Origin of the sequence: Cyclobacterium sp. SYSU L10401 (assembly GCF_010993705.1) — a bacterium.
Lineage (GTDB): Bacteria > Bacteroidota > Bacteroidia > Cytophagales > Cyclobacteriaceae > Cyclobacterium.
The window spans coordinates 173,015-288,357 of record NZ_WOFO01000007.1 but is presented as its reverse complement, the minus strand read 5'-3'; the positions used below and the strand labels follow the sequence as shown (position 1 = coordinate 288,357).

General features: G+C 43.4%; 104 protein-coding genes, 1 tRNA gene and 2 pseudogenes (2 of these 107 running past the window's edge). 56 read left to right on the top strand and 51 right to left on the bottom strand.

Features of this window, described 5'->3' with window-relative positions:
• From GL182_RS17330 to GL182_RS24320, 3 genes are all read right to left on the bottom strand, one after another.
• Positions 1-420: part of an ABC-F family ATP-binding cassette domain-containing protein coding region (locus GL182_RS17330; protein ID WP_163381029.1), annotated on the bottom strand (this coding region is incomplete at its 3' end). Its footprint begins 1,364 nt before the window's first position; the window shows 420 of its 1,784 annotated nt.
• A gap of 170 nt (positions 421-590) precedes the next feature.
• Entirely contained in the window at positions 591-902 is a 312-nt protein-coding gene (locus tag GL182_RS17325) for a hypothetical protein (protein WP_163381028.1), read from the bottom strand.
• 137 nt (positions 903-1,039) lie between these two features.
• Positions 1,040-1,231: a hypothetical protein gene (locus tag GL182_RS24320; protein ID WP_163381027.1), complete on the bottom strand. Its 192-nt coding sequence runs from the start codon at positions 1,229-1,231 to the stop codon at positions 1,040-1,042.
• Between the two features lie 135 nt (positions 1,232-1,366).
• Here GL182_RS24320 and GL182_RS17315 point away from each other — a divergent pair, with 135 nt between their 5' ends.
• The 5 genes from GL182_RS17315 (at position 1,367) to GL182_RS17295 (ending at position 7,010) form a co-directional block, all read left to right on the top strand.
• Positions 1,367-2,812 (top strand): BatD family protein, encoded by a 1,446-nt coding sequence (locus GL182_RS17315; protein WP_163381026.1) that lies wholly within the window; start codon positions 1,367-1,369, stop codon positions 2,810-2,812.
• A gap of 3 nt (positions 2,813-2,815) precedes the next feature.
• Entirely contained in the window at positions 2,816-3,892 is a 1,077-nt protein-coding gene (gene aroC / locus GL182_RS17310; protein ID WP_163381025.1) for a chorismate synthase, read from the top strand.
• A 26-nt stretch (positions 3,893-3,918) separates the two neighbouring features.
• The gene (locus GL182_RS17305) at positions 3,919-5,244 is read left to right on the top strand and encodes a dicarboxylate/amino acid:cation symporter (RefSeq protein ID WP_163381024.1); all 1,326 of its coding nucleotides are present in this window, start codon (positions 3,919-3,921) and stop codon (positions 5,242-5,244) included.
• Between the two features lie 94 nt (positions 5,245-5,338).
• A complete protein-coding gene (locus tag GL182_RS17300) occupies positions 5,339-5,920 on the top strand; it encodes a NifU family protein (protein WP_163381023.1) in 582 nt (193 codons plus the stop codon).
• A 25-nt stretch (positions 5,921-5,945) separates the two neighbouring features.
• Positions 5,946-7,010, top strand: coding sequence for a DUF3810 domain-containing protein (locus GL182_RS17295; RefSeq protein ID WP_163381022.1), 1,065 nt, complete (start codon positions 5,946-5,948; stop codon positions 7,008-7,010).
• Positions 7,011-7,054: 44 nt separating this feature from the next.
• Here GL182_RS17295 and GL182_RS17290 read toward each other — a convergent pair whose 3' ends face one another.
• Positions 7,055-8,305: a sensor histidine kinase gene (locus GL182_RS17290; protein WP_163381021.1), complete on the bottom strand. Its 1,251-nt coding sequence runs from the start codon at positions 8,303-8,305 to the stop codon at positions 7,055-7,057.
• A gap of 96 nt (positions 8,306-8,401) precedes the next feature.
• Positions 8,402-10,045 (bottom strand): adenine deaminase, encoded by a 1,644-nt coding sequence (gene ade, locus GL182_RS17285; RefSeq protein ID WP_163381020.1) that lies wholly within the window; start codon positions 10,043-10,045, stop codon positions 8,402-8,404.
• A gap of 154 nt (positions 10,046-10,199) precedes the next feature.
• On the opposite strand from ade, the gene cmk reads away from it, so the two are divergent.
• The 9 genes from cmk (at position 10,200) to rffA (ending at position 18,429) form a co-directional block, all read left to right on the top strand.
• Positions 10,200-10,877, top strand: coding sequence for a (d)CMP kinase (gene cmk, locus GL182_RS17280; protein ID WP_163381019.1), 678 nt, complete (start codon positions 10,200-10,202; stop codon positions 10,875-10,877).
• Positions 10,878-10,881: 4 nt separating this feature from the next.
• Positions 10,882-11,781 (top strand): 4-hydroxy-3-methylbut-2-enyl diphosphate reductase, encoded by a 900-nt coding sequence (locus GL182_RS17275; protein ID WP_163381018.1) that lies wholly within the window; start codon positions 10,882-10,884, stop codon positions 11,779-11,781.
• A gap of 133 nt (positions 11,782-11,914) precedes the next feature.
• Complete coding sequence (locus GL182_RS17270) at positions 11,915-13,276, top strand: Na(+)-translocating NADH-quinone reductase subunit A (RefSeq protein WP_163381017.1); 1,362 nt, start codon at positions 11,915-11,917, stop codon at positions 13,274-13,276.
• A 4-nt stretch (positions 13,277-13,280) separates the two neighbouring features.
• The gene (locus GL182_RS17265) at positions 13,281-14,483 is read left to right on the top strand and encodes an NADH:ubiquinone reductase (Na(+)-transporting) subunit B (RefSeq protein WP_163381016.1); all 1,203 of its coding nucleotides are present in this window, start codon (positions 13,281-13,283) and stop codon (positions 14,481-14,483) included.
• Complete coding sequence (gene nqrC, locus GL182_RS17260) at positions 14,470-15,237, top strand: NADH:ubiquinone reductase (Na(+)-transporting) subunit C (RefSeq protein WP_163381015.1); 768 nt, start codon at positions 14,470-14,472, stop codon at positions 15,235-15,237. The genes GL182_RS17265 and nqrC overlap by 14 nt, the downstream gene beginning before the upstream one ends.
• Positions 15,238-15,264: 27 nt before the next feature.
• Entirely contained in the window at positions 15,265-15,948 is a 684-nt protein-coding gene (locus GL182_RS17255) for an NADH:ubiquinone reductase (Na(+)-transporting) subunit D (RefSeq protein WP_163381014.1), read from the top strand.
• Between the two features lie 12 nt (positions 15,949-15,960).
• Positions 15,961-16,572, top strand: coding sequence for an NADH:ubiquinone reductase (Na(+)-transporting) subunit E (gene nqrE / locus GL182_RS17250; RefSeq protein ID WP_163381013.1), 612 nt, complete (start codon positions 15,961-15,963; stop codon positions 16,570-16,572).
• A 104-nt stretch (positions 16,573-16,676) separates the two neighbouring features.
• A complete protein-coding gene (locus GL182_RS17245) occupies positions 16,677-17,300 on the top strand; it encodes a DUF502 domain-containing protein (RefSeq protein WP_163381012.1) in 624 nt (207 codons plus the stop codon).
• 1 nt (position 17,301) lies between these two features.
• Entirely contained in the window at positions 17,302-18,429 is a 1,128-nt protein-coding gene (gene rffA / locus GL182_RS17240) for a dTDP-4-amino-4,6-dideoxygalactose transaminase (protein WP_163381011.1), read from the top strand.
• A 72-nt stretch (positions 18,430-18,501) separates the two neighbouring features.
• Here rffA and trxA read toward each other — a convergent pair whose 3' ends face one another.
• The 3 genes from trxA to GL182_RS17225 all read right to left on the bottom strand — a co-directional run bounded on the left by trxA (position 18,502) and on the right by GL182_RS17225 (position 25,331).
• Positions 18,502-18,852: a thioredoxin gene (gene trxA / locus GL182_RS17235; RefSeq protein ID WP_262889349.1), complete on the bottom strand. Its 351-nt coding sequence runs from the start codon at positions 18,850-18,852 to the stop codon at positions 18,502-18,504.
• Positions 18,853-18,917: 65 nt separating this feature from the next.
• Entirely contained in the window at positions 18,918-23,204 is a 4,287-nt protein-coding gene (gene dnaE / locus GL182_RS17230; protein WP_163381009.1) for a DNA polymerase III subunit alpha, read from the bottom strand.
• Between the two features lie 348 nt (positions 23,205-23,552).
• Complete coding sequence (locus GL182_RS17225; protein WP_163381008.1) at positions 23,553-25,331, bottom strand: purple acid phosphatase family protein; 1,779 nt, start codon at positions 25,329-25,331, stop codon at positions 23,553-23,555.
• Between the two features lie 326 nt (positions 25,332-25,657).
• Between GL182_RS17225 and GL182_RS17220 the strand changes: the two genes are divergently transcribed.
• From GL182_RS17220 to GL182_RS17205, 4 genes are all read left to right on the top strand, one after another.
• The gene (locus tag GL182_RS17220; RefSeq protein WP_163381007.1) at positions 25,658-25,885 is read left to right on the top strand and encodes a hypothetical protein; all 228 of its coding nucleotides are present in this window, start codon (positions 25,658-25,660) and stop codon (positions 25,883-25,885) included.
• Positions 25,886-26,027: 142 nt separating this feature from the next.
• Entirely contained in the window at positions 26,028-29,420 is a 3,393-nt protein-coding gene (locus GL182_RS17215; protein WP_240469870.1) for a SusC/RagA family TonB-linked outer membrane protein, read from the top strand.
• A gap of 19 nt (positions 29,421-29,439) precedes the next feature.
• Positions 29,440-31,134: a SusD/RagB family nutrient-binding outer membrane lipoprotein gene (locus GL182_RS17210; protein WP_163381005.1), complete on the top strand. Its 1,695-nt coding sequence runs from the start codon at positions 29,440-29,442 to the stop codon at positions 31,132-31,134.
• 89 nt (positions 31,135-31,223) lie between these two features.
• Positions 31,224-32,555 (top strand): purple acid phosphatase family protein, encoded by a 1,332-nt coding sequence (locus GL182_RS17205; RefSeq protein WP_163381004.1) that lies wholly within the window; start codon positions 31,224-31,226, stop codon positions 32,553-32,555.
• A gap of 49 nt (positions 32,556-32,604) precedes the next feature.
• On the opposite strand, the gene GL182_RS17200 is transcribed toward GL182_RS17205, so the two are convergent.
• The 4 genes from GL182_RS17200 to GL182_RS17185 form a co-directional block, all read right to left on the bottom strand.
• Positions 32,605-33,894 (bottom strand): hypothetical protein, encoded by a 1,290-nt coding sequence (locus GL182_RS17200; protein WP_163381003.1) that lies wholly within the window; start codon positions 33,892-33,894, stop codon positions 32,605-32,607.
• A 170-nt stretch (positions 33,895-34,064) separates the two neighbouring features.
• Positions 34,065-35,228, bottom strand: a complete 1,164-nt coding sequence (locus GL182_RS17195) for a xylose operon transcription regulator XylR (protein ID WP_163381002.1) — start codon at positions 35,226-35,228, stop codon at positions 34,065-34,067.
• Between the two features lie 3 nt (positions 35,229-35,231).
• On the bottom strand, positions 35,232-36,479 hold the full coding sequence (locus tag GL182_RS17190; RefSeq protein WP_163381001.1) for an MFS transporter: 1,248 nt from the start codon (positions 36,477-36,479) through the stop codon (positions 35,232-35,234).
• A 141-nt stretch (positions 36,480-36,620) separates the two neighbouring features.
• Positions 36,621-37,484 (bottom strand): ROK family protein, encoded by an 864-nt coding sequence (locus GL182_RS17185; protein WP_163381000.1) that lies wholly within the window; start codon positions 37,482-37,484, stop codon positions 36,621-36,623.
• Between the two features lie 352 nt (positions 37,485-37,836).
• On the opposite strand from GL182_RS17185, the gene GL182_RS17180 reads away from it, so the two are divergent.
• The 7 genes and pseudogenes from GL182_RS17180 to GL182_RS17150 all read left to right on the top strand — a co-directional run.
• Positions 37,837-39,237: an alkaline phosphatase gene (locus GL182_RS17180; RefSeq protein ID WP_163380999.1), complete on the top strand. Its 1,401-nt coding sequence runs from the start codon at positions 37,837-37,839 to the stop codon at positions 39,235-39,237.
• Between the two features lie 283 nt (positions 39,238-39,520).
• Positions 39,521-40,621, top strand: a complete 1,101-nt coding sequence (locus GL182_RS17175) for a sialidase family protein (protein ID WP_205603678.1) — start codon at positions 39,521-39,523, stop codon at positions 40,619-40,621.
• A gap of 11 nt (positions 40,622-40,632) precedes the next feature.
• The gene (locus tag GL182_RS17170) at positions 40,633-41,688 is read left to right on the top strand and encodes a polysaccharide deacetylase family protein (RefSeq protein WP_163380998.1); all 1,056 of its coding nucleotides are present in this window, start codon (positions 40,633-40,635) and stop codon (positions 41,686-41,688) included.
• Positions 41,685-42,872, top strand: a complete 1,188-nt coding sequence (locus GL182_RS17165) for a sialidase family protein (protein WP_163380997.1) — start codon at positions 41,685-41,687, stop codon at positions 42,870-42,872. Before GL182_RS17170 ends, GL182_RS17165 begins: the two co-directional genes overlap by 4 nt.
• 301 nt (positions 42,873-43,173) lie before the next feature.
• Complete coding sequence (locus GL182_RS17160; RefSeq protein ID WP_163380996.1) at positions 43,174-45,417, top strand: hypothetical protein; 2,244 nt, start codon at positions 43,174-43,176, stop codon at positions 45,415-45,417.
• A gap of 13 nt (positions 45,418-45,430) precedes the next feature.
• Positions 45,431-45,706, top strand: a complete 276-nt coding sequence (locus tag GL182_RS17155; RefSeq protein WP_205603677.1) for a hypothetical protein — start codon at positions 45,431-45,433, stop codon at positions 45,704-45,706.
• Positions 45,707-45,750: 44 nt separating this feature from the next.
• Positions 45,751-46,563 (top strand): annotated as a pseudogene (locus GL182_RS17150) (N-acetylmuramic acid 6-phosphate etherase); the annotation flags it as partial.
• 63 nt (positions 46,564-46,626) lie between these two features.
• On the opposite strand, the gene atpC reads toward GL182_RS17150, so the two are convergent.
• From atpC to GL182_RS17135, 3 genes are all read right to left on the bottom strand, one after another.
• Positions 46,627-46,872: an ATP synthase F1 subunit epsilon gene (gene atpC, locus GL182_RS17145; RefSeq protein WP_205603676.1), complete on the bottom strand. Its 246-nt coding sequence runs from the start codon at positions 46,870-46,872 to the stop codon at positions 46,627-46,629.
• Between the two features lie 51 nt (positions 46,873-46,923).
• Complete coding sequence (gene atpD / locus GL182_RS17140) at positions 46,924-48,426, bottom strand: F0F1 ATP synthase subunit beta (RefSeq protein WP_163380993.1); 1,503 nt, start codon at positions 48,424-48,426, stop codon at positions 46,924-46,926.
• A gap of 174 nt (positions 48,427-48,600) precedes the next feature.
• A complete protein-coding gene (locus GL182_RS17135; RefSeq protein ID WP_163380992.1) occupies positions 48,601-49,086 on the bottom strand; it encodes a C40 family peptidase in 486 nt (161 codons plus the stop codon).
• Positions 49,087-49,303: 217 nt separating this feature from the next.
• Here GL182_RS17135 and GL182_RS17130 point away from each other — a divergent pair, with 217 nt between their 5' ends.
• Entirely contained in the window at positions 49,304-49,549 is a 246-nt protein-coding gene (locus GL182_RS17130) for a hypothetical protein (protein WP_163381048.1), read from the top strand.
• A gap of 13 nt (positions 49,550-49,562) precedes the next feature.
• Here GL182_RS17130 and coaE read toward each other — a convergent pair whose 3' ends face one another.
• Genes coaE through nusB form a run of 6 tightly spaced genes read right to left on the bottom strand, consistent with a single transcriptional unit; the run spans position 49,563 to position 53,511 of the window.
• The gene (gene coaE, locus GL182_RS17125) at positions 49,563-50,171 is read right to left on the bottom strand and encodes a dephospho-CoA kinase (RefSeq protein WP_163380991.1); all 609 of its coding nucleotides are present in this window, start codon (positions 50,169-50,171) and stop codon (positions 49,563-49,565) included.
• Positions 50,164-51,129, bottom strand: coding sequence for a YbbR-like domain-containing protein (locus GL182_RS17120; RefSeq protein ID WP_163380990.1), 966 nt, complete (start codon positions 51,127-51,129; stop codon positions 50,164-50,166). Before GL182_RS17120 ends, coaE begins: the two co-directional genes overlap by 8 nt.
• A gap of 12 nt (positions 51,130-51,141) precedes the next feature.
• Positions 51,142-51,459 (bottom strand): preprotein translocase subunit YajC, encoded by a 318-nt coding sequence (yajC, locus tag GL182_RS17115; RefSeq protein ID WP_163380989.1) that lies wholly within the window; start codon positions 51,457-51,459, stop codon positions 51,142-51,144.
• A gap of 2 nt (positions 51,460-51,461) precedes the next feature.
• Positions 51,462-52,001, bottom strand: coding sequence for a DUF1573 domain-containing protein (locus GL182_RS17110; RefSeq protein ID WP_163380988.1), 540 nt, complete (start codon positions 51,999-52,001; stop codon positions 51,462-51,464).
• An 11-nt stretch (positions 52,002-52,012) separates the two neighbouring features.
• The gene (locus GL182_RS17105) at positions 52,013-52,318 is read right to left on the bottom strand and encodes a YtxH domain-containing protein (RefSeq protein WP_163380987.1); all 306 of its coding nucleotides are present in this window, start codon (positions 52,316-52,318) and stop codon (positions 52,013-52,015) included.
• An 8-nt stretch (positions 52,319-52,326) separates the two neighbouring features.
• On the bottom strand, positions 52,327-53,511 hold the full coding sequence (gene nusB / locus GL182_RS17100; RefSeq protein ID WP_163380986.1) for a transcription antitermination factor NusB: 1,185 nt from the start codon (positions 53,509-53,511) through the stop codon (positions 52,327-52,329).
• 263 nt (positions 53,512-53,774) lie between these two features.
• Between nusB and GL182_RS17095 the strand changes: the two genes are divergently transcribed.
• Positions 53,775-55,568, top strand: a complete 1,794-nt coding sequence (locus tag GL182_RS17095; RefSeq protein WP_163380985.1) for an ABC transporter ATP-binding protein — start codon at positions 53,775-53,777, stop codon at positions 55,566-55,568.
• 128 nt (positions 55,569-55,696) lie between these two features.
• Here GL182_RS17095 and GL182_RS17090 read toward each other — a convergent pair whose 3' ends face one another.
• Positions 55,697-56,767 (bottom strand): aminotransferase class I/II-fold pyridoxal phosphate-dependent enzyme, encoded by a 1,071-nt coding sequence (locus GL182_RS17090; RefSeq protein WP_163380984.1) that lies wholly within the window; start codon positions 56,765-56,767, stop codon positions 55,697-55,699.
• A 12-nt stretch (positions 56,768-56,779) separates the two neighbouring features.
• Complete coding sequence (locus tag GL182_RS17085; RefSeq protein ID WP_163380983.1) at positions 56,780-57,793, bottom strand: dipeptide epimerase; 1,014 nt, start codon at positions 57,791-57,793, stop codon at positions 56,780-56,782.
• A 121-nt stretch (positions 57,794-57,914) separates the two neighbouring features.
• Between GL182_RS17085 and GL182_RS17080 the strand changes: the two genes are divergently transcribed.
• Together GL182_RS17080 and GL182_RS17075 are read left to right on the top strand one after the other, a co-directional pair.
• On the top strand, positions 57,915-59,390 hold the full coding sequence (locus tag GL182_RS17080; RefSeq protein WP_163380982.1) for a M14 metallopeptidase family protein: 1,476 nt from the start codon (positions 57,915-57,917) through the stop codon (positions 59,388-59,390).
• 136 nt (positions 59,391-59,526) lie between these two features.
• Positions 59,527-60,258 (top strand): class I SAM-dependent methyltransferase, encoded by a 732-nt coding sequence (locus tag GL182_RS17075; RefSeq protein WP_163380981.1) that lies wholly within the window; start codon positions 59,527-59,529, stop codon positions 60,256-60,258.
• A gap of 3 nt (positions 60,259-60,261) precedes the next feature.
• On the opposite strand, the gene radA is transcribed toward GL182_RS17075, so the two are convergent.
• A complete protein-coding gene (gene radA / locus GL182_RS17070) occupies positions 60,262-61,638 on the bottom strand; it encodes a DNA repair protein RadA (RefSeq protein WP_163380980.1) in 1,377 nt (458 codons plus the stop codon).
• 61 nt (positions 61,639-61,699) lie between these two features.
• Entirely contained in the window at positions 61,700-64,513 is a 2,814-nt protein-coding gene (gene polA, locus GL182_RS17065) for a DNA polymerase I (RefSeq protein ID WP_163380979.1), read from the bottom strand.
• 335 nt (positions 64,514-64,848) lie between these two features.
• On the opposite strand from polA, the gene GL182_RS17060 reads away from it, so the two are divergent.
• Positions 64,849-65,166 carry a hypothetical protein gene (locus tag GL182_RS17060; protein WP_163380978.1) on the top strand — a complete coding sequence of 106 codons (318 nt, stop codon included), beginning with the start codon at positions 64,849-64,851 and terminating at the stop codon, positions 65,164-65,166.
• 78 nt (positions 65,167-65,244) lie between these two features.
• Here the strand turns inward: GL182_RS17060 and GL182_RS17055 are convergent, their stop codons facing one another.
• The 3 genes from GL182_RS17055 to GL182_RS17045 all read right to left on the bottom strand — a co-directional run bounded on the left by GL182_RS17055 (position 65,245) and on the right by GL182_RS17045 (position 66,950).
• Positions 65,245-65,688: a hypothetical protein gene (locus GL182_RS17055; RefSeq protein ID WP_163380977.1), complete on the bottom strand. Its 444-nt coding sequence runs from the start codon at positions 65,686-65,688 to the stop codon at positions 65,245-65,247.
• Positions 65,689-65,730: 42 nt separating this feature from the next.
• Positions 65,731-66,186 (bottom strand): hypothetical protein, encoded by a 456-nt coding sequence (locus GL182_RS17050; RefSeq protein ID WP_163380976.1) that lies wholly within the window; start codon positions 66,184-66,186, stop codon positions 65,731-65,733.
• 155 nt (positions 66,187-66,341) lie between these two features.
• The gene (locus GL182_RS17045) at positions 66,342-66,950 is read right to left on the bottom strand and encodes a hypothetical protein (RefSeq protein ID WP_163380975.1); all 609 of its coding nucleotides are present in this window, start codon (positions 66,948-66,950) and stop codon (positions 66,342-66,344) included.
• A gap of 127 nt (positions 66,951-67,077) precedes the next feature.
• Between GL182_RS17045 and gltX the strand changes: the two genes are divergently transcribed.
• From gltX to GL182_RS17030, 3 genes are read left to right on the top strand one after another with little or no spacing between them, the layout of a single operon-like run.
• Positions 67,078-68,613: a glutamate--tRNA ligase gene (gene gltX / locus GL182_RS17040; RefSeq protein WP_163380974.1), complete on the top strand. Its 1,536-nt coding sequence runs from the start codon at positions 67,078-67,080 to the stop codon at positions 68,611-68,613.
• Positions 68,614-68,660: 47 nt separating this feature from the next.
• Positions 68,661-68,858 carry a hypothetical protein gene (locus GL182_RS17035; RefSeq protein ID WP_163380973.1) on the top strand — a complete coding sequence of 66 codons (198 nt, stop codon included), beginning with the start codon at positions 68,661-68,663 and terminating at the stop codon, positions 68,856-68,858.
• 28 nt (positions 68,859-68,886) lie between these two features.
• A complete protein-coding gene (locus GL182_RS17030; protein ID WP_163380972.1) occupies positions 68,887-69,525 on the top strand; it encodes a porin family protein in 639 nt (212 codons plus the stop codon).
• Between the two features lie 227 nt (positions 69,526-69,752).
• On the opposite strand, the gene GL182_RS17025 is transcribed toward GL182_RS17030, so the two are convergent.
• The 4 genes from GL182_RS17025 to ruvB form a co-directional block, all read right to left on the bottom strand.
• Positions 69,753-71,129, bottom strand: coding sequence for a RagB/SusD family nutrient uptake outer membrane protein (locus tag GL182_RS17025; RefSeq protein WP_163380971.1), 1,377 nt, complete (start codon positions 71,127-71,129; stop codon positions 69,753-69,755).
• A 19-nt stretch (positions 71,130-71,148) separates the two neighbouring features.
• Positions 71,149-74,118: a SusC/RagA family TonB-linked outer membrane protein gene (locus tag GL182_RS17020; RefSeq protein WP_163380970.1), complete on the bottom strand. Its 2,970-nt coding sequence runs from the start codon at positions 74,116-74,118 to the stop codon at positions 71,149-71,151.
• Between the two features lie 288 nt (positions 74,119-74,406).
• Positions 74,407-75,333 (bottom strand): tRNA epoxyqueuosine(34) reductase QueG, encoded by a 927-nt coding sequence (gene queG / locus GL182_RS17015; RefSeq protein ID WP_163380969.1) that lies wholly within the window; start codon positions 75,331-75,333, stop codon positions 74,407-74,409.
• 34 nt (positions 75,334-75,367) lie between these two features.
• Positions 75,368-76,405, bottom strand: a complete 1,038-nt coding sequence (gene ruvB / locus GL182_RS17010) for a Holliday junction branch migration DNA helicase RuvB (protein WP_163380968.1) — start codon at positions 76,403-76,405, stop codon at positions 75,368-75,370.
• A 158-nt stretch (positions 76,406-76,563) separates the two neighbouring features.
• Here ruvB and GL182_RS17005 point away from each other — a divergent pair, with 158 nt between their 5' ends.
• Positions 76,564-77,622, top strand: coding sequence for an FAD:protein FMN transferase (locus GL182_RS17005; protein WP_163380967.1), 1,059 nt, complete (start codon positions 76,564-76,566; stop codon positions 77,620-77,622).
• A gap of 22 nt (positions 77,623-77,644) precedes the next feature.
• Complete coding sequence (locus GL182_RS17000; protein ID WP_163380966.1) at positions 77,645-78,379, top strand: ZIP family metal transporter; 735 nt, start codon at positions 77,645-77,647, stop codon at positions 78,377-78,379.
• 383 nt (positions 78,380-78,762) lie between these two features.
• On the opposite strand, the gene GL182_RS16995 is transcribed toward GL182_RS17000, so the two are convergent.
• The 6 genes from GL182_RS16995 to GL182_RS16970 form a co-directional block, all read right to left on the bottom strand.
• A complete protein-coding gene (locus tag GL182_RS16995) occupies positions 78,763-78,930 on the bottom strand; it encodes a hypothetical protein (protein ID WP_163380965.1) in 168 nt (55 codons plus the stop codon).
• A gap of 257 nt (positions 78,931-79,187) precedes the next feature.
• Positions 79,188-79,421: a hypothetical protein gene (locus GL182_RS16990; protein WP_163380964.1), complete on the bottom strand. Its 234-nt coding sequence runs from the start codon at positions 79,419-79,421 to the stop codon at positions 79,188-79,190.
• A 386-nt stretch (positions 79,422-79,807) separates the two neighbouring features.
• Positions 79,808-80,581 carry an alpha/beta fold hydrolase gene (locus GL182_RS16985; protein ID WP_163380963.1) on the bottom strand — a complete coding sequence of 258 codons (774 nt, stop codon included), beginning with the start codon at positions 80,579-80,581 and terminating at the stop codon, positions 79,808-79,810.
• Between the two features lie 81 nt (positions 80,582-80,662).
• A complete protein-coding gene (locus GL182_RS16980; protein ID WP_163380962.1) occupies positions 80,663-81,820 on the bottom strand; it encodes a succinylglutamate desuccinylase/aspartoacylase family protein in 1,158 nt (385 codons plus the stop codon).
• Positions 81,813-83,702, bottom strand: a complete 1,890-nt coding sequence (locus GL182_RS16975) for a CBS domain-containing protein (RefSeq protein WP_163380961.1) — start codon at positions 83,700-83,702, stop codon at positions 81,813-81,815. The genes GL182_RS16980 and GL182_RS16975 overlap by 8 nt, the downstream gene beginning before the upstream one ends.
• Before the next feature lie 588 nt (positions 83,703-84,290).
• The gene (locus tag GL182_RS16970) at positions 84,291-84,920 is read right to left on the bottom strand and encodes a GDSL-type esterase/lipase family protein (RefSeq protein WP_163380960.1); all 630 of its coding nucleotides are present in this window, start codon (positions 84,918-84,920) and stop codon (positions 84,291-84,293) included.
• A gap of 54 nt (positions 84,921-84,974) precedes the next feature.
• Here GL182_RS16970 and GL182_RS16965 point away from each other — a divergent pair, with 54 nt between their 5' ends.
• A complete protein-coding gene (locus GL182_RS16965; protein ID WP_163380959.1) occupies positions 84,975-85,868 on the top strand; it encodes a DUF3488 domain-containing protein in 894 nt (297 codons plus the stop codon).
• A 4-nt stretch (positions 85,869-85,872) separates the two neighbouring features.
• Positions 85,873-86,544, top strand: a complete 672-nt coding sequence (locus GL182_RS16960) for a class I SAM-dependent methyltransferase (protein ID WP_163380958.1) — start codon at positions 85,873-85,875, stop codon at positions 86,542-86,544.
• Here GL182_RS16960 and GL182_RS16955 read toward each other — a convergent pair.
• The 6 genes from GL182_RS16955 to GL182_RS16930 all read right to left on the bottom strand — a co-directional run bounded on the left by GL182_RS16955 (position 86,493) and on the right by GL182_RS16930 (position 93,834).
• Positions 86,493-87,824 carry a neutral/alkaline non-lysosomal ceramidase N-terminal domain-containing protein gene (locus GL182_RS16955; RefSeq protein ID WP_163380957.1) on the bottom strand — a complete coding sequence of 444 codons (1,332 nt, stop codon included), beginning with the start codon at positions 87,822-87,824 and terminating at the stop codon, positions 86,493-86,495. The genes GL182_RS16960 and GL182_RS16955 overlap by 52 nt on opposite strands.
• A 22-nt stretch (positions 87,825-87,846) precedes the next feature.
• Positions 87,847-89,010 (bottom strand): AIR synthase related protein, encoded by a 1,164-nt coding sequence (locus GL182_RS16950; RefSeq protein ID WP_163380956.1) that lies wholly within the window; start codon positions 89,008-89,010, stop codon positions 87,847-87,849.
• A 45-nt stretch (positions 89,011-89,055) separates the two neighbouring features.
• Complete coding sequence (locus GL182_RS16945) at positions 89,056-91,005, bottom strand: OmpA family protein (protein WP_163381047.1); 1,950 nt, start codon at positions 91,003-91,005, stop codon at positions 89,056-89,058.
• 22 nt (positions 91,006-91,027) lie between these two features.
• Positions 91,028-91,516 (bottom strand): hypothetical protein, encoded by a 489-nt coding sequence (locus tag GL182_RS16940; RefSeq protein ID WP_163380955.1) that lies wholly within the window; start codon positions 91,514-91,516, stop codon positions 91,028-91,030.
• Positions 91,517-91,688: 172 nt separating this feature from the next.
• A complete protein-coding gene (locus GL182_RS16935) occupies positions 91,689-92,486 on the bottom strand; it encodes a (Fe-S)-binding protein (RefSeq protein ID WP_205603675.1) in 798 nt (265 codons plus the stop codon).
• 10 nt (positions 92,487-92,496) lie between these two features.
• A complete protein-coding gene (locus GL182_RS16930; protein WP_163380954.1) occupies positions 92,497-93,834 on the bottom strand; it encodes a 4Fe-4S dicluster domain-containing protein in 1,338 nt (445 codons plus the stop codon).
• A gap of 88 nt (positions 93,835-93,922) precedes the next feature.
• Between GL182_RS16930 and GL182_RS16925 the strand changes: the two genes are divergently transcribed.
• The 15 genes from GL182_RS16925 (at position 93,923) to GL182_RS16855 (ending at position 106,807) form a co-directional block, all read left to right on the top strand.
• Positions 93,923-93,998 (top strand) — tRNA-Phe (locus tag GL182_RS16925).
• A gap of 267 nt (positions 93,999-94,265) precedes the next feature.
• Positions 94,266-94,763, top strand: coding sequence for an RNA polymerase sigma factor (locus GL182_RS16920; RefSeq protein ID WP_163380953.1), 498 nt, complete (start codon positions 94,266-94,268; stop codon positions 94,761-94,763).
• Positions 94,744-95,172 (top strand): hypothetical protein, encoded by a 429-nt coding sequence (locus tag GL182_RS16915; protein ID WP_163380952.1) that lies wholly within the window; start codon positions 94,744-94,746, stop codon positions 95,170-95,172. The genes GL182_RS16920 and GL182_RS16915 overlap by 20 nt, the downstream gene beginning before the upstream one ends.
• Complete coding sequence (locus GL182_RS16910; protein WP_163380951.1) at positions 95,169-95,696, top strand: DUF4252 domain-containing protein; 528 nt, start codon at positions 95,169-95,171, stop codon at positions 95,694-95,696. The genes GL182_RS16915 and GL182_RS16910 overlap by 4 nt, the downstream gene beginning before the upstream one ends.
• 45 nt (positions 95,697-95,741) lie before the next feature.
• A complete protein-coding gene (locus GL182_RS16905; RefSeq protein ID WP_163380950.1) occupies positions 95,742-96,230 on the top strand; it encodes a DUF4252 domain-containing protein in 489 nt (162 codons plus the stop codon).
• Positions 96,231-96,545: 315 nt separating this feature from the next.
• On the top strand, positions 96,546-97,700 hold the full coding sequence (locus GL182_RS16900; RefSeq protein WP_163380949.1) for a DUF4221 family protein: 1,155 nt from the start codon (positions 96,546-96,548) through the stop codon (positions 97,698-97,700).
• 410 nt (positions 97,701-98,110) lie between these two features.
• Positions 98,111-99,283: a DUF4221 family protein gene (locus tag GL182_RS16895; RefSeq protein ID WP_163380948.1), complete on the top strand. Its 1,173-nt coding sequence runs from the start codon at positions 98,111-98,113 to the stop codon at positions 99,281-99,283.
• Between the two features lie 32 nt (positions 99,284-99,315).
• The gene (locus GL182_RS16890) at positions 99,316-100,452 is read left to right on the top strand and encodes a DUF4221 family protein (protein ID WP_163380947.1); all 1,137 of its coding nucleotides are present in this window, start codon (positions 99,316-99,318) and stop codon (positions 100,450-100,452) included.
• Between the two features lie 159 nt (positions 100,453-100,611).
• A complete protein-coding gene (locus GL182_RS16885; RefSeq protein WP_163380946.1) occupies positions 100,612-101,211 on the top strand; it encodes a helix-turn-helix domain-containing protein in 600 nt (199 codons plus the stop codon).
• A 118-nt stretch (positions 101,212-101,329) separates the two neighbouring features.
• On the top strand, positions 101,330-102,484 hold the full coding sequence (locus GL182_RS16880; RefSeq protein ID WP_163380945.1) for a DUF4221 family protein: 1,155 nt from the start codon (positions 101,330-101,332) through the stop codon (positions 102,482-102,484).
• A gap of 62 nt (positions 102,485-102,546) precedes the next feature.
• The gene (locus GL182_RS16875; protein ID WP_163380944.1) at positions 102,547-103,692 is read left to right on the top strand and encodes a DUF4221 family protein; all 1,146 of its coding nucleotides are present in this window, start codon (positions 102,547-102,549) and stop codon (positions 103,690-103,692) included.
• Positions 103,693-103,753: 61 nt separating this feature from the next.
• Entirely contained in the window at positions 103,754-103,945 is a 192-nt protein-coding gene (locus tag GL182_RS16870; protein ID WP_163380943.1) for a type II toxin-antitoxin system VapB family antitoxin, read from the top strand.
• A 12-nt stretch (positions 103,946-103,957) separates the two neighbouring features.
• Positions 103,958-104,344, top strand: a complete 387-nt coding sequence (locus tag GL182_RS16865; RefSeq protein ID WP_205603674.1) for a PIN domain nuclease — start codon at positions 103,958-103,960, stop codon at positions 104,342-104,344.
• A gap of 243 nt (positions 104,345-104,587) precedes the next feature.
• The gene (locus tag GL182_RS16860; RefSeq protein WP_163380941.1) at positions 104,588-105,190 is read left to right on the top strand and encodes a DUF6134 family protein; all 603 of its coding nucleotides are present in this window, start codon (positions 104,588-104,590) and stop codon (positions 105,188-105,190) included.
• Between the two features lie 444 nt (positions 105,191-105,634).
• Positions 105,635-106,807: an ATP-binding protein gene (locus GL182_RS16855; RefSeq protein ID WP_163380940.1), complete on the top strand. Its 1,173-nt coding sequence runs from the start codon at positions 105,635-105,637 to the stop codon at positions 106,805-106,807.
• A gap of 21 nt (positions 106,808-106,828) precedes the next feature.
• On the opposite strand, the gene GL182_RS16850 is transcribed toward GL182_RS16855, so the two are convergent.
• The 4 genes from GL182_RS16850 to GL182_RS16835 all read right to left on the bottom strand — a co-directional run bounded on the left by GL182_RS16850 (position 106,829) and on the right by GL182_RS16835 (position 108,710).
• Positions 106,829-107,323: a nucleotidyltransferase gene (locus tag GL182_RS16850; protein ID WP_205603673.1), complete on the bottom strand. Its 495-nt coding sequence runs from the start codon at positions 107,321-107,323 to the stop codon at positions 106,829-106,831.
• The gene (locus GL182_RS16845; protein WP_240469869.1) at positions 107,280-107,492 is read right to left on the bottom strand and encodes a hypothetical protein; all 213 of its coding nucleotides are present in this window, start codon (positions 107,490-107,492) and stop codon (positions 107,280-107,282) included. Before GL182_RS16845 ends, GL182_RS16850 begins: the two co-directional genes overlap by 44 nt.
• Positions 107,493-107,760: 268 nt before the next feature.
• Positions 107,761-108,153: an RES family NAD+ phosphorylase gene (locus GL182_RS16840; protein WP_240469868.1), complete on the bottom strand. Its 393-nt coding sequence runs from the start codon at positions 108,151-108,153 to the stop codon at positions 107,761-107,763.
• 143 nt (positions 108,154-108,296) lie between these two features.
• Positions 108,297-108,710 carry an antitoxin Xre/MbcA/ParS toxin-binding domain-containing protein gene (locus GL182_RS16835; protein ID WP_163380939.1) on the bottom strand — a complete coding sequence of 138 codons (414 nt, stop codon included), beginning with the start codon at positions 108,708-108,710 and terminating at the stop codon, positions 108,297-108,299.
• A gap of 87 nt (positions 108,711-108,797) precedes the next feature.
• Here GL182_RS16835 and GL182_RS16830 point away from each other — a divergent pair, with 87 nt between their 5' ends.
• The 4 genes and pseudogenes from GL182_RS16830 to GL182_RS16815 all read left to right on the top strand — a co-directional run bounded on the left by GL182_RS16830 (position 108,798) and on the right by GL182_RS16815 (position 112,786).
• Positions 108,798-109,307 carry a DUF4221 family protein gene (locus GL182_RS16830; protein WP_163380938.1) on the top strand — a complete coding sequence of 170 codons (510 nt, stop codon included), beginning with the start codon at positions 108,798-108,800 and terminating at the stop codon, positions 109,305-109,307.
• 147 nt (positions 109,308-109,454) lie between these two features.
• Positions 109,455-109,952: pseudogene (locus tag GL182_RS16825) on the top strand (DUF4221 family protein); the annotation flags it as partial.
• Positions 109,953-110,175: 223 nt separating this feature from the next.
• Positions 110,176-111,303, top strand: a complete 1,128-nt coding sequence (locus tag GL182_RS16820) for an ATP-binding protein (protein ID WP_163380937.1) — start codon at positions 110,176-110,178, stop codon at positions 111,301-111,303.
• A 193-nt stretch (positions 111,304-111,496) separates the two neighbouring features.
• Positions 111,497-112,786, top strand: coding sequence for an ATP-binding protein (locus tag GL182_RS16815; protein ID WP_163380936.1), 1,290 nt, complete (start codon positions 111,497-111,499; stop codon positions 112,784-112,786).
• A gap of 129 nt (positions 112,787-112,915) precedes the next feature.
• Here GL182_RS16815 and GL182_RS16810 read toward each other — a convergent pair whose 3' ends face one another.
• The 3 genes from GL182_RS16810 to GL182_RS16800 form a co-directional block, all read right to left on the bottom strand.
• Complete coding sequence (locus GL182_RS16810; protein ID WP_163380935.1) at positions 112,916-114,181, bottom strand: 6-bladed beta-propeller; 1,266 nt, start codon at positions 114,179-114,181, stop codon at positions 112,916-112,918.
• A gap of 132 nt (positions 114,182-114,313) precedes the next feature.
• Positions 114,314-114,772, bottom strand: a complete 459-nt coding sequence (locus GL182_RS16805; RefSeq protein WP_163380934.1) for a YciI family protein — start codon at positions 114,770-114,772, stop codon at positions 114,314-114,316.
• Between the two features lie 15 nt (positions 114,773-114,787).
• A protein-coding gene (locus GL182_RS16800) for a mercuric reductase (protein WP_163380933.1) crosses the window boundary here: on the bottom strand, positions 114,788-115,343 show its end. The gene runs 839 nt beyond the window's last position; only the last 556 of its 1,395 coding nucleotides appear in the window; the start codon falls outside the window, past its right edge; it ends in the stop codon at positions 114,788-114,790.

The following is a 115,343-nucleotide window of genomic DNA, read 5'->3' as shown; positions in this document are numbered from 1 at the left end:
AACCTCATTGATCTGGTATTCAAAATCCCAGGCCTGCAGCTGATCCATTTTTTCAAACAGCGGTTGCAACTTCTCGTTATCTCCATCTTTCTCAGCCTGCAAAAGGGCTTTTTGATAGGCCTGTATGGCCTGTATGGTTTCATTTTCCGGATCGTCAAATATGGTTTGATAGATGCTTTTATCTCCCGAAAAAACCGGGTTTTGGTGTACATAGGCAATCCTTGCTTCCTGGTTGATCACTACCTGACCCTCATCAGGGATTTCTTCTCCCATGATGATTTTCATTAAGGTGGATTTTCCGGCTCCATTTATGCCCACCAGGGCGGTTTTTTGCCCCTGGTCTATGCCAAAAGAAATTTTGGAAAAAAGTACTCGTTCTCCAAAGGATTTACTTAAATTTTCTACGGATAGGTGATTCATGAGGCAAAATTACAACTGTATTTCGGATAATTCAATTTTTGTGCTTAGGCCGGTTTTTGGGACACATTAATTAGGGACAATAGGGCTGGAGAACGCTAAAAAAATATGGGTAGGAAAATGTAGGCCATATGGACGGACTAATTAAAAATAAATATGACTTACATTGAGTTTTATTTCAATAGTTCATTAATGGCATTGACTAAGGAACGAACACTTTGTTTAAAATGAAAGAGGGATTCCTCTAGAAATGGTTGGGCATTTCCTTTCTTTCCCTTGTATTTTTCTTCAAACTTCACTTTTTTCTCCTGGAGCTCTTTTTCCAGTTTATCTTTGTTTTTACGCAGTTCTTTGATCTTCTTTTCTATCTCTTCACTTGCTTCACCGGTAGCTTTGGTGCCTTTTTCGATCAACACTTCGATCCTGTTACCGATTTCCTGAAGCATTTTTTCAATCTCTTCGAATCCTGAATTCTTTTTTTCCATGTCTTTACTTTCTTAATAATGTTAAAAGTAATTAAAAATCTGTACAAAACAGCAGAAAAAATGAAGCTGGGGATAGAATTGGGCTTTGGTTCAGGCAAAAAAAAAGCCCCGGTTTCCAGGGGCCTGGGGTTGATGACTTAACCGGCCAGTTTAATAAAATATTTATTTAAAATTGGCCCGTATATTTTTGAGAATGTGTTGTAACACCAAACCCTGAACTCTTCCAGTTCGGCAGGAACCAGTAGGTTCAGTCCCTTACGTAACTCCTTTTCAAAGAGCTTACTGTCAAAACTTACCTTCAATAAAATAGTTTTAACATATTCCATCATGGCTCATGTTATTTTAAGTTAGTTTTTGGAAAAAGAATACTTTAATTACTGCATACGGTAATAAATTTGATTTGTTACGTATAAAATATACTTGTTTATTTGCAGTTATATTTAAAGATAATACAATCATCTTATATGTGCTTAACGAAGAACCATTTTCTTTTCGTATTTCTACTGGGTGTTTTTTCTATGCAAACACTGGCTCAGGATATCAAAATTGAATTGGGAGAAAGTGAAGTTGCATTGAATGAAACCTTTACCATAAAGGTCACCGTATCAGGTGAAAAAATACGGTCTTATGACCAATTGCCTGATATTCCTGGTTTTCAAAAACAAGGAGTGTCACAAAGCTCATCCATGAACATCATCAATGGACAAATGAGTAGTACCAATAGTGTCATTCAATACTATAAACCGTTAAGAAAGGGGCAGTTTACCCTCCCTGACTTTACACTCTCCGTAAACGGGGAAAATGTGTCCACCCCAGGGAAGACCATCTCGGTGATAGATGCCCGCGCAAGCTCCAGGAATAACCGTGCTTTAGACCCCATAGATGATCTTTTTGGGAGAAGAGATACCGAAGAGCCAGAGTATGTTGAAGTGGAAGATGATGCCTTTTTTTCCTTATCTGTAGACAAGGAAGAAGTTTTTGTAGGGGAAGGTTTTAATGTAAGCCTGGCTTTTTATATGTCTGAAGCCAACCAGGCGCCATTTAATTTTCATGAACCGGGAAAGCAGTTGGAGCGAATCATCAATGAGATTAAACCTGGAAATGCCTGGGAAGAAAATTTTAACATTACCAGTATTCAGCCTGAAAAAGTGGAGTTTGGGGGCAAAATCTGGACAAAATATAAAGTATACGAAGCTAGTTTTTTCCCGTTCAATTCAGGCACGGTTGATTTTCCTCCGGTGGGCTGGGAAATGATCAAATACAGATTGGCAAAAAATCCAAGTTTTTTTGGAAGTAACCGGCTTCAGGATTTTAAGACCTTTTATTCACAGCCTAAATCCATCAAGGTAAAACCATTACCCCCTCATCCCTTGAAAAATGAAGTGAGTGTGGGCAACTACCGTTTGAGGGAAAGCTTCGATGAACTTGAAGCCCGAACCGGAGAAGGATTTACCTATGATTTTACCATTTTGGGGGAAGGCAATATCAGTTCCATACGACCTCCGATTGTAAAAAGGGAGCAAAAGCTGAATACCTTTGATCCCAACGAGCAGGTTCAGATCAACCGCGGTAGAGGGAAAGTGACCGGAATGAAAGAATTCAGCTATTTTATCACCTTGAATGAACAGGATGAGGTAGCCCTGAAGGATCATTTTGAATGGATTTATTTTAACCCCAATTTAGCTCAATACGATACTTTACAGCCAAAAGCCCTTGTCAATGTCACCGGTGAGAGCAGGATAAATCAGGCCATCTCCTCATCCCGACTGGGAGGATTGTATGATCTGATTGAAGTTGAAGACAATAAGCTTTTAAACCAGGGATATAAATATTATTTTTCCATCCTGATAAATGTGTTGCTTTTTTTAGCACTGATTTTATTAGGGTTTTTGATTGTTAAGAAAAATTAGTTCATGCGCAATACATTCGGTAATGTTTTCACTATCACCACCTTTGGTGAATCCCATGGCAAAGGCCTGGGCGTAGTCATAGACGGTTGTCCGGCAGGAATAAGCATTTCAGAGGATTTTATCAGAAAGGAGCTTCAGCGGAGAAAGCCCGGGCAATCCAAAATTACAACCCAGCGAAAAGAAGAAGATGAGTTTGAAATTTTATCCGGGATTTTTGAAGGGAAAAGTACAGGTACACCCATAGCCATTGTCATTTACAATACCGACCAAAAAAGTAAAGACTATTCACATATTGCAGATAAATTTCGCCCTTCCCACGCAGATTTTACCTACCATGAAAAATTTGGAGTCAGGGATTACCGCGGAGGGGGAAGGAGTAGTGCCCGGGAAACTGCCGCAAGAGTAGCTGCCGGGGCAGTGGCCAAATTAATGCTTGCCCAATATGGTATTTCCATCCATGCTTATGTAAGTCAGGCAGGCCACATTCGGCTGGAAAAACCTTATGCAGACCTGGATTTCGAGCAGATAGAATCCAATATCGTACGCTGCCCGGATTCGGCTACAGCTGAACAAATGATTGCCTTGATAGATGAAACCAGAAGAGACAGAGATACCATAGGGGGAGTGGTAAGTTGTGTGGCCCAAGGCGTTCCCACTGCTCTGGGTGAACCGGTTTTTGATCGGCTACATGCTGTTTTGGGACATGCCATGCTCAGTATCAATGCGGTGAAGGGATTTGAGTATGGAAGTGGCTTTGAAGGGGTGAGCATGAAAGGTTCAGCACACAATGATGCTTTCTATAGCGAGGAAGGGAAAATAAAAACCAAAACGAATCATTCCGGAGGCATTCAGGGCGGCATTTCCAACGGTGAAGATATTTATTTCCGTGTAGCCTTTAAACCTGTGGCCACCATCATGCAGGATCAGGACAGCGTTAATACCATGGGTGAATCGACCATTGTCACTGGCAAAGGGCGTCATGACCCTTGCGTGGTACCCCGGGCTGTACCCATTGTAGAGGCCATGTGTGCCCTGGTACTCGCTGACTTTATCCTTTTAAATCGTTCGAGCAAACTATAACTAACCACCACAACCACTAATAACACATGAAAAAAAGGATACCCCTCCATACCCAAATTATTATCGGCCTGGTCCTGGGACTACTTGTCGGTCTGGGTGTAGTAAAACTGGGCATTTCTCCCGACTTCACCATTAATTACATCAAGCCTGTCGGCACGATTTTCATCAATGGCCTGAAAATGATTGCCGTTCCCCTGGTATTGGCCTCATTGATAGTCGGAGTCTCTAATTTAGGAGACATTACCAAACTCAGCCGGATAGGGGGTAAGACCATACTTACCTATATCTTTACCACAGCACTTTCCGTCTCCATCGGATTGTTGATAGTAAATATTTTCAATCCGGGCAAGAGTCTGCCGACAGATACAAGAGACAACCTGATGAGTTTGTATGATGAAACGGCAGATAGCAAGTCTCTGGAAGCCGAACAATTGAAGGAACAAAGTCCACTTCAACCATTGGTAGACATGGTACCGGAAAATGTTTTCCAGGCCGCCACTGATAATGCCAGCATGTTGCAAATAGTGTTTTTTGCGATTATTGTCGGCATAGCCTTGATTCAGATACCCAAAAGCAAGGCAGAACCAGTGATCGCTTTTTTTGAAGGTTTGAATGACGTGATTATTAAAATTGTCGGCTTTATCATGATCCTGGCACCCTATGGTGTATTCGCCCTGATGGCTTCTCTCATCGTGGAGATCACAGGTGACAATCCCGATTCTGCCCTGGAATTACTCCTGGCCCTGCTAAAGTACAGCCTGGTGGTTTTAGGAGGATTGTTTTTTATGATTCTGTTTGTTTACCCGATGATTCTGAAGCTTTTTACCAAGGTGAAATACCTCGATTTTTTCAAAGCAATCAGGCCGGCGCAGTTACTTGCTTTCACCACCAGCTCCAGTTCTGCCACACTTCCTGTTACCATGAAGCAGGTAGAAGAGGAAATCGGGGTTTCTGAGGAAGTAAGTAGTTTTGTATTGCCGTTGGGGGCTACCATTAATATGGATGGGACCAGTCTTTACCAGGGGGTGGCAGCAGTATTCATTGCCCAGGCCCTGGGTATGGAATTGACATTAAGCCAACAATTGCTGATAGTGATGACCGCTACCCTTGCCTCTATTGGTACAGCGGGTGTTCCGGGTGCCGGAATTATCATGTTGATTATAGTTTTAGAGTCCATTGGTGTGCCAGCCGCAGGGATTGCGCTGATCCTGGCACCGGACCGGATTTTGGACATGTTCCGTACCATCGTAAATGTAACAGGAGATGCCATGGTATGCACAGTAGTGGCCTCCACAGAGGGAGAGTTGCCAGAAGGGCTGGTGCGCAAGGCAAACCCGTTGACGGCTTCCTGAAATTAAAAATAGAGGGAATTGGTTCTTTTCCGAACCATCAGCGATTCTGAGGCGTTTTACCCTTAGAAAAAAGCATATTTAAATATTGTCATCAATGTTAGAAGCAGAAAAAAAGCCGGTACACCTTTACATGGAGGCCAACCCTAATCCTAATTCCTTAAAATTTGTCGCCAATTTTATGTTGACGGATGATGGGGTTAGCTTTGATTTTCCGGATGAAAAAAGTGCAGAGAAGGCACCCCTGGCCAAGGAATTGTTTAATTTTGCAGCTGTGGAGAGGGTTTTTATTGCATCCAATTTTGTCACCGTTACGAAGAGGAATGACATTCCCTGGGAGGACATACAAGACCACATACGGAACCATATCAAAGATTTTTTATCTTCCGGCAAGCAACCGATTGCTACACAACTTGACCAGGATCCCCTCTTCGATGAAAATGACAGTGAGACGGTAAAAAAAATTAAAGGTATTCTGGATGAATACATTCGTCCGGCTGTGGAGCAAGACGGAGGAGCCATTGTCTTTCATAGTTTTCAGGACGGTATTGTTAAAGTTTTGCTTCAGGGTGCCTGTTCGGGCTGCCCCTCCAGTACCATTACCTTGAAAGCAGGCATAGAGAACCTGCTCACCGGAATGTTAGAGGAGGTCAAAGGAGTGGAAGCCGAAGGCGTTTAAAATTAGGCTTCTCTAAATCAGGTCAATGTTTCTGAGCAGATGGATTGGGGGTATCTTGGGACTTTTCGCCTTGCTATTAAGGCTTATTTCTCAAATTTCTCCAGCCTTTACCGAAATTTGGTATGCGAAGGGGCTCTATCCTGCCATTAGAGGAATGTTGGATTATTCCTTTACCCTCATTCCTCTACCAACTTTTTACCTTCTATTTATCGGATTGTTCTGGTTGGGATGGGTGTTTGTGACAAGGCTGGTCAGGGACTTCAAAGGTTTCAAACTGAGGTTGAATTATTGCTTCAGGGGATTGATAAACTTTGCCGGATGGCTGGTGTTTTTATTTCTTTTTCTTTGGGGATTTAATTATTACAGGATTCCACTTTTCCAGCAACTTTCCCTGCGGCCCGAGCCCTTGCATCTGGATTTGTTGTTGACAGAGATGGAAGCCACCCAGGATGGCCTGTTTAATCTCAGAAGGCATTTGCAGGAAGACAGTGATGCATTAGTCGATTTATGGGATTTTTCAGATCACAGGGAATTACTAAGGGAAGAGATGAAGGTCATTCTGTCCGAGATGGATTATTCCTGGCGTGGTAAACCCACTGTCAAGCAGTTTTACCCTGCAGGGATCATGAGGAGGATGGGTATTTTCGGTATTTATTTTCCCTTTGCGGGAGAGGGGTACCTTGATCCTTCCCTTCATCCTTTGGAAAAAACCTTTACGCTGGCCCACGAGTTGGCGCATGGATTTGGGATTACAGATGAGGGAGAGGCAAATTTTCTGGCCTGGCTGGTGTGTTCAGAAAGCAGAAATCCTTATTTGAACTACGCAGGAGATCTTAAACTCTTCAGGTACCAGTTAAACGATTTGCATAAAATGGACCGGGATGCTTACCATCAATTGGTAGAAAAGATTCCCCTGCCTATCAGATCGGATATTGTGGAAATCCAAAAGTCCAACCTCGAAATCAGGCCCTACTTTCTGGAGTTGAGTCGAAAATCCAACGATTTATATTTAAAGTCTCAGGGGGTTAAGGCAGGGGTAATGAGCTATGCCCATTTACCCATGCTGGCATATGCCTGGAAATCCAAGTGAGAATTATCCAAGCTTTTCCAGGGCTTTTAACTTTGCGTTGTCATTCAGGACAATCCATTCGGGATGGTCAAAATAAAAACCGATCCATTTCCTTCCAGACTTTTTACTTCTATTTGTCCTCCCAGTTTGTGGGCATTCTGAAAACACAGATGTAGTCCCATGCCTGTTCCCTTTTCCTGTTCTGTTCCATAAGTAGATTTGATGTCTTGTTCAAATATATTTTTCAGGCGCTCTTCGGAAATACCTACCCCATTATCCTGAATAGAAATACGCACCCATTTTCCTGATGCATTGATTTCAATGGAAATGGTTCCCCCACTGGGTGTAAATTTGATCGCATTCTGTACAAGATTCCTATATATCAGCAAGAGTCGGTCGGTTTCTATTTTGACTTGCGGGTTTTTTTTGTACTCCAGATTAATTGAGATTTGTTTTTGCTTGGCAATTACTTTAAAGATCTCGGTAGTATCTTCAAAAAGTGATTTCAAATCAATCTCTTTTACCCTGATGGCCTTGTTTTTCAATTCGAAGGAGGACCAATCCAGGATATTTTCCATCATATTGTAGGTCCTGCTGGTTATTTTTAATAATTCTTCATGTAGAAATTCTACTTCATCCGGAGGAAGATCTCCATTTTTCATGAGCTCCAGGGTCTGCATGATGGATTGCAGGGGGTTTTTTAAATCATGGGAAATAATGGTGATGATTTTATCTTTTTGAGCACTGGTCTTGGATAGACTCCGGTTTAGTTGAATCAATTCATTGGTCTTCTCCTTTACTTTGTTTTTCTGACTGCGGTAAAAATTTTTTAAAGTCGCTACCAGAAACGTAATGCCTGCCATGGATGCCAGATAAGTGAGGCTGTGATCCACAAAAACCATGTCTTTGTTGGTGTATATTTTAGGTATCCAATCCTCATGAAAAAGGCCTAAATAGAAAAGAACAATAAAGGCTGTTCCATTTACCAAAGTCCAGAAAACAAATCCCCCGTGGTTGGAGATACTGAGGATGACGAAGTGAGAAAGTAACAATATATAAAAAGTAGGGCCTTGAATACCATCATTATAAAAGAAGGCTATGGCCAGAATGGGATAAATGGACAAGCCGAAAATATAATAGGCCCATTTATACTGATTTTTTTTTCGGAGCAGGTAAAAGCAAATCAGAACCTCTGAAAACACAAATAGGGAAAGACCTAGTAAAATGGCATTACCAATAAACAGATTAAATAGGATCAGGGTAAAAATAAAAATGAATACAATGACCAAGGTGGCATTGAATATTTGTTTCTCCATAACCGGGGTTTTTTCCCAGAAGAACAAATGATTTGCGTGTTTTTTTATGTATTCCCAAAAATTCACCACCTTTTGTTGAAGTCTGATTTTTTATTTTTACTGTTTTTTATCGAAAACCGAAACGAATTGAAAAACATCCCCATCAAAAAGACCCTGATCGCTGATTTTAATTTGAGGGATGACCAACAATGCCATGAAGCTTAAAGTCATAAACGGAGATTGCAAATTTGACCCCATGTTTTTGGCTGTCTTATCCAGTTGTGTGTATTGCTCAGCCACTTCAAAGGCATCTTTGTGACTCATCAATCCCGCTACGGGTAAAGGCAGTATAAGATCTTTTTGTGCGGTCACTGCAGACAGTCCTCCCTGATGACTGATGATAAGGTTAGCTGCTTTTATCATGGCTTCATCTGTACAACCGACCACGATGATATTGTGAGAATCATGGGCCACAGAGGAGGCGATAGCACCGTCCCTTAACCCAAAACCTTTGACCAGAGCAACCTGAGGTTTGCTGTTTGCAGCATACCGGTTGACTACGGCAATTTTCAAAATATCTTCAGAAGTATCAGCTTTTACTTGCCCTTCTTTTGCGAGCACCTCTGCCTCCAGGGTTTTGGTAATCAGTTGCCGGTCCAAAACCTGAATGATTTTTGCCGGACCTGTTTCATGCTGCAGTAAGAAGGCATCCTTGGAAAGGGGCTGTGCATTAAAATGGTTGATGGGATTGCAGCTGACTTTTGGAATCAGCGGTATGCCTTTATCTGCGACCAAATGTCCATTGATATACGTTTGTTTGGGAATAAAATCAACCAGGTTTTTCAGTACAATGAAATCAGCCGGATCACCTTCCTGTAGCAGTCCTACATCCAGTCCGTAATGTGCTACTGGAGTAATGCAGGCAGCCCTCAATACGTCAAAGAGGTCCTTTCCCAAAGCCACAGCCCTGGCTACCAGCTGATTGATATGTCCATTCAATAGACTGTCAGGATGTTTGTCATCGGAGCAAAACATCAAATGCTCCGGGGATTCATCCATGAGATCAATCAGGGCATCAAAGTTTCTGGCAGCGCTTCCTTCCCTGATGGCTATTTTCATGCCACAGCTGATTTTATCTCGTCCCTCTTCAATGGTGAAACATTCATGATCGGTTGTTATTCCAGCTGCCGCATATTTGGCTGCATTTTCCCCTTTGAGGCCGGGTGCATGACCATCTACAGGCTTGCCATATTTTTTGGCTAAATCTATTTTTTCCTGTACCAAAGCGTCCCCTGCAAGCACCCCCGGCCAGTTCATCATTTCTGCCAGATAGTGAATGTCCGTTTCTTGAAATAACTGTTCTATATCGTCTGGAGAGATGGAAGCACCGGCCGTTTCAAATGGTGTAGCCGGAACACAGGAAGGTGCACCAAAAAAGAATTTAAATCCCGTATCCTTTCCATTGTTGACCATAAACTTAATTCCTTCCATTCCGCAGACATTGGCAATTTCATGGGGATCAGAAACGGTAGCTACCGTACCATGTAAAACGGCCAATCTCGCAAACTCGGACGGGACAAGTAAGGAAGATTCAATGTGTACATGGGCATCTGTAAATCCCGGAAGCAGGTACTGCTCAGGCGCCTGTGGAAGGCGTTTTATGGCTTTTATCTTATTTTTGCTGACCTGTATTTCAGCAGGATAAATGTCCTTTTTTTGAATATCTACGAATTGTCCCCTTACATTGAAAGCTGTTGTCATTCCTCTGTGAAAAGTTAAAATAGTGTTAATGCTGTTGTTTGTCCTGCCTGAGACGAATAAAAACCAATACATAATAGGTCTGCTGCCCAGAATAGTCATAAATATACTATATTTGCCTTTGAAAAGGAAAGCAGGTATCAACTCATTTTTTTTGATGAAAAAAATAATCATTGCCATTGACGGTTATTCCGGGTGTGGGAAGAGTACCACGGCCAAAGCAGTAGCCAGGGCTTTAGGGTATACCTATCTGGATTCAGGTGCCATGTACAGGGCCGTTACTTTGTTTTTTTTACAAAATCATATCAACCCAAATATTCCAAAGGAGGTAAGCACTGGTTTGCAGGAACTTGACATCTCCTTTCACCATGACAGCTCTAACGGAATACAACAAGTTTACCTGAATGGGGTTAATGTAGAAGAGGAAATCAGGGGAATGCAGGTCTCTTCCAAAGTTAGTGAAATCAGTAAGTTGGGAGATGTAAGAGAGGCCATGGTCGAAAAACAAAGGAAGCTGGGAAAAAAGAAGGGAATTGTGATGGATGGCAGGGATATTGGTACAGTTGTTTTTCCAGAGGCGGAGTTAAAGGTATTTATGAAAGCAGATACGGACATTAGGGCTGCAAGAAGACAAAAGGAGCTTTTGGAAAGGGGAAAAATGGTAGGTATAGATGAGGTTAGGGAAAACCTTGAAGATAGAGATGCCATAGATACAAAAAGGGCTGTCAGCCCGCTGGTTAAAGCGAGTGATGCGATAGAAATGGATACAAGCTTTCTTGATTTTGAGGAGCAGGTTTCCAGGATAATTGAATTGGCTAAGGAGAGAATGAATTAGATTTATGGAAGTTACAATTGATAAGAATTCGGGATATTGTTTTGGTGTGGAATATGCCATTAAAATGGCTGAGGATGAGATGGCCGGAAACCAGAAGCTTTATTGTCTTGGTGACATCGTTCATAATGACATGGAAGTGAAGCGATTAAGTGACAAGGGGTTGGTTGTAATTGACCGGGAAGATCTCCGCTACCTGCGAGATTGTAAGGTATTGATCCGAGCTCATGGGGAGCCTCCCGAAACCTATCGCACAGCTATCAATAACAACATAGAGCTGATTGATGCATCCTGTCCGGTAGTGCTTAAATTACAACACAGGGTCAAGACTGCTTTCGATAAAATGGAAAAACAGGAGGGCCAAATAGTTATTTATGGAAAAAAGGGACATGCCGAAGTAATTGGCCTTACCGGACAGACCCTGGAAAAAGCCATTATCGTGATGGAGGATAAAGACCTGGATCAAATAGATTTTTCCAAACCGGTCACCCTGTTTAGCCAGACCACTAAGAGCACCAAAGGTTTTTATGAATTAAAGGAAAAAATCGAAGATCGGATCAAATCGGAGAAAGGGCGTTTGGAGGAGATGGATTTCAATGCCAACGACTCTATTTGCAGACAGGTTTCAAACAGGGAGCCTCAACTTCAAAAGTTCTCTCAGGAAAAGGATGTAATCTTCTTTGTTTCCGGCAAGAAAAGCTCCAATGGTAAAGCCTTATATCAGGTATGCAAGGGAGAGAATCCAAGAAGTTATTTTATAGAAAATGAGCAGGATATTGATTCTGAATGGATACATCACGAAGATAATATCGGGATATGTGGTGCCACATCTACACCGATGTGGTTGATGGAACAGGTTAGGGAATACCTGCTTTCTCTGGATGAAAATCCGGTGGCAACAGGCTAATGAAACAAAGGTGCTGGATAAGGCATTTTGTTTAAAATTTGGTAAATAATCATAGAATTAGCTTCTTAAAACTAATGTAATTTATTAGATTTGAGGCGTTTTTCATAGGACCATATAGTTTCAAAAATTAAATATGTCAAAACAAATCAAGCTTAAGAAAGGGTTTGATATACGCCTGGTAGGAAAAGCCGAAAAAAAAATTGGTGATTTCCAGCCTGTCAAAACCTTTGCCATCAAGCCTACAGATTTCATCGGAATGCAAAGACCAAAGGTCCTTGTGAAAGAAGGTGATTTGGTGAAGGCAGGTACCCCCATACTATTTGACAAGAAAATGGAGAAAGTGCAATATGTCGCACCTGTATCCGGAGAAATTGTTGAAATCAAACGTGGAGAAAAAAGAAAACTTTTGGAGATCAAAATTCTGGCAGACACTGAAATTGATTTTGAAAGTTTTGAGAAGTTTACAGAAGGAGACATTCAGGCAGCAAGCCGGGAGAAAATTGTCGATCACCTGACGGTTACCGGTGCCTGGCCTCAGCTCATTCAGCGCCCTTATGGCATAGTAGCCAACCCTGAAGATGAGCCAAAAGCCATTTTCATTTCCGGATTTGATACCCATCCCCTGGCTCCTGATTATGATTTTTTGATCAAGGGTCAATCCAATTATTTTCAGCTGGGTGTCAAGGCTTTACAAAAGTTAACCAAAGGTAAAATATACCTTGGCTTATCCGGAGAAAATAAATCCTCTGAATTTTCTAATATTCAAGGAGTAGAAACGAGCTATTTTTCGGGACCCCATCCTGCTGGCAATGTGGGTGTACATATCCACCACCTTGCCCCTGTCAATAAAGGAGAAACGGTTTGGACCATTAATCCTTATGGTGTGGTACAAATAGGAAAACTGTTTGCCAATGGAAATTATGATGCCTCCAAGCTGATTGCGATTACAGGATCAGAAATAAAAACTCCCCTTTATGCGCAGACTTATACGGGCAGTTGTGTAGATAGCTTTGTTAGTGGAAATACCAAAACGGAGAAGATAAGGGTTATCTCAGGGAACGTACTCACTGGTGAAAAAATCAACCGGGACGGGTATGTGGGTTTTTATCAGCATCAGATTACGGTCATTCCAGAGGGAGATTATTATGAGTTCCTGGGTTGGATGAAGCCTACCAAAGAAAAACTGAGCTACCACAAGGCACTCGGCCTGTTGTCTTTTCTTTTCCCGAAAAAAGAATATGTATTGGATTCCAATGCCAGGGGCGAGGAAAGGGCTTTTGTTCAGACAGGAGTATTCGAAAGCGTAACCCCTATGGACATTTATCCTGTTTATTTGCTAAAGGCCATCATGGCAGAGGATTTTGATGAAATGGAGGAGTTGGGAATCTATGAGGTGATTGAAGAAGATCTTGCCCTTTGTGAATTTGTAGATGTTTCAAAACACCCTGTCCAGGAAATAGTTAGAAAAGGTATAGAACTTATTCAATACAGTTAACAATATGGAGTTTTTACGTAATCTGTTGGATAAACAGAAACCCTTGTTTCAAAAGGGAGGAAAATTAGAGAACCTTTATTATTTGTATGAGGCAGGTGAGACATTTTTGTTTTCGCCCAAGCATACCACTCCTCCAAGAGGTGCCCAGGTAAAGGATGCCATTGACCTGAAAAGGATGATGATCACCGTGGTGATTGCCATGATTCCTTGTCTTCTTTTCGGTATTTACAATACGGGTCACATGCATTTTCTTGCAGTAGGGGAAACGGCAAGTTTTGGAGACAAATTTATTCTTGGACTGACCCTTGTTTTGCCCATAGTGATTGTGTCCTATGCAGCAGGAGGTTTGGTAGAAGCTACCTTTGCAGTAGTTAGAAAGCACCCCATCAATGAAGGATTCCTGGTTACAGGTATGTTGATACCCCTGGTTGTTCCTGCTACAACCCCTCTATGGCAAGTAGCATTGGCCACTGTATTTGCTATAGTCATTGCCAAAGAAGTATTTGGGGGAACAGGGATGAACATCTTGAATGTAGCCATGACGGCGCGGGCTTTTTTATATTTTGCCTATCCAGCGCAGATTTCCGGAGATCAGGTGTGGACGTACCTGGGAGATAAAGCCCCAATAGATGGCTTTTCCGGTGCCACTGCCCTGGCAGTAGCCTATCAGTCCGGACAGGAAGGAGTAAATGCAGTTTCTAACCTGTCGGAACATAATTCGGCAGTAATGGATGGAATGTTTGGTTTTGCAAACATGTTCTTTGGATTCATTCCTGGTTCTATTGGAGAGACTTCGACCTTGATGGTACTCTTGGGAGCTGCCATCTTGCTCTTTACCGGTGTAGCTAGCTGGAAAATTATGGTAAGTGCATTTGGAGGAGCCTACATCATGGCTGCAGTCATGCAACTATTGGCAGTAAATGAATTTATGGCCATGCCGGCCCACTATCACCTGGTAATGGGAGGAATTGCTTTTGGAATTGTGTTTATGGCGACAGACCCCGTCTCAGCTGCCCAAACCGAATCTGGCAAGTGGATATATGGCCTTTTAATTGGTGTGTTGACCATTATTATCAGGGTTACCAATCCGGCTTATCCTGAAGGGATCATGCTGGCAGTGCTATTTATGAATGTATTTGCCCCATTGATCGATCATTATGTAGTAAAAGCAAACAAGAAAAGGAGGTTACAACGTGCAACAGTCTAATGCGTATATCATTACATTTTCAATAATCCTGACCGTTGTTTTGGGTTTATTGTTATCAGGTACCTCAGAAGTACTAAAACCTATTCAGAAAAAGGCAGAAGAACTGGACACCAAAAAGCAAATTTTGGGTGCCGTGATGTCTGCCGATGAAATTTCGGAGATGAAGCCTGAGGAAATCAATGAATTTTACCAAAACAGAATTTCCTCCAAGGTGGTGAACCTGGAAGGAGAAGAGGTGGAGGAGCAGGACGGCGCCCAGGTGACCGCAGAGACCATTGATGTGGGGAAGAACTATAAAAAGGCTCCTGAAGAAAGGTTGTATCCGGTCTTTATTTTTCATGAAGAGGGAGATGAAGATGCTGCAAATGCCTATATTTTCCCGGTTTATGGAAATGGACTCTGGGATAATATCTGGGGCTACCTGGCCTTGCAAACGGATATGGCCACCATCGAAGGAATCACCTTTTCGCATGCAGGAGAGACCCCAGGGCTTGGAGCCAGAATTACATCTACTGACGTGCAGCAGCGCTACAAAGAGAAGTCGATTTATAATGAGGATGGAGAACTGGTATCTGTGGTAATGCAGAAGGGCGAAGGAAAGGATTATTCCGGCGACCCTCATAAAGTTGATGGCCTGTCAGGGGCTACCATTACTGCCGATGGGGTAAATAAAATGCTGAAAAGCTACCTGGACCATTACAAAGGCTACATGGAAAAGAAAAAAGAAGGTTCTCCCAGAATGGCACAGAATTAGTCTGAAAATTTTGAATACTAAAATGATATGAGTACAGAAACAGCTGAAAAAGAAGTAGCGGTAAAGGATGCTGAAGACCTTTTTTCGAAAAGAAGAAAGAAGTTGATTACAGATCCATTGGTAGACGATAACCCGATAACCATTCAGGTTTTGGGAATTTGCTCCGCACTTGCAGTTACCACACAAATGCAGCCTACGCTGGTGATGGCCTTGTCGGTGATCTTTGTAATGGTAATGGCCAACTTATCCATTTCCCTGCTAAGGAATAAAATCCCTACCAGGGTCAGGATCATTGTGCAATTGGCGGTAGTCGCATCCCTGGTAACACTGGTAAATGAAGTACTGAAGGCCTTTGCCTTCGATATGTACAAGGAATTGTCAGTATTTGTGGGATTGATTATTACCAATTGTATTGTGATGGGTAGACTGGAGGCTTACGCTTTGGGTAACAAGCCTTATGATTCCGTCCTTGATGGTTTTGGAAGTGCCCTTGGATATTCCTGGATAATTTTGACGGTTGCCTTTTTCAGGGAACTGTGGGGATCGGGTTCCCTTTTTGGTATACCAATTTTTGATGGCATTTCCAGTTTGTTCGGAGATGACTTTCAATTGGCTACTAATGGATTGATGGTTTCTCCTGTAGGTGCATTCATTATTTTGGGATTACTGATTTGGGTGCAGCGATCCAAAACAGGTTATGTAGAACATTAACAAAAGGATAAAATGGAATTATTTAACTTAGCAATACGGTCAATATTTATTGATAACATGGTGTTTGCCTATTTCCTTGGCATGTGTTCTTTTTTGGCTGTTTCCAAAAAAGTGAGTACGGCACTTGGATTAGGGGCGGCTGTGATTTTCGTTTTGACCATTACGGTACCCCTTAATTGGCTATTGAATGAGTTTATTCTTAAAGAGGGAGCCCTGGCATTTTTGGGAGAGTCTTTCGCTACGATAGACCTTACTTTTCTTAGGTTTATCATGTTTATTGCGATCATCGCAGCCATGGTACAGCTTGTTGAAATGGTAGTAGAAAAATTTGCTCCAGCTCTTTATGGAGCACTGGGCATTTTCCTTCCATTGATTGCTGTAAACTGTGCCATTTTGGGTGGCTCGCTCTTTATGGCCCAAAGAGACTATACCCTGGCAGAAGCCGCTGTATATGGATTTGGTTCGGGTACAGGTTTCTTTCTTGCTATAGTGGCACTTGCCGCCATCCGGGAAAAACTAAAATATTCCAACGTCCCCAACGGGCTGAAGGGATTGGGCATCACCATGCTGATCACTGGGCTTATGGGCGTTGCCTTTATGTCCTTTATGGGAATCGACTTATAAATACTCGGTTTATATTCAAATTGAATAAATGATAAAGCCCTGTTCACATTATAGTTGAACAGGGTTTTTTTGTGTTTATATTTACATTTCAATCGATTACAGCCATGTCTGATTTCACTTCTAAACGGATTTTAGGGTATTTTCTGAGAGGATTACTCTTTGTTGTACCATTTTTTCTGACGGCATATATCATCATTTTGACCGTTGGATTTCTGGATAATATTATTCCAGTGGATATTCCAGGCCTGGGTATTTTGGTGATGCTGGTTTTTATCACCCTGGTAGGGTATCTGACCAGTATTTTTATTACCAAATCCCTATTTGAACAGTTGGAGAAATTGGTTTTCAGGATCCCTTTGGTGAATATCCTATACACCAGTATCAAAGACCTGATGTCTGCATTTGTAGGGGATAAGAAGAAGTTTAACACGCCCATTGTAGTGAAGTTGTCCGATAACATGTCGCGTCTCGGCTTCATGACCCAGGATGATCTATCAGTTTTGGATCAGCAAGAGTTGGTAGCGGTTTACTTTCCGCACTCCTATAATTTCAGCGGTAACCTTTACCTGGTGCCTAGAAGTAATGTAACCCGGCTGAAGAATGTAAATAGCACGGAGATCATGAAATTTATTGTTTCAGGTGGTGTCTCTCACCTGAATTACTATAAATCGGAAGTAAAAATTAAAAAACCCGGTAGTAGCCCCGAATCCACTTCAGAAACTCACTGATATGTATGAAATCCCCTTTAATCGGCCATATCAAACCGGAAACGAATGGGCTTACATACAGGATGCCATAAATGAGGGGAAGTTGTCTGGAAATGGGAAATATACCAGGAAATGCCAGCGATTTTTTGAAAAAAAATATGGATTTGGTAAGGCTTTTTTGACCCATTCCTGTACCCAGGCCTTGGAGATGGCTGCCCTTTTGTTAGGACTAGGGCCGGGAGATGAAGTGATTTTACCCAGTTATGCTTACGTCAGTACGGCCAATGCCTTTGCCTTGAGGGGCTGTTCCCTGGTTTTTGCTGACTGCCGACCGGATTATCCCGCTATCGATGAAACCAAAATTCAACGCTTAATCAGTTCCCGCACCAAGGCTTTGGTCATCGTACACTATGGTGGGGTGGCCTGCAATATGGAAATGATTGCTGATTTGGTCGAAGAGAATGGTATTTTTCTGATAGAGGATGCCGCCGCAGCTATTGATGCCTATTATATAAGCCATGATGACAGGGAAATCCCCTTGGGTAGCATGGGGCATTTGGCTACATTTTCTTTTCATGAAACCAAGAATATCAGTTGTGGAGAAGGAGGAATGCTAGTGGTAAATGAGGCATCCTTTTTTGACAGGGCAGAAGAAATATGGAACAGGGGTACCAATAGAAAATCTTTTGATCAGGGTTCTTCCAACGCTTACGAATGGGTAAGTTTGGGAAGTGCTTTTGCCCCTTCCGAAATCAATGCTGCCTGGCTATGGGCACAATTGGAACAATTGGAAAGCATTCGTAAGAAAAGAAAAATTATCTGGGACTGGTACTATCAAAACATTCATTCATTGCTCCCTGGGTTTGAGATTGAAAAACCGATCGTTCCAATATTTGCAGCACATAACTATCATGTTTTTTACCTGCTTTGTAAGGCGGAGGCTGGGAGAGAGCAGCTCATCAACCATTTAAAAAATAAGGGTATTTTGTCTGTGTTTCACTACCAATGTCTGCATCAAAGTCCCCATTTCCGAAGCCAATACCAGGGAGAGCCTTTGATTTATGCAGAAAGATACCAGGACAGACTTCTTAGGCTTCCGCTTTTTTTTGACTTGGAAAGGAATAAATTCAAAAGTTTATTGCTCGCATAGAAAAATAAGAAAAGAACAAAAGTGGCCCCTTGGAAGAGGGGCCATTGTAATATTTAAAGGATGCTTTAATTTTTAAATCTGAGCTTCCAACTTATCCGCAAGTACTGACTTGGGTACTGCTCCAATAACTTTATCCACTACTTTGCCACCTTTGAAAATCAACAGTGTTGGAATGCTTCTGATTCCAAATTTAGAGGCAATATCCGGATTGGAATCTACATCAAGCTTGGTAATGGTAGCTTTTCCTTCGTAATCTGCTGCCAACTCTTCTACAATTGGCCCAATCATCTTACAGGGTCCGCACCATTCTGCCCAAAAGTCCATCAATACAGGTTGTTCTGACTTGATAATCTCATCAAAGTTGGTATCTGTTATTTCAATTGCTTTAGCCATTTTATTGTAATTATGGTTTTTTGAAAATATATATTCTAATCCGTTTCTGAAGCAATAAGTTCCGGAATGCTGTCATTATTTTTCTTTCCTGATGATTAAATGATTTTATAGGCTACTTCAGGGATTTGATCCAGGGCCTGAATCAAATCGTTGGATGGGTCTATCCGGTATTTGGAAGACATCAGGTCAAGGGTAATGTTTTCCTTGCTATCGATGACATTGATATAAAGTTTTGCGTCTCCTTTGTATTTTTTGGTGATGGCCTCCAGTTTTTCCATCAGTTCAAGTCCCAGGTCATCCAGGTCTATATGTACCCGGAGGCCTTTTATCATTCTGCCACGGATCTCATTTAATAAGGTTACTTGATTGAGTTTGAATTCATACTCTCCTGGTTTGTATTTATTGGGATGGACACTTCCCGAAAGGAATAGAAACCAACCGGTCATGAAGTACTCCTTAAATTTCACATAGTCCTCCCCAAATAGGAAAAAGGTGTGCGCTCCATGGTAGTCCTCCAGGGTAAGGGTACCAAATGGTTTGCCATTCTTTGTAGTCCGGTGGGCAAAGGAGGTAACCGCCCCCGCCAATTTGATTTCACCTTTGGTTTTAAATTGAGAGAGATCTGCAAGTTCGGGTAATTTGGTATTGGTGAAGGCTTCGATTTCTACCTTAAACTGGTCCAGTGGATGACCGGAAATGTATAGGCCTACCACTTCTTTTTCAATGTTCAATTGTTGCAGTTGGCTGAAGGGCTCCAGCTGGGCAATGGAAGGAACTGGAATATCCGTTCCATTTCCACCACCAAAGAGCGAAACCTGGGCACTTTCTTCTTCCTGCAATACTTTCTGGGCGTATTTTACAGCTTTTTCAAGCAGGCTTGCTTCTCCTTCAGGAGCTTCCAGGTATTGTCTGCGATGAAAGTCACTGAAACAGTCAAAGCCTCCCGCCATGGCCAATACCTCCATGGTTTTTTTGTTAACAGCTTTCAGGTTAACCCTTTTGGTAAAGTCAAAGATGTTTTTGTACAAACCACCCTTTTCCCGCTCTTCTATGATGGCATGTACAGCCGCATTTCCAGCACCTTTGATGGCAGCCATACCAAACCTTACCTGACCTTCTACATTCACGGTAAAGTCACTTTTGGATTCATTGACATCGGGTCCCAATACCTCTATTCCCATCCTTTTACACTCCTCCATGAAAAAGGTTACCTGGGTAATGTCATTCATGTTATTGCTCAAAACCGAAGCCATGTACTCTGCCGGATAGTGGGCTTTCAGATAGGCTGTCTGGTAGGCGATCCAGGCATAGCAGGTAGAATGTGATTTGTTAAAAGCATAAGAAGCAAAAGCTTCCCAGTCCCGCCATATTTTTTCCAGTTTTTTGGCATCGTGCCCCTTACCTACGGCCTGGTCTATAAAGTTAGGCTTCATTTTATCCAGCACATCTTTCTGCTTCTTGCCCATTGCCTTTCGCAATACATCGGCTTCGCCCTTGGTAAATCCGGCGAGTTTCTGTGAGAGCAACATTACTTGTTCCTGGTAGACCGTAATGCCATAAGTTTCTTCCAGAAACTCTTTCATGTCTTCCAGGTCGTAGGAAATGGCCTCTGTTCCATGCTTTCTTTTGATAAAGCTGGGAATGTATTCCAATGGTCCAGGTCGGTAGAGCGCATTCATGGCAATGAGGTCGGCAAAAACAGTAGGTTTTAATTCCCGCATGTATTTTTGCATGCCTGCAGATTCATACTGGAAGATGCCTACAGTTTCCCCCCTTTGAAAAAGTTCATAGGTTTTTTCATCATCTATGGGGAAGTTTTCGGGATCCAGCAAAATCGCATGACGCTCCTGAATGATCCTTACGGCATCCTTTATCAGGGTCAGGGTTTTCAATCCCAAAAAATCCATTTTAAGCAGTCCCGCACTTTCTACCACGGAGTTGTCAAACTGGGTACATACCATATCTGAATCCTTGGCCAGCGCTACAGGGACGAAATTGGTAATATCATCCGGGGTAATGATTACCCCACAGGCATGGATACCGGTGTTTCGGACAGATCCTTCCAGTACCTTTGCCTGGTTTACCGTTTTGGAATTGTCATCATTTCCTTTGGATATCCGGATCAGTTCCAGGGCTTTGTCCAGGTTTTCGTTGTTGTTTTTTAGTTTCGCTGCCAACTTTGGCCGGTCATTGGCGAGTTCAAAGAGGCTTTTTAACTTGATATCGGGTACCAACTTGGCCAGCCTGTCTGCTTCGGATAGGGGGAGATTCAATACCCGGGCGGTATCCCTTATGGCAGATTTGGCGGCCATGGTACCATAGGTGATGATTTGGGCTACCTGGTTAGCACCGTATTTTTGTATGACGTACTCGATGACACGTTGCCGCCCTTCATCATCAAAATCAATATCAATATCAGGCAGGGAGACCCTATCCGGGTTCAGGAACCTCTCAAAAAGCAGGTCATAGGCAATCGGATCTACATTGGTAATGCCTACACAAAAAGCTACCGCTGAGCCGGCAGCGGAGCCCCTACCGGGTCCCACGGACACCCCCATATCTCTGGCTGCTCTGGTGAAATCCTGTACAATCAGGAAATAACCCGGATAACCGGTTCTCTCAATGGTTTCAAGCTCGAAATCAAGCCTTTCCTTGATTTCATCAGTGATATTGCCGTATCGTTTTTCAGCACCCACATAGGTCAGGTGCCTGAGGTAAGCATTCTCCCCCCTATTGCCGCCGTCAACATCATCCTGTGAATCAATGAATTCCTGGGGGATGTCAAATTTGGGAAGTAAAACATCCCGCTCCAATTTAAAAGCTTCTGTCTTCTCAACGATCTCACCGGTGCAACTGATAGCTTCGGGAATGTCTGCAAAAAGCTTTTTCATTTCCTCAGCACTTTTGAGATAAAATTCCTCGTTGGGAAAGCCATACCTGAATTCCCTACCTCTTTTTCCAACGTATTTTTTTGGTTTTGCGACCAGTTCACCATCTTTTACGCACAGCAAAATGTCATGAGCCTTGGCGTCGGTTTTGGCATTGTAGTAACTGTTGTTGGCCGCAAAGTATTTGACTTTGTATTTTTCTGCCCATTGCAGCAGCACTTCATTGACTTTTTCTTCCTCCGGTATGCCATGCCTGTTTAATTCAATGTAAAAATCGTCTCCAAATTGCTCCAGCCACCAGACAAATGCTTCTTCGGCCTGGGTTTCTCCAACATTCAAAATCAAATAGGGAATTTCGCCCCAGAGCCCTCCAGTGGTGGCAATGATGTCAGCCTTGTACTGAACCAGCAATTCCTTGTCAATTCTCGGTAAATAATAGAAACCTTCAATATTCGCATAAGAGGCCAGTTTGGCCAGGTTATGATAGCCGGTTTTATTTTTGGCCAACAAGACCGTTTGGAATCCATCGTCTTTGTTGGATTTATTTTTCCGGTCCCTGCAAACGTTGAACTCGCAGCCGATGATTGGTTTGATTCCCTGATTAAAAGCCTCTTTTACAAAATTGAATGCTCCCATCATGTTGCCATGGTCAGTCATGGCCAGGGCCGGCATGCCCATCTCTTTTGCCCGTCGGATCATGGCAGGGATCTCTGAGGTGGCCTGAAGAATGGAGAACTGAGTATGCACATGTAAATGGCTAAAGGCGGTATCTGCCAGGTCTGAGATATCTGCCCCATCCGCTGCCCGCAGTATTTCCCTGGCTGCAACTTTCTTTTCATCTTTGGCAGCAGAAAAATTGGCTTCATCCAGTTGAGGCGATTCGTAAACCACTTCCTCAGGAGCAATTCCCTCTGAAGGAGCCTGTACCTTTTTTTGGATCAGTCCGAAAAAACACCTGGCTGTAGCATCTACATCATAGGCAGCATCATGGGCATCCCCGAAACCTTCCCCGAAGAGTTTGGTATGCAGTTCCAATAGTGTGGGCCATTTATACTTCCCGCCTTTGCCACCAGGAATGGCACAAAAGTTTGTAGAAATATCCTTGGTATCGAGGGTGCTCTTTTCCAAGGGGACCATGGCATGCTCGCATCTCAGTAATTCTGCACCTACAATATTGATATCGAACCCAATATTGTGCCCCACGAGGAACTGGCAGCGATGCAAGTCTTTTTCAAACTCCTCCAGGACCTTGTTCAGCTCATGTCCTTCTTTTAGCGCCCTTTGGGTAGATATACCATGGATTTTCTCCGTATTGTAGGGAATCGTAAAACCATCCGGTTTGACGATGAAATTATTTTGGGAAAGCAAAGCCCCTTTCTCATCGTGAAGTTGCCAGGCCAATTGGACCAGACGGGGCCAGTTTTCCAAATCCGACATGGGGGCATTGTAATTTCTGGGTAGACCCGTGGTCTCGGTGTCAAATATGAGGTACATGCAAGTTCGTTTTTCTGTTTGTAAAGGATTGGTGGCCTGGCTGACCTTTGTTTCGGGAACCGGTATTTTTTGTCATGATGTAAATCCGGACCCGAGTTCGATAACTGAAAATACTGCGAAATCAGCCGCTGTATAAATTTGGCGGGGAAGTGGCGAATTCCAGGTTCCGGATGACCTGTTCCTTTGTTCAACCGTTTTCCCACCAAGATCCATCGCTTTTCGTAAGTTTAAAAATACATGGAATATTGGGGATCTTCCAAGTAATGTCAAAAAAAATGATTCATAAAAAAAGCCTACCGACTGCCTTTCAGCAGGGTAGGCTTTTTTGCCAGAGACAAAGGTAAATGGCTACTTGTTGATGGTAAATTGATCCACTGTTTTACCCTCCAGGTCTATGGTTACTGCATTCAGCTTGTCCCCGTCAATGGTAACGTATTGGTACAGGTGTTCTCCAGGAAACTGAACTTCCGCATAGGGTTCACGTTCTATGTCTTTATTTTTTCCTGTGGTTCCTATAGAAATCCAATAGATGGTTCCCTCCTCAGGAGAGTTTTTGACTTCACCGTTATGTATAGGTTTGGAGCGCATGTAATAGTGAAAATGGCCTCCAAGAACCATATCTACATGGTATTCGTCAAAAAGTGGACCCCATTTTTCCTGAATATCAGGGTAAGGTTCCACCCCGTTATAGGGAGGAAAATGGAGGACTGCAAATTTCCAGGCTGCGGTCGTTTCACTTAGTTTTTCTTCTATCCATGCGGTTTGCTCATCCAATGGAAGCGTGGCATCAATCATTAGGAAAAGCGCATTTTGGTAATTAAAAGCATAGGTTCTTCCTGCCATTTCCTGATGGGGACTATCCGAAGGAAGGCTCAACATTTCTTCGTACATCCATGCTCCCAGGCCATCCTGGCTATCGTGATTTCCCGGTACCGCCAGAAAAGGTTTTCTGGCAATAGGCGCTCCTGCATAGGCAAAAAGTTTGTCCCAATCATCCCTGTGTAAACCGGTGTCTACCAGGTCGCCGGATGAAAAGTAAAAAGCTGCGCCAGGATGTTGTTTTTCAGATTTTTTGATGAGTTCACCCCATATGTCGGAATTGTGAATGTCCCCAAACCAGGTGAAAGAGAAAGATTTGTTTTCTCTGGGTGCTGTTGCGAAAGTTTCCGTGGAAGACCAGCCTCCGGCATCACTACCTACCCTATATTCATATCCTGTTGCAGGTTTGAGTGATTGAAGCTTTGCCGTAAAGCGGTGCATGTACCGGTCATTTTGCAAAAGCCGATCTTCCATTAAAAACCTTTCAGCGTTTGAAGTTAACGTATCGGTCGATCCTTCTTCCCAGTATTTAACTTGTCCCTCAGGTACCGTTTCGTCGGTTCTCCATTGTATATCCATGGTGGTGGTTGGATCATCGCTCCAGGTCAGCAATACCTGGTCAGGGGATTTTCCTGTTGGAAAATCGGTTGTCCTGAAGGCATTGACCAGGTGTGCTTCCCGGGCTCTTCCCCGAATGGTTGTCAGCAATTGCTGTCCTTTGACTGCCTGGGGCACCTCTGTGAGGGTAAGACCATCCCAATCATGATAAGTAAATGCCCCGGTTTCAAATGTTTCTATGTGTTGGTTTTCCGGATAAATGGGAGTGATTTCCAAATCCTCATCCGGGTTTTGGGGAGCCAATCCTAAAAAATAAACAGGGCGGTGTTTGCCGAAGCCATTGATGCCCAAATTTATTTCCCCGGCATCGAAATTTTTTTGCCAGATTTCATAGGTATAAATGCTGTTTTTAACTTCCAGGTCCGTTCTTTTAAATCCGGAGGGCTCCAGCCAATAGGGGATCTTTTCTTGTGCTTTGTCGCGCATTAACGAAACGGTGACGGGAACATTGACCTCCATTTTCCAATACTGGCTGGCCAGCACCTCTTTTTCGACTTCGCTGAGGTATTCCTCAATAAAATCATGGGAAATTGTATCTAATGTAGGTTTATCCCAATCAGTGTATAATCGGGAAACAATGTCATCCATCGCCGCTGAAACGGACGGTAAATCTTTAAGACTGTTTTCGCTCTGTCCGCATGAAATAAGTATTATACTCAAGAAAAGGATCAGATTAGGTATTTTTTTCATAAAGGGATTAGTATTTTTTTATGGGTAACGAAATCTTTTTTATAGCCTGTAAGGACGGTCACGGGTTTTTTTTTAAATTTTCCTCTAAGAGGGTAGCCCCTTTATACCTGAAAGATGCATGTTTAAGCCTTTGTCAGCGACATTTTGGGCCTCAGGGAAAAGGCAAACAGTTACTGGTTATTGTCTATATCTTTAAATACAGCATTTGGCCTAATCGGGCCATTTAATGAATTGTTAAGTTGGTTAACAATTATTTCATCACAAATATAAATCGGATAGATAGTCTTTTTTGGTATGCCGGGGTATATACGTTGGAGGGCAAACACATGAAAAAGACAAAACCAGAAGCTCTGTTTCAGCGGCTTGTAAATAATAAGATTTCCCGGGAGGAATTTGAGGAGTTGTTGCAGGGCTTGGAAGATCAGGAAGTGAAGGCCCAATTGGAAGAGCGCATGAAGCAATATTTTGACGAGATAATGAGGCAATATGAAAAGGAAAACAAGCGTAAAAAAGTGTTGAAAACCACTATTCCATCGAATAAAAACAATGAATAAAGACCAAAAACGAATGATAAGCGCTGAGTCTCTAATTGGAGGAGACCGGGTTTGGATGAGAAATTCCAAAAAAATTAAATGAAAGCTAAATTAAAACTGCAAATCAATTGAATGAATTATGAAAAAACGCCGTACAAAAAAAATGTTGAAGTGGATGGTTCCACTTTTATCGTTTGGCCTAATTTCCAGTGGTACGCTGCTGGCAGGTTCAAATAATTTGCCGGTTACCGCTGCAGGTAACACGTTGGCAAACGCTAACCCTATAGAGGAGGCGATTGCTGTGACCGTTAGGGGTAAGGTGACTTCTCAGGAAGACGGAACGGGTCTTCCCGGAGTTACAGTATTAGAAAAGGGAACCAACAACGGAACTGTTACCGATATTGACGGTGCCTATACCATTGATGTGGCCGGTCCGGAAGCTGTTTTGGTATTCTCCTATGTAGGTTTTGAGAACCAGGAAGTAACCGTAGGAAACCGCACCAACATCGATATCAGTCTGCAGGAGTCCATGGCTGCTATGTCTGAAGTGGTGGTGACTGCCCTGGGCATCGAAAGGGACCAGCGGTCCCTTGGCTATGATGTTTCCAGTGTGGAAGCTGAAGATCTTACCCAGGTGACCCAGGAGAACGTATTGAGCTCCCTGGCAGGCAGAATGCCTGGTGTGACCATCAATCAAACCAGTGGCCCTGGTTCATCCATGAGCATGGTGATTCGGGGAGCTACTTCGCTGACTACGGATAACCAGCCGCTTTTTGTGGTAGATGGAGTGCCCATGTCAAACTCCCTGAACAATATTTCCCAAAATGGGGATGGTAACCAGGTGGATTATGGGAATGCCATTTCAGATATCAACCCTGACGACATTGCTAATATCAGTGTGCTGAAAGGCCCCAGTGCTGCTGCCCTTTATGGTACCAGGGCAGGGAATGGGGTGGTTTTGATCACCACCAAATCCGGAAGCAAGCGAAAAACCATGGGGGTTTCTTTCTCCACCAGCAATGTTTTTGAAAGACCTACCCGATTATTGGATTTTCATTACCGCTATGCCAATGGTAACCGGGAAGGGGTATTCAATGATGGTTCAGCTTATTGGGGTGGTCCTCAGCTGGATGCGGGAAATACCGCCATTCAGTGGAACAGCCCGGTAGATGAAAACGGCAACCGTATTCCTACCGAGTTGCGATCGTATCCCAACGCCATGAAAGATTTCATGCAAACAGGGGTAACTTCTACCAATAATCTGGCTGTCAGTGGAGGAAGTGACGATGCTACCTACAGGGTATCATATTCCAATATGTTACATAAGGGAATGATCCCCAATTCAGATCTATTCCGGAACAACTTTTCTACATCCGTAAATTATAATATAACGGAAAAATTGACTTTTAGCTCTAACTTCAATTATAGCAATAGCATGTCCAATGACCGTCCCAGTACGGGTGATAGAAATGCGAACCCATTAGAAGCCATCTACTCTTCTTCCTATATAAATTTTGAAGAAATGAGAGATTTCTGGGAAGAAGGACAGGAAGGGGTTCAACAGGTTCGAACTCCAAGAGGAGACAATCCTTATTTTATTGCCTATGGAATACAGAATGGATTTAGAAGGGACCGTATTTTTGGTAATACTTCTCTGGATTACAAATTCAACGATAATTTCAATATAACTGCCAGGTATTCTCTGGACAGGTCCAGTGAAAACAGGGAAACCAAAATACCCTTCAGCTACAGCAGAATGGCCAGAGGTGGTTACTACACCAGTGACCTCTTGACGCAGGAGTCAAATGCAGATATTTTGGCCAGTTATAAAAAGGATTTTGGTAGCTTGGATTTCAATGCTTCGGCTGGAGGTAACATCATGACCCGCTTTGGAAGCAGCAGTAGCATCGGAGTAGGTGGGAACCGAAACAATGGTCTGGTAGTACCCGGCATATATAATCCGCAAAATATTCCTGCAGACAACCGCTCGGTAGGTGGAAATTACTTCAAACGTTCTATTTATAGTATTTATGGATTGGCATCATTTGGATATGCAGATCAGTTATATTTGGATCTGACGGCCAGGAATGATTGGTCTTCTACTTTGCCTGCGGAAAACCGTTCCTATTTTTATCCATCTGCTTCTTTGAGCTGGCTGGCCAATTATACCTTTAATTTGCCAGAAAACATTGATATGCTTAAAGGTAGAATCGGATGGGCTCAGGTAGGAAATGATACTGATCCTTATAGGCTTGTTCAGAATTTGAGCACTGGTTTGTATAACAACATCAATACGGCAGCCATGCCTTCCGGATTACTTAATCCGGAACTAAAACCAGAACAAGCTACTTCCATTGAAGCAGGGATTGATTTGAATATGTTCCAAAACAGGTTAAGATTTACAGGTACCTATTATACGATTGATAACAGGAACCAGATTTTCGCTGTAAACCTACCACGATCTTCCGGATTTAGCAGCAGGTTGATCAATGCTGGACTGATCCAAAGTAAAGGATGGGAAATTACCGTTGGGGGTACTCCCATCAGCAGGAATGGCTGGAATTGGGATATTAATTTGAACTGGAGCCGTAACAGAACCTCTGTATTGGAGTTAAGTGACAACCTGGACAGAGTCATTCTTTGGGGAGAAAATGGCGGTGGAGCCGTAACTTACCTTGGACAGCAAATCGGAGATTTGTATAGCAGGGGGTTTGCTCAAGTGGAAGATCCCAATTCTGAATATTACAAATGGCCCATTCTGACCAGTACCGGCAGCTGGCAAGCCCTATCCAATGACCAGGATTTGAGAAAAGTAGGTAATTTTAATCCTGATTTTATCATGGGTGGACAAACCAGTTTGAGTTATAAGCGTTTCGTTTTGAATGCCAGTTTTGATTGGAGAAGTGGTGGCGAATTCATGTCCTTTACCTATCGTTATGGTGAATCTGACTGGAAATCCCAGCGTCAATTGGACAATCTGATACCGGGAGGTTTATACTCCGATGCTGAATTGGTGGAGCTATTGAAATCAGACCCCGATAAGTATATTATTCCTCAGCCTGGTAATTTCCCAAGAGTAGGGGGCCATACTGATGAGACAGGCGGCTTCCCTGTGGACGAAAATGGAAATGACGGTGCCTTTGTACCCGGTGTGATTCAGACTGCAGGTCAGGATACTCCTGATAACTATGCAGATGATGTATATGAAGAACATCTTGGAGGGCCTGAAACCAATATCTATCCCATTACCAATACCTATGCCTGGAGTTTCAATGAGCAAATTACCTTTGATGCTTCTTTTATTAAGCTGAGAGAACTATCACTGGGATATAAAATTCCTGATTTTGGTGCATTCAGTAATGCTACCTTTGCCATTTATACCCGAAACATCATGTTGTGGACCAAAGCCGATATAGGCATTGACCCGGAAAGGGCCTTTTGGGCAAGCGGAAGTAATCAGGGAAATACATCCTCCCAATTCCGTCAGGGAATCGAGCGACAGAACGTAATGCCCTGGAGTGCTCCGGTAGGATTCAAACTTAATTTTAATTTGTAAATTTCTTAATATACAAATCATGAAGCATTTATTTGAATTTAGAAAAATCGTCCTGTTTGTTCTGGGATTGGTTCTGTTCAGTGGTTGTGACGAGAAACTGGATGAGATAAACATCAATCCGTACGGAATAGAGCCGTCCAATGCCAACCCGAATTTGTTGATGCCGACGGTTTTGACATCTTCGGCTCAGAGTTATGTAAACCTGGGCTATAATGACCTGGCAGGTGCCGTGCAACATACCCAGAAAAACGGCTGGTATGGAGGCCATAACCATTATGAATGGGATAATAGAAATTGGACTGGCTGGTATGATATATTGCGCACCAATGAATTGATGATTCGCAGGGGACAAGATCTGGACAATGAATTCTTTCAGGGAGTAGGACTTACAATGAAGTCATTTGTATTTGGTAACATAGCGGACTTATGGGGAGATGCTCCTTATACGAATGCGCTGAAAGGTGACCAGGGAGGAGAGGAGCTTCAATATCCTGCGTTTGATAGCCAAGAAGTCATTTATGACGGGATCATTGCAGACCTGCAAGAAGCGGTACAGGTGCTGGGATCTGCTTCCAGTGAAGGAGTTACCAGTGGGAATGACCTTTATTACAATGGCGATACCCAAAGCTGGCAGCGCTTTGCCAACTCTCTTCTTCTAAGGTATTACATGCGTTTATCAGAGAAAAAACCCGATGTCGCCAGGGCTGGAGTGGAAGCCATTTATAGCAGTGGTATTTACATCGAGGATCCTTCTCAGGATGCTACATTAGATTATACCGGTGGAGCAAACGACCAATGGTTATCCAGGCACGTCAGGTTAGACCCGGATGATTTTCAGCGGTACCAGGCTTGCCAGACCTTTATCGACCAGTTGATGGGTACCAATGACCCTCGATTAACCGTTTGGTTTGATTCTGTACGGGTACAATGGGTGGCAGATGAATCCCTAGAGGTGGCTGAAGAGGAATTTATTCGGGCAAATGGAGAACCTTTGGGAGTGGAAACATACCCCTATGATGATTTTGTAGAATTGTATGCCGATGTGAAATTTACCAGGCGATACAATCCGACTCTGGTAGAAGAAGATTACAACGATGACCTGTATGTAGGACTTCCTCCTGGAATTACCGTTCCAGAATCCTATAACGGTAACCCTTCTCCCGGTCAGGGAACGCAAAACCAGCATGTTTCTCAGCTGGCTCACATTTACAGCACTGAAGGTGCTCCTGGCGACATTTTGAAAGCCAGGGTCATATCGGCGGCAGAAGTCAGTTTTATCTTTGCAGAAGCAGCCCTTAAAGGGTGGAATGTAGGAGAGGCAGAAATGCACTATAATAAAGCCATTGAGCAATCCCTGGAAACATGGAACAGAGCTGATGAATATGACGATTTCATCAGTCAACCTGAGATCAGTTTCAACAATTCCCTGGAGCAAATAATGGAGCAAAAATGGGTAGCCAGCTGGACAGCTGCTGCTGAATCCTTTGCGGATTTCCGCAGAACAGGCCTTCCCGATCTGGAAGCAGGCCCGCTTTCTCCTCAGCCAGAGGTGGCCATCAGGTTCCAATATGGTAATGATGAATACAATAACAACTCATCTAACATACAAGCCGCTTTGGATGGACTGGAAGTGACTCCCTTTTCCGGAAACTTTGGTGAGGATAGCCCGTGGTCTAAACCCTGGTTGTATCAGAACACCAATGTTCCTTTTTAAGGGATAAATCATTACATCTACTAAAAGAAAAGGTTCTTCGTCTTATTCAAGGGCGGAGAACTTTTTTTTATTTGAAAATTTGATAAAATATGAATTTTTCACACAAGTATCTGACCTGGGGGATCGCAATTGTATGGGGCTCTCTTTTTTCGTTTTCAACAAAGGGACAGACCAACGACTGGCTACCTGAACAAGCCTATTGGATGCCCGGGGCATTTCCTGACCGGATAATTGTAAACCTCACGGAGACGCCGATGCAATCGGTGGCCGTGAATTGGAGAACAGCAGCTGCATTTCCCAGCGGAAAAGTCCAATGGGCTACAGCCAGCCATGGAGCAGGATTTCTGGAGGAAAGAAAGGAAATCAGGTCCAACTCCGAATTTTTATCTGTCCGCCACGAAACCAACCCCACAGTAGAAGCCTACTATCACTCAGCGGTTATCAACGAGCTGGTTCCGGGAGAAACCTATGTTTACCGGGTAGGAAGTGGAGACTATTGGACTGAGTGGATGCAGTTTACCATGGCTGATCCGGAAAATGATGGGATTTCCTTTTTATACCTGGGAGATGCACAAAATGGCGTTAGGGATCATTGGTCAAGACTCCTGCGAAAAGCTTATGCAGAGCATCCTGATGTAGATTTTGTGGTACATGCAGGTGATTTGATCAACAGGCACAACAATGATTTGGAATGGGGGGAATGGTTCTCTGCAGGAAATTTTATTCATGCCACGGTTCCATCCATAATGACTCCGGGAAATCATGAATATGGGAAGGATGAGGAACTATCGCCACAATGGCGCCCACAGTTTAACCTGCCTTTGAACGGGCCAGCGGGTCTTGAAGAGACCTGTTACCAGGTCAATTATCCCCAATTGAAGTTGATCTCCCTGAATGCGGAAGAAATTGAAGAATCCCCACATTTGAAGCAAAAGCAAGTAGAATGGTTAGACTCTCTGCTGAGAAATGATCCCAGGGAATGGACGGTCATCACCATTCACCATCCCTTTTATTCTACCAAGGAAAACCGGGACAATGAAGATCTTAGGAAACACTTTAAACCATTGATGGACAAGTATCAGGTGGACCTGGTTTTGCAGGGGCACGATCATTCTTACGGAAGAGGAATGATTGGTCCAGACCAAAACGGAAACATGAAGGAGGTCGTGGCGGAAGAGACAGGGACGGTATATGTGGTATCCATGGCGGGATTGAAAATGTATGCGGCAGAGGATTATCCCTGGATGCACAGAAAAGCTTCCAATACACAAATGTACCAGTTCATAGAAATCCAGGACAATAAATTAGTTTATAAGGCATTCACGGTAACTGGTGAACTGTATGATGCCTTTGAATTGCATAAAGATGTAGAGGGAAGCAATACCCTGCTCAACTCAATTCCTGATATACCGGAGTATTAAGTTCTAAAGTGGCTCCATATCAAGTCATAAGATCTGCCAGCTCATCAGGTTAAAACCGCTTGTTCATTCCTGGCATTTCACCATGGCTGCTAATGGCAATCAGACTTATCAAACCAATAAATACCAGGATTCCCAATACCATATAGGCCCATTTTTGAGGATGGGCCTTTCTACTTGTAAACAGGGGTGTTGCTTTCGGAATCAAAGTTAGTATGAGACCAAAGTTGAGGATGTATAGAAATTGTTCTATCCGGTAAAAACTCAAAAAAGATCCCGTAATCAGTATGGTAAAGACGATGTATACCGCAAAATAGGTGATGAAAATACCATAAACCTCTCCAAAACTCAGGCTTTGGTTGGGCTTGTTTTTTTTGTTGGAAAGGAGGTAGATCCAGAAAATGGCTGGAATGAGAAAGGCCACGAAAGCCACAGACTGGGCCATGCTGATCCAAATGCCGGGTTCACTGACCAGTTTTCCTATGGTAGGTTCAAGGTCTTTCTCCACAAAGGATTGCTGCCATACAATAAATGGAATCAACAAGAGAAATCCAACCATGGGGATGGTCAGGTTGCTATAACTGTATGAAGTGCTGGGTTTTTCTTTCGGCCATTGAGACGTAAAGGCCCCATAAGCCATCCCCAGTCCTCCGAAGAAACCCAGGGAGTACTCCATGACGTTCCACATGTTAAAGGGTACCTGCGCCACATTGCCCAATACTTGCAGGAAATTGCCAAAGGCAAAACCAAAGCCTCCTCCGATTCCGGCAAAGACGGCTACCCTTATGGCACTGTATTGTTTATTTCTGGCCAGGTAATACATCATGGCGATACCGATACCGGCACAAACTCCCCAGGCTTCAGATCTGGGTGGTGTCATGGCAATTCCCAATTGCTCAATGATAAAGTAGTAGAAAATTACTCCTCCGGTGGTCATCTCTATGATGAGTTGATGCCATTTCACCTTTTTTTCAGGGTGATCAGCCAGGACCAGGCCAAAAAGTCCACCTCCTATCAACCCATAAAGCCCGCCAATGATGAAGAGCATGGATAATCCATAATATACATTGGTAAAGTCTATCCCTCTCCCATAGCCTACTACTGCCCCATAGCTCATCATGCCTCCCAGTCCCCAACCAACGGCACCGGCAAAAGCGGCTTTCATGGCTTTATTGTACCAACTTTTATTTCTGGATAGGAGAATGATGCAAAGGCTTCCGATTCCTCCTGCCCAGGCTGCTCCCTGTTCATGGCCAAACTGGCCCCGGATGGCCCAGGCAGTTCCCAATGCCATTCCCACAATTACCATGGAAAGGATGGTGCTTTTACTCAAGTGCTTCATGTGTTTATAATTGTCTTTAAGTGGTCACCTGTCGGGCAGGGTTTGTCTTGCTGGCGACAAAGCTTTTTTGAAAATTCAATCACCTGCCTATAATACCCTTTAGGCCTTATTTGTACCACTTTAACATACAATTTTTTAAGCCAAGGGCATAAATCCAGGCTTTTGAATCGTTATTTGCCAGCCAAATACCTTTTCCGGTATTCGATGGGATTGCAGCCTTTTACCTGTTTGAACTGCCGGGCAATATTTTTGCTATCATTCAATCCCAGGTCCAGGGCGATTTCAAAAACTGTTTGGTCAGTTTCCAAAAGCCTCTGTGTAAATTTCTCTATCCTCAAATTGAAAATATATTTGTAAATGGGATATCCTGTGATTTGGTGGAACCGTTTCTCCAGGCTTCTTCTGGATAGGGGTACCTGCTTTACTACCTCATCCACCTGCAGGTTTTTTTCTATGTTTTTATGGATGTACTTGAGCGTAGATGCGATATGGTCATCATTGGTGGCGTATATATCTGTAGATTGCCGGGTGATGATTTGGGTAGGTTTGACATGGATGTCATAAAACTGGTCCGCACCATTCTGTATCATGTGTTCCATTAACCTGGCCGTATCATATCCACCCTTCTCAATGTCCAGCCCAATACTGGATAATGGTGGGTCTGATAATTCGCAGAGCATTTCATCGTTATCCACCCCTAAAACGGCTACTTCCTCTGGAATCCTTATTTTATTTTGCTTGCAGGCCTCCGTGATGTGCAGTCCCTGGTTATCATCACAGGTCATCATGGCAATGGGCTTGGGAAGTGATATCAGCCATTTGCTGAGGGAGTTGCTTTTATAGTACCAAAGGTCGGTGGAACGCGATTTACGGTGTTCAAAATAGTTGACTTTATATCCGACCGAATTGATTTTTTTCTCGAAACCTTCGGCTCGCTCCCTGGACCAAACAATGTCATTGAACCCATAAAAGGCAAAATTTTTAAATCCTTTCCTCAGAAAGTATTCTGCTCCCATTTCACCGGCTTCATGGTAGGATCCGGTTATGTTGGGAAGTTCGGTGAAGCGCTCTTTAAAATCCTGGGCAATCACCGGGATTTTGGAGTCCAGGATCAGCCTTAGATCCATTTCATTGTATAATTGGCCAATTATGCCATGGGCTCCCCAGTCCTTTGCCCAATCTAAAATACCTTTGATGCCGATGGTTTCCCGGTAATACAGGGGCATGCGACAATAGGTCCATGGTCCATATTCTGCCGAATACTTGGAAATGCCCTTCAATAAACTTTTACTATATTCTTCAGCAAAATCAAGTAATAAAATGATTTTATACATGGCCTAACGAAACATATCTTTGAGGCTTTTGGTGGCATTGCTTACCAGGGGTTTGGCCCAAATACCAATGCTCAGGATGTATCCTAAGGTAATCAAAAGAAAAAGCATGGCCAACTTCAGACCTATCAATTCCGCAATTCCACCTACGATCAAAGGTACCACGGCCCCTCCCGCAATGCCTGTGCAGAGAATGCCGGAAAAAGTGCCATGGTGTTGAGGTACGGAATTGAGGGCCAGGGAGAAAATAATCGACCACATCACAGAAGCAAAGAAGCCGGTTAAAGGAAAGGCGACCAAAGCCCAGGATACCGGCCCGAAAAGGGCAATCAATAGGGCCAGTATAGCTCCTGAGGTGAACCCAATTAAAACTGTCCTGCTATCCATGAATTTCAACAGTAGCAGACCCAGCAAACAACCGATGGTAAGTAAGCCCCAGAAATAGGAAATGACTGTAGCACCAGTGGTGGAAGGGTCTACGCCATGGTAAGTCTGCAAGAATTTTGAAATCCAGTTGGCAATACCTTGTTCGGTTCCTACATAACAAAATATCCCCAGGAAATACAGGATTACAATCCTATTGGACAGTAAGTCCTTAAAGGCCACCCCAATATCAATTTTCTCATCTTCTTTGAGCTCTACTTGCGGAAACCTGGCCAGATAGACCACGATGACCATGATAAAAGCGATCACGGCAAACACCCAATAAAGGGAAACCCATTTGAGATTTTCCGGAACCATCTCATTCAAAAAGGTAAATAAAACGGAAACGTCATCTGTGTGCATATGGGTTACCAGGTAACTGTATAACATGGGGCTGAGGAAAGAAGCGGCCCCAAAGGCCAGTTGCCCCAACACAGAGTTAAAAGCAAAGTGTTCTTCTCCTCCGGCAGTTCTGAGCAGAGGGTTGATCACCACCTGTAAAATGGCCATACCAATACCGATAATAAATAAAGAGGTCAGGGCTATGGAAAACCCGGGAATCAAGGCAAATAGAATGGCACCCACAAAGGCCAGTGAAAAAGCCAAGACCAGCATCTTTTTTTCCTTATATTTTTCCACCAGTATTCCTGAAGGAATTGACATTACCGCATAGGCCACAAAAAACGAAAAGGGTAAAAAGCCTGCCAATCCAATACTCAGGGTAAAGCTATCTATAATGTCAGGAATAATGGGGCCAAGTATATTGGTCAAAAAGGAAATGACAAAAAATATCAATAATATCAGGGCTACGATGAGTTTGTTTTGATTCATGTCACGTTAATTATGAAAGATGAAATTAATAATAAAAAATGCAAGCTTTTCCATTTGAGCCTATGGATTTGGATTTCTCAGGCTAATTGGCCGAAATTGCTACTATAAATTTAAAACCCCAACCTGTTTTACCCAAGCGGCTTATTTCTGTACCACACCATTGGCATGTTCCAGAGAAAGGTCGACCAATGCGGCAGCTCCCAACAGCGCAATGTCTTCATTTTCGGTAAGGTGAATTTTTAATTTTTTGATGGATTCAGGATAAATGAAATCCTTGAAACTTTCCCGCATACTGGCTTCGAAATAAGGATAAGCATTGGCTACCGAACCGCCAATAACTATGGCCTGTGGGTCGTAGGTATACATCACGACCTGTACAGCTGCTCCGAAATGATGACCAAAATCCTTCCACTGTTTCAAAGCGGTTTGGTTTCCTTTTTTTGCAGACGTAAAGGCATCTAAGGCTGTGGTTTTATAAAAGGCACTGAAAAAATTTCCACTGGCATAGTACTCTATATTTTGGTCCAGATAGGGAAGCAGACCGATTTCTCCCGCCCCACAATTGATGCCGGCATATAATTTGTCTCCAATAATTATTCCTGATCCCAGGCCGGTACCTATGGACATTCCCACCATGCAACTGTAATCTTTTCCCAAACCAAATTTGTGTTCGCCAATGGTAAAACAATTGACATCGTTGTTGACAAACACAGGCAGGTTGAATTCTTCCTCAAGAATATCCTTCAGGGCTACCTTCTTCCAGGAAGGGATATTGGTTACATTATAAACGATACCTTTTTCCACATCTACTACCGAGGGAACACCGATACCAATACCATCCACCTTGTGTACGGTGAGGGGTTTGATAAATTGTATCACCTGATCCAGGGTAGAGCGAAGATCGTCTTTTTCTTGTAAGAGGGCCTTGGTTTTGTGGATAATCCTGCCATCCTTTTCAATGCCAACCTGGATTTTTGTACCTCCTAAATCTATTCCTATGTTCATTGTGTTTATACAGGTGAGTTTTAAAAAAAATGAAACAACAAATATATCTTAAATTAAATATTATACAAACGGATTGGAACCCGACTTTTCTTTGCGCTCTTTTTTGAACTGTTTGTTAATCAGGTAGAAAAGGTGCTGTAAGGTCTCGGGTTTCAGTTGTTATACTTTGAATTTTGGGTTTGTACTATTAGGAAAGATTGTTTTTTTAATAGTACAAATGTGAAAAATAGGGTAATGTTGGTGATAGATCACACACTACATAAATGTCAGGATTTGAGTTCATTATTTTGGAAAAATTGCAATCCTTGCACATCTTGTTTTGAATTTTAAGGAAAGCTATAAAATATAAACTATGAAAAGACGGGAATTCTTTAATAAGGGACTATTGGCTTCCATGGGCCTTGGAGCTATGGGCACCAATCTGGGATATGCACAACCCCATCCTGAGCGTAAATCCAAAATGGCAAAAAACGTTATTTTTTTAGTAAGTGACGGGATGAGTACAGGTACTTTGAATATGGCGGACTTGCTGTTGAGACAGAAAGAGGGAAAAAGGAGTCGCTGGATGGGATATTATCAAGGTGGATTTGCCAAAAGGAGCCTGATGGACACCGCTTCCTCCAATTCCATGGTGACGGATTCTGCAGCCGCTGGTAGTGCCTGGGGCGGAGGCATGCGGATCCCAAATGGAGCATTGAATATAGGCCCGAATGGGGAGGAACCTGTACCCATTCTTCAAAAATTCCAAGTTGCAGGAAAGGCTGTGGGATGTGTCACTTCCGTTCAGATCACTCATGCCACCCCGGCTTCTTTTTGTGTCAATCAAAAGAGCAGAAGCGCCATGCCGGAAATTGCAGCGCAATACCTGGATCTGAAATTTGATGTGATGATGGGGGGAGGAAGCGAGCTTTTTGAGGCATCTACGAGAAAGGATAACCGCGACCTTATCGGAGAGTTTCGAAAAGCCGGTTTTTCTATCGCCAGGAATAAGGATGAAATGAGCCAATTGAATGGCAAGGATCCTGTTCTAGGTGTTTTTAGTGAGGGTGGCATGCCCTATGCCCTGGATAGAGAAAATGATCCTGAATTAAAGAAATCCACTCCTTCACTGGCTGAAATGTCTGCCAAGGCCATAGAACTACTGGGTCAAAATCCCAATGGTTTTGCCATGCAAATTGAGGGAGGTAAGGTGGATTGGGCAGCCCATGGCAATGATGCACCGGCCCTCTTATATGACCAGCTCGATTTTGATGAGGCGGTAGGTGTTGCGCTGGATTTCGCTGCCAAAGATGGAGAAACCCTCGTGATCATGACTACCGATCATGGCAATGCCAATCCAGGACTTTTCTCCAGTGATAAATTTTCGAAACTATATACCACTACCCGGTCAAACGAATGGATTTTAAGACAACTTTCTGTTGACAATACAGCCTCCCAGGTTCGGGACCTGATAGAGGCTTATCAGGGGCTTCAACTTAAAAATGAAGAAGCTAGTGCTATTTTAAATAAATTTAAAGGCCCTGATGGGGATGGTATGTATGGATCAGGTGAAGTCCCCAGCCACTTGCTGGCCAGTATCCAAACAAATTATACCGGAATCGGCTGGTCAGGCACTGGTCACTCAAGTGATTATGTCGAGCTGGCCATGTATGGTCCTGGAAGTGAAAAACTACCGGCGTTTATTGAGAATTATAAGCTACATAATTTTATGCTGGAAGCCACTCAGGTTCCGTCTCTTTCTTATGCCATTTAAAATTAAAATTTATATTTAACCCCATTTAAATATTCCAGGTTGTTGGCTTCATCCTGGGTTTTGATAGCTAAATTTTAGTTAAAATGGAAGATTTGGCTGGTCTTTTTTTATTGGAAACACTAAATTAAACTACCAGCTGTCTTGCAGGATACAATTAATATAAGGGTGTTACCTCCTCCCTTGGTCCGGCAGGGAAATTTATCCCGCCTAAGTTTAGCTGAATATACAGTATCGAAACGGGCATTGATTTACATTGCCTTTTGCAATTAAAATGATGGCATATATGAAAAAGAAAAGTAAATATGGGTTGATGGCGCTTGGATTGATGGTTTTGTTTCAGTCCTGCCATCGGGAAAATAGTGGTGAATCAGAAACCCAAACAGAGAAGAAACCTCAAGCAATGTCTATCCAAACGGTAGCATATGACCATGTTTTTGAGGATGACAGGCCTTTTCCCCAATGTCATGCTTCCACCATGGCGGGATTGGGAGACGGCAATTATTTGATGGCCTGGTTTGCTGGTTCTCATGAGAAGAACGATGATGTCGGGATTTGGACATCCAAGGGAAGTCCTGGTAATTGGTCAGCTCCTAAATTACTGGTAAAAGTCAGGAATGATCCCCACTGGAACCCGGTGTTATTTAATGCGCCTGATGGTAAAGTTTACCTTTACTTTAAGGTAGGAAAGGAAATAGACTACTGGGAAACCTGGGTCCAGTATACAGAGGATGGAGGAGATACCTGGTCTCAGGCTGAGGAATTGGTTCCCGGAGATAAAGGGGGACGGGGTCCGGTGAGGAACCACATGCTGGTTTTGTCGGATGGCACCTGGCTTGCCCCTGCCTCTGATGAAAAAGATAAAGTATGGACAGTATTTGTAGACCGCTCTGAAGATGGTGGAAAGAGTTGGGAGGCTACCGAAAAGCTGGACATGGATAGGGATGTGATCACCGGAGAAGGGGTGATCCAACCGGCCCTGTGGGAATCTAAACCTGGCCACGTACACATGCTGATGAGAAGCAGTTCGGGGAAAATCTGCAGGGCGGATTCGGAAGATTTTGGCAAAACATGGTCTGCAGTGAGTGAAACCTCCCTTCCCAATAATAACAGTGGGATTGATGTGGCCCATTTGGGTGGGGAAAAGCTGGCCGTTATTTACAACCCGGTGTCAGAAAATTGGGGTGACAGGTTTCCTATTTCAGTAGCTGTCTCCACAGACAATGGCCACACCTGGACCACTAAATTTGATATTGAGAAAGGGAAAGGGGAATCTGATGAATTGTCCTACCCGGCCATGTTTTATGAAGATGGACACCTGGTAGCCTGTTACACCTGGAACAGGGAAAGGGTGGCCTTCTGGAAAGGTAAAATAGAAGGCATTTAATTAATAGGGAAATGGATTTAAAAATTAATTTACTGATTGGTTGTATCACCCTTTTTATGGCGCAAGCAACCTTTGCTCAGGAGGCTAGTACCTATGCCGAAAAACTTGGCTTTCCCCCTGGGGTTAAAGTTGTGATCTTTCATGTAGATGATGCGGGGATGTCATACGAGTCAAATGAAGGAACCATCCGATCCATAGAAAATGGGGTTGCAACCTCCTGCAGTATCATGATGCCTTGTCCATGGGCTGCCAGTTTTGTGAGGCATGCGCTGGAAGAGCCTATGGATGCAGGTATTCACCTCACCCTGACTTCAGAGTGGAAGGACTACCGCTGGCATCCGGTTTCGGGAAAGGAAGCCGTACCTGGTCTGGTGGATGCAGAGGGGGCCTTATGGCCATCTGTAAGGGAAGTTGTACAACATGCCACCCCCGATGAGGTGGAATTGGAAATCCGGGCACAAATAAACCGGGCACTTGATATGGGATTGAATCCTACCCATTTGGATAGCCATATGGGGACCCTGTTTTATCATCCACCGTTTCTGGAGCGGTACATTAAAGTCGGCGTAGATTATGGTATACCTGTCATGTTTCCGGGAGGCAACAACAAGCTACTGGAAATTTCGATGAAGGAAAATATGATCAAACAATTGAAAAAAGAGGGGAAATATAAGGAGGGAATGGTACTGCCAGAGAATGAGATGCTGGGAAAGGCTCCTGAAATTGGTCAGCAGATTTGGGCCTCCGGACTACCGGTGTTGGATGACCTTCATAGCGTAAGTGGAAACTGGAAGCCCGAGGGAAATCCTGATGATGAAGCATGGGGAGATTATAAAGTAGCACAATTTAAATCGGTCCTTAAAGAAATGGAGCCGGGCCTGGCCATGGTGATTGTTCACAGCAATGGTGACCGGAAAACCTTTGATCGCATAAGTTCCTCCGGAGGATCCAGGTATGCAGATATGCTGGCAATGACACATCCGGAGTTACAAAAGTTTATTGCCGAGGAGGGAATCTTATTAACCACCTGGCAGGAAGTCATGGAGAGAAGAAAGAAAGTAAAATGAAGAAATCATTTATCAGCCTGTTTTTCATACTGGCAGCAGCAGCCGCATTTGGGCAATATATTCCCCGGGAAGAGGTGGTAGAGTCCGAGAGCCTGATTTTTCCGCTTCAAAAGAACCACGTCCACGGAAGTAGTATTGTGGCCCTTCCCAATGGGGGTTTGCTGGCGGCCTGGTTTGAAGGTTCAGGAGAACGCACCGCAGATGACGTCAGGATCATGGGCGCAAGAATGAGGAGGAGAGCTTCGGAATGGGGGGCTCCATTTTTGTTGGCTGATACCCCTGGTTTGCCTGATTGTAATCCGGTATTGTTTATCAATCAGGAAGGGAAGCTTTTTTTGGTTTGGATCGCTGTACAGGCCAATCGTTGGGAGCATTCCATTCTCAGATTAAGGACCAGCACCACCTATGATAACGCAGGAGCACCCATTTGGGGCTGGCAGGACAATATCCTCCTGAAACCGGGAGAAGCCTTTCATGAGGAAGTTGTTCGGAAATTCCGGGAATTGCCCGAAAACACCTCAGGCTGGTCAGAATATGCACCCACTTACGATGAAATGATTCTGGAAGCCAGTAAGGATAGCAAGAAAACCAGTATAGGATGGATGACACGAATCAAACCACTGGTTTTACAGTCCGGAAGATTGCTGTTGCCCCTGTATTCTGATGGTTTTAACTTTTCCATGGTGGCCATATCAGATGATGATGGGGAAACCTGGACGTCAAGCCTGCCTATTGTAGGTAGAGGACCTATACAACCTGCACTTGCCCAAAGAAAAGATGGAGAAATCATGGCGCTTATGCGGGACAGTGGGGATGCACCAAACAGACTGCAAAGGAGCTTTTCAACTGATGAGGGAGTAACCTGGTCTGCTGCTGAAAAATCGACCATACCCAATACAGCGAGCGTGGAATTATTGGTTTTGGATAATGGTCTCTGGGTGTTTGTGGGAAATGATGTGGATGATGGCCGGTACAAGTTGTCCATGTATATTTCTGATGATGAAGGAAGGACCTGGAGGGGAAAAATCTATCTGGAAGATGAAAAGAAGGGTTTTGGGGGATTTTCTTATCCCTCATTGATACAAAGTGTAGACGGAAAAATCCATGTTACTTATTCCTACCACCTGGAAGGTGGAGACAAAGCCATTAAATATGTAAAAATTGACCCAAATAATTTCTTTTAGGAATAGTCCTTCTATCGAATTGTGCTGTAATATAAGTAAGTAGATTGATTGCCCAAAAAGGGTAAAATTGATTTGACTTTAGTAGTTAGGTTAGGTAAGTTTTGTCCGCTCCTGTCTTTTGGGCAGGGCGGACAAATTTATTTTTAAAGGAGTCAAAGAAACGAATTCTGAAACCTGATGCCGATATATTTGGCAAAACCCCTCATTTCAATCTGACTATTATACACCATCTATTTCAAAAAGAGATTTGCTGATTTTGATGAAGCATTTCAAAAATACTATCACCAATTAAATTATGCTTATGAAGCGCTTACAATTCAAATCCCTGTTGCTACTGGGGATATTTTTGGGTACATTCAAACTGCAGGCCCAAAACCTACCGGCATATAGCCAGAATATCCATTTAGATCACCCATTTGTTCAGGAGTATGGAGTAAAATACTTTGCTGAAGAAAAGGACCAGGATTTTAAAAAAACCTATTCTGACAGAAATGGCACGGTACAAGTATTGTCAGCTAATGGATTAATGAGAACCCATGCAGGTGCCTTTCTTTATCCCGGAACATTGATTCCGGACAGAACTTACCTGCCCATGAAGGATAAGGCTATCAAGGACATGTTGTTGGTGGAGGAGCAGTTTGTCTATCTGGATGACAGGGCTGTATTTAGCAACGCCTGGGCAGGTAGCCTGTATTTGCTTCATCAACTTCCGGGTGCCAGGTTGTTTGCACAAGCAGAAGGGTTCCATTTTTTGGTTTCAGATGGAGAGCAGCTCCATTGGCTTGGAAAGGAAGGCATAATCTGGAAAGGCAGCACAAATGGATCAGAAATTCTGGATATTAAATACGATAGCGGGAGAAAAGTTTTCTACTTGCTTTCGGCAGACGCTATTCGGACCTTTTCTTTGGACAACCAAAGCATAGATACCCTTACTTCAGGAAGTAATTTTACTTGTTTCGAACTACGAAGCGGAAAGGATAGATTGGCCGTTGGTACACAGGATGGTTTCTTCGAATGGGACCTTTCTGAAAATCGGGTGCTGGAAGAAAAGAACAATGCCCTGCCATGGCCGGAATTAACGGCGATAACAGAAATCAACGGTTTGCTTTGGTTTGGGTCTGAAATGGGTGCCTTCATGCTCAGGGAAGATGGGAAGTTCAATTACTATTTCGGGGAAAGGTGGCTACCTGGTGAAAAAGTTGTTCACATCAGCCCTAAGAATGAGGATGAAGTGCTTTTGATGACAGACCAGGGACTGGGTAAACTGGTGTTTGCTACCTATACCCTGGCAGAAAAAGCCGATTTTTATGATCGGCAGGTAAGGGAAAGGCATATTCGGCATGGCTTTAATGCCAGCCTGGTTGGAATGGAAAAGGGGAATGTAAATTCTGGCAGGCTTGGTGATTCCGATAATGATGGCCTATGGACTTCTATGTATCTGGGTGGGGAAGCCTTTCGATATGCAGTGACGGGCTCAGCAGATGCCCTGCAAAATGTAAGAGAATCTCTGGATGCCATGGAGCGGCTGTATACCATTAATCCCATAGAGGGATTCCCCTCCAGGTCATTTGAGAGAAGTGGGTACATAGAAAGGCTCTCCGATCCGGAGCGATGGCAGCATGCTTCAGATCCTGAGTGGGATTGGAAGGCTACCACCAGCAGTGATGAAGCCATTGGTCATGTATTTGTATTTGGAGTGATAGCAGAGTTGGTGAATGAAGAAAGCATTCGGGCCAAGGCCATCCGGCTATTGGACGAACTCATGCAGCACATTGTAGATAACGACTGGTACCTTATTGATTATGATGGGAAACCCACTACCTGGGGAAAGTGGAATCCGGAGTACGTGAATGGTTTTCCCACCATGGTAGGTGACCGGAAATTAAATTCCTCTAATATTGTGGCCATGTTGCAGACAGCTTATCACTTTACCGGAAAGGAAATCTATAAGCAGGAAGCGTATGATTTGATGGAGAATCATGGATACCTGGAAAACATGATGCGTCCCATGGAAGGTATTGGCAAAGCGAAAGAGGGAAGTGATGACTGGGCGGCCATGCTTTCTGAATCCTGGAACCATTCTGATGATGAAATGTACTTTTTGGGCTATTGGGGCCTGTACCGATATGCCTTTACTGAGGAGCTGAAAGAAAAATACAAAGCGTCCATTATCGACCACTGGGAAGCGGAGAGACCCGAAAAGGAGGGGCTTTGGAACATTTTTACGGCCATGGTTTCACCTGAGAATTTTGATTCAAAGGAGGCTGTCTGGTACTTACAGGAATACCCCCTGGATATGATCAACTGGACGGTAAAAAACAGTCACCGGAAGGATATTGAGTTGTTGGAGGAAAATTTCCGGAGACAAAGCACCCGAGAGGTTCTTCCTCCTGATGAATTGCAAATCCGAAAGCACAATGCCAATCGGTTTGGACTGGATGGTGGAAGGGCTGGCACCCAGGAAAACAGTGCGGGAGATATTTGGTTGTTGCCCTATTGGATGGGAAGGTACCTCAACGTAATCAGCCCCCCGGTAAATGAATAGAAATATGGGTTTTTTGAACAAAATCAAAACGGATAAATTGGTATTTGGTACCTGCATCACCTCCCACAATCCATTGTGGCCCGGTGCCATGGAAAGTGCCGGCTTTGACTTTGTCTTTATTGATCCAGAACACATTCCCATTTCCAGAAATGAAGTGGTCAACATCATCATCCATAGTTCCGATGTCGCTATTTTTTCTCAAAAATTGAGACAGGACCTGAAAGTCATAAAAGCTTCGGCAGGAATTGCCCAGGACAGCGCCAATACCTCTTCCGGACCTACGATTTAATGCAGCAACCTTTGAAATAAAAAACATCTTCTCAAAATGAATTATCCATGACAAAGATCACAGAAAAAGACTCATTCTACAGGCATTTGGAAAAAATGTCTGTAGAAGAACTGACAGCTCACATCAATAATGAGGATAAAAAAGTAGCCCTGTCCATAGAAAAAGCCCTGCCAGAAATCAATTTGCTGATAGGAAAGATCGTAGAGCAGCTGGAAGCCGGTGGGAGGTTGTTTTATTTGGGAGCTGGAAGCGGAGGCCGGCTTTCGGTTTTGGATGCCATAGAGTTGCCAACCACCTATGGGATACCCAGGGGAATGGTAAATGTTATACTTGCCGGGGGAGTGGAACACCTGATTGAGGCCAGGGAGGAAGAAGAGGATGACAGGGAGGCAGGATGGCTGGCCTTGCAGCGCCAGGACATATCAGCCGGAGATTTTGTATTGGGAATTTCTGCCAGTGGCACTACTCCTTTTGTGTGGGCCTCGCTTAAGGCTTGCAGGGAAAATGGCATTCCGACAGGATGTATTGTCAGCAATCCGGAATCCCCCATTGCCTCTGAGGCAGATTTTGCTGTAGAGGTGATCACCGGACCGGAGTTTGTGACCGGAAGTACCCGTATGAAGGCCGGGACTGCCCAGAAAATGATTTTTGATATGATTTCCACCACTGCCATGATCAGGTTGGGAAGGGTAGAGGATAACAAGATGGTTAATGTGCTGCTTATCAACGATAAAATCATTGATCGAGGTGTGAAAATGTTGATGAAAAGGGCTGGAATCGTTGATTATGAGCAAGCCAAAGCCCTTCTTACAGAGAAGGGCTCGGTGAAAAAAGCCCTGGATTTTTTAGGGAAATAGAGGGAAAACAAAAAAGGGTTACGGAATAGCTCCGAAACCCTTTTTTATAGTATTTTTTACCGATCAGGCAATTACTTTTTCGGCCAGTACAATAATTTTATTATCGTTTACTTCCACCACTCCTCCTTCCACGACCAGAGATTTTCGTCCATTTGTCGTGGTATAGGAAACAGCCCCCTTATCCAATGCAGATATGATGGCAGCATGGTTTTTCAAGACCTGAAAGGAGCCGTTTGCGCCGGGAAAAGTGGCCTCTGATACTTCTCCTTCAAATACTTTTTTATCCGGGGTAATGATTTCTAAATGCATGATTTCTCTTTATGGTGAACAAGAAGCTTGCCCTTCAAAACAACCCTTTGTTTATTTTACTTCAGCCAGCATTTTTTCTCCCTTGGCAATGGCATCTTCGATGTTTCCTACCAGGTTAAAGGCAGCTTCAGGTAAATGGTCCAGTTCACCGTCCATGATCATGTTAAATCCTTTGATGGTATCTTTGATGTCTACCAATACACCTTTAAGGCCGGTAAATTGTTCCGCCACGTGAAAGGGTTGAGACAAGAATCGTTGTACTCTTCTGGCACGGTGTACGATCATTTTATCCTCTTCAGAGAGCTCTTCCATACCCAAAATGGCAATGATATCCTGCAATTCTTTGTAGCGCTGCAAGATCTCCTTTACCCGGGTAGCACAATCATAGTGTTCGTCACCCAAAATGCCTGGTTCAAGGATCCTGGAAGTCGAATCCAATGGATCCACAGCCGGATAGATACCCAGTTCCGCAATTTTCCTTGACAGTACCGTAGTAGCATCAAGGTGTGCAAAAGTGGTAGCCGGGGCCGGGTCAGTTAAGTCATCGGCAGGCACATACACTGCCTGTACCGAGGTAATGGATCCATTTTTGGTCGAAGTAATCCGCTCTTGCATGGCACCCATTTCGGGGGCCAAAGTAGGCTGATACCCTACCGCTGAAGGCATCCTACCCAAGAGGGCAGACACTTCAGAACCTGCTTGTGTAAAACGGAAAATATTATCAATAAAGAAAAGGATATCTTTTCCTGCACCTTCTCCTTCTCCATCCCTGTAATATTCAGCCAGGGTCAGTCCTGTCAGGGCTACCCGCGCACGTGCTCCGGGAGGCTCATTCATCTGACCAAATACGAAGGTGGCTTTGGAATCCTGCAATCGGTCCATGTCTACTTTTGACAAATCCCATCCTCCTTCTTCTTCCAGTGATTTCACAAAATCATCTCCGTAAGTTACGATGCCTGATTCAATCATTTCCCGCAGCAGGTCATTACCTTCCCGCGTACGCTCACCTACACCTGCAAACACGGAAAGACCGGAGTAAGCCTTGGCAATATTGTTGATCAATTCCTGGATCAGTACCGTTTTACCTACACCAGCACCTCCAAAAAGTCCGATTTTACCACCTTTTGCATAGGGCTCGATCAGGTCAATCACCTTGATTCCGGTATAAAGCACCTCTGCAGAGGTCGTTAGATCCTCAAATTTAGGAGCTGATCTGTGTATGGGAAGTCGGTTTTTGGTTTCAGGTTGGGGTAATCCATCAATGGCTTCACCTACTACATTAAATAACCTTCCTTTGATACTGTCTCCGGTGGGTACAGAAATGGGGGCACCCAGGTCCAAAACAGCCATGCCACGGACCATGCCTTCTGAGGAGTCCATGGCAATGGTTCGTACCCGGTCTTCACCAAGGTGTTGCTGAACCTCCAGAATAACTTTCTGGCCATTTTCTTTTGTCAATTCAAGCGCATCAAGGATATTTGGCAGTTTACTTCCCTCAAAGGAAACATCCACAACAGGACCAATTACCTGAGTTATCTTACCAGTATTCGCCATTGTTATATTTTAAGATGAATAGGAACAATACTTTTAATTCGAGTGCAAAATTAGTTAATATTGCTGAATACCAAAGGATGTTTTAAAAATTAATACACTTTGTCTGAATTTTTTATATTACTACCTTTTTAATGAGAAAAATTAACGCTAACCTGAGATTTTAATTGATGCGGGTTAAAAGATTCTCCTGGCACGGACCCACTTTCTGGACCAATATTTCGATTGAATATGGTCTTCTGTCACGCCCAAAGAAGTGGAGGCATGAATAAAATACGTACTACCACGCTTTTTTTCTGTAACGATCCCGGCATGGGTTACCCTTCGCCTTCTTCTGCCGGTGGCGAAAAATACCACATCTCCTTTTTTTAGTTTTCTTTTTGAAACCCGCTTTCCTACCCTGCTTTGATCCACGGAAACCCTGGGCAAGGTGATTCCTACGCTTCGGAACGACAAATATACCAGGGCAGAACAATCCATGCCTGCTCTGGTACTGCCACCATAGCGGTAGGGTGTTCCCTGAAATGATTTTGCGGTATCAATCACCTGCTGTATGTTTTGCTGCCGAATCTTACGGGAAGCGGAACAAGCACTGAAAAGTAACATGCATAAACCGAACAACACGATCCAGAACCCGATTTTCATTGTGTGGTTATTATTCATAAAGGAACTGAAATTTGACCATCCATAAAAAGCCTAAAACTAACATGCAAAACCCAATCTTGCAAAAGGTAGAAGGGATCATTAAATTACTTCTGATTCCGGGTGTAATTTTTACAATATTTATTTACTTTTATCCTCGCTAAGCCGTAAAACCTAAATTAGAAAGATGCATCAAGCAAAAAAAAACCGTTTGATGAGAGATATCAATAAATGTGGTATGAGTAAAGAGGATTTTAGAAAGCTTACACTTCATAAGAAAGTACAAAAATTGTATACAGAAGGGACTTTTGTGGTTGCCATTCGTTACTATGCCTATAAAGTAAATCTTTATTTATTGGGGAAAGAGTATGTGGAGGTTTTTTACAACCATAAATATGACAGGATTGATAAAATCGACTTTCTAAACCAAAACCATTCGAGGATGAAATTTTATCTGGACCAAATCAGCCTTGCAGAAATCTGATGGGTGAAGGGTATTATCGATTGCTTGAGGCCAAACTTTGATGGATTTGAAGCACCTGTGGTATCACCAGCCTCGTTTCATCATTGAATAAAATGAAATCAGCCAATTCATTTTTTTTGTCATCTTTCCATTGCTTTGACATGATTTGATCGATCTGTTGCCGGGACCTTTGGGGATCTCTTTTTTGGATGCGCCCGATTCGGAGTGATTCTGCAGCAGTGACATGGATGGTGAAATTCAATTCCTGAAAAGATCCTGTTTCGAACAATAAGGCTGCTTCCTTTAACACATAGTTTGTTTCTTGCCTGCCTACCCATTCCTTGAAATCCTCCCGTACAGCAGGGTGGACCAGGGTATTTATTTTGTTGGTGAGGACTGGGTCTGCAAAGACTTTCTCCGCCAGGTACTTTCTGTTCAAGCTTCCATCCGGAAAATAGGATGGCGCCCCAAAGGCAGAGCGAATCTTTGACTTCAGATCTTTTTGATGGGCCATAAGCCACCTGGCTCTTTCATCTGCATTGTAGATGGGGATGTCCAATAAAGCAAAAATCCTGGCAACCCATGTTTTTCCAGCTCCTATACCTCCACTGATACCAACCGTAAGCGGTTTGGGCTTATTCATAGGTCAACTTGAAGCTTTCGGGTTCAAAGGAAACGTCCCTGATATAATCAGGTAAAGTATTTAAAGATACTGAAATGGTACTGTCTTCCCGGTTCCGGTTGTTGTAGTTCAGGATGGCCCGAAGGTCCAGGTTTTGAAAGTCCTCCATGCTGCTTTCTCCCACAAACAGGTTAACTCTTACTTCTGTGACCTCGCTGTCAATGCCTACATTATTTGGGAAATAAAGCTTGTTGATCTCCAGTTGTAAAGTGTTTTCAAGAAATTCTTCTACCTCGAAAGATACCTGAGCGGACTCTTCATCCAGGGATAGAAACCTGCTCAAATCCCTGCCTAATTCCAGGGGGAGTAGCCTCGAAAAGTCATCCTCAATATTTTGATCGCCTAAGGGTACTTTAAGTTTCCCTTCAAGTTGTTCGATGATTGAAATGGGGCCTCTTACCATTACCGTTTCAGGTTCTATCCGAATGGCTGAGGCATAGGCATGATTTTCAGCCAGCGTGTTTGAGCTGGTATCTGCGGCCAGCTGAATTCTTTTTGATACGATTTTATCAATTTGATAAAATAAGGTGTCCTGCACTATATCTACCAGATTGGTGGAAGCAATATGCTCTGAAAGCTGGTTTTCTATATTTGAAGTAAGCAGGTAGGGCTGTTGGGAAGGTTCTTCAAGTTGGATTTCAAAATCTGTAACACCGATTTTGAAATGTCTTTTTAGCAAATCCCAGCCATTTCCATTGATGGAAATTCTAATTTCCCTGGGGACATCGGCTACAGCCATATATTCCTCCCTGTCATAGTCAATGATGACTGGCTGGTTTACCGTAGTGGTGTAATTGTCCTTGTTGAGGGCGTTCAAAAGCCAAAAAGTGGAAGCCGTGAAAACACATAGGACTACCACTTTCAGGTTTGAAGTTTTTTCAGGTTTTAGCTTCCTGAAGTATTTGCCGAAAGTACTCAACTGTACTGGAAATTATTTGACATTATTTAATTTTTTGGAGTAATCCAGAGAAAGGGCGGATTTTTCCACTTTAAGTTTCATTCCTTTGTCCAGTTCTAGCTGCACAATGTCACCTTCTACGGAGAAGACTTTCCCATGGATACCTCCAACAGTAACCACATGATCACCCTTTTTAATTTCAGAAATAAATTTGGTGGTTTCTTTTTGTTTTTTTTGCTGGGGCCTGATCATGAAAAAGTACATGATCAAAATGATACTACCAAAGAGAAATACCTGACCCATGATGCCACTACCAGCACCATCCAATTGAAGCAATATTTGATTATACATTTTTATCTTTTAACTGGACCTGCAGCGGGTTGTGATGCTGAAGCCGAATTCCTGTTTACTGTTCCTTTAAGTCTTAAACGGGTTACGTTTGGTGATGTATTGGCCTGAATGGTCACTGTTGGACTTTGGACCCCTGATTTTCCAGATGAATTAAAGGCCACTTTTACAAAACCTTCTTCTCCCGGTTTAACGGGAGTTTTTGTCCATTCAGGGGTGGTGCAACCACAGGAAGCCTGGATGTTTGAAATGACCAGCGGGGCCTGACCGGTATTTTCAAAAGTAAACAAATGTTCTATTGTTTTACCCTCTTGTATGGCCCCAAAATCATAAACTTCTTCCTCAAACGAAAAGGCTGCAATGGAGGATGGGTCTGCCGGTGCTACATTTTGTACATTGCTGGGTGTCACCACCTGGTTTTGCTCCAGCTGCGATATTTTTTGCTCCAAAGCTTCAATCCGGTCATCCTTCTCGCTTTGGCTGCAAGCTCCTGCAAACAGAAGGGAAGCCCCCAAAAGCCATACTGAAATTCTTGAATAATTCATAAACGAATATTTTAATTGTTGTTTTCTTTATTAATTTGGTCAATCAGCTTATTTACATCATTGAGCAGGTTTTCTGCCTTTGACTTGGCCTCCGTGATGACTTTGTCACCTTCGGATTTGGCCAGGTTATCAGGCAGGCTTTTACCTTCTACCAGATCATCGATAAGGTCTTCCAATTCATTTTTATACTTACCCAAACGGTAAGACAATTTATCTCTGGTGTTATTGCCTGAATCCGGCGCATAAAGCACCCCCAGAACAGCCCCAATACCTGCTCCCAAGGCAAAAACGAATATTGAATTTGTTTTTTTACTCATTATCTGTATTATTTATTATCAATAAGTCCTCTACCACTTTTACGGATTTTTCCGCTATCGGTTAATTCTTTCGATAAGGTATCTAATAGCCCGTTTACAAACTGCTTGCTTTTGGGCGTGCTGTATGTTTTGGATATATCTATGTACTCGTTAATGGTCACTTTGGTTGGGATACTTGGAAAATTTACCATTTCCGTCAAAGCCATGATCAGTATAATCCTGTCAGTCAACGCAATCCTTTCCACATCCCAATTTTTTGTTTTTTCAGCAATCAAGGTGCTGAAATCCTCATCAGATGTGATGGTCAAGTTAAATATATTTTGGAAGAATTCCTTGTCCTCCTCCCAGTTAAGCGCCAGCTCGGGAAGAATTTCGTCTGAACTTTCCTCATTTCCTGTCAAATTCTTTAGCACTTTCGATGCCAAACTTCTCACAATTGATTTGTTTTCAGACCAATTCAGGTCTTTGTCTTGAAAAAAACTAAGCGGTGCTTCAGATTTAAACACTACCTTTTTCAAAATCGCCTGAAGTACCTCTTTGTCTTGCTCAAAAGTAGGATTTTCAGTCCGCATGTATTTCTGGTAATCCTCCTGCGGCTTAACCAATTCCCGGTACCACTCTTTGATCTCCTGCTCCAGATCATCCAAATCAACCTGAAACCTGAGGCATTCCCGCTTGAAGGAATGATTGGCTGAGATGATTTCAAGGGCTTTGTTGTTTGCCAGATTGTGAAAAGAAGCAGGATGGATGATCGGCTGCTCTTCAAATATCCTTTTTTTCGTCTTTTCCTTTCTGACATGCTCCCCGAAACCCAACAGCATGCTAATGGCATACAGGTAGAGGCCAGGAATATTTTCAACCGCAGTCAACATGTTGTTTTTTAAAAAGTCTCTGTCCTTTTTGTTGTATTTATGATAAAGATCAATCGCCTTCGTGGCTGTATGTCGTATTTTTTCACTGGATTCGTTCGTCCCGTGCAATTGCCCTTTATTCAGGTTATTCAAAAAAAGATGGATGCATTGTTCTGCCTCTTTTTTTAATTGGCCTTTGTCCTGAATCTCCATGGTATTGAGATCAGGTAGAAAAGCTTCCCTGATGAAATCCTGCGCCAGATTAGCATTGGAATTCTTGCACTGCTGATAAGCATAAAGTGTCTGAAATGCTTTTACTCTAAGGATTCTTCTGTTTAACATTAACTGAAATTAAAGAACGTAATGGAATGAACGCTGTAAGCTGCTTTCAAAGCAAATGGGCTTATCATTTCGAAAATTTCTGCAAATTAATAAATGTACCCGCAAAGGACAAATAAATAATTGAACTTTGGTCATCGGAAAACGTTATATTTGCGTTCAGGTAGCCCAGAACACATGCCTAATTATTGGCACTTCTTCCGTTCAATCCCTGCAATATTACATCTATTGTAAATGATATTGATAATTAAAAAGTTTTTTATTTTGTGAAGCCCCTTTGGAGATTAAATAAGTTTTTATACCGATACAAACTATACCTTTTTTTGGGAATAGTTTTTACCTTTATTTCCAATATTTTTGTCATTATTCCGGCACAGCTGGTCCGTATTGCCATTGATTATGTGGTCGAAACTTTTAGCTATTATCAGGTTTATGAAGAAGGGGGTTTGGTGAGAGAGCTCGCCAGAAGCTTTTTTATGAAATATATTTTAATATTTGGGCTGTTGATCCTGGGAATGGCTTTGCTTCGGGGACTGTTTCTCTTTTTAATCCGGCAAACCATTATTGCCATGTCCAGGCTAATTGAATATGATATCAAAAATGACATTTACAGGCATTACCAGAGTTTGCCCTTAAGTTTTTTCAGGCAAAACAGCACTGGTGACCTCATGGCCAGGATTACCGAAGATGTTTCCAAGGTAAGGATGTACCTTGGTCCGGCCCTGATGTACGGCATCAACCTGGTTATTTTATTTCCAATGGTGATAGGGTATATGCTTACCGTGAATGTCCCCCTGACATTGTACTCCCTACTTCCACTTCCTATTTTATCTTTGAGCATTTACGTGGTAAACAACATGATCAATGAAAGGTCGGAAAAAATACAAAGGAGCCTTTCTGGTTTAAGTACTTTTGTACAAGAAGCCTTTTCGGGTATCCGGGTGATCAAATCTTTTGTAAGAGAAGAAGACAGTGCCAGGAAATTTGAAAATGCCAGTGAAGATTACAAGGAAAAATCCATTGCGCTCACCAGGGTGCAATCCCTTTTCTTTCCTTTAATCCTGGCGCTGATCGGTTTGAGTACCATCATTACGGTCTATGTAGGTGGGATACAGGTCATTGAAGGGGCCATAGGATATGGAGTCATTGCTGAATTTATTTTATATGTGAACATGCTTACCTGGCCTGTGACCTCCCTGGGGTGGGTGACCAGTATTGTTCAGCGAGCAGCAGCTTCTCAGGCCAGAATCAATGAATTCATGGACCACAAAAATGATATCCTCAGTACGGAACACCTTACCCTGGACCTGAAGGGTAATATTAAAGTAGAAAACCTTTCATTCGTTTACCCTGATTCGGGCATTAAAGCGCTGGATAAGGTGAGTTTTGACATTGCAGCTGGCGAATCGCTGGCAGTTATTGGCACTACAGGTTCTGGAAAATCTACGGTGGCTAACCTTCTCATGCGCATGTATGATGCCACAGAAGGTCGTATTTTGATAGATGGCCATGATATCCGCTCCTTTGATATTGCCAATCTCAGGGAGCAGATAGGTTACGTCCCACAGGATGTATTCCTTTTTAGTGACACCATCACCAATAATATTGGGTTTGGTCTGGGAGAGAAACTGGATGATGCAATCATCGAGCAGGCAGCAAAGGATGCAGACGTATACCAAAACATTACCGAGTTTCCAAAAGGCTTCCATACCCGCCTGGGAGAAAGAGGGATTACCTTATCCGGAGGCCAGAAACAACGGGTGTCCATCGCCAGAGCTGTGGCCAAATCCCCCAGAATATTGCTTTTGGATGATTGTCTCTCCGCTGTAGATACCAAAACGGAAAATGCCATTTTGAATGCGCTGGAAAAAATCATGAAAGGCAGGACTTCCATTATCATTTCTCATCGGGTATCTTCTGCCAAGCTGGCCGATCAAATCATTGTATTGGACGATGGAAGGGTAGTAGAAAAAGGAAACCATGAGGAATTGATGCAAGCCAAAGGTACCTATGCGGAGCTTTACGAGAAGCAAACCCAACAGGCAGGCGAGGTGGAGTAATTGGCTGATTCAGAGTTTAACCCTGATTAAAAAAGCAAATGCAGACCGCCAGCACCGATTTTTTTATACACACCAATAAAATTTTAGCCTGAAGCTGCTCAGTTTTTGGTTCTTTCCGAGACCAGAAGTTAATAATCAGTACTGGTTTTGCGCAATTTCATCAGTGCCTGGTAAAGGGCCATCAGGTCTTCCTCCTCGTGCCAGGCGGATATCACAATTCGGTTTACTGGCTTGTCCTCAGGACCAGGGTAGGGAAAGGAAGATAAAATAAACCCCAGCTCGTGCAGTTGCTCCACCCAGTCAGCATTGGCAAAAGTAATGACCGGATAGTTGTTTAGAAGGTTGAACCCCTTTTGGTTTGACAAAGCATTATAGATCTGATGCACATTGTTCAGCAGTTTTTTCCTTTGATCCAGGTACAATGACCTGCCTTGTAGAAAGGCATCCAGAAAGGCTGGTGCTGGGGGAGAAGAGGAGCGGAAAACGGGGCTTTTTTTTGCCTTTTCAATCCACAACCGATCTCCCAGGATGATGCCTGCCGGGAGCGAGAGGGCTTTTCCCAAAGATCCGCATACCATTAGCTCCACTGGTAAACCCTTCCAGCGGGAGTAGGTGCCGTACAAGTCATCTCCCAATATCCCAAAGGCATGGCTATCATCCACCAGCAAAAAATACCTGTTGGCAGCAGATAGGTTTTTGGTCCATTGAAAATCACTAATCTCAGGCTTCAGGGGATTTACGGCATTGGAAAGTATCAAAATATTTTGCCCGATCAGCTCTTTTGACTTTTGTATACAATGCTTTGACCAAGCCGTAAAAGTGCCACTATAGGGCTTGAACCGGGGTGGTAATATGGCAGGGTGGGAATCCGGTGCCACCCAGGTCAGGTCAGTTTGCTTACTTAAAGTTTCAAGGGCAAGCTGGCCTGCCTGGTATCCGCTGCTGAGCAGTAGGGCATCCGGAGCCCCTGCGTTTTCAGCAAAGCGGCTTTCAAACTGATCATAAATGGGAAGCTGTACATTACTGTTCCTGCTGGATCCATGATTGGGACCATGCCGGTTGATGCCTGCGACAAGCAGGTTTTTGAATGCCGGTAATGCTCCCATTCCCAAATAGGCCGTTCCACTGAAATGCAGGTAGGTTTTCCCCTGGTATACGATTTGTCTGCCCAGTTGCTGGCTAAGGTAAGTATGGCTCATCTGTAAGGCATTTTAAATCAGTATGGCTCCTGTTCCCTTTCTGTCTGGGAATATCACCTGTTCGGGTGAAATGGAAACACCATGGGCGATATCCTGTGCCAGAAGCATGGCTCCGTCCATGTCTACGTAATCAAGTAATGGGGCAATATGTGCGATGGCAGAGATCCCCACCGATGATTCGGTCATGCAGCCCACCATGGTTTTCATGCCCAGGGATTTGGCCTCTTGCAGCATTCTTAAACCGGGAGTGATGCCCCCGGCTTTTACCAATTTTACATTGATGCCATGAAAATGTCCCTGACATTTCTTTACATCTTCTTCCACGATACAGCTTTCATCAGCGATCACAGGCAGGGCACTTGCTGCATACACTTTTTTCATTCCCTGAAAGTCATCTTTGGGTAGTGGCTGTTCCATAAATTCTACATTCAGTTCGGCGAGCTCCCGGGAATAAGTGATGGCCTGATTTGCTGTCCAGGCGCAATTGGCATCAATTCTGAAAACGGCATCTGTATGCTTCCTCAGGGCCTTAACAATGTCAAGGTCATGATCAGTACCCAGTTTTATCTTATAGATTGGCCAATCCAGTTCCTTCATTTTTTCAATCATTTTTGGAATGGGTGCGATACCTATGGTGAAGTTGGTGACGGGAATATGATCCGGGTTCAAATTCAGCAGTTCGTAAAGTTTTTTATCCTGCTTTTTAGCATAAAGGTCCCAGGCAGCCATATCCAGGGCGCATTGGGCAAAGGGATTTCCTTTAAAATAAGATTTCGTTAATTCCCAAAGTTTTTCCGGATGCATGGAATCCAGGTCAGCAAGCGTAACAGCAGCCTCATTTAAACTGGCCAGCATGTTTTCGAGGCTGATACCATAGAACGGATTGGTGGTGGACTCTCCCAATCCATAAAGGCCATCTTTGTCCATCAGCTTTACGATCAGGGTATCTTGTACATCCCGGCTTTGATGGGCGATGGTAAAGGTGTGTTTCAGGGGAAGTTTATACGGTAGTAGTTCGAGCTTCATAAAAATGAGGTGGTATTTCCAATACCCAAAGATAGAATAAAGCCCATGGCTTTTAATTTCTTACTTAAAAATCTAATCAAAAATAACCATATTTACAGAAAAACCAACCTTAAGAAAGGAAATGACCACTAAGCACCCACTCTCATTGTTGCTGCTGATTTGTTTGATCGCCTCCCAGGCTTGCCAGGAACCGCTAAAACCAGCAGTTCTGGACATCGCCGATTTAGTAGCTGCCCATGCCAAATATCAGGAAAAGCACATCACCAAACGCAGGTTTGGCTATGACAAAATTGCGCCCCTGATCCAAAACCGTTCTACTGCTTTTGAAAACCGGGTCTTGGGCCATTCCGTGGAAGGAAGACCCATACATTCCCTGACTTTTGGCGAGGGGGAGGTAAGGGTGATGTTGTGGTCACAGATGCATGGCAATGAAAGTACGGCCACCATGGCACTCTTTGACCTATTTAATTTTTTAGAGGGCTCGCCGGATGACGAATTGGAGCATATCCGCTCTGCAATTCGGGAAAAATTAAAGCTGCGCTTCATTCCCATGGTAAACCCTGACGGAGCGGAAAGATTTGAGAGAAGGAATGCGCAGGACATTGATCTCAATAGGGATGCAATCAGACAAAGCAGTCCGGAAGGCATCATTCTGAAAGAGGCAAGGGATGGGTTTGAACCTGAATTTGGATTTAACCTGCATGACCAAAATATTTATTACAATGCTCAGGGAACTCCCCAGCCTGCCACCATTTCCGTTTTGGCTCCAGCCTATAATGAAGCCAGGGAAATCAATGACATCAGAAGCAGGGCCATGAAGTTGATTGCAGGGATGAATCGGGTGCTGCAGAAAGAGGTTCCGGGAAATGTGGGAAAGTACAACGATACTTTTGAGCCCAGGGCTTTTGGAGATAATTTTCAAAAGTGGGGGACCAGTACCATTTTGATAGAGTCCGGGGGATACCCGGATGACCCAGAAAAGCAATATATCAGGAAACTCAATTTCATGATCATTCTCAATGCTCTCTATGAAATTGCCAGCCAGGGATATGAAAATTTTACGGAGGAGGAATATTTCGCTATCCCGGACAATGACTCCAAATTAATGGACCTTTTGATAAAAAATGTTTCAGCTAAAGCCAGGGATTACAGCTATCAGACCGATATTGGTATCCGGAGATCGGACCGGTATCAGGACAGTATTCGGTATTCCAGCGCTTCGGTTTCAGATTGGGGAGACCTCTCGGTTTTTTATGGGTATCAGGAGATAGATGCTGAGGGGATGAACTTGACTGCGGCTAAAGTTTGGACTGAGGAAATGGCCCTGGAAGAATTGAGCGATAGCCTGGCCTGGGAGTTGCTTACACAAGGATATATGGCCATAAAGACAAAAGAGGAGGACAAAGGCAAATTTTATGACTTGCCGCTGCTTTTATTTTCTTCTGAAAAGGAGCCCGATTTGAAGCCCGGATTGCAAAACACTCCCGATTTCTACCTGGAACGCGAAGGCACTTTATTATTTGCTGTAGTCAACGGTTTTTTGATTGACCTGGAGAAGCAGGCTTCCGCTCCATCATTTTCACAACGGGTGCGATGAAATTCAGGCACCTGTTAACCTGACGTATATAATGGGTACTAACCCTTATTTTAGCGGTATGGATGGCTATTTATTGTAATTGTAATGAAAAATGGTTAAAATCGAATTTGTTTTTATTAAAACTTAAGATGACCCTATGCTAAATAAATCGACTACTGAGGAAATCAGGGAAAGATTCGACCGGGATGTGGAACGTTTTTCAAACCTGGATACCGGTCAGGAGGCTACCATGGATGCGCCGTTATCCATGGAGTTGATTGCCAATGCCGTGGTGGTTTCCAGTCCACAGGCAAAGACCTTGCTGGATATTGGATCTGGTGCAGGAAACCTTTCCTTAAAAATATTGCAATACCTTCCCCAAATTGATTGTGATTTACTGGACCTGAGTAAACCCATGTTGGAAAAAGCCATGGACCGGGTTTCCTGGGCAACTACAGGGGAAGTAAATACCATACAGTCAGATATCAGAGATGCTGAATTGACAGCCAATAAATATGATATTATTGTAGCGGCAGCCGTGCTGCATCACCTCCGGGATGAACAGGACTGGGAGCATGTTTTTGGTAAAATATTCAAGCTTCTGGCACCCGGCGGATCGTTTTGGGTGTCTGACCTGGTGGCTCATGATGATCCAAAAGTGCAGGAAATGATGTGGAACAGGTATGCCCGGTACCTGGAGTCGATAGGGGGGCTTAAATACCGGAAGAAAGTTTTCGATTATATTGAAAAAGAAGACAGTCCCCGCTCCATAACGTTCCAACTCAAACTGATGGAGAAAGTGGGGTTTACTCACCTGGAAGTCTTACATAAAAACTGCTGTTTTGCTGCTTTTGGGGGTAAAAAACCTTTGGAAGATTTGGAGGGCTGAAATTTATAAAAAAAGGTGGCGGTACATTTCTTCCAACTTACCCACAGGTGAAATTTCTATAGAAAATTTACTCTTGTCCAGTCCTTTGATGGCATACCTGGACAAGATGATCTTTTGAAAGCCCATTTTTGCAGCTTCGGCAATGCGGCTTTCGATGCGGTTGACTGCCCTGATCTCCCCCCCAAGGCCAACTTCCCCCGCAAAACAGATACCTGGGTCAATGGGACTGTCTTCATGGGAAGATATGATAGAAGCGCAGACGGACAGGTCCAAACCAGGGTCATCTACCCTAAGCCCACCGGCAACATTGAGGAATACATCTTGTTGTCCCAGCCGCATTCCCCCTCTTTTTTCCAGGACCGCCAGGAGCATGTTGAGTCTTTTGGCATCATGACCGGTACTGCTTCTCTGAGGGGTACCATAGGTGGCAGGGCTGACCAAAGATTGAATTTCGATCAATAGGGGGCGGTTTCCTTCCAGCATGGCTCCAATAGCCACCCCGTTGAGTTGTTCTTCCCGCTGTGTCAGAAGAATATCAGAAGGATTGGTGACCGCCTTCAGGCCATCGGCATGCATTTCATAAATCCCCAGTTCATTGGTGGAACCAAAGCGGTTTTTGGAGGTCCGCAGGATCCGGTAACTCAGGTGCCGGTCGCCTTCAAACTGCAAAACCGTATCTACCATGTGCTCGAGGATTTTTGGTCCGGCAATGGAGCCGTCTTTGGTGATATGACCTATAAGAAAAACAGGGGTGCCGGTTTGTTTGGCGAATTTCATCAATTCAGCGGTACATTCCCTGACCTGGCTTACTGAACCGGCTGCTGAAGCGACATACTGGCTATGCAGGGTTTGGATGGAGTCGATAACCAGTAAATCGGGTTTTAATAATTCTATCTGCTGAAATATGTGTTGGGTATTGGTTTCTGAAAGCACATAGCATTGGTCAGATTGGTATTTCATGCGCTCACTGCGCATTTTGATCTGGTTTTCACTTTCTTCACCGGAAACATACAAAATTTTTGTATGGCGGAGCATCAGGGCGATCTGCAGCATCAGGGTGGATTTACCAATACCAGGCTCTCCGCCTATCAGGACCAGTGAGCCAGGCACGATGCCTCCGCCCAGCACCCTGTCCAGTTCCTCATCCCCGCTGACCAACCTGGATTGTTCCTCGTAGTTGATTTCTTTGAGCCTTTTTGGTTTGCTGACTTTTTTTGGGTCTGTGTTGCCGGGTTTCCAGGCTCCCCTTTGGCTTTCCTCTTTTTGGATTACCTCTTCTACATAAGTGTTCCACTCGCCGCAGGATGGACATTTTCCCACCCATTTGGCGCTTTCCACGCCACAGTTTTGACAGAAATAAGCAGTTTTAATTTTGGCCATGGTAGGGCTTAGCAAATGGATCCATATTTGTTCAGGAATTGATTTTTATCGGTTATCATCCTCAATGGGCTTCCAACCAATCTTTACCCATACCTACCTCTACTTCCAAAGGCACAGCTATTTTGATGGCCTCAGACATGAGTTTGGGAATTTCTTTTTTTAACAGCTCCGTTTCTTCCTTGTGCGCATCAAAAACCAGTTCATCATGTACCTGCAATATCATTTTGGATCGGAGGTTGTTTTGGAGCATCCATTCATGTACCTGAATCATGGCCACTTTGATCATATCTGCCGCTGAGCCCTGAATGGGGGCATTGATGGCATTTCTTTCTGCAAAACCTCTCATGGTGGCATTTCGGCTATTGATATCCCGCAAGTATCGCCTCCTTCCCAAAATGGTTTCTACATATTCATTTTTCCGGGCTTTTTCTATGCTTTGGTCCATGTAGGCTTTCACCGAGGGAAACTCCTTAAAATAAGCATCGATGATATCTTTGGCCTCTCCCCTTGGAATTTTCAGCCGCTGGGATAAACCGAAGGCAGAAATGCCATAAATGATCCCGAAATTCGCTGTTTTTGCTTTGCGGCGCATGTCTCCGCTTACCTGCTCCAGCGGGACCTGGAAAATTTTGGCCGCAGTGGTGGCATGAATATCTCTTCCATTCTTAAAAGCTTCTATCATGGAAGTATCCTGGGAAAAGGCCGCCATGATACGCAATTCTATCTGGCTATAATCTGCCGCAAGGATCACATGGTCAGCATCCCTGGGGACAAATGCCTTTCTTATCTCCCTGCCCCTTTCTGTTCGGATGGGAATATTTTGCAGGTTGGGATTGATGGAGGAGAGCCTGCCTGTGGCGGCAACAAATTGGTTGTACGTCGTGTGTATACGGCCGGTTTTCGGATTGATCAAGCCGGGAAGGGCATCTACATAAGTAGATTTGAGTTTGACCATTTGCCTGAAATCCAAAATAGATTGGGCTATTTCGTGCTCGATGGCCAGCTTACTCAGCACTTCTTCTCCGGTAGCATATTGTCCGGTTTTGGTTTTTTTCGCCTTAGGGTCCAGTTGCAACTTATTGAAGAGGATTTCTCCCAATTGTTTGGGAGAGCTGAGATTAAACTGCTCACCCGCCAGCTCATAGACTTTTTGTTCTATTTCCCGGCTCTCCGTTTCCAGTTCTTTGGACATCTCTGCCAAACTATCGGTATCAATCCTTACCCCTTCAAATTCCATAGCGGCCAACACCTCAATCAGTGGGCTTTCTACTTCATGAAGTAAATGCTCAAGTTTATTATCCTTGATGATGGGGTCAAGTGATTTTTTCAACAACAGCGTAATGTCCGCATCTTCCGCTGCATAGTCCACTACTTCATCCGGATCGACATCCTTCATGGAGCCCTGGTTTTTGCCTTTTTTCCCAATGAGGCTCTCAATGGATACAGGTTTATACTTGAGGTACTGTTCTGCCATCCAGTCCATGGAATGTTTCCCTTCTGGTTCGATCAGGTAATGGGCCAGCATGGTGTCATAAAGCTTACCCTTCACTTCCATCCCGTAATTCATGAGTACCAGGATATCATATTTGATGTTCTGACCTATCTTAAGGATATCTGCAGATGCAAAGAGGGGTTTCAACAGGGATAAAATATCTTTTGCCGCTTCTATTTCCCCTGGAAATGGGATGTAATAAGCCTCTCCCGGCATATAGGCAAAGGAGATCCCTACCAATTCAGCCTCATTTGGATTGATGGAAGTGGTTTCCGTATCAAAACAAATTTCCTTTTGCATCATTAAGTAATGTACCAACTCGCTGATGGCTGCTTCTCCAGACACCTTATGGTAGTCATGGTCTCGGGTGAAGAGCGTGTCCAGGTTATTGGAAAGGGGAATTGGAGATTCTGGTTCCGTATTATTGTCATTACTTTCTGCGGCTTCCTGTCCGGTAAATAATCCCAATTGTTCGTCTACCTTCAAGCCAGGTTTTTTAAGGGCTTCTCCAAAGACCCTTTTGGTTAAAGTCCTGAATTCCAGCTCAGCAAAAAGTGCTTTCAGTTTTTCCTCATTCGGTGGGTCACGTGTCAGGGATTTTTCATCGAATTCAATGGGAACATCCTGCATGATGGTGGCCAGCTCCTTGGATAGGATACCTTGCTGGGCATAATTTTCTACATTTTCTTTTTGCTTTCCCTTTAGCTGATCGGTGTTTTTGATCAGCTCCTCTACAGTTCCATACTCCTTCAATAATTTTACAGCCGTTTTTGCACCAATCCCCGGGATACCCGGAATATTATCCACGGTATCTCCCATCAGCCCCAGGATATCCCTTACCTGGTCTACATTTTCGATGTCCCATTTCTCACAAATTTCCTTTGGCCCCATGATGTCTACTGCATTGCCCATAAAAGCCGGTTTATAGAGGTAAATATGGTCTTCCACCAACTGTCCGTAGTCTTTATCCGGGGTCATCATGTATACGGTAAAGCTGGTTCTTTCTGCCTTTTTGGCCAGTGTACCTATGATATCATCTGCTTCGTAGCCATCAAGTTCCAGGGTGGGAATGTTAAAGGCCTGCACAATTTGCTTCACCCAGGGGATAGCTACTTCAATATCTTCGGGTTGTTCCTGCCTGTTGGCTTTATAAGCTTCAAACTGCTTGTGCCTGAAGGTAGGCGCATGAGTATCAAATACAACTGCAATGTGGGTGGGTTTTTCCTTTTCCAAAACTTCCAGTAAGGTATTGGTAAAACCCAACATAACACCGGTGTTTAGTCCTTTGCTGTTGATCCTGGGATTCTTGCTGAAAGCAAAATGCGCCCGGTAAATCAGGGCCATTGCGTCCAAAAGAAAAAGCTTTTTGCTGCCTTTAGCCATTTGTTGTCCGATTATTGAAATTTCTATTAGGATTGATTCGGAGATAGTTTTTATCAAATTGAGCACAAGTTAGTGAATTTTGGGCAATGCACCGGATTGAAAAAAACAAGAAAATGTTCCAATTTTCACTCCATGGAATTTTGTGTTGAAATCTAATGATGTAAACCAATAGAAAAGGAAGAAAGTAAATTTAGGAAACCCAACAGTGATAATGATACAGGAGAAGGATTTTGGCAGGATTATTGGAAACATTTGGTATATTGTTAAAAAAAGGGGGGAGTTTTGCTCCTTTTACCCGAAGAGATTACATGTTTAACCTTAAATTATTTGCCATAATGAAAAAGATCGCATACTTTTTATCTCTTGTCTTGCTTTTCACTTCCTTTGCACCGGCGGCCATGGCCAAGGGGGATGAGCCATCCAATGAAAAGGAATCGCTAAGTGCTGAAGACCAAGCCCGTGTGGAGCAGTTGGACGCCAGAATGGCTGAAATTAAGGCCATGGATTTTAAGTCCATGGATAAGGAAGAGAGGAAGGAAGTCCGGAAGGAATTACGGGAAATCAACAAGCAAGCCAAGGATTTGGGTGGAGGAATTTATATTTCAGCAGGTGCGCTGATTGTCGTGTTGCTGCTTTTGTTGATCCTGACGTAGTAGACATTGTTTATTCAAACAAAGAGGCTGGTTGCTCCTGTCAACAGGATAAGCCAGCCTTTTATTTTTATCCAAAAATCAGGACAAAGATTTTAGGTAGGCCCTGACCTTTACAGCTCTCCAAAGGATAATGCCTAGGGGAATAAGCCAAATACCTTCGTTGAAAAGCAAATGAAAGGCCACTCGCTTGTTCCATTCCAAACTACCCATGTAAAGACTAAGAAAACTTAGCAGGGAAACCAGCTTTCCCAGAAAACCCATGCCAATCAGGTAAATCCAGCTGATCGGGTAGAAGGCGGATAAAAACAGCAACAATCCACTGATCATGCCAATGCTGCCATAGAATAAAGTGTCTGAACCACCTGAATAATCACTTTCCATGGATAGCCAGCTCAGGACAGCAGGGCCAAACCATCTGAAAAAAGCGCCCCAAAGAATGGTATATATTCCGGAAAGCAATAATATCCCTCTGTGGGGCATGGTGAATTTGGGAAAGTTTTCCGTAGCCAGTTGTTTTTTCATAGTGTAATCAATCAGTATGCGTAGAAAAAAGTTTGGGGGAATTTAATTTTTTATGGTTTCAGAGAAATACCTGAATTTCCAAAGGTTTTCGCTGATAAAATTGATCGGTTGATGGGTTTGACGAATACTTCGGGGTACAAAGGAATCAAGGGTGACCCTGAAATGGTTGAACCTGTCTTTTTCAACGAAAAGAGCAAAGTTGGCGGTAAGTTTGAGTAATTCCTTCGGGAAAAACAGCCTTTGGTGGACCTGTACCATAGGAGCAGGTAATCCAAATTTTTTTTGTCCTGCAGCATAGGTCTTTACAGCCATTTCAAAGGAATCTGGTGCCATACTTAAGCTTGATTGCCCGGTAAATTTAGGGTTAAAGGAATGAATCAATTTGATATTGTTTTTGGAAAAAGAATATTGAACTTCCTGATTTACTTCTTTTTTTAGGAATAATTGATTTTGGGTGGCAAAAAAATGCCAGATATTGTCAATTCTTTTGAGCTCCATGGCAGTATTATTTTGGGTGCAAGCAGGTATAGACCTAAAATACTATAGTCCTCCTGACAAGATAAGTTTTATTCTTTTATATTTTCAGTATTTATCGTAGTTATTGTCACTTGTATGTCGATTCTTTTGAATGTGTATTTTCACCTTTTTGAAGGCTATTGAGTGGAAGTGATTTTAAGAAAATCCTGGTAAGTATTGATGAACGCTTCTATTTCTTTTTGCTCTGCTAAAATGGGGACCCATTTTTCATCCACTTTAACCTCAATAGTAACCAATTCTTTACTCAGCCATTGAATCAATGTTTCTGCATTTTTTAAGTGGACAAAGCGGTTTCCCTGCCTGAGCTGTAATGTATCTGAAACCTTTTCATTGTCTACTATTTGCAGTTGCAGGGCTTGCTGATCGGTCAGCTGTCCCTGATGTACCAGGTACAGGGAGACCGAATTTTTGTTTTTGTGGACAATTAATTCCAGAATCAGGGCATTTTTGCTGCTGTCGGATCCAAATCCCTTGTGGGTATAGATATCAATATTTGCTTCAGGTAATTGTTTCACTGCATAATCAATTCTACGGATATTTTTAAAAAATAGCATACCGGAGTCACTGATCCTGAAAGTAGGATCTACACCTGAATTATTGGCTCTGCGTCCGTTAAACAAAGACAGTAGCAGCACCAAACCCAGGGAGGTCAGTCCGAATATTTTCAATAGCCGGACCATTTCCTGACCCATTTGGTCTTTATTGGTGGGGGAACCTTTCATCATCAGGTTTAATAACAGGAAAAACGGCTTTTGGGTTTACCGTTAAATCCGCAAGACTTTGTGCCAGAACCCATCAAATTCCTTATTAATTGCTTATCTTTGCCCTCTTAAATGAAATTGATGCCTGTTTATGAGTAAAGAAGTACGCGTAAGATTTGCCCCTTCACCCACGGGAGCTTTGCATATTGGCGGTGTCCGGACTGCCCTATACAATTACCTTTTCGCCCGGAAAAATCAGGGGAAATTTTTATTGAGGATAGAAGATACCGATCAAAACCGTTTTGTACCTGGAGCGGAGGAATACATCAAAAGTACATTGAACTGGATTGGAATTAATCCGGATGAAAGTCCATGGAATCCCGGGGAATGTGGTCCTTACCGACAATCCGAACGGAAACCCATGTACAGAGAATATGCCCAATATTTATTGGATCAGGGGCATGCCTATTATGCCTTTGATACTTCTGAGGAACTGGAGGCCATGCGGCAACGCCTGACGGCGGCAAGAGTGGTTTCTCCCCAATACAATTCCATTACCCGTACCCAGATGAAGAATTCGCTCACCTTACCTGCTGATGAGGTGAAAGCCCGCCTGGATTCAGGAGCACCTTATGTGATCCGGATCAAGATTCCCCGGAAGGAAGAAGTCAGGTTGAACGACATGGTCAGAGGATGGGTAATGGTGCATTCCAATTCCTTGGATGACAAAGTTTTGATGAAGTCAGACGGCATGCCGACCTATCATTTGGCCAATATTGTGGATGATCACCTGATGGGAATCACACATGTGATTCGGGGAGAGGAATGGCTGCCTTCAGCACCACTTCATGTGCTATTATACAAATACCTGGGTTGGGAAGACAGCATGCCTGAATTTGCCCACCTTCCCTTATTGTTAAAACCTGATGGGAATGGAAAACTTTCCAAGCGGGATGCCGAAAAGCATGGGTTTCCTATTTTTCCGCTAAGCTGGACTGACCCCAATTCCGGGGAATTGGTAGATGGCTTCAGGGAATCCGGTTACCTTCCGGAAGCTTTCCTTAATTTTCTGGCCTTTCTGGGATGGAATCCTGGAGACCAAAGGGAGCTGTTTTCTCTGGATGAACTGGTGGAGGCTTTTTCCATTGAACGAATAGGAAAGTCCGGAACAAAATTTGATATCAATAAAGCCAAATGGTACAACGAACAGTACCTGAGGAGCAAAAGTGATCATCAGCTGGCCGAGTATCTGCTCGCTGATTTGAAAAAGGAAAATATTGCCGTTTCTCAGGAAAAAGCTGAAAAGATTGTTGCTGTAATGAAAGAAAGAGCTACTTTTCCTTCAGACTTATGGCAAGAGGGAAGGTTTATGGTGTTTGCACCTGAGTCTTTCGATCAACAGGTGGTTGCAAAAAAGTGGAATCAGGATGCCATCACTGTATTGGGTGCCTTTAAAGGTAAATTGATGGCGACAGAGAGTGTATTGACCGCAGAAATCGCCAAAGAAATGCTGGGAGAGGCTGCAGCAGCTGAGGAAATTAAATTAGGGAAAGTGATGCAGGCGGTAAGGCTTGCCATTACGGGCGTTGGTGCGGGACCGGACCTGATGCAGATATTTGAAATATTAGGCAGAGAAGAACTGATCAAAAGAATTGATTTTGCGTTAGATAATATTGAAGCCAGCTAATGGCTTTGTTTGATGATCATGTATTCGTTTATTAAATGAACAGCGTTATGGCCAAGAAGACCAAAAAAAAGGAGACACCGAGGGTAAATGAAGAACTGGAAGGTTTTAATATGAATATCAATTCATTTGGTGAAATTTCCAGTTCCTTTTCTATTGACAAAATCAATGAATTCCTTAATAAAAATGTTGATGACAAAAAATTAAGGGACAGAGAAGAAGGGAAGGACGCAAAAAAGAATAGCTAAAAAACGGAAACCATTTTGCTTTTTACCTATGAAAATCTGGTCTGTCCTACTATGTGTTATTTTTTTGTCTTGCGGCAGGCTAGCGGCCCAGACCAGCATAGGTTTCAAAGCGGGTTATACCAGTTCCAGCGCTTCTTACAGGGTTACACTGGGTAGTTTTCCAAGGACGGTGACCGGAATTACTGCTCCAACCTATTCATTGGTGATCGAGCAGTTTTTTGAAAAGAATGCCGGGGCCCAGATTGAAGTTCAATGGCTGACTACGGGTTATGCCGCCACCGATACCATTAACGTGGGGAATGAGACCAGGTTTGACTACCTGAAAGTACCCATATTGTCTAATTTTTATTTAGGAAATTCCGGAAGGTTTCACATCAAACTTGGACCGCATTTGGGATATTTACTCCAAGCCAGAGAGGTAAACAGGATAGTGGAAGGAGAACTGGTGATCCCTACCTATGGGCAGGCAGCTGACCGCCCCCGTAAGGTCATGTATGGTTTGACCGCAGGAGTTGGTTTATCAAAGTTGTTTGGAAAGCATACCCTGCAGGGTGAGGTCCGCTATTCCTATGAATTTGGAAACCCTGAAAGCCAGGAACGAATATTTGACCTTAATTTTACGCAATTGGAGTTTTCGCTGGCCTATCTTTTCAGGGTGCTTCAATAAATTCCTTTCAGACTATTTTTTTTAGGCCCACACCCAGGCAAATACCAGGCCCAGCCTTCAGATGTCATGATCTATACTGTAACTTTAGCCATATGCTTTAGAATCAAAAAAAATATTGGCTTATCCCGTCGAATATTTTTAGTGGATGCGAGAGGTGCCAACCCAAAAAATAAAGCCATTTCTGATTATCAGAAATGGCTTTATACCTAAATGCTTATCTTTTGGAATCAGTCTTCTGCATAAATGTCCCAATTTACCTCAGATTGGGGGTGAGGAAATTGGCGAAATACTGTTCCCTGGTCAAAAGAAGTGTTGATTTCATCCAGTCGGTCATACCTTCTGGCATCGATCCAGCGGTGACCCCAGGGTTCTGCCCATAAGGAGTACCTTCTTTGATACAATATTTCATCGATCAGGCTTTCCTGGTCAGTTGCTCCACTGTAGTCTCCAATCTCTGCTGCATTCCGAATCACATTGATGGCCGCTACAGCAAGGTCTGTTTGACCCAGCTGGGCATGGGCTTCAGCTTTCAATAATACCAATTCCTCGTTTCGTATAAAGGGGATAGGGGTAGTATTGTTGGGCCAGCGGTTGTCCTGATGAGTCCCTACCAGAGGGGTGGCATCCGTTGTAACCACAACAGGTTCCTCTCTTTCGTAAAATTTCTCAGCCACCCTGGCATCTCCTTCAGTAGCATCTTCCAAAACTGAAGGGTGAACCACTATAATAGTATTCACAGCTGCATCCCTGATATAAAACAAGGGATTAAATGAGTCAGGCGGTCCATTATAAGGGTGAGCAGGGCCTGCGTCCAAATCTCCTTCCAGGTCCATAAATGAATTGTCCAGAGCAGTCAAAACTCCTTCCCAATCCTCCAGGTAGGCGTTGTTTCTGGCCAATATTGCATTGTTGACTTGCCGTAAGCCATTAATGGAAGTATAGCCTTCAAAGCCAGGTGTCAATGTGAAAGGGAAATCCCCACTTCCGGAGCCAAACAATTGGTCCGCCTCATTCAGCAATGAACGAGAATGTTGCATGGCCTCATCATAAGGCACATGGGGGCCTGGATTTAGGGGGTCTTCCACGTCTATCCTGATGCCATTTTCATACACAAAATTGGCAGGAATCATGAATTGGTATCCTTGTATCATGCGGGCAAAACCAGATAGCGCAGCTTGTTCGGCACTTGTAAGGGTAGTGGTGTTTTCTACGGCAGAAACCAGAACATCTGCCTGTCTGATGGCCTGGTAAGGAGAAGCCCAGGAGCCGCTACCTGTGGTGCCGAAGCCAAAATAAATTCGGTCAGGCTCTCTTCCTCCCTGACCTAGCCAGTCTGTTTGAAACCTCGGGTCTGAACCATTTAAATACCACACCTCTCTTCCAAATGTATTCCATGCCTGGGATACGTTGGTGACGTACCCTCTGTGCCTGGATTCGAGACCGGTTACCAGAAACTGGATCTGCGAACGGCTGGCATTTTCACTGACACTTCCTACAGAAGGATTGTTGGGATCGTCTATTTGATCCAGTTGCAATGGGTTACAGCTTGCCATGAAAAGGGTCACAAGAGCCGTATATCCGATATATGTTTTTATCTTATTCATAACTTTCATCGTTTTAGGGTTAAAAATCAAGATTTACGTGAAAGAAAACCCTTCTTGGGGTGGGATAAGGAGCTATATCTACGTTATTGGCGACAGACTGAGCGCCAAAAGTAGAAGTCTCCGGATCATATCCGTCATAATCAGTGAAAAGGAAGGCATTGTTGACAGATAGGCCAAAACGGATACTTTCCAGGGCATTTCCAAAGGCATTAGTCACAGTTGCCTTGGGCAAAGTATAGTACATGCCAATTTCCCTTACCTTGAAAAATGAGGCATCTTGTACCCACCTGCCGGCATTGTTGTAAGGCTCAGGAGGTCTTTGTCTACCGTTTGGAACCCCATCTCCATTATCATCCCCAAACCATCCGTTGGTGGTTCCACCCGAATCGGAAAGGAAAGAGGTCAGGTTGATATTTTCGCCACCTTGCCTCCACTCCATCAGGAAGGATAACTCCAGATTATTGTAAATTCTTAAAGTATTGTAGAAAGAAGTATTGAATTTGGGTTGGGCATTTCCCCAAACTGTAAACCCACTGGGGTGATCAGGATCAACAGGTGTTCCCACAATGGTAGTGGGCGCGAATCCCTCTGCATAGTAGAAAGTACCCAGTGCAGTACCAAAGGCTCCTTGGGTATATTGGGGTATACCTAACCTGGTCATATTCACCCTGTTTTGCCAATACATGATTCTTGAAAACCAACTGAAGTTAGGTTGATCGATTACCGTTCCGGAAAGGCTCAATTCCAATCCTTTGTTTTCCAGTTCCGCCTCATTGCTTGGCGTGGTAGTCACACCCGTAGATGGTGCCAGATTCAGGTCTTGGATGTTGTTTTGTGTGTTTTTAATGTAATAGGTGGCTTCCAGAGCAAACCTGTTGTTGAGAAATCCAAGATCAACACCAAACTCAAGTTCTGTAGCAGTTTCCGGTCTGATCTGGGTATTGCCGATCTGGGTTCCAACGACAGAGCCTAACAATCCGCCGATATTTGCCCCTTCAAGTCTGGAAAAGGTGTTTCCAAAAGCAACCGGCCCGGCAGTTTCACCATAGGCAATCCTGGGTTTCAATTGATTGATAAAACCGGAGTTCCAAAAATCAAAATTTCCAAGGTTAACGGCAACAGAAGCTCGGGGGAATCCATAATATTGAGAGGGGTCTCCATTAAGGGTAGATTTATCCCACCTAACGCCGACAGTACCTATGATTTTATCTTCAAAATTGGCTTCCTGCTGTAAGAAAACACCCGCTTCCTGAACCTCACTGGTAAACTGGTCTGCTATTTCCTGTACAGATGCCTGTTCCAGATTGGTTTGACCTGGCACCAGTCCCCTTCCCCGGTTAAATAGCTGACTGTTATTGAAATCAAGCCTGACCAGTCCGGCCTGGGAGTTCATGTTGACCCTACCCAGGTTAAAATTATATACCAGGGCTGCCTGGAAATTTGTATTGAAGCTTTCCTGTTTTCCCCAGAATACATCGCCAGGGTTGGCCTGCCCTCTCTGGAATTGAAGAGATTCAGGCAAATAAATCAATGTCGTATTTTGAAGAAAGTCCAAACCACCTGCCACATTGGCTTTAAGAAAACTGTTGCTGTTGCTGAACAAGTCAATATCCAGGGTAAAAGCCTGAACAAATCTTTGTACATCAGACCTGTTTTCCGCATTATCTGTGACTGCCGCAGGATTCTCACTAAAATAGGGATTGGTTGGATATACCCCATTTTCGTCCGGTCGGATGTCAAAATAGTTGGGGATATAGGCGATACTGTAGCCTATACTGGCACCTGAATTATTCTGGTTACCCGTAAAGCCCCTGTCGGATGTGGATTTAATGTAGTTGGAGGAGACACCCAATTTGATTTTATCTGAGATATTATGATCCAGATTTGCCCTTAGGGAAACCCGGTCAAACCCAGTGTTTTTTACCGTACCATCCTCCGAATTGATGTTTCCTGAGACATAAAATTTTGTTTTTTCATTACCTCCCGAAACAGTCAGACGGGTATTGCTGAGTAAGGCCGTGTTGTTGTAAAAATAATCCTCATAATCAATCCGGGTACCTTCCCTGAAACGCTCCAATTCGATTGGTCTTCTGTTTTCAGGAAAAAAGGTGTTGATTTTTTCTTCACTCCAATCGTCCACTCCCAATAATCGGAGCGGTTGGGCAAAACCTATATCCTGAGAAAGGGAAACTTTGGTTTTTCCTTCTGCACCCCGCTTTGTGGTGATGATGATCACACCTGCATTGGCCCGGGTCCCGTAAATAGCCGCAGCCGAGGGACCTTTTAATACTTCAATGGTGGCAATATCTGCCGGATTGAGGTCTGCAAGCCTGTTGGATCCATCATCCTGATTGGATGCTCCGGCTCCGGTTACTGTTGCCCGCCCCGTCCTTTGGAAAGAGTTGTTGATATATACGCCATCCAGGATAATCAGTGGTTGTGAAGCTCCGGTCAGGCTGGAAATACCCCTTAGTTGGATGGATAGGCCGCCTCCTGGTGCCCCCCCGTTGGACCTGATATTGGCACCCGCAATTTTACCGTAAAGTGCACCATCTGTTGTCTGTATGGTGGTAGTGCCTGTCAGTTCCCTGGATGATACAGAGGAGACGGCATTGGCCAGGTTGGATCTTTTTACAGATGATGCCAAACCGGTTACCACTACCTCTTCGAGATTAGTAGCATCTTCCTTGAGGGAAACATCCAGGTTATTGTTATTATTTGGCCCAACGTCAAAGGTCTGACTCAGGTAACCAAGGGAAGAGATGACCAGTCTGGCTGGATCATTGTTCTCAAAATTCAGGTTAAACCTGCCATCAAGGTCCGTCACGGTTCCTCTGTTCGTATTGCTGACCAGAATACTGGCCCCTATCATGGGCTCTCCGGTCCGCTCATCGGAGATAGTCCCCGAAACGCTGTACTGCGCATGTGCCCAGCCTACAATTAAGGTAGACAAGACCATGACCAATGAAACTCGGTAAATTTTAATCATAGAATTAAGTTTAGATTGAGGTTTTTATTACTAAATTTTTAAAATTCTAAGCATAAAAAGTTGTTTTTTATTAGTTTGACTGAATAATACAATAATATGAATTTTATTTTTAATTTTAGGTTTTTAGTCTAATCGTTTTAACCATTATTAAAGTCAGAGGTTCTCCTTTTTGTTTTAAAACCGACCTCATTTTTTTTAAAAGCCAACTAATATTAATTTTTGGTTAAACCAGCAGGTAAAAAAACGAAAGTTGCATCCCTTCTCAAGTAACATAAGTTACTTACTCCATTAAGTACTCCTTAAAAATTGGATGTTTCTTTTTAAGCCCTCCCATTTGCTGCGTTTTACTGCTGATTTTTTAAAGACCCGGTTAAAAGTTTCTTTGGTGATTTCCTCCCATTCTATTTTCTCCAGGTCGGGGGAAGGCAGAAACTCCCTTTCCTGATGGGCTTTGGAAAAGCGGTTCCAGGGGCAAACATCCTGGCATATGTCACATCCAAAGGCCCAATTTTCCATTTTGCCCTTAAATTCGGTTGGAATTTCTTCCTTCAGCTCAATGGTAAGATAGGAAATGCATTTGGAGGCATCGATCAGGTTGTCCTGAACGATGGCATCAGTGGGACAGGCATCGATACAACGCGTACAGGTGCCGCAATAATCTTTGGTAATGGGGTTGTCATATTGTAAGGGAAGGTCTATGATCAACTCCGCAAGGAAAAAAAAGCTACCGCTGTTTTTATTGAGAAGCAGGCTGTTTTTGCCCGTCCAGCCCAGGCCTGCTTTTTGGCCCCATTGTCTTTCCATGACAGGTGCACTATCTACAAATGCCCTTCCATGGATTTCGCCGATTTCTTCTCTGAGGATTTCTAAAAAGTTTTTGAGTTTATCCCTGATGACAAAGTGGTAATCTTTGCCGTAGGCATATTTGGCGATTTTCACGTCATCTTTTTCCTCAGGCAGTTTTTTTGGAGGGTAGTAATTGTACATCAGACTGATCACCGATCGGGCATCGTCCACGAGTTTTCCGGGGTCCAGTCTTTTGTCAAAATGATTGGCCATGTAGGCCATTTTTCCATGGTAATTTTTTGCCAGCCAGGCTTCTAGTTTTGGGGCTTCTTCTTCCAGGTATTCCGCTTTTGCCACTCCGCAATAATCAAAGCCCAATTTTTGAGCTGTTTTTTTGATCAGAAGGGTATTTTTTTCCAGGCTATTCATAATCAAAATTAATTGGGATCGGCCGACTCGGGACCTAAAGATCAAAAAGACTTCCGGATTGACCACCAAAGTCCGGCTTGAGCTTAAGGTGTTTGTAAGCCATTTCCGTGGCGGTCCTTCCCCTGCTGGTTCTTTTGAGGTAGCCTTCCTGAATCAGGAAAGGTTCATAGACTTCCTCAATGGTCTCTGCTTCTTCTCCACAAGCCGTGGCGATGGTGGAAAGGCCCACCGGCCCGCCACTGAATTTTTTGATAATGGTGAGGAGAATGCGGTTATCCATTTCATCCAGTCCATTTTCGTCTACATTCAGGGCATTCAGGGCAATTTTGGCTATATCCAGGTTGATGCGACCATCTCCCTTGATCTCTGCAAAGTCACGCGTCCTTCTCAGTAGTGTATTGGCAATCCTCGGTGTACCGCGACTTCTTCTGGCTATTTCGAAGGCCGCCGCTTCATCCAGGGGTGTTCCCAGTATGGAAGCGGACCTTTTGACAATGGTGCAGAGCAATTCCGCATCGTAATATTCCAGGCGGGCATTGATGCCAAAACGAGCCCTGAGAGGAGAAGTGAGCAGTCCCGATCTTGTGGTGGCTCCCACCAGTGTAAAGGGGTTAAGGCTGATTTGCACAGACCGGGCATTGGGACCCGAGTCGAGCATGATGTCAATCCGGAAATCCTCCATGGCAGAATAAAGGTATTCTTCCACAATGGGATTTAAACGGTGGATTTCATCAATAAACAGGACATCTCCATCTTCCAGATTGGTGAGCAGTCCCGCCAGGTCTGAAGGTTTGTCCAATACCGGGCCAGAAGTAATCTTCAGGCTGGATTCCAGTTCATTGGCAATGATATGGCTCAGGGTGGTTTTTCCCAATCCAGGAGGACCATGCAGCAAAACATGATCCAGTGATTCCCCGCGCTTTTTTGCAGCCAAAACAAATATCTTTATGTTTTCCACGGTCTTTTGCTGGCCGGTGAAATCATCAAAGCTTAAAGGTCTTAAAGCTTTTTCAATTTCCTTGTCACCCGGGGCCATGCCCTCCTGGTCCCCACGCAGATAATCTTCTCTCATATGATCTTTCTAAGATGTACAAATATAGAAAATTCATCCCAGCTTTGCAGACCAAAGGTATGCTTGCCAAAGATTCGCAAACCAGGATTATGGTTGAAAACGATGAGCATTTGAAAAATAAGAATTAACTTTCGGGAAATTAAAACAAGCCTTGTTTTATGCGAAAATCAGCCAAGAAAAATATCATTTACAGCATTTTGTTGTTGTTGGTGGTATTCATGGTTTATCTCTACAGACAGAATAAAAACAGCCCTGATACTCCGGGTGAGGAGGGTCCGAAAATGGTGGTTTCCGGGCCTACCATGGGTACCAGCTACAGGATTGTTTACCTGGATGAGGGAAGAAGAGATTTTAAAAAGGAGATCGACGCTTTACTGGTTGAAATTAACAATGCTTTGTCTACCTATATCCCTGACTCTGAAATCAGCAGGTTTAACCGGATGGATTCATTGGAATTTGAATCCACTCATTTCTATACGGTACTTGAAAAGAGCAAAGCTATATTTGATGCCACAAAAGGAGCCTTTGACCCTACCGTCGGGCCATTGGTTAATGCCTGGGGCTTCGGTCCTGAAGGCGCTTCAATGAAGGATAGCACAGGTGTGGAGCAGCTACTGGATCAAGTGGGTTTTGATCAGTTGGTTTTTGACAAGAACGGAATAAGGAAAACCAAATCGGATGTTTATCTGGACCTTAGTGCCATTGCTAAAGGGTATGGAGTGGATAGGGTGGCGGAGTTCCTCGGTGAAATGGGAATTCAGAATTACCTCGTGGAGATTGGCGGGGAGCTGGTCAGCAGGGGTGTTAATGACAAGGGTGAACTTTGGAAGGTTGGTATTTCCCGTCCGGAAGAAGAGGGCTTGGCCAATGAAATCTATAGCATTCTTGCCTTAGACAATAAAGGTATGGCTACTTCTGGAAATTACCGTAATTTTTATGTTAAGGATTCTGTCAAATATTCCCATACCATCAGCCCCTTTACCGGATACCCGGTAGAACATTCCCTTTTGAGTGCTACAGTGGTGGCCGATGATTGCATGACGGCCGATGCCTTTGCCACTGCATTTATGGTATTGGGTGTCGATGGGGCCAGGGAAATTTACGAAACCACAGATGGCTTGGAAGTTTTTCTTATTTTCAATGATGACCGCGGACAGATGCAATCCTTTGTAAGTGAAGGCTTGATTCCTTATATTTCTACATTGGATAAGGAATAATCCGGATAACCCAATTTATGTTATGATGCATTTTGTCTTACTTTTTATGGCTGCTTTTGGTGCGGGTTTACTGGCACTGATTATTCCGGAATGGAAAGAAAAAAGCTTCAAACTGGCACTGATTTTTGCCGGGGCCTATTTATTTGCCATTACCATTTTGCATATTTTCCCGGAACTCTTCGCTGACCAGGATTCAGCCTATTACATGGGCCTGTATATTCTATTGGGCTTTTTGCTGCAACAGGTGCTGGACTTTATGTCTTCCGGGATAGAGCATGGTCACATCCATGATCATGGCAGTCATGGGATGGGCAACAGCGTCTGGACCCTGATGATTGGATTGTTTTTACATGCCTTCCTGGAAGGCACCCTGCTTTCCAAACAACCCATGCTTGCAGGGCACCATCATGGGAGTGAAACCCTTCTGATCGGGATGATTTTGCACAAAATGCCGGAGGCTTTTGCCTTGGTAGCCGTTTTGATGAGTAGGTTAAATAGGATGGGAATTATACTGCTGTTGGTATTGTTTTCCCTGGCATCACCCCTAGGCATGGTGTCAACAGATTTTTTGTATGACCAGCAATTGATCGGAAGAGGAACACTAAACATCCTTTTTGGCCTGGTGGCAGGAGGTTTTCTTCATATTTCTACCATTATCTTATTTGAAAGCTCACCGCAGCACCGTTTTCACCTGCAAAAACTCCTGATTATATTACTGGCTTCCGGAATAGCGATTTTGACAGAATTTTTTATTTAAAAAAAATGCCGGAGCCTTATGTTGCCATAAGACCCCGGACAAACCCTACATTAAAAAATAACCAACTTCCCTTACGGATTTCCTACTTCACTTTGCTTTCCTAATCCGTTTTTCATTTCTTTAACATCCGAAAATTAGGAAGTAAAAAAGTATAAAACCAATATTTTAACAAATAAATTACTGAAAAAATGCACATAATGTTTTAATTATTTCGAAATGCATTATTTTAGGTTTGGATAATTTTAAAATTGATTTTTTTGTGATTGATCCTGGGAAAAAATACTTTTATCAAATTCAACGGCTTGTTTTTCAGTAGATTAACCTGAATTTGTCCTATTATTCTTGAAAAAAGATTGTTTTTTTTACTCAGTTTCCGGGATGATTTAGATTTCAGCAACTTGTGACCCACGTTCTCCTTCACCACAGGTCCAGGTAAAGGTTATGGATCCGTCCTGATAGGCTTTTTGTGGAAGGGGGAAAGAATATACAGGTTGGTGGCCGGTTTCAATAAAATCATGGATGAGTATATTTTCTGCAACAGTAAGCTTCATTTTTGATCTAAACCTGCCAGTTTAAGCCACTTTCAGCTGATATTTTATATCGGGATTAAGGTCTTTATACCTGATTTGCAAAGGTGTATCAAAAAGCGTATTGACCTGTGTCTCCAGGCCTTGGGAGTGGAAATACCCTCAAAACCTATGGCTTGCACCTCATGTACCCACTCCTCACCTTTAAGCCCAACCCCAAAACTAACCCGGGCCCATAGAGACTTCCGGGGTCTGCTTCCCAGGGTTTTGTGTTGATCACCTTACCCCAATTGTTCACACCTTTGTTTGAGCTGATAAGCCCCGGGATCTGTCGAGGGTCTTTCCAGGATCCGGATCGCCTCATCTATTGCCCTCTGGCTTCCATTTTCTTTGCCCAGTCTCAAGCGATTTCTTGCGCTTTGTTCTTTTTGGGTATCATACATCAGTTTTTGCTGGATATGCGCATCAAAATAAGCCCGGATCAGGCCCATCTGAAAACGAAAATTCCCCATCATTTTTTGGTTAGCCCGTTTTTCCATTTCCTACCATTGCAGCAGTGTCAGGGGAACCTGTTGGTTGGTCAATAGGGGTCCTTTCAGGTTGACTTCTTCTGCCAATAGGCCCTGGGTTATGGGCTCCACCCATTCAGGACCAAAGAAAAACCGGGCATGCTACTCGGCCCTTTGACCGGAACTTTTTTGCAGGATCACTGCGTCCGAAAAATCTAATTTTTGCCCATAAAGAGGCAAGGTTATTACCAGTAATAAAAAGAAGCTCAGGTAGTGAATATGGTGCATAAAACCGAAATTTCATATCAATACCCGAAGCCGGTCAATTGTTACTATTGAAACTCCACAAGCCTTATCACAACAGGCCTATAAATCGGCAAACTATGGAGCGATTAGGCTTGGAGGAAGCGCAAGACAATTTGGTTAAATTTTTCTGGTTTTTCCACATTGACTACATGACCACAGGCAGGGATTATTTCAAGCTTTGCTGCACTGTGGTTATTTACCAGTTTAGTGATGGAAGGCAAGAACATGTAATCTTCTTCTCCCATGACATAAAGGGTTGGGATGGAGGTTTCCTTGATCCTGAAAAATGCCAATAAAGGATTTACCTTTGCTGCCAGAGTAAACCAGCGGATAAATTCTTTTTGGTAGAGTTTTTTTGCCTCCTGAACGAAGAGGTACCTGGAGGCTTTGTGGTTCTTTCTGGGCATGATGATAAAGGCAAATAGCTTATACAACAGCAGGTAGGGAATGACAGATTTTAATATAATTCCCAGGCGCATGAGTATTTGGCCCCGGATATTCAATTTCATTATGGCGCCGGCTAAAATCATACTGCTGACCCTTTCAGGATGCCTTTCAGTTATTTCCCGGATAATGATGGTCCCCAATGATATGCCCACAAAATGAGATTGATTTATTTTAAGGTGGTCCAGCACTTCCACGACTTCATTTCCAATGACATCAAAGGAATATTGCTTCAGCTTTTCATAAACATGATTTTTGGATTTTCCATGACCACGAAGGTCTACCAGCAATACGTTAAAAGATTTCTTAAAATCCCGGATTTGCCTGAACCAGATGGCACTGCTGCCACCGGCACCATGCACAAAGGTCACCCAGGGTGCATCCTTCTTAAGCTGGTATGTGGTATAATGAAGCATATAAACGTTAAACTGCAAATCAACCGGTAAGGTTTAATTCGGGTCAACCTACTGAAGGAAAATAATTTTGGGCAAGATACGTCAATCTCTTTTAATTATTTCCCATTGGTTTTTCAGGGCTTTATAGTGTATTCTAAAACCCAATAAATGAAAAATCTCTTTATTCAGCCATCGGGCAATCGCAGGATTGACCAGATACCTGTTGCCGGATGGTTCTTTCCTGGATATTCCGGGAAGAAGGGGGAGTAAGTCGGGCAAAAATGTTCTCCTCAGCCAACTGGACAGCCAAAGCCAGAAGGAAGAAACAGGTTTAACAATAAAAAAACCATCTTGCCCCTTACTTTGATACAAAGGAAGGAAAACCATCCCCTTGTGCTGACTGATGACTGGGAACCCATTATTTCTGGCCAATTCATGTCCCTTTTTTATGGGGTTGAAATTTTTAAATCCTGGCCTCATTTCAAATGATTGATCCGGGCCTACAGGATAGCGGCACAATATTTCGTAAAAACCGCTTTTGATTCCCAAAGTATTTTTTAGAAGCATTTCTTCCTTTTCTATATCAGCATCAGACATTTCTATGATTCCCAGGTGAAACATGCAAAGCTTGATAAAGGCCTTATGCCTTTTGGCACTTTGGGGGTCATCATGTTTTCCAGCTTCAAATCCCAGTGCGGGAAAACCGAGATCATTGATATGACTCATCAAGGGTCCATCCAGGTATTCTTCTATTCCCAGTACCAGCGGTACCGGAAAATGTTTGGCCATTTTCCGGTTGGGAAGGGTGTCGTTGAAGGGTAAAAAGGCACAGCTTTCCGAAGAAGTGGTATGGAGATCGGTAAATAAAATTTTACCTGAACCGTATATAGCTACTATGGTAGTGATTAGCTGGTCCAGTAAGGCCAGTTCCTTCAGTTCAGGATAGCTAAAACCAGGTTCCTCCATATTTTTCATCCTTACAAGCTGCAGGTTTTCACTGGTCCAGATTCGGTTAAGGTCTTTACCAATGAATCTTTGTTGAAATTTTAATGCTTCGGCGTTTCCCTTGAGGATAAAAACATTCCCCTTGAAATCAAATTTCGGGATATTTTTATCTTTAAAAAGTGCTTCCATTGCATGAACAGAGGCAGGTTCATTCCCGTGTATGCCCACGATGACAACCAGCGTAGGCAAATCAACCTTCTGGTGGTGAGCAAACAGGACCCTCGGGTTATCCGTTGTCAGAAGCGTATCAGGCATTGTTCTTTTGGTAAAGTTTTTCCCAAATTCCCTTTGCGTCCTTGTCGGTTACCAATCCGATAAGGCGGTCACCGTCTACCACGGGGAGGCAACTAATTTTTTTATTGACCATCAGCAACATGGCATATTTGATATCTGTTTCCGGGCCTATGGTGATAACGTCTGAAATCATGATGTTCTTCGCAATTTCCATTCCATCAGTTTTTTCCCCGAGCTTTTGTAGGGTGGAAGTAGTGATTAAACCTTTAAACTTCCCCTGTTTGTCCTCCACCGGGATGTGATGGATGTTTTTCCATTCCATGATTTTTTCTACCAAGGTGATCAGATCATCCTCCTGTACGGTGATCAGGTTGGTTGTCATGATGTTACCGATCCAGTCATACTGTATGGGAATTGTTTTCAGTTCTGATGCGGAGGCTGCCCGCCACTCACTGACCGGTAGATCCGCTTTCCGGCGCTTTTGCATGGCAGCGGTCAAGGTTACCATGGCCTCATCCCTGCTCATGTGTTTCTTTATTTTACGATAACTTTTTATCAGCCAACTGCTGCCCGTCTGTCCCGATTTAACTCTTCCTTCGATGATATTCAGGTACCTATTGGATTCTTCGTCGGAAACGCCAGCTTTTGACAGGCCTGTCCTGGCCAGGGGCAGAAGTTGATCCAGCATGAGTTTTTGAGCCGGAACCATCCGGTTGTTCCAGACCATGCTGCTGTAGATGCCCGATGTAGCTGCCCTGTAAAAATTCCCTTTGGTATCTTCAAAGGACTTCCTGTGCCAGGCACCCCTGTAGCTCACTGGCATGGCTTTCATCAGGCCTACCCATAAGGCCAGGTTGGCCATTTCATCCATAATGGTAGGTCCTGCGGGTAGGTATCGGTTCTCTATGCGTAAATGGGGCAGGCCGGTGCTTGTTCCATAGCAGGGCCTGTTCCATCGCCAAATGGTGCCGTTGTGCAATTGAAGGGCCTGCAATTTCGGAATTCCCCCTTCGGCCAGTACAGCCAGTGAGTTATCGGTGGCCTTGTGGGTAAGGATCAGGGGAAAACGGGCAAGGTTTTCTTTGTAAATTTCGCTGGTTTCCCGGATCCAATGATTGCCAAAGGATACCCGCTGCTCTTTTTCTTTCAGGTGGTACCCTTTGCTCCGGATGTCTATGCTCTGCTGAAAAAGCGGGATTCTGGTCTCCGACCACAGCTCCCGGCCAAACAACAAAGGCGAATTGGTGCAGACCGATAGCAGGGGGCCGGATATCATCTGGGCCCAATTGTATTGGTCCACAAATTCATCCGGGCTTACCTGAAGATGACATTGGAAGCTGGTATTGCAGGCCTCAAAAAGAATATTGGTATGGGCTAAAATCAGTTCATCTACCCCTGATATGTTCAACTCAAAATCCTGCCCCCTCAGTTGTTTGATGATTTCATCCAGGGCTTGGTACCGGGGATTAGGTGTCATGTAATCCATCTGCCCCGAGCGAAGATCTATGGAGGGTAAAATGCCCGTTAGGATTACCGAATCCCCAAAACCGGAAGCAACCTCTTCAGCATTTTTGAGGTACTTTCTCAGTTGCTTTTCCATTTTTAAAAGGCAGCCATCTTTAAGCTCCTGAGGATCCAGGTTTAGCTCCAGGTTGTACATGGCCAATTCTGAAGTGAAATGGTTGTTTTCCAGTTTACCCAAGATCAAGGGACCATTTTTAGAGGGTTTGTAATGCTTGTTGATCAGTGCAAACTCCTGCTCTGCTCCTATCCGTTGGACATTTGCTTCTATCTTCCCTTCCCGGATCATTTGATCCAGGGCTTCGATATCATGAATCAGATTTTTGAGAAATTTTTTTCTCTCGGATACCTTTATACCGGTAATTGATTTTTGTTCTCCCATCTACAGCAACAATTTATGCAAGGAACAGGTAATTTGAAAGCAAGCAACAAAGATTCCAAAGGTAAACTGACAAAAGTCAGCATCGGAAATTCACACTTTCTGACCCGTTTTCCAGTCTTGCTGTAGTACCCAAAGGCTGTGACAGGTGTTCTGGAAGAAGCCCGGCCATGACTTTTAGGATTAGCAGATGAAGGTATGGGGAAATGGGGCAGGTAATTTCGTAAAGTTATTTCTTCAGACCTATGGAGACTGATTTGATCAACAATATAGCTATATTTGTGAAATTCATTGAATTATTATGAAATAATTTATTTTGTTAATGCTTTATATCTGCAACATAATCCTATTTTCAATTGATTAAGTTAGGGTAAAATCTGTGAGGATTGCGGATTTCAGGCAATGAGAATTAATTATGATTAAATATTTTTTTGTGCGTAGGAAGTACCAAGCCTGGTGCTGTGCAGCCGCACATAATACGGATATTGCACCGGGCAAGGAAACCCATCTGGCTGATGAGAAGTGCGGATAAGAGCGGTAGATTACCGGACTGATAAACCCTACCGATAAATGGCTATTTGAAAGGTTGGCTTATTGAATATTTTCTGCTATGGTTTCAGCGAGGATTTTTGCGCCTTTCTTATTGGGATGTACCCCATCCGGAAAAAGACTGATGTAGGGTTCCAGAGCGGTATGCAGGTCAATTACAGTAGTTCCGGTTTTTCTGGCTGCTTCCCTGATCAGCGGAACCATTTCTTCTACAATAATTTTTTCTGTGATGCCATAGTTGTCTTCAAAGACAGGAACAGGCAGGCAAAGGTAGATTTTTCCATTATCTGGCATGTGTTTTTTATACGTATCAATCATTGCCACATAATCCTCCAGGAAAGATGACTTGTGGACCCAATTTTGCGGTTTTGAATCATTTGTGCCCAGTTTGATGACCAGGATGTCCGGCTCAAATGCCTTGGCCTGTTCAAACTGAGGCTCATTCCAGAAAGGAAAATCTCCTTTCTTCAGGAGGGTCCTTGCACTGACGCCAAAGTTTTTTACCAGGTAAGCGTTCCCCAGTTTTTTTTGTAATTGTAGGGGGTAGCTATCCGGGTGATTCCTGCCGGGCCCTTCTGTTATGCTATTACCCACACAGGCTACTTTTACAGGTTGTTGAGCAAAAGCCCCGTGGCCCAGCAGCAAAAAAAGGGCATAGATTATTTTTCTCATAGAGTTGGTGTTTCAGCCAGGTGGAAAATTACAGAAATTTTTGAATGATTAGGAATGATCAATTATTTAAATTGCCCGCAAATAGATAAGCGGGTGAAATTGATTCAGAAAGTTTCTTCAGGGTTTTTCGAAAAGATAAACATCCTTTCGTTGGATGTGGTGGCTGGATCATGTGCCGGCATGTTTTTTTTCGGGGACATGATGCGTTTGTCCTTGCCCTGGTTCATTTACTTGTTGCTTGGAATGGCGGTTTGGTCAATTTATACCTTTGACCACCTCCTGGACGCAACAAGTATTCCGCAACTGGCCCTGTCCAAAAGGCATCGCTTTCATCAGAGGCATTTTAAAAAACTAAGTATCATAACCATGATTATTACCATTTTGGGAATAGGCCTTGCTGCCGCATGGTTGCCCTGGAATGGCATGCTGGGTGCTGGTCTGATATTATTTGCCCTGATTTTGCTCGTCATTATAGGCTTGCGTTTTGTTCATGTCAAATTGGCGGCTTTAAAGGAAGCTGTGACAGCCTTGTTATATGTTTGCGGAGTTGGCCTGGCTCCTTTCTGGTTACAGGATTTCGGTTTTGGTTCCACCAATTGGCTGTTTTTTGTTCCTGGTTATTTTGTTCTGGCCTGGTTTAACCTGGTGTTTTTGTCCTATATGGATGCAGCCCTGGACAAAGCAGAAGGACACCATTCTATCATGACTGTTTTGGGAAAGAAAAGGACCCGCCAGTTGCTTTGGGGCCTTGCTGCATTTTCCTTGATGTATATGGTGCTGCTTTTTATTGTCCTTCCTTCCTTTTATCACCGGTATACCCTGATCTGGGGGCTGATGATGCTGGTACACATGATCAGTTTTATGGAACACCCTGTGAGCATTGCCAGAACCAGGAGGCGGTTGGAGCTTTCCTTTTCCCTCCCCTTGCTTTTATGTTTTTTGGAATAAATCCATGAGAGAAACAGCTACTACCGACCATTATCGCCTATTGGCCCCTTTTTATGAAAGATTAGGTAGTTTACTGTTTGGAAACGAATTTCAAGCCAGCAAACTGGCCTTTTTGGATAGTATCGGCAGGGGAGATCAGGTGCTGGTTTTGGGAGGAGGGGCAGGATCAAATATGCGGGAGATCCTAAACAGGTGCGGAAGTAAGGGAAAAGTGATTTATATGGAAGCTTCGGCTTCCATGATCCGGGAGTGCCAATCGGGATTGAGTATGGATTTGCTTCAGCAAGTTACCTTCATTCATGCTGCTTCATTTGATGCCTTGCCTGACATGAAGTTTGATGTGGTCTTTACACAATATTTTTTGGATGTTTTGCCGGATGAAAAGATTGACCAACTTTTCAGAAAAATTCAAACGAAGGTACAGGCACATTCCCATTGGATTTTTGCCGATTTTTATCCTGTCCCAAGCAAGATGCTGCTGTTGAAAACCCTGATCAATTCCTTCAGGATCCTTACCAGGCATCCCAGAAGGGATCTTCCGGAATACGGATATTATTTCGAAAAATGGGGCTGGGAGGAACGGGGAAGAAGCCTGTATTGCCAGGGTTTTTACCAGGCCAGCATTTATGGGTTTGCTCCCAGGTCAATTAAGCCGGAAACCAGTTCATTAAAATAGGCCCCATTGTACGGACCATAAAAATTCATGTCCCTGACTTCATACAGCTGTCTATGGTAGTATTTGTCCGGAGTAATATAACCAATATAGCCCCCATTGAAGGTCGTGATGATCAGGTTAAGGCCCAGCTTGGTTGCCCTTTTTTCCCAGGCATCGTAAAAAACACCTGAGACTTCCCCCGATGATGAAATAAATAAGGTATTGCCTATCCGTACCAGGTCAAAATGAGCCGGATAATCCCCAATGGCCCAATCAAATAGCCAGGGCCTGATTCGCCAGTTATCACTGATCCGGAAATGGGGGGCACGGAGTTTGAGGGGAAGCTTCCCGGCTAGAACTGCATGTCCCACCAAAGGCTGCGTAGCAGTGGTTTCCCGCCTTACCACAGCATCCAGCTGAGAGGCATATTCCTGAATGCTTTCAATATCATTTCCTGGAGCCATTGGACGGTGGCTTCCTACCGCTCCTGCGGCAAAAAGGACCAGCTCATGTTCCTGTTCCATTCTTTTTGAAAGGTAGAAGGGATAATCCCCCGACAAACCCATAAAGCCACTGCTCAGACAAGTGGCATGAGCACTATAGGTAAGCAGGCTGGCGGTTTTCCCATTTGGCCGGGTTATGGTTATTTGTCGTATATAGGGATCGACCGGATCGTTGGCTATCAGGCGGTTGGTGACGAATTCTCCGGCGTGGCTTTTCTTAAAATTTATTTTGACTGTATCCATTTGGGCAATCGCCTCTTCCAAAGCCCGCACGGTGTTTCCGGCAATTTGTTTTACCAGGGTAGTATCCCAGCCCCCAAGGGCGAGCGTACTCAAGGGACCTGGGATGGTTCCTCCCATGCCACTGTGGGTATGGGTGGCAGTAAAATATATGTGGTTGATGGGAACCTGTTTTTGTTGGATCACCGAAGTGATGGCCTGTGCCAATTCAGGATGGACAATTAACAATTCATAATTGATAAACGCCACTTTAAAATCCTGATTGCCAAGGATAATGGTTTTGACAAAGCTGCTGTCCTGTACAAACTCATAATTCCCCCTGGGACGGTAGGCCACCAGGGGTACTGGAGCATCCGGTGTAATATTGGCCCTCGCCCATCCTCCGAGCAGGAAGCCCTGATCACTTCCGTCAAGGTTAAGGCTATCCAAAGACCTCATGGTCTCCTGGTAATAGGCCTTTTCCTGATAGGGAGTCCAATCTACCGGGCTAAGGGTAACTACTCCCAATAGGATCAAAAAAATAACGGTAGCGATTATAAACTTAAAGAGGCCTCGCATTTACTATCGAATAGGATCAAGCCTAGTAGGTAAAAACACCATGTTTGCCATCAATCGTAACTTTTTTACCCTGATAGGGGACCACCCGACCAATAATTTTTGCCTGCACCCCAAAGTCAGTCGCAATTTGAATGATCTCTTCAGCCCATTTTTCTTCCAGGTAAATTTCCATGCGATGTCCCATGTTAAAAACCTTGTACATTTCTTTCCAATCCGTACCACTTTCTTTTTGGATGATGGAAAAGAGTGGTGGGGTATCAAAAAGCTGATCTTTGATCACATGCAGGTCATCGATAAAGTGCAGTACTTTGGTCTGTGCGCCACCACTACAGTGGACCAGGCCATGAATGTCCGGGCGGCGTTCTTTGAGTATGGCAGCGATTACCGGTGCATAGGTTCTGGTAGGTGAAAGCACCAATTTACCCATGTCCAATGGTGTTCCGGGTGCCGGATCCGTTAAGTCATAACTTCCGGAATATAACAAATCCTCAGGAACTGAAGGATCAAAACTTTCGGGATAGGAAGTCATGAGGCTTTTTTTGAACACATCATGTCTGGCAGAAGTCAGGCCGTTGCTTCCCATTCCTCCGTTGTATCCGGATTCATAGCTGGCCTGTCCAAAAGAGGCCAGACCTACCACTACATCTCCGGCCTTGATTTGGTCATTGGAAATGACCTCCTCCCTTTTCATTCTGCAGGTTACCGTACTGTCCACAATAATGGTCCGTACCAGGTCTCCCACATCGGCAGTTTCCCCTCCTGTGAGCATGGCGTTTACCCCATGATCCCGCAACATTTGCAATACTTCCTCTGTTCCATTGATCAACGCAGCAATGACTTCTCCCGGAATCAGGTTTTTGTTTCTCCCTATAGTGGAAGAAACCAATATATTGTTGACGGCCCCTACACAGAGAAGGTCATCGATATTCATGATGATGGCATCCTGGGCAATGCCTTTCCAGACACTGAGGTCTCCGGTGGCTTTCCAATACAGATAGGCCAGGGAGGATTTGGTGCCTGCGCCATCGGCATGCATGATGTTGCAGTAGTCGGGGTCATTCCCCAAAAGGTCTTCCACTACCTTACAGAATGCTTTGGGGAACAGGCCTTTGTCCAATTTGGAAATGGCGCTGTGTACGTCTTCCTTGGAGGCTGACACCCCACGTTGCATGTACCTTTCGTTCATAACCTTGGCTTTGAAAAAAACAGATAAGCGGCAAAGATAAGGATTTTAGTCGGTGATTTCTATTACCTTAAACTCCGTCCTTCTGTTGGTCTGATGCTCTTCTTCGGTTTGGGCATTTTCTATGATCAGCTGCCTTTCTCCATATCCCCTGGCTTCCAGCCGGTCGCTGTCAATTCCCTGAGAGACGATGTATTCAACAGCAGATTCCGCCCTTCTCTGGGAAAGGTCATCGTTGTAGGCATCACTGGCTCTGGCATCGGTATGGCTGCTAAGTTCTATCCTGATGCCTGGATTGTCTTTCAGGATCTGAACCAGTTTGTCCAATTCTTCGGCCGCATCAGGCCGGATTTCAGCCTTGTCCAAATCATAATAGATGTTTTCAAGTACGATGGCCCGCTCCAAAACCAACTGTTCCAAAACAATGGTGGTATCTAAAGTAACATTGGTAACCTGCTCAATAAGTTCTTCCTGAGAAGGTGTTTTTCCTACCGTACTATAGGGAATACTTTTGGTAAAATAGCCATTCTTTGAAGCGATCATGGAGTAGTTTTTCTCTGGCTCTAGCGGGAATCTTAACCTTCCGTTTTGACTGGAGAAGTTTCCATCGATGGTCTGGTTGTTTTCGTCATATAGTACCACTCGGGTTTGGGGTAGGATTTTCTCCTCTCCGGTTTCCAGTCTTTCTTTCGTTTCCACGTTTAGCAATACATTGACCACTTTTGGTGGAGGGGTCATGTCTTTGAAATAATAAATATCATCATCTCCCTTACCCCCTTCTCGGTTTGAGGTGATGAAACCTTCCTTGGGATAATCAGTAAAGAAGATGCCAAAATCATCTGCCAGAGAATTGAAATTGGGACCCAGGTTTCGCACCATTGCTTGCCCATCTTCTTCTTTATATACGAAGAGGTCCAGCTTGCCGTAGCCGGGATGCCCATCTGAGGAAAAGTAAAACTCTCCGTTGGACATGGGCCGTGGAAACATCTCATTGCCGGCAGTATTGACCTCAGGCCCCATGTTGACTACATTTCCGAAGTCGCCATTGGCCAGTTTGGTAGATTTGTACAAGTCGGTGCCTCCATAGCCTCCGGGTCTGTTGGATGCAAAATAGAGCACCTCTCCATCAGGACTGAAGGCAGGTGTGGAGTTCCAATATTCGGGCTCTTCATTTACCGGCATAAAAATTGGTTCGGTAAATCCCCCACCTCTGAAGTAAGAAGCAAAAAGACTGACATCGGGCAGGTCGTTTTTAGAGCCGGCATTGCCCCGGGCATAAATGATGGTGTTGCCATCCGGACTGATGGCAATGGCTCCCTGATTCAATCCCCCTTCATTCTGAAACTCTGGAAGGGTTTGGACGTTTTGAACGTCTACGTTTACCCCCTCTGCCCTTGCCCTGAACAATCGGGTGTAACCCTGTCCGGTGGCCGGATACATATCTCCGGCTCCTCTGGAGCTGGTAAAATAGAGGTAGTTTTCACTTAAAACCGGGGCATAATCTATCCCGGAAGTATTCAGAAGTTCATAATTCTCCAATTCATGGTTGGGCCAGATGGGCTCTATGGATGAAATGGCCTCAATATTATTAATCTCTTTTTCTGCCAGCGCAATCCTTTCATCATCCATGGTCAAGGTTTTAGCCGCTTCAAAGGCAGCCCTTGCCGCTTCGTATTCACCCCTGCCCTTTAAGCTTTTACCCTTGTGGTACTGGCTTTCAAAAGTGGCGTTTTTTTCTGTGACTTTTTCATAATATTCTGCGGCTTTTTCTACCCTATTGGACAAGCGGTAGCTTTCTGCAATATAGAAATTGGCTTCACTGTTTTCCGGTTCCTTTTCAAGTAGTCTGGAAAAGGAATTGATGGCCATTTGGTATTCGCCTGCACTGAATTGGTTTTGGGCTTTCTGTTGCAGGCTGGTACAGGATACTTGCAGCAGCAGGATCCCCACGAGGAGTAAAATGGAATAGGTAGAACTGGAATGCGTTGCTCTTTTCATATGTATGGCTTCCCCTACAGATTTATTTGGCAAAATATTTTTTTAACCAGCTGCTATCAGCTGGAATCAGCCATTTGTTTTCCAAATCTGCTATTTTATTGACCCCAGGATTGAATACCTTACTTTGGGCCTGTAAAGTTCCTTTATTAATATGTTCCCTGATTTCAGGAAGAAAGGCTACTTTAACCCCATTGGTGTCCACGTAAGAAACCTTACCACTATCCAAAAGGTTAATGCTCAATTTAGTTTCAATTTCACGTAAAATTTTTACTGAACTGTCAATAGAGCAACCGCTTGCACCCAAACGGCTTTCATCTACTGCCAGTATAATGAATTGGTCGTATTTGATATCAAAAGAACTGGGCATCAAGCTGCCATGTGTGTTCCATTGGTTGCAGAAAGTAACCAATTTGGATATGATCCAGGTTTTTTCCTGCTCATCAAATGGCCTATCTGCCTGATACACCCATATTCTGGCCTCTTCCGGCATTTCTTCAAAAGGTATGTACATGCTTTGGTTCCTTCGTTTTTAATGTATTCAAATGATTTGGCATTGGCATTAAAACCATGCTACCATCCATTTAACGTAGATTGAATTTATTATGATACAAAATATGCTTTAAGATCTCTCAAAAAAACCAAATTACCAAAAAAACGTGGTAGTCGGTTTTTGACGATGGGGCTTACAATCCCTGGTCTTTGGCGATTAACTCGGCCAGGTCCAACACATGGACCTCTTTTTCTTTTTCCTTATTTTTAATCCCATCGGCCATCATGGTCAGGCAAAACGGGCAGCCTACGGCTACCGTTTGGGCACCGGTCTGCAAGGCCTCTTCGGTTCTTTCTATGTTGATGTCTTTTTTTCCTTTTTCGGGCTCTTTAAACATTTGTGCACCACCGGCACCACAGCAGAGTCCTTTGGACCGACACCTTTTCATTTCTACCAATTCCAGGTCCAGCGCTTTGATCACTTCTCTGGGGGCCTCGTATACATTGTTGGCCCGTCCCAGGAAACAGCTGTCGTGAAAGGTGATTTTCTTACCTTTGAAGTCCCCTCCTCCTTTCAGTACAATTTTACCTTCATTGATCATCCCTTGTAAAAACTGGGAGTGGTGCATGACTTCATAATTGCCTCCCAATTGGGGATACTCATTTTTTAGGGTATTGAAGCAGTGGGGACAGGCAGTAACGATCTTTTTGACCTGATAACCATCCAGCACCTGAATATTGCTCATGGCCTGCATCTGGAAAAGAAATTCATTGCCGGCCCTTCTAGCCGGGTCACCAGTACAGGTTTCTTCCTCCCCCAAAACGGCAAAATTGACTCCAACTTTATTTAATATTTTAACAAAAGCCAGGGTGACGGCCTTGTAGCGTTCATCGAAAGATCCGGCACACCCCACCCAAAAGAGGACCTCCGGACTTTCACCGGCAGCGGCTTTTTCCGCCATGGTAGGGACTTGATAGGTAGTGTTATTCATGATTATCGGGTTACTTTTCTTCTTTATTGATTTCTGATGCCCAGTTGAAACGATCGGAAGGGGCAAATTTCCACGGGGCAAAACTGGTTTCCACATTCTGGAACATGGCGTTCCACTGGGCAGGGCTACCGCTTTCCTCCATGGCTGTATACCTCCTCATTTCCAGGATGATGGCCAAGGGGTCTATGTTAATCGGACAGGCTTCTACACAGGCATTGCAACTGGTGCAGGCATTGATCTCTTCCTGGCTGATATAATCGCCCAGCAGCGACTTGCCGTCATCCAGACCTTTCTTCCCGGCCTTTATATTCTGGCTTACTTCTTCTGCCCGGTCCCGGGTATCCATCATGATTTTTCTGGGGGAAAGCTTTTTACCTGTAATGTTGGCCGGACATTCGGCCGTGCACCTGCCACATTCCGTGCAGGAGAAAGCATTCATGATATTTACCCAGGATAGGTCGTTGACATCCTTTGCTCCGAATCTACCCACTTCGGCCGGTTCAGGCTCATTACCTGCAGGAGCTGCTTGCAGGCCAAGCATCAGCTGAACTTCCCGGGTAACCACTTCCATGTTGGGCATTTTGCCTTTTGGCTCCAGGTTGGCATACCAGGTGTTGGGAAAAGCCAGGAAAATATGGAGGTGCTTGGAATAAGTCACATACACCGCAAAGGCCAGAATACCAATGATGTGGAACCACCAGGCAAACCTTTCCCAAAAAAGCAGTGCATTGTCGCTCATCCCCTCAAAAACCCATTGGATGCTGCCACTGATCCAAAGGCCTCCCAAGGGAATGTACTGCGCTACTCCCCGATAGGCCAGCAACTGATCCGTAGCATTCATGGTTAATATGGCCAGCATCAACAATATTTCTATCCACAGGATCAGGTTGGCATCCAATTGTGGCCAGCCTTTTAATTCAGCTGAGCTGAGCCGGGGTACTTTGGTAATGTTTCTTCGAATGAGGAAAAACACGCAGGAGACAAGTACTCCCAATGCCAGTATTTCAAAAATATTGATAGCAACCGTATAAAACCCAGCTAAAACCGGTGCAAAAATGCGATGAGTACCAGCCAGGCCATCGATCATAAATTCCAAAACTTCCAGGTTGATGACCACAAAAGAAATGTAAATGACCAGGTGGAGCAGTGCAGGCCCCACTCTTTTGAACATTTTTTTCTGTCCAAAAGCGACGAGAGCCATGGTTTTCCACCTTTCGCCGGGATGATCAGAGCGGGCGGCAGGTTTTCCCAACATGATGGTCTGCCGGAGGTAGCTGATCCGCCTGTATAACAGGTATCCTGCCCCGCCTAATATCAGTAAAAAAAGGATTTGTGGTAAGCTGCTCATATTGAATTGATTAATCTAATGCTTCTATTTTTTTAGCCAAATCATTTGTACAAAAGTAACAATTACCTACCTTTGCATCACTTTCGGCGGTGATGTAGCTCAGTTGGTAGAGCATCGGACTGAAAATCCGTGAGTCGGTGGTTCGAGCCCACTCATCACCACCAGTAGCCCTGACTTTGTCAGGGCTTTTTTTTTGTCCGAATTCTCTGTTTTCTTGAAAATTATTGTCATTTTGTTCAGGCTTACTTTGCCGTGGCAAATTAATAAATAGTCAGGAGGCATACTATTTAAATTTGTGTTTAAACCCTGCCGGGGATCACTTGTTTAAAGTTTTCGCTTTTCTTAGCCTGGTAACCGAAACGCTGAAAAATTATTTGAAAATTTTTTCCGAAAAGTGTAACCTTTCGGTTTTTCAATCATCACCTACTTGTATGAAGTCCTTTTTTGAAACCGAAATTTGGCCCCTTAAAAACCGGCTTTACCGTTTTGCCTTGCTTTGGTTAAAGGACAGAGATAAAGCGCAGGATGCCGTACAGGAGACCATGACCAAGGGATTCCTGCACAGTAATCAGCTGGAACACATGAATAATCCTGTGGGCTGGATGGTGAAAACATTGAAAAATGAGTCACTGATGCAAATCAGGAGGGACGGAAAACATGAAGTACTGGATGAAGCTGATTCCCAACTGATGGAGGTTGAGAGCGAGAAACAGGACTTTTCCCGGGAGGTGAAAATGGTTTACAGGTTTCTGGACCTGTTACCGGCCAAACAAAGGGAAATTTTCTACCTCCGGGAGGTGGAGGGATTGACACATCAGGAAATAGCAAGCTATATGGAATTGCCCGAAGAACAGGTCAAAGTAAACCTGCACCGGGCAAGGAAAAAGTTAAAAACCTATCTGGAAAACAATGGAAACGGACAAATCTGAATTGTGGGAAAAATATTGGAAGGGGGAAAGCAGCCTGGAAGAAGAAAGTTTGCTTTTTGGGGAGCAGGAAGGATTGACTGAAAATCAGCCTCAACCCACCTTTAGAAAAGGCATGGCTGCTTTGAGAGACGAAAAGCCCAAAGTTTTCCCAAAACCGGCTACAGCTTTTCCCTGGCAAAGGATGGTAGCCGGGATAGCCCTGCTCTTTACCCTTATGGCCTGCTGGTGGGGATATGCCAGCTACCGGGAGCAGCAACAAAAGCAGGCCTATCTGCAGGTGGTGGAGGCCATGGTACTCTTGCAGGAGCAGCTAAATAAAGGTAGCCGGCAACTGGAAAATGTAGAAAATCTGAAATACCTCAATGCAGGAACAGATTGGTATGAAATCAATAATCAACATCAAAGATGAAAAAATTAGTAGGATTGGTCGTTTTGCTTCTACCTGTACTGGTACAAGCGCAGGAAGATGCCATTGAGCGTTTTTATGACAAATACATGGAGGATGAGCGCTTTTCCCGGGTATATATCAGCCCGAAAATGATGCAAATGGCAGGAGGCTTCCTTAGTTCCAATAGTGTGGAGGGGGATGAGGAGGCAGAAGAGCTTTTTTCCCTGATTTCCAAAGTGAAAGGCATCCGTATCCTTTCCGGTGAACAGGTAAGTGGACTAAACATGTTTGATGAGGCCATTGGACTGCTCAACCGCAACAAGTACGAAGAGCTCATGGATATCAAAGACAAGGGAAGTTCGCTGAAGTTTATGGTCAGAGAGGAAGGAGGCAGGATAAAGGAGCTGCTGATGGTTTCGGGAGCAAATACCGAATTCACCCTGATGAGCATGCTGGGGGATTTTACCTATCAAGACCTGAACATGCTTTCCGAAAAAACCAACCTGCCAGGTATGAAGGAATACGGGCAGGGCAACAAAGAATAAGTTTTGAAAAATTTATATATCGATTACACATTCAACTACACCATCATGAAAAATGCACTGACTATTGTCTCCCTTTCTCTGTTATTTTGCCTACCCCTAAGCCTCTTTGGGCAAAGTAAAAGCGTAGATCGGCTTTACAATCAATACAAAGGGGAGGAATCCTTCTTTCACCTGGATCTGGCGGGCAACTTCCTGGATTTTGCCAAGGGCTGGGACATAGACATCGAAGAAGCCAACCTGTCTGCCATCACGGAGAGCATCGAACGGGTGAAGCTGTTTAAGCTCCCGGTGAGGGGAAATCAGGCACGTTCCGATTTCAGAAAGTTGGCGCAAGGACTGGAACGGGAAAACTACGAACTGATGATGGAGGCGGAAGAAAAAGACAGCGGCGTTTCCATTTATGCCCTGGGACAGCGCAGCATGAAGGGCCTGGTGCTGCTGATCCGTTCCAATGAGGATGCCGAATACCTGGTGATAGAGCTGGAAGGACAGTTTGACCAAAAGGCCCTGGCCAAGGTAGGAAAGGGGATTTGATACTTTCTGCCCACTCCGGGAAAGACTGGATTGGGAAAACCGCAATCGTCTATAACCCTTGAGGTCGATGTCCATAACCGTTGAGGTCTTTGGGACCTCGACGGTTTTTCCGTGCACGCGCTGCGGAAAGACCTTCGGGGTTGGGAAAACCCCAAAGGTCAATGTCCGTAACCGTTGAGGTCTTCGAGACCTCAACGGTTTCATTTCGTAAGACCTCTGGCAATGACTCCATTTGATAGGATTTTTATTGTCGAGAGGAATTTTCAAGCCCGCCATTTTTTTCGTATTTTTTCTATTTCAATCATCTTACGGCTCATGAAGCAATTGTTGTTCTTCTTGGTTTTCCTGTTTTTGGCAGCTTGTGGATCCGACGATTCCTCCGGTGAGAACGGTCGAGCGCCGGAATTGAATTTTACTCTGGACACGGTCCAGATTGATGCCAGGGGCGAGATCCTGTTTCTGAATACCGGCTTGCGTTCTGCAGTCCTTACCGGGGACAAACACTATCTGTACAACCTTAATGGCCAAACAAGTGCCATGGAAAAAATTGATTTAAATACCTTGGCACTGGAGGCTTTGCTTCCATTCGAAAAAGAAGGACCGGATGGCATTGGGGGATATTCCCTGGGGCTGAGACTGGTGGACGGGGATCGGTTTTTGATGTCCGGGTACGGCAATCATGCCCTGTTTGATAGCAACGGAAAAAAGCTAGCCGATGTAGGCCCGGAAACAATCCCTTCCTTTGCCTCGGAAAGGGAAGAAGGAAACGTACTGTTTCCGGTGCGATTGCCGGAGACCCGGTCGGCCTATGCCGGGGTATATATCATTCCCGGAGAACGGGAACCGCAGCTAATGTTCTGGGACACGGAAGAAAAAACGTATCGGAAAGTAAGGAACCCCTTGCTGGAGAAGTCCACACAGTACCAAACGGACTTTGACGATGGGACCACTGCTTTATTTATAAGCGGCGGAGAATACCTGGAAGTGGTAAATGATAGGGTTTTGCTCGGCCTAAACGGAAGTTCAGATCTCTATATACGGGAACCGGGACAAGAGGAATTTCATAAAAAGACCTTCGAAAACGGTTGGATTCCCCGGGAAAAGGAGACCGTCTTTCCGGAAAAAATAAACGATAGGGCCTTGTTTCAAGAATTGTATAAGAAAGCGACGGAGGAAATTTCCTATAATAAGCCCTTTTGGGACGAAAGTCGAAAGGTTTATTTTAGGTTTTCCTACAAGCAGGAATACCGGGTAGGGGAGACCAGTCCTTCGGATGGTCTTTTTCCCAGACCTACGGGTGCCAGCGTGTACCTCACGATCTACGATGCCGATTTTAATTTTTTGCGGGAATCTGCCGTTCCTGAATTGGACGAGCCACCGCCTTACCACTTCGCCAAAGATGGAAGAATCTGGATTTTTGAGAATTTGGAAGACGAGATGGGCTTTGTAAGGTTGAGTTTCGATTTGTGATTTCGGATGGTTTGTAGGTTGTTAAAAAAAGGAATCTGAACCATATAAGGCATAGAAGAACATATAAGGAATTTTTTTAGTTATTTTGGTTGTTTTGGGATCTTATAACCCGACGGAAGGCATAGATAATTGGTGAATAAAGTAACCCGGGAAACTTCACCCTTATAATCCCTTATATCTCTTATATGGTTAAATAAAAGGAGACAGGGTAGGTTCATTAGATAAAATGTAATAAATACAGGGTATTTTGATTGAAAATGTGCAGTATTTACAGGGTAATATATGACGAAACATGTAATATATAGAGACCAAAATTAAATGTGTGGTTTATTTACCCTTTTTTAACACCTATTTATTTTAATTTGCCCGGAAAATTCTTAATTTTTTAGTCTAAATCAAATCTTAACCACATGAGGCTTTTCGTTTTTCTTTTCTTCGCTAGTTTACTTATTGGCTGTGAGGGCCGTGATACCCGGGAAAAAAACGGTGAAGTCCGCCTGGATTTTAGCCTGGATACGGTCATGGTAGATCCGGGTCAGGAAATCCTATTCTTAAATTCTGGTTTGAATCAAGCCCAATTGAGCCCGGATAAAAAGTATCTGTATAATTTTAATCCTACCGATTTTTCCATTGAAAAAATCAATCTGGATGAACTCAAGTTTGAAGACAAAATCAACCTTTCCAAGGAGGGGCCAAACGGCGTGGGGCAGTATGTTATGGGTTTTTTGTTAGTGGATGAAACTTCCATTTTGTTCAGAAGCTATAACCAGGACAATTTCCTGGATTGGGATGGGAATAAAAAGCGGCAGTTTGACTTCAAGAAAGTAGGAGCGGAGGCTGAACGGATAGTAGATGGGGAACATCTTTTTATGCCTGTTATCCAACCGGGAAAGCCCCAGGTGTTTTTCGGTTTGGTTTCAAATTGGGAGCAAAAAACCACCGCCCTGGCGGTTTTTGATTTGGGCAAAGACCATTTTAAAAGGATTGATGTACCGCTTTTCGAAAAAACCAGTGCTTTTAAGATCGAATTCAATGATGGTCAAATGGGTTATGTTATGGGGACTTCAGAATACGTTAAATGCGAAGGTGGGAAGGTAATTTTAGGTGCAGAGGTGTCCAGCGACCTTTATGTGTATGATCCGCTCACAGGGGTCTTAGACCAAAGGGCTTTTGAAAGCGAACTGACGGCCAATGAAAAAAAAGGCAATCATCCCGGTAAGGTCAGTGACCGGAAAGAAATGGAGGGGATTTACAGGAGAATTCACGAGGAAATCGGGTTTCATGCTGTCCATTGGGATGAAAAAAACGAATTATATTACCGTTTTTCCAGTATGGCTGAATTTTCCGATACTGCCGAAACGCCCGAAAACCGCATGGTCCCGTCTCCTACAGGGGCGAAGGTATACCTGACTGTTTTTGACAAAGATTTGAATCAAATCGCTGAATCCAGAGTGCCTATGTTGACGAATAAACCAGCCTATCACTTCGCCAAAGACGGTAAAATCTGGATTTTTGAGAATATGGAGGATGAGATGGGGTTTGTACGTATGTCGATTTCGGATTTACCCATTCGGAAATCATAAATCCACCATCCTCCCAAGAAATTAGCTATAAAATGAGAAAGTTTTTGGTAATCTATTTATGCAGCTATCTTATCGGTTGTGGCGAAAAAGAGAAGGTTGGAAATCAGGGAATAACTAACCTGGAGTTTTCTCTGGATACAGTAATGATTGATCCGGGAAATGAACTGCTGTATTTAAATGCAGGGCTTCGGATGGCTTCGCTGGAGGCCAAAAGAGACTATCTCTATAATTTCAACCTTTCCGACCACACCATTGAGAAAATCAATTTAAACAGTAGGAAGCTTGAAGATAAACTGGCATTCGAAAAGGAAGGTCCTGATGGAGTTGGAGATATGGTATATAGAATGGATCTGATATCAGACGAATTGGTGGCGTTTTTAGGGTACGTAAAAGTTGGTATTTTTGACTTAAAAGGGAGAAAGGTGGCTGAATTCCCCATTGCGGAGATAGATTTCGACGGGGATCGGTTGATTGAGGGCGAACGTTTTGAATTTCTGAATACCTATATGTTTGATCCGCAGAAGATGGTGGGCTTGATTAGAAATGCCAGGGAAAGAACCTTTTCCTTGGGTGTGTTGGATTCCGATTTCAGACATTTGAAGAAGACTCCGATTCCTTTGGATGCACTGGAGAACTTTCGATTTGTGCTAAGTAGTCCTTCTAGAGTACAAATGTCCTTTCCCTCAGCCAATATTTCTAAGCACAAAGGCAATTACATCATTACCAATGAGGTAAATAATACAATCCTGCTTTACGATGCCGATTTAGATACTTTAAAAAAGATCAACTATAAACCTATGCTTACGGAAGATAGGAAAAAAGGCAAATACAACCAGGTAACAGAAACAGAGGAAGAATTTAAGAAAGAAACCCAAAGCGTACAACAAGAAATCAGTTTTATGGCTCCCGTTTGGGATAAAAAAAACAATCGATTCTACCGGTTTTCCCATAAAGCTGTCAACTTTGCAAGCCCTGCTATTAAGGAGGAAGTGTATAAATCATCCGTATACCTGACGGTATTTGATGCTGATTTTAACGTGATTGCAGAATCCCTTGTTGAAGATTTAACGAAACCACCCGGATTCCATTTTGTCAAGGACGGCATGCTTTGGCTGTTTGTCAATCTGGAGAATGAGCTGGGGTTTGTGCGCTTGAATTTTGAATTATGATTTCGGATCTATCCAATCTTGAATCATAAAACTAAGATGGCCATAAATGGCATCGCTTTGACGCATTAAACACAAATGGCGTAAATATGACGCTATAGGGGCGTAATCACGTGAATTGGAAAAGTATACTTTTGCTCGATAATTAAAAGTATAGAAAAGATGAAAAATTTAATTCTGGCAACAAGGGTAAGGGAATTACGTAATCGCAGGGGACTTTCTCAAGAACTATTAGCAGAAAACTCAGGATTAGGCATCCGAACCATCCAGCGAATTGAGAATGGTGAAACAGAACCACGTGGAGACACGCTTAGACGATTGGCTAGTGCCTTGGATTCAAGTCCGGATGAGATAATTGATTGGACTATTACTGAAGACAAAGGTTTTCTTATGGCTTTAAATCTTTCTTCGCTAGGGTTTGTTCTATTCCCTCTTTTAGGAATATTAATTCCATTAATATTATGGATTTCCAGAAAGGGAAAAATAAAGGATATAAATTACATAAGTAAGGAAATTCTGAATTTTCAGATATCCTGGACCATTATAGTGATATTAACTTACATCTATTTCATTGGTAGTATGTATTATCGACTTAGTCAAGCTGGGGATATATCTCCAGCCGTACTGGGAAACCCATTAGTTAAATTTGCTGTACTGGGATTTTTATATTTATACAATTTCGTTTTAATTTTAATTAATACGGTTAAAATTGAAAATGAGAAGAAGGTGAAATACTTCCCTAAATTAAACATAATCAAATAGGTACATATGTAATCAGCCCAAAAAACTGTCTCCAATAATCCTAAATCCTCAATTTCCAATTATGTTTTTTTCATTTTAAATCAACACCTCAAATTATTTAAAATTAACTATTTAAGAGATGAAAGATTTTATTTTCCTTTTCTCCATAATTTTATTGGTTTCATGCGGAAGTCCTGAACAGCAATCCAAGCTTGCAAATAGAAATAGCATGTCGTTTTCTATGGATACGGTAATGGTGGATTCCAAAGATGAGATCCTTTTTTTGAATGGATGGCTCTCTCAATCCTTTCTTTCTCCGGATCACCGATACTTGTATAATTTCAATCATTTTGACTACACCCTTGAAAAGATTGATCTGGACGAGCTTCGATTGATAGAGAAAATTCCCTTTGAAAAACAGGGACCCAATGGCATTGGCGAAAGAGTTTTTACCATCTTTCCGGTAAACACAGACAGCCTTTATTTTGGAAGTTATACAGGAGTGGGGGGTATATTTACCTGGAAGGGAAAAAAGGTGATGGACCTTCCGCTAAACAAATTGGGTGAGCCTTCGGGACATTTTTCAGGAAATGAGCAGTTGGACCGGATCAAAGGTTTTGCTGATGATTCCCTGGTTTTTTATGGGATGGCCACCCTCTTCGATACGGATGAATATGAACTGGCCATCATTGATGGCATTAACAAAGAAATCAAACGGATACCTACTGTGATTATGGAACGGGTCCGCCCATTTAAGGTGACTTTTACCGATGGTCCATCCAAAAGTTCTGTTTACCCTGGTTCCTACCTTGTGCTGGAAGGAGGTAAAGTCATTTTGGGTTCAGGTGTAAGCAATGAGCTTTATGTGTTGGATCAGGCAACAGATACTTTGCTGCATTATACATACGAAAGCCGGATCATGCCGGCTGAAAAGTCTGGGGTGTACCGCAATGAAGTTAGTTCAGAGAAAGAAATGAATGCTGTTTACCGGTCCATCAATGAAGAAATTTCCTATGGAGCCCCTTTTTGGGATGCTGAAAAAGGGTTTTTCTACCGGTTTTCCTCTATGGGCGAATATAATCCGAATTCCCAAAAACCCATGCAGGATCTGAGTCCGGATAGGGCAAGGGTGTATCTTTCAGTTTATGACAAGAACTTGGCCCTGATAGGAGAATCTTTGGTTACCGACCTCAAGAAGGTTCCTGGAAAATATTTTGCCAAAGACGGAAAAATCTGGATTTTTGAGAATATGGAAGATGAGATGGGCTTTGTAAGGCTAAGTTTTAATTTGTGAATTCAGATGTGTGGTTTACCTATTTTCACATCTTATATCCACCTTGTTCAATTTAGGTTCAAATGAAAAATCCGCTTGACATTTTATGCTTTGTATTTGGTTTGATTTTTATGCTGACGTCTTGCGGTTCTCCGGCGGAAAAGGAGATTCAGGAACTCACAATCAGCGTGGATACCGTACAGATTGATCCGGGAGAGGAACTGTTGTTTCTCAAGTGGGGGCTTGAGCTTTCCGGTCTGAGCGAGGATCACCGGTACCTGTACAATTTTGACCTGGAGCAACACCAACTCGAAAAAATCGACCTGGATTGCCTGGTTCTGGACCGAAAAATTCCCTTTGAAAAAGAAGGTCCCGACGGACTAAGGGGTATCCATTCCCTCAGGGGATGGAAGAGAGGAGCTATTTTCTTCAGCACATGGAATGGGGCAATGGTTTTTGACCAAGGTGGCAAACTTGACCGTTCCTGGAAGCTGGATCCGAAGGAGTTTTCCGGGGATGTTCTTAGCGATAGGGAATCCCTTATAGGGGTTCAGGTGGATCCTTCCGGTGAAGGGGAAGCATATGGCCTTGCAAAAGCTTTTCGAAACGAGCTGGCATCGTTTGTCAGGTTGGATCTGGATCAACATCAAATCCACCGCTATTCCTTACCCTTATTGGATAAGTTAGGGAATTATACCGCTTCTTTAAATGATGGGGAGAACTACGCCTATCATGAAGCCGAGATTTACTTGGAAATAGTAGACAGTGGGGTATTGTTTGGGGCGGAGACCGGAAGTGAATTTTACCATTACAACCCGAAAGCCGATACCATAAAGGCTGTTCCCTCCAATAGTGAGTGGATGGAGTCGGAGAATACGGCAAAGGGGCGTGATTTTGCTGCTGCAGGTGAGTTTTCCAGGTACTTTCAGCAATTGATGGAAGGACCGCATTACTTATTGCCTGTTTACGATGGGCAGAACAAACGGTATTGGCGGTTATTTTACGAGAATTATTATGAAAGCGAAATAACGGAAGGACTTTTTCCCCTGCCTGCCGGAGCTAATGTTTACCTGGCTTTGTACGATGAGGAGTTGAACCTGATCCAGGAGGCCGAGCTTCCCTTTTTAACCGAGAAACCTTTACGGCATTTTATTAAAGATGGGATGCTTTGGGTCTTCGTCAATCTGGAGGATGAGATGGGGTTTGTGCGTCTTAGGGTTGATTTGTAATTTCAGGAAAAGGATAGGAATGTGTAAAAAACTTATTATATTGGTGTATAATTAAAATAGGATGAGAACCAATATCGAGATCGATGATAAGTTGATGGATGAAATCCTGAACAAAACCTCCTTGAAAACCAAAAGAGAAATCGTTCATGCAGCACTAAAAGATTTTCTTCAAAAATTGAAACGGGAGGAACTGGCAGGTATGGCCGGTAAAATTGATTGGGTGGAAGATTTGGAACGAATGAGAACGGATTAAAAAATGGTTCTTTTGATTGACACCAGCATCTGGATAGAATTTTTCAGGGGAGAGGATGAAAAACTGGTTCGGATAGTCCGGAAACATATTCTCAGCAATGAGGTTTGTATTTGCCCTCCGATACTTCAGGAAATTCTACAGGGAGTAAAGGATCTTGCAACATTTGAAATGCTCTCAGAACAATTGATGAGCATCCGGTTTTTAGAAGCTGACCCTAAAATGATGGCCGTAAATGCTGCTAAATTATACTTTAACTTAAGAAAAAAGGGTGTCACCGTCCGCAAAAGCATGGACTGCCTAATTGCATCCTACGCATTGGTATTTGATGTTACTTTCTATCATGCAGATAGAGACTTTGACCATATCTCAAGGCATTTTCCAATCAAGCTTTTTACGTAGAATTACTACCGGTATTACGGTAATCTTACCATTATTTCGAAAGGGTAAATTTCTATGTCTAATTAGTGTTTTGTGGACCAGGTTGGTGGATCAATCTTACATGTACATGCGCTACGTTCCAATCCCAAATCCGCAATCATCAACCTTTGAGGTTTTTTTGGTAAGTTTATATTTATGTCTCTTCTTTTTTAAATCGGACTGAAGTTTGCTATTAGTAAGATTAGCCTTCAAATTGATAAATAAATGTTAAAAAATACGCTTACAAGTGCTATTGTGTTGATTTTACTCTATTCACCCATGCTGCTCCAAGCCCAGGAAAGGCATGAATATGAGGTTACCATCCTGGGCATCAACATTGGGGATATGGTAGCCACCAAAGAAACCAAAGCCGATACCACGTATTTTTTGCTGAGAAGTGAGGTGAGCTTCTGGTTTTTTGGGCGGATCAACCTGGATTATACCACCAAAGTAAAATACCATCAGGGGCAGTTTATCGAATCATCCGTAGAAAAAAAGACCAATCGGGGAGATTTTCTGTCCAGGATTTGGCTGGAAGATGGGGTCTATGAGATCCGGGCCAATTCCTATAAGTATGAATTTAATGATCAGGTCAGTGAAAAAATCGACTACAGTGCGGTACGTTTGTTTTTTGAGGAACCGAAAGGTAAAAAAAGGATGATTACTGAAAACCACGGCCAGTTTGCCAGCATTACCGCTAAAGGAAACGGGGCCTACGATACCTATGTGGAAGGCAACGAAAACAACTACCAATACGAGAATGGCAAATTGCAGGAGGTCAGCATGCACAGTCCCATTAAGAATTACGTGATACAGCGGAAGGAATGATGGTTGCTGATTTTCCGATTTCACCACCATCCTGAGAATGAACTTTTTTAACCGGACATTAAGTAGGCACCTATGTGATTCAAGTAACAGGGAGTCGTATAAGGCATAGGAGGTCATATTAGACAAATATACTTGATTTAAAATTTCTCTTAGGATTACTTTGATCGATAGGTCGGTTCAATAGCGCCTTTAATTACGATTAAATACGACAGCAGGGTTGCAAACTCTGTTTATCTGGGTTCGGCATTGCAAATGCCTAACAGCGGGACAGCGGGTGTATTCGACTGTGGCAGTATCCCTATTCTCGATGATTTTTATACGGACATATAAAAAGTAATTTATTTTTACCATGAAAATCGAAAATTATATTTTCGATTTTCATGGTAAAATATTTTTTTAAAGTCTTTATTTCAACCTATATTTACATGGAACACAAATGAATCCATGGTAAAGCAAAGGGTTATACAGTCGCTGTTTGAGGAATATATGGAAATATTTCCGGCAGTCGGGATAGTTGGTCCCCGGCAGGTGGGCAAGACTACGTTGGTTAAAAGTCTTTCATGGGCAAAAAATAAAATTTACCTGGATCTTGAGAAAGCGAGCGACAGGGCCAAACTAAGTGATGTGGAATTGTTTCTAATGAATTATCAAGGTAATACCGTTATCCTCGATGAAATTCAACTAATGCCTGAGCTGTTCGCAGAACTTCGCAGTTCCATTGATGAAGACAGAAGGCCGGGAAGGTTTATCCTCTTGGGCTCAGCATCACCCGACCTTATTCGGAGTAGTGCTGATTCCTTGGCGGGGAGGATAGGATATATCGAGCTCACTCCTTTTACGCTGAAAGAAATATTAATTGAGGAAATGGAGCGTCTTTGGATGCGGGGAGGTTATCCCCTGTCATTCCTGGCATCCACTGAGCGGATAAGTAATTTGTGGCGGGAAAATTTCATCAAAACCTATATCGAAAGAGACCTCGGCCTATTGGGGCTGAATACGGATCCAAAGCTGGTTGAACGGTTTTGGATGATGTTGGCACATGTGCAGGGGAGTTTGTGGAATGGAGATAATTTTGCCAGAGCACTGGGGATTACCCGGCCTACAGTAACCCGCTATCTGGAATTCCTGGAAGGGTCATTTATGGTCCGAATCCTTCAGCCCTATCACCGAAATGTTAAAAAACGCTTAGTCAAATCCCCCAAGGTATATATCCGGGACACAGGACTGTTGCATTCGTCGGTAGGCGTAAAATCATATGATGAGTTGATCAATCAATTATTAATAGGAGCTTCATGGGAAACATTCGTCATAGAGCAGGTAATTAATGTGCTTGGACTGGATTACCAATTTTACTTCTACCGAACCCATCAGGGAGCGGAGTGTGATCTATTACTGGTTAAATCCGGAAAAGTGGAATGGGCCATTGAGATCAAAAACACCCTTTCACCTAAGATCAGCAAAGGCTTTTTGATTAGTATGGAGGATACAAAAGCCGCTAAGGGGGCGGTTATCTCCCGGGTTAATGAGGGTTATCCGCTGAAAGAGGGTCTGAGAAATTATTCTTTGAAGGAGTTTTGTGAAGCTCTTAAAAAAAATAGTGGAGCAGAGAAAAACTAAAAGCTCCCATTAAAATTAAATTTATTCCAACTTATGAATTGATTTCAATTCTAAAATATCCAACAAATCTTTAGGTCTCGCTGCTCGTCTTTTGCTTTCCAGCAAGTCAAATAAGTTGAGGACATTCCATTTGAGTACTCCAAATTTGCTAACTTCAACCTTTTCACTTTCGGAAAAGGCCTCATCAAAGCTTTTTCCAATTTGAAAATTTGTAATCAATTCTAAGTTTAAATCTGCAGGTGAGAATTTCACAGATATATTTTGTTCCTTATTTTTAACTTTTTCAGGAAAGCTATCGATCTCATACCCCATCCGTCGAAATACTTGGAGTAGCTTCGAAAAATTTTCTTCAGACGTATCTATCCAGAAATCCACATCTGCGGAGTGTCTTTGGTACCCGTGGAAATTGACCGCCCCGCCACCTACCAGTAACATCTTTACCCCTTCTTTGGATGCTTCCTTTAAAAATGCATCAATGTTCTCTTTCCAGATTTTTGTCATGGGTTTTAATTTCAATTATAAAACTGTCTGAAGGAGATTTATTGGTTGATCTTACTGGAAATTTTTTCAGGTTTTCGCAAAGGTCCAGGAAGGCGTAGAACCGGTCTTTCGGTGCCAGCCGTAGAAATGCTTCCCGCTGCTCCCGGTTGCTTTCTTCTTTGGACTGAAACTTAAGTTCCATCATGACATTCTTTAATTGTCGTAAATATAAGGCCAAAAACACAAATATACTTGATTCAAAATTTTCTTAGGATTACTTTGATGGATAGGTCGGTTCAATAGTACCTTTAATTACGATTAGATTCGAAAGCAGGGTTGCAAACCCTGTTTATCTGGGTTCGGAATTGCAAATGCCGAAAAGCGGGATCATCAATCCAATATATCCGGATTTTCTGATTTGATCCTGGGACTAAAAACAAATTCCTCTGTAGACATCAATCGAATTTTTTTGATTAAAAAATCTGTATGACGGGTATTGCTAATGTAAACTTTTTCCTTGGGTATAATGGATGATGGAACCTCCAAAACAGGTGTTTTCCTTCTCTATACCAATCACTGCCTATTTTCTGGCACAAGGGATAGGATGCTTTTTTGTACCAATTCTCCGGCAAGGAATCAAGTGGGATTTTTGTGATGCCGATTTCATCATCAATCTGGATTTCCATTACCCTAAAAAGATTGTTACGTCCCTCACTGCTTCTGTGCACCACATTTTCAAGACAAGCCAATGCCCTGGTGGATGAGGTGTAAATCACAAAATTTCCCGAAACATTCCATCTATTGGGCTTACCTGAAGCAATGAGGTCATGGGCATATTTTTCCAAACAAATACGGAATACCTGCATTTCATATGTTAATAGTTGTCTTTAAGCGGCCATAACTTGCCCCGCACCAAAGGTCGGGATGCCCGCCCGGAGGAGGCCAGTCGGACGGGGAATCTCGCGAATGATAATCATTCCCCCATGTATCGCTTGCTTCGTGCTCGATTTCATGAAAAATCTCCGTAAGCAATCGTATCCAATTCTTCTATCACCAAATCTATTCCTCCACTGGTCTTTAAAAAATGATAGGGTATTGCCTCATCCAATCCTATTGCTGGCTTTTTTAGCCAGCTATTGAAAGCTTCAACTGAGCCAAAAACCTGTTCCCCTTTTTTACGGAGTTCATTTAACTTTAACACCTGTTCACTGGCTATTGGGTTAAGGGTTTTTTCGGCCTTTTGGTAATTTTTCAAGGTCTTTGTTGACAAGTGCAGGATAAGAGAAAGGTCTTCCTCCGGCATTAAAAGTGATGCTGATATCTCGAAGGCCATTTCAGCGTCGACTCCTTTTTGTGCCTGGACCACCAATTCAAAATTACTGATGGGATCTAAATGTGATTTTTTAATCACCTCACTTTTCATAAAAACGGTTTATCAGAAGTAGAAAGTTAAGAAAAAATTCTATAAAAACGAGAAAATGTTCCTAAATTCCACGCTTAGCTATTGACCATGAGCAAATTCGGGTTTTTTATCGTCCTTCTTTTAATCGTCGGCTGCGGAAGTCCCGAAAAAGGAAATATCGGGCAACAATGGCAACTTACTTTTTCGTTGGATACCGTACTGGTCGATCCTGGAGATGAAATTCTTTATCTCGGGGCAAATCTGAACTACGCTGAATTGTCAGCAGACGGACGATTTCTATATAATTACAACCCGACAGACCATGCCTTGGAAAAAATAGATCTGGATGAATTAAAGTTCGTTGAGAAAATTCCCTTTGAAAGGGAAGGGCCCCAAGGTACCGGACCTTTTTTTCACCCATTTTTTCTTTTGGAAGGAGACAGCGTTTTAGTAGCAGGTTCGCTAAAGCATGCAGCGATTTTTAATTTGGAAGTAGAGAAATTAGAGGAAGTGAAATTGCAGCAGGCTTTGGATGAATTAGCGGTATTGGAAGGCGGAGATTTTTTTCGACTTCGATCCGTTATCCCAAGTAATTATAGACTTTTTTTTTGGCTTTAAGACGAATAGTACAGGAGGGTTCGTGAACCTGATGAAGATGGATATGTTTAATTATCAACTAACTGAGTTGGATCTTCCGGCTTTTGATAAATTGAAAGAGTTTAGAGTGGCAAAGTCGAGGGAGGTGCTTCAACCGGATTTTTTGGATCTCAGATATTTCTGGAGAAGGGAGATGGAAAAATTATATTGAGTAATAACGTATTTAATGAGATATATGTAATCAATCCGGATGATGACAGTTTGGTATTGAAAAGTTTTGAAAGCAAATTAACACCAAATCAAAAGTCTCCTTACTATCCCAAACAGGTAGAAAATGAAGAAGCCATAGATCGTATATATGCCAAAGGATTGCAAGAGGTTGAATTTGAGCGGTTAATTTGGGATAAATGGAACGATCGATATTACCGATTTTCTTACCAAGCGGAAATTGAGAGGGTTGTTGATGGAAGGTGGACGTATATGTCCACTATAAGTTGCACGATTTACCTGACAGTGTTTGATAAAAACCTGGAGATGATAACGGAGTCCATCGTTCCCCAGTTAACCGCTATTCCCCAAACCTACTTTGTAAAGGACGGTGCCATCTGGATTTTTGAGAATATGGAGGATGAAATGGGGTTTTTGCGGCTTAGTATAGATTTATGATTTTGGTTGATAGGTTGACTGGTCGACGAGTTATCGAAGGCGACGGTTTTCGCCCGGTTTATTATGGTTGAAGCAATACAGGTTTCGACATCGAGGAGGTGTTTGATAAAGGGTGAAGAAGTTAACTAATTCGATTAGCTAATTTCTCTATTCACCAAAAAGCTGTATTTTTAGTGAATTAATTCACCAAAAAGCCGTAAATTTGGTGAATACATAAATTTCTATGATTGAGAGAAGCCTTAAAGGTCAGCTAACTGAAAAGCTGTTCAAGGGGAAAACCATCCTATTAATCGGTGCAAGACAGGTCGGGAAAACCACGCTTATCCGGGCTGTTTTACAGGGCAGGGAGTTTCTTTTTTTGGATGGGGATGACCCATTGGTTAGGCAAAGGCTGACCAATCCGAATACCAAAGAGATTGAAAGCATACTAGGTGACTCAAGGATCGTCTTTATAGACGAGGCACAACGGATAGAAAATATTGGAATTACCGCTAAAATCATCCACGACCAATTCAAAAACGTTCAGTTGATTGTGAGCGGTTCATCGGCTTTTGAGCTTCGGAATTACACCAACGAACCACTTACTGGACGAAAATTCGAATATTTTCTGTATCCAATTTCCTACGGGGAATATGAGAAATCGGTCGGATATTTAGATGCCCTGAGAGATTTGGAAAATCGATTGATATACGGATATTATCCGGATGTCCTTAATAACAGAGGTGAGGAAAGGGAAATCCTAAATGAGATTACTCAGAGTTATTTATTTAAAGATATTCTCTCTTTGGGCAATATCAAGAAGCCCGAAGTACTGGAAAAAATATTGCAGGCGTTGGCCTTTCAGGTCGGTAGCGAAGTAAGCTACAATGAACTGGCTCAGCTAACAGGGGTGGACAAGAACACCGTTTCAAGCTATATCCATTTACTTGAACTGTCCTATATTGTTTTTCCGATTACTTCATTTAGCCGTAACCTGCGCAACGAGATCAAAACGAACCGGAAGGTTTATTTCTACGACAATGGCATACGCAACGCAATCATACAAAATTTTAATCCAGTTGGATTGCGAAATGATATAGGCATTTTATGGGAAAATTTCCTAATGTCTGAGAGGCTAAAGCGAAACCATTATTACAAAAGGTACTGCAATACTTATTTTTGGCGGACTAGGCACCAACAGGAAATTGACTATGTGGAGGAGTCGGATGGGAAAATCACAGCTTTTGAATTCAAATGGAATCCCAAAGCTAAGGTGAATATTCCGGCCATTTTTGTAAATACCTACGCCGCCGCCGTGGAGTTCGTTACTAAGGAGAACTTTAGGAAATTTGTTGGAGCAGATGAAAATTAGCTGTTCCGGCTAATGGCCAGTTATTATCCTTTTCGGAATTTCCCGTAACTGAAAGGTAATGCGTCTTCGGACAAAGGAGATAGGGGGTTAGTTTAATAAAATGTGGGACGGTACAATGTTTCCTTTGAAAAGGTGTGCTTTTTTACATTTTTTCCTTTGAAAAAATGTAATTTAGAATTTCAACCATCTCAACATGAAAAGAAAATTATTTCAATCCCTTATCTCTTGGAAGAATTCCCCCAAAAGAAAACCATTAATTATTAGAGGAGCGCGACAGGTTGGTAAAACCTGGTTGATGAAAGCTTTTGGTACAGAGCACTACGGGCAGGTTGCCTATGTGAATTTTGAAAGTAATCAGACAATGAGGCAGGTTTTCGAACAAGACTTTGATACGGACCGCTTGCTCACGGCCCTTCAGATTGAAACAGGAATTAAAATAGACGCTGAAAATACCTTGTTGATTTTAGATGAGATTCAGGAATCCAAAGGTGCGTTAACATCCTTGAAATATTTTCAAGAAAATGCCCCTTCTTACCATGTGATAGCAGCAGGTTCATTATTGGGAGTGGCACTGCATCGGGAAACCTCTTTCCCTGTTGGAAAGGTAGCATTCATGGATCTCTATCCGCTGGATTTCGAAGAATTTATGGATGCTCTAGGGGAGGAATCCTTGAATCAGCTACTTCATACACAGCAGTGGGACATGGTCAAGCCTTTTGCACAAAAGCTAAAGAATCTGCTCAAACACTATTTTTTCATAGGCGGAATGCCTGAGGCTGTTCAGACCTTTATTGATACAAAAGACCTAGTGCTTGTTAGATCTGTACAAACTAGAATCATGGAGGCCTATCAACAAGATTTTTCGAAACATGCCCCATTTGATATTGTGCCAAGGATACGGATGGTTTGGAATGCCATTCCTTCTCAACTCAGCAAAGAGAATAAAAAATTTATCTACGGTCAGGTCAAAAAGGGAGCTAGGGCCAAAGATTTCGAGATGGCATTGGCATGGTTAAAAGATTGCGGCCTAATTCATCAAGTCAATCGGGTTTCAAAAGCAGGAATTCCGTTGAAGGCGTATCAAGACTTTGGAGCTTTTAAGCTTTTTCTATTAGATATAGGCCTTTTGGGGGCTATGGTTGACTTGGATGCCAAAACAATTTTGGAAGGTAATCAATTTTTTGAGGAGTTTAAGGGAGCCATTTCCGAACAATTTGTTTTACAACAATTGGTGGCGTTGGGATTAGAACCAGCTTATTGGTCAGCCGACAGTGCCACCGCCGAGCTCGACTTCATCATCCAACTTAAGGGACAGATCATTCCAATTGAAGTGAAAGCGGAAGAAAATTTGAAAGCAAAAAGTTTGAAGGTATTTGTAGAAAAATATAAAACGGTCACCAATATTCGCACCTCTTTATCAAATTACAGGGAGGATGACTGGTTAATCAATATTCCTTTATATGGGATTCATACAATTGTCTAGCTAATCACGCAAAAAGATCAATCCGTCTCTGAGGGATTCATCAGTTGTCTGTCTTGTAATATTCTGTCCTTTATATATCGTAAATGCAGCCAGATGAGTTGATTCCTAATTTGTAGGTTCTGTACGGTGCTACTTCAATCTGTACACAATCAACACCGGGTTTTCGGAATCCCTGGCAGCCATGGCCGTTTCTGCGAAATTCTTCCCCTGGTTTGTTACCCAGCTTTCGAATTCAGCCTTTCCCATATTGGCTTTTTTCTCCATAAGTACTTCATAGAGATCCCTGCCTGGCACTTTTACCCCTACCTTTCCCGGCCCAAAACTATAGATGAACATAAAGGGATCGAATCCTCCGTCAATATCGTCCAGAATTCTGTCCTGTAGCAGAAGTGTTTGTTGCTTATCCCGATCAAAGAATAGGTTATATACTTTTTTTTCATATTTCAAATAAGTATAAAGCTGTTTTTCTGAAACGAGGTATTGGCCTGTGAAATATAGTTTTGCGGAGTTATTGAGAAAGTTTATTTTTTCAACAGGGTGGTCTATTCTTTTCAGTTCTTCAGGGTCTTGTGCATATTTTCCAAAATCAAAGACGAGTTTTGGAACAAAATTTCGCTTTTCGACCTGATAGATGGTATCCAGAAAGGTCATTCCGTAGTAGAGGTTTTTCTGACTTTTTTGAAAATAATTTCTTCCAGAATGATGTCCATACAGCTTTTCCGGATGGTAGGGGAAATGCTTGATGGTGTCCTGAAATGATTTATTGAAGCTTTTGACAAAATAATCTTCCGGATCTCTGGTTTCCGTATACAGGTAAAATCGCTGGTCAAATTCTGAAAATACACCCGGTCCCAGCTGTTCACGAAAAGTTAACTCCCGGAGATAGTCACCCTCCAGGCTAAACCACATGATCTTACGTGGGAATACTCCGAGGAGGACCAGTTCCTCGTCTACAACTGCGAGATCATCAAAGTCCAGGTATTGGCCTGGCCCCTCTCCATAGGCATCGATCTTTGACAAGTACTTACCTGATTTATCAAAAATATGAATACACTTGCAGCCAAATATATCCAAGGTATATATCCTGCCTTCATGAAAAAGGACTTTTTGCAATCCAGCATTGAGCTGGGCCTCCTCCGAACCATCCTCCAGCCAGATGTACTCTATATGAGGTTCGAAAAACTCCGATAATTTTCCGGTACGCGCTTCCGAAAGATCCACGGATATCCTTGCGAGGCCCGGAACAGATTTGGGGTTTTGATTACAGGCTCCGGACAGTATAATAAAAATTCCCAGCAACAATACGTAAAGCCTGTACTTTAGAAATAGCAGAAATATAAGAACAGGGGCTTTTGCCAATCCGGCAATATTGATTGTAGGTAGTGAAAGTTTCATGGCAAAAAGAATTAGATAGTTAAGTTACTAAAAAATATCGACATTTTAAGCCATTTAACCTCTGCCTTGTGAAAATGAGCCAGGTCTGCTTCACCCAATACTCCCAAAAAAGCAAATGAGGAATTAAAATGCTCAGGGATTTTCCTTCCAGATTTTATCGGCCGCTTCCAGGTACATGGGCAGGGCCGCAGAGCCATACCAGGGGTACAGTTTGACAGCTAAATATCCGGCCTGAATAGCAGGGTCGCTGCTAACCAATTCCCTGGCCTCCTCCACCGAGGTTACGTCAAAGATAAAGATCCCCCTATACCGGTTCTCATTTTCCCCCAGCGGACCGGCGATCAATAATTTCCCTTCTTCTACCAGGCGGCGAATGTTGGCCATATGGCCTGAAAAAGCCTCGCTGACCTTGGCTTTATCATCAGGGGCTGTGTTTCCGCTCTCAAGGATGGCCAGGACGTAACTTTTCATACCGTAGGCATCTGCACCAAGGCTGTCTGCCAGTGCTGCGTTGTATTGAGGATTGGTACCCTGGGCGAAAGAGATAAAACCAATTCCTGTAAGGAAGGAAAGGATAAAGAAGAACTTCATTTGCTTGTAGAAACGCTATTTATTGGTACGCTTGACCTGCCCCATCAGGTTGTTCAGGCTCTCGGCCAGGGTAGGGTGGGCGATGGGCAGGTGTTGGATCTGGTCATAGGGGACTCCCCCTACCATGGCCATTTGTAAGACGGCCATGATTTCTCCACCATCCAGGCTGAGAATGGTAGCACCTAATATTTGTTTGCTTTCAGGGTCTACCAGCACCTTAAAAAAGCCCTTGGTTTCATCGGTTTCCAATGCCCTTCCTGCATGCTTCATCCAGAATTTCCCGGTGGTATAGGAAATCCCCTTTTCTTTTGCTTGTTGCTCATTCCATCCTATCCGCGCAAGTTGTGGATCAATAAAAACACAATAAGGCACCAACCGGTCTTTTGCCGATAGCGATTTATTTCCCTCAAAAATGCGGTTAAAGGCTATATGGGCATCATGATAGGCCATATGGGTAAACGGGGGGCTTCCAGCTACATCACCCAGGGCATAGATACCGGGTACATTGGTTTCAAAATTTTCGTCAACGACAATATGCCCCTTGCTGCTCAGCTTAACTCCCAGAGAATCA

Excerpts from the sequence above, each read along its gene's own strand:
- GL182_RS17290 (WP_163381021.1), bottom strand. The coding sequence starts at position 8,305 with ATGGAGAAACAAATATTCAATGCCACCTTGGTCATTGTATTCATTTTT.
- GL182_RS16940 (WP_163380955.1), bottom strand. The coding sequence starts at position 91,516 with ATGTACATACCTTTTGAAGAAATGCCGGAAGAGGCCAGAATATGGGTG.
- GL182_RS17220 (WP_163381007.1), top strand. The coding sequence starts at position 25,658 with ATGAAAAAGACAAAACCAGAAGCTCTGTTTCAGCGGCTTGTAAATAAT.
- GL182_RS17020 (WP_163380970.1), bottom strand. The coding sequence starts at position 74,118 with ATGATTAAAATTTACCGAGTTTCATTGGTCATGGTCTTGTCTACCTTA.
- GL182_RS16835 (WP_163380939.1), bottom strand. The coding sequence starts at position 108,710 with ATGAAAAGTGAGGTGATTAAAAAATCACATTTAGATCCCATCAGTAAT.
- GL182_RS16915 (WP_163380952.1), top strand. The coding sequence starts at position 94,744 with ATGGAAACGGACAAATCTGAATTGTGGGAAAAATATTGGAAGGGGGAA.
- GL182_RS16830 (WP_163380938.1), top strand. The coding sequence starts at position 108,798 with ATGAGCAAATTCGGGTTTTTTATCGTCCTTCTTTTAATCGTCGGCTGC.
- GL182_RS16960 (WP_163380958.1), top strand. The coding sequence starts at position 85,873 with ATGAGAGAAACAGCTACTACCGACCATTATCGCCTATTGGCCCCTTTT.
- GL182_RS16995 (WP_163380965.1), bottom strand. The coding sequence starts at position 78,930 with ATGAAGCTTACTGTTGCAGAAAATATACTCATCCATGATTTTATTGAA.
- GL182_RS17200 (WP_163381003.1), bottom strand. The coding sequence starts at position 33,894 with ATGAAGCACTTGAGTAAAAGCACCATCCTTTCCATGGTAATTGTGGGA.
- atpC (WP_205603676.1), bottom strand. The coding sequence starts at position 46,872 with ATGCATTTAGAAATCATTACCCCGGATAAAAAAGTATTTGAAGGAGAA.
- radA (WP_163380980.1), bottom strand. The coding sequence starts at position 61,638 with ATGGCCAAAATTAAAACTGCTTATTTCTGTCAAAACTGTGGCGTGGAA.
- aroC (WP_163381025.1), top strand. The coding sequence starts at position 2,816 with ATGCGCAATACATTCGGTAATGTTTTCACTATCACCACCTTTGGTGAA.
- GL182_RS17135 (WP_163380992.1), bottom strand. The coding sequence starts at position 49,086 with ATGAATAATAACCACACAATGAAAATCGGGTTCTGGATCGTGTTGTTC.
- GL182_RS17325 (WP_163381028.1), bottom strand. The coding sequence starts at position 902 with ATGGAAAAAAAGAATTCAGGATTCGAAGAGATTGAAAAAATGCTTCAG.
- GL182_RS16840 (WP_240469868.1), bottom strand. The coding sequence starts at position 108,153 with ATGCAGGTATTCCGTATTTGTTTGGAAAAATATGCCCATGACCTCATT.
- GL182_RS16810 (WP_163380935.1), bottom strand. The coding sequence starts at position 114,181 with ATGAAACTTTCACTACCTACAATCAATATTGCCGGATTGGCAAAAGCC.
- GL182_RS16860 (WP_163380941.1), top strand. The coding sequence starts at position 104,588 with ATGTTAAAAAATACGCTTACAAGTGCTATTGTGTTGATTTTACTCTAT.
- GL182_RS17075 (WP_163380981.1), top strand. The coding sequence starts at position 59,527 with ATGCTAAATAAATCGACTACTGAGGAAATCAGGGAAAGATTCGACCGG.
- GL182_RS17265 (WP_163381016.1), top strand. The coding sequence starts at position 13,281 with ATGGAGTTTTTACGTAATCTGTTGGATAAACAGAAACCCTTGTTTCAA.
- GL182_RS17245 (WP_163381012.1), top strand. The coding sequence starts at position 16,677 with ATGTCTGATTTCACTTCTAAACGGATTTTAGGGTATTTTCTGAGAGGA.
- GL182_RS17300 (WP_163381023.1), top strand. The coding sequence starts at position 5,339 with ATGTTAGAAGCAGAAAAAAAGCCGGTACACCTTTACATGGAGGCCAAC.
- GL182_RS16965 (WP_163380959.1), top strand. The coding sequence starts at position 84,975 with ATGATCAATTATTTAAATTGCCCGCAAATAGATAAGCGGGTGAAATTG.
- GL182_RS17025 (WP_163380971.1), bottom strand. The coding sequence starts at position 71,129 with ATGAATAAGATAAAAACATATATCGGATATACGGCTCTTGTGACCCTT.
- GL182_RS16895 (WP_163380948.1), top strand. The coding sequence starts at position 98,111 with ATGAGGCTTTTCGTTTTTCTTTTCTTCGCTAGTTTACTTATTGGCTGT.
- GL182_RS16805 (WP_163380934.1), bottom strand. The coding sequence starts at position 114,772 with ATGAAGTTCTTCTTTATCCTTTCCTTCCTTACAGGAATTGGTTTTATC.
- GL182_RS16955 (WP_163380957.1), bottom strand. The coding sequence starts at position 87,824 with ATGCGAGGCCTCTTTAAGTTTATAATCGCTACCGTTATTTTTTTGATC.
- yajC (WP_163380989.1), bottom strand. The coding sequence starts at position 51,459 with ATGTATAATCAAATATTGCTTCAATTGGATGGTGCTGGTAGTGGCATC.
- GL182_RS17175 (WP_205603678.1), top strand. The coding sequence starts at position 39,521 with ATGAAAAAGAAAAGTAAATATGGGTTGATGGCGCTTGGATTGATGGTT.
- GL182_RS16970 (WP_163380960.1), bottom strand. The coding sequence starts at position 84,920 with ATGAGAAAAATAATCTATGCCCTTTTTTTGCTGCTGGGCCACGGGGCT.
- GL182_RS17110 (WP_163380988.1), bottom strand. The coding sequence starts at position 52,001 with ATGAATTATTCAAGAATTTCAGTATGGCTTTTGGGGGCTTCCCTTCTG.
- GL182_RS16985 (WP_163380963.1), bottom strand. The coding sequence starts at position 80,581 with ATGCTTCATTATACCACATACCAGCTTAAGAAGGATGCACCCTGGGTG.
- GL182_RS16815 (WP_163380936.1), top strand. The coding sequence starts at position 111,497 with ATGAAAAGAAAATTATTTCAATCCCTTATCTCTTGGAAGAATTCCCCC.
- GL182_RS17160 (WP_163380996.1), top strand. The coding sequence starts at position 43,174 with ATGAAGCGCTTACAATTCAAATCCCTGTTGCTACTGGGGATATTTTTG.
- GL182_RS16945 (WP_163381047.1), bottom strand. The coding sequence starts at position 91,005 with ATGAAAAGAGCAACGCATTCCAGTTCTACCTATTCCATTTTACTCCTC.
- ade (WP_163381020.1), bottom strand. The coding sequence starts at position 10,045 with ATGACAACAGCTTTCAATGTAAGGGGACAATTCGTAGATATTCAAAAA.
- GL182_RS16975 (WP_163380961.1), bottom strand. The coding sequence starts at position 83,702 with ATGGGAGAACAAAAATCAATTACCGGTATAAAGGTATCCGAGAGAAAA.
- GL182_RS17045 (WP_163380975.1), bottom strand. The coding sequence starts at position 66,950 with ATGATGAAAGGTTCCCCCACCAATAAAGACCAAATGGGTCAGGAAATG.
- GL182_RS17170 (WP_163380998.1), top strand. The coding sequence starts at position 40,633 with ATGGATTTAAAAATTAATTTACTGATTGGTTGTATCACCCTTTTTATG.
- gltX (WP_163380974.1), top strand. The coding sequence starts at position 67,078 with ATGAGTAAAGAAGTACGCGTAAGATTTGCCCCTTCACCCACGGGAGCT.
- GL182_RS16890 (WP_163380947.1), top strand. The coding sequence starts at position 99,316 with ATGAGAAAGTTTTTGGTAATCTATTTATGCAGCTATCTTATCGGTTGT.
- GL182_RS16820 (WP_163380937.1), top strand. The coding sequence starts at position 110,176 with ATGATTGAGAGAAGCCTTAAAGGTCAGCTAACTGAAAAGCTGTTCAAG.
- GL182_RS17130 (WP_163381048.1), top strand. The coding sequence starts at position 49,304 with ATGAGTAAAGAGGATTTTAGAAAGCTTACACTTCATAAGAAAGTACAA.
- GL182_RS17090 (WP_163380984.1), bottom strand. The coding sequence starts at position 56,767 with ATGAGCCATACTTACCTTAGCCAGCAACTGGGCAGACAAATCGTATAC.
- GL182_RS16885 (WP_163380946.1), top strand. The coding sequence starts at position 100,612 with ATGAAAAATTTAATTCTGGCAACAAGGGTAAGGGAATTACGTAATCGC.
- GL182_RS17055 (WP_163380977.1), bottom strand. The coding sequence starts at position 65,688 with ATGAAAAAACAACTGGCTACGGAAAACTTTCCCAAATTCACCATGCCC.
- GL182_RS17295 (WP_163381022.1), top strand. The coding sequence starts at position 5,946 with ATGTTTCTGAGCAGATGGATTGGGGGTATCTTGGGACTTTTCGCCTTG.
- cmk (WP_163381019.1), top strand. The coding sequence starts at position 10,200 with ATGAAAAAAATAATCATTGCCATTGACGGTTATTCCGGGTGTGGGAAG.
- GL182_RS16900 (WP_163380949.1), top strand. The coding sequence starts at position 96,546 with ATGAAGCAATTGTTGTTCTTCTTGGTTTTCCTGTTTTTGGCAGCTTGT.
- GL182_RS16880 (WP_163380945.1), top strand. The coding sequence starts at position 101,330 with ATGAAAGATTTTATTTTCCTTTTCTCCATAATTTTATTGGTTTCATGC.
- GL182_RS17270 (WP_163381017.1), top strand. The coding sequence starts at position 11,915 with ATGTCAAAACAAATCAAGCTTAAGAAAGGGTTTGATATACGCCTGGTA.
- GL182_RS16855 (WP_163380940.1), top strand. The coding sequence starts at position 105,635 with ATGGTAAAGCAAAGGGTTATACAGTCGCTGTTTGAGGAATATATGGAA.
- GL182_RS17000 (WP_163380966.1), top strand. The coding sequence starts at position 77,645 with ATGATGCATTTTGTCTTACTTTTTATGGCTGCTTTTGGTGCGGGTTTA.
- GL182_RS17190 (WP_163381001.1), bottom strand. The coding sequence starts at position 36,479 with ATGAATCAAAACAAACTCATCGTAGCCCTGATATTATTGATATTTTTT.
- GL182_RS17030 (WP_163380972.1), top strand. The coding sequence starts at position 68,887 with ATGAAAATCTGGTCTGTCCTACTATGTGTTATTTTTTTGTCTTGCGGC.
- GL182_RS16935 (WP_205603675.1), bottom strand. The coding sequence starts at position 92,486 with ATGAATAACACTACCTATCAAGTCCCTACCATGGCGGAAAAAGCCGCT.
- GL182_RS17210 (WP_163381005.1), top strand. The coding sequence starts at position 29,440 with ATGAAGCATTTATTTGAATTTAGAAAAATCGTCCTGTTTGTTCTGGGA.
- GL182_RS17185 (WP_163381000.1), bottom strand. The coding sequence starts at position 37,484 with ATGAACATAGGAATAGATTTAGGAGGTACAAAAATCCAGGTTGGCATT.
- GL182_RS17195 (WP_163381002.1), bottom strand. The coding sequence starts at position 35,228 with ATGTATAAAATCATTTTATTACTTGATTTTGCTGAAGAATATAGTAAA.
- coaE (WP_163380991.1), bottom strand. The coding sequence starts at position 50,171 with ATGAATAAGCCCAAACCGCTTACGGTTGGTATCAGTGGAGGTATAGGA.
- atpD (WP_163380993.1), bottom strand. The coding sequence starts at position 48,426 with ATGGCGAATACTGGTAAGATAACTCAGGTAATTGGTCCTGTTGTGGAT.
- GL182_RS17085 (WP_163380983.1), bottom strand. The coding sequence starts at position 57,793 with ATGAAGCTCGAACTACTACCGTATAAACTTCCCCTGAAACACACCTTT.
- GL182_RS17050 (WP_163380976.1), bottom strand. The coding sequence starts at position 66,186 with ATGGAGCTCAAAAGAATTGACAATATCTGGCATTTTTTTGCCACCCAA.
- nusB (WP_163380986.1), bottom strand. The coding sequence starts at position 53,511 with ATGTTAAACAGAAGAATCCTTAGAGTAAAAGCATTTCAGACACTTTAT.
- GL182_RS17180 (WP_163380999.1), top strand. The coding sequence starts at position 37,837 with ATGAAAAGACGGGAATTCTTTAATAAGGGACTATTGGCTTCCATGGGC.
- GL182_RS16980 (WP_163380962.1), bottom strand. The coding sequence starts at position 81,820 with ATGCCTGATACGCTTCTGACAACGGATAACCCGAGGGTCCTGTTTGCT.
- GL182_RS16930 (WP_163380954.1), bottom strand. The coding sequence starts at position 93,834 with ATGAGCAGCTTACCACAAATCCTTTTTTTACTGATATTAGGCGGGGCA.
- GL182_RS16990 (WP_163380964.1), bottom strand. The coding sequence starts at position 79,421 with ATGATGGGGAATTTTCGTTTTCAGATGGGCCTGATCCGGGCTTATTTT.
- GL182_RS17305 (WP_163381024.1), top strand. The coding sequence starts at position 3,919 with ATGAAAAAAAGGATACCCCTCCATACCCAAATTATTATCGGCCTGGTC.
- GL182_RS17105 (WP_163380987.1), bottom strand. The coding sequence starts at position 52,318 with ATGAGTAAAAAAACAAATTCAATATTCGTTTTTGCCTTGGGAGCAGGT.
- GL182_RS16870 (WP_163380943.1), top strand. The coding sequence starts at position 103,754 with ATGAGAACCAATATCGAGATCGATGATAAGTTGATGGATGAAATCCTG.
- GL182_RS16950 (WP_163380956.1), bottom strand. The coding sequence starts at position 89,010 with ATGAACGAAAGGTACATGCAACGTGGGGTGTCAGCCTCCAAGGAAGAC.
- GL182_RS17005 (WP_163380967.1), top strand. The coding sequence starts at position 76,564 with ATGCGAAAATCAGCCAAGAAAAATATCATTTACAGCATTTTGTTGTTG.
- GL182_RS17225 (WP_163381008.1), bottom strand. The coding sequence starts at position 25,331 with ATGAAAAAAATACCTAATCTGATCCTTTTCTTGAGTATAATACTTATT.
- GL182_RS17215 (WP_240469870.1), top strand. The coding sequence starts at position 26,028 with ATGTTGAAGTGGATGGTTCCACTTTTATCGTTTGGCCTAATTTCCAGT.
- GL182_RS16910 (WP_163380951.1), top strand. The coding sequence starts at position 95,169 with ATGAAAAAATTAGTAGGATTGGTCGTTTTGCTTCTACCTGTACTGGTA.
- GL182_RS17275 (WP_163381018.1), top strand. The coding sequence starts at position 10,882 with ATGGAAGTTACAATTGATAAGAATTCGGGATATTGTTTTGGTGTGGAA.
- GL182_RS16845 (WP_240469869.1), bottom strand. The coding sequence starts at position 107,492 with ATGATGGAACTTAAGTTTCAGTCCAAAGAAGAAAGCAACCGGGAGCAG.
- GL182_RS16920 (WP_163380953.1), top strand. The coding sequence starts at position 94,266 with ATGAAGTCCTTTTTTGAAACCGAAATTTGGCCCCTTAAAAACCGGCTT.
- GL182_RS17080 (WP_163380982.1), top strand. The coding sequence starts at position 57,915 with ATGACCACTAAGCACCCACTCTCATTGTTGCTGCTGATTTGTTTGATC.
- rffA (WP_163381011.1), top strand. The coding sequence starts at position 17,302 with ATGTATGAAATCCCCTTTAATCGGCCATATCAAACCGGAAACGAATGG.
- GL182_RS17315 (WP_163381026.1), top strand. The coding sequence starts at position 1,367 with ATGTGCTTAACGAAGAACCATTTTCTTTTCGTATTTCTACTGGGTGTT.
- GL182_RS16905 (WP_163380950.1), top strand. The coding sequence starts at position 95,742 with ATGAAAAATGCACTGACTATTGTCTCCCTTTCTCTGTTATTTTGCCTA.
- nqrE (WP_163381013.1), top strand. The coding sequence starts at position 15,961 with ATGGAATTATTTAACTTAGCAATACGGTCAATATTTATTGATAACATG.
- GL182_RS24320 (WP_163381027.1), bottom strand. The coding sequence starts at position 1,231 with ATGATGGAATATGTTAAAACTATTTTATTGAAGGTAAGTTTTGACAGT.
- ruvB (WP_163380968.1), bottom strand. The coding sequence starts at position 76,405 with ATGAGAGAAGATTATCTGCGTGGGGACCAGGAGGGCATGGCCCCGGGT.
- GL182_RS17060 (WP_163380978.1), top strand. The coding sequence starts at position 64,849 with ATGAAAAAGATCGCATACTTTTTATCTCTTGTCTTGCTTTTCACTTCC.
- queG (WP_163380969.1), bottom strand. The coding sequence starts at position 75,333 with ATGAATAGCCTGGAAAAAAATACCCTTCTGATCAAAAAAACAGCTCAA.
- GL182_RS17255 (WP_163381014.1), top strand. The coding sequence starts at position 15,265 with ATGAGTACAGAAACAGCTGAAAAAGAAGTAGCGGTAAAGGATGCTGAA.
- GL182_RS17035 (WP_163380973.1), top strand. The coding sequence starts at position 68,661 with ATGGCCAAGAAGACCAAAAAAAAGGAGACACCGAGGGTAAATGAAGAA.
- GL182_RS17165 (WP_163380997.1), top strand. The coding sequence starts at position 41,685 with ATGAAGAAATCATTTATCAGCCTGTTTTTCATACTGGCAGCAGCAGCC.
- GL182_RS17205 (WP_163381004.1), top strand. The coding sequence starts at position 31,224 with ATGAATTTTTCACACAAGTATCTGACCTGGGGGATCGCAATTGTATGG.
- GL182_RS16875 (WP_163380944.1), top strand. The coding sequence starts at position 102,547 with ATGAAAAATCCGCTTGACATTTTATGCTTTGTATTTGGTTTGATTTTT.
- dnaE (WP_163381009.1), bottom strand. The coding sequence starts at position 23,204 with ATGTACCTCATATTTGACACCGAGACCACGGGTCTACCCAGAAATTAC.
- polA (WP_163380979.1), bottom strand. The coding sequence starts at position 64,513 with ATGGCTAAAGGCAGCAAAAAGCTTTTTCTTTTGGACGCAATGGCCCTG.